The organism is Streptomyces sp. NPDC097107, assembly GCF_044762405.1.
Classification (GTDB): Bacteria; Actinomycetota; Actinomycetes; order Streptomycetales; family Streptomycetaceae; genus Streptomyces; species Streptomyces thinghirensis.
Genome location: NZ_JBIWEF010000004.1, coordinates 1 through 110,433, shown reverse-complemented (window position 1 = coordinate 110,433; position 110,433 = coordinate 1). Strand labels below are relative to the sequence as shown.

The 110,433-nt window shown below is 72.1% G+C and carries 108 protein-coding genes, 1 tRNA gene and 1 pseudogene (1 of these 110 only partly in view); 50 read left to right on the top strand and 60 right to left on the bottom strand.

Annotated elements, in window-relative coordinates:
* The 9 genes from ACIQ1J_RS10710 to ACIQ1J_RS10670 all read left to right on the top strand — a co-directional run.
* On the top strand, positions 1-3,857 hold the 3' portion of the coding sequence (locus ACIQ1J_RS10710; RefSeq protein WP_403555991.1) for a hypothetical protein. 172 nt of this gene lie to the left of the window's left edge; the window shows 3,857 of its 4,029 coding nt (coding positions 173-4,029); the start codon falls outside the window, past its left edge; the stop codon is at positions 3,855-3,857.
* Between the two features lie 95 nt (positions 3,858-3,952).
* On the top strand, positions 3,953-4,375 hold the full coding sequence (locus ACIQ1J_RS10705) for a phage tail protein (RefSeq protein ID WP_121747713.1): 423 nt from the start codon (positions 3,953-3,955) through the stop codon (positions 4,373-4,375).
* A 28-nt stretch (positions 4,376-4,403) separates the two neighbouring features.
* Positions 4,404-5,126, top strand: a complete 723-nt coding sequence (locus tag ACIQ1J_RS10700) for a LysM peptidoglycan-binding domain-containing protein (RefSeq protein WP_210964661.1) — start codon at positions 4,404-4,406, stop codon at positions 5,124-5,126.
* Positions 5,126-7,039, top strand: coding sequence for a VgrG-related protein (locus ACIQ1J_RS10695; protein WP_403555989.1), 1,914 nt, complete (start codon positions 5,126-5,128; stop codon positions 7,037-7,039). Before ACIQ1J_RS10700 ends, ACIQ1J_RS10695 begins: the two co-directional genes overlap by 1 nt.
* A gap of 67 nt (positions 7,040-7,106) precedes the next feature.
* The gene (locus ACIQ1J_RS10690; RefSeq protein WP_210964663.1) at positions 7,107-7,568 is read left to right on the top strand and encodes a GPW/gp25 family protein; all 462 of its coding nucleotides are present in this window, start codon (positions 7,107-7,109) and stop codon (positions 7,566-7,568) included.
* Complete coding sequence (locus ACIQ1J_RS10685; protein WP_210964664.1) at positions 7,568-9,526, top strand: putative baseplate assembly protein; 1,959 nt, start codon at positions 7,568-7,570, stop codon at positions 9,524-9,526. The genes ACIQ1J_RS10690 and ACIQ1J_RS10685 overlap by 1 nt, the downstream gene beginning before the upstream one ends.
* 59 nt (positions 9,527-9,585) lie before the next feature.
* Complete coding sequence (locus ACIQ1J_RS10680; protein WP_403556630.1) at positions 9,586-10,095, top strand: phage tail protein; 510 nt, start codon at positions 9,586-9,588, stop codon at positions 10,093-10,095.
* Positions 10,092-11,891 carry an NADase-type glycan-binding domain-containing protein gene (locus tag ACIQ1J_RS10675; protein WP_403555986.1) on the top strand — a complete coding sequence of 600 codons (1,800 nt, stop codon included), beginning with the start codon at positions 10,092-10,094 and terminating at the stop codon, positions 11,889-11,891. Before ACIQ1J_RS10680 ends, ACIQ1J_RS10675 begins: the two co-directional genes overlap by 4 nt.
* A 112-nt stretch (positions 11,892-12,003) precedes the next feature.
* Positions 12,004-13,656 (top strand): alpha/beta hydrolase, encoded by a 1,653-nt coding sequence (locus ACIQ1J_RS10670; RefSeq protein WP_403555984.1) that lies wholly within the window; start codon positions 12,004-12,006, stop codon positions 13,654-13,656.
* 62 nt (positions 13,657-13,718) lie between these two features.
* Here ACIQ1J_RS10670 and ACIQ1J_RS10665 read toward each other — a convergent pair.
* Positions 13,719-13,792: transfer RNA gene (locus ACIQ1J_RS10665), tRNA-Thr, on the bottom strand.
* Between the two features lie 220 nt (positions 13,793-14,012).
* Here ACIQ1J_RS10665 and msiK point away from each other — a divergent pair.
* From msiK to ACIQ1J_RS10650, 3 genes are all read left to right on the top strand, one after another.
* A complete protein-coding gene (msiK, locus tag ACIQ1J_RS10660) occupies positions 14,013-15,149 on the top strand; it encodes a diacetylchitobiose ABC transporter ATP-binding protein MsiK (RefSeq protein WP_403555982.1) in 1,137 nt (378 codons plus the stop codon).
* A gap of 267 nt (positions 15,150-15,416) precedes the next feature.
* Complete coding sequence (locus ACIQ1J_RS10655) at positions 15,417-15,872, top strand: hypothetical protein (RefSeq protein WP_210964672.1); 456 nt, start codon at positions 15,417-15,419, stop codon at positions 15,870-15,872.
* A 43-nt stretch (positions 15,873-15,915) separates the two neighbouring features.
* On the top strand, positions 15,916-16,653 hold the full coding sequence (locus ACIQ1J_RS10650; RefSeq protein WP_403555980.1) for an NDP-sugar synthase: 738 nt from the start codon (positions 15,916-15,918) through the stop codon (positions 16,651-16,653).
* A 95-nt stretch (positions 16,654-16,748) separates the two neighbouring features.
* Here the strand turns inward: ACIQ1J_RS10650 and ACIQ1J_RS10645 are convergent, their stop codons facing one another.
* From ACIQ1J_RS10645 to ACIQ1J_RS10620, 6 genes are all read right to left on the bottom strand, one after another.
* Positions 16,749-18,476, bottom strand: a complete 1,728-nt coding sequence (locus ACIQ1J_RS10645) for a DoxX family membrane protein (protein ID WP_403555978.1) — start codon at positions 18,474-18,476, stop codon at positions 16,749-16,751.
* A gap of 274 nt (positions 18,477-18,750) precedes the next feature.
* Entirely contained in the window at positions 18,751-19,692 is a 942-nt protein-coding gene (gene rlmB / locus ACIQ1J_RS10640; RefSeq protein ID WP_210963576.1) for a 23S rRNA (guanosine(2251)-2'-O)-methyltransferase RlmB, read from the bottom strand.
* Between the two features lie 142 nt (positions 19,693-19,834).
* Positions 19,835-21,232, bottom strand: a complete 1,398-nt coding sequence (cysS, locus tag ACIQ1J_RS10635) for a cysteine--tRNA ligase (RefSeq protein ID WP_403555976.1) — start codon at positions 21,230-21,232, stop codon at positions 19,835-19,837.
* Positions 21,233-21,586: 354 nt separating this feature from the next.
* Positions 21,587-22,063 (bottom strand): 2-C-methyl-D-erythritol 2,4-cyclodiphosphate synthase, encoded by a 477-nt coding sequence (gene ispF / locus ACIQ1J_RS10630; protein ID WP_403555974.1) that lies wholly within the window; start codon positions 22,061-22,063, stop codon positions 21,587-21,589.
* 124 nt (positions 22,064-22,187) lie between these two features.
* On the bottom strand, positions 22,188-22,964 hold the full coding sequence (gene ispD, locus ACIQ1J_RS10625; RefSeq protein WP_210963579.1) for a 2-C-methyl-D-erythritol 4-phosphate cytidylyltransferase: 777 nt from the start codon (positions 22,962-22,964) through the stop codon (positions 22,188-22,190).
* A gap of 299 nt (positions 22,965-23,263) precedes the next feature.
* The gene (locus ACIQ1J_RS10620; RefSeq protein ID WP_003953493.1) at positions 23,264-23,746 is read right to left on the bottom strand and encodes a CarD family transcriptional regulator; all 483 of its coding nucleotides are present in this window, start codon (positions 23,744-23,746) and stop codon (positions 23,264-23,266) included.
* A 669-nt stretch (positions 23,747-24,415) separates the two neighbouring features.
* Here ACIQ1J_RS10620 and ACIQ1J_RS10615 point away from each other — a divergent pair.
* Positions 24,416-25,153, top strand: a complete 738-nt coding sequence (locus tag ACIQ1J_RS10615) for a DUF461 domain-containing protein (RefSeq protein ID WP_403555972.1) — start codon at positions 24,416-24,418, stop codon at positions 25,151-25,153.
* Positions 25,154-25,253: 100 nt separating this feature from the next.
* Here the strand turns inward: ACIQ1J_RS10615 and ACIQ1J_RS10610 are convergent, their stop codons facing one another.
* Both ACIQ1J_RS10610 and ACIQ1J_RS10605 read right to left on the bottom strand, forming a co-directional pair.
* Complete coding sequence (locus tag ACIQ1J_RS10610) at positions 25,254-25,934, bottom strand: response regulator transcription factor (RefSeq protein WP_043381903.1); 681 nt, start codon at positions 25,932-25,934, stop codon at positions 25,254-25,256.
* Positions 25,931-27,202 carry a sensor histidine kinase gene (locus ACIQ1J_RS10605; RefSeq protein WP_403555970.1) on the bottom strand — a complete coding sequence of 424 codons (1,272 nt, stop codon included), beginning with the start codon at positions 27,200-27,202 and terminating at the stop codon, positions 25,931-25,933. Before ACIQ1J_RS10605 ends, ACIQ1J_RS10610 begins: the two co-directional genes overlap by 4 nt.
* A 243-nt stretch (positions 27,203-27,445) precedes the next feature.
* Here ACIQ1J_RS10605 and phoU point away from each other — a divergent pair, with 243 nt between their 5' ends.
* The 4 genes from phoU (at position 27,446) to ACIQ1J_RS10585 (ending at position 30,059) form a co-directional block, all read left to right on the top strand.
* Positions 27,446-28,135: a phosphate signaling complex protein PhoU gene (gene phoU, locus ACIQ1J_RS10600; protein ID WP_210963582.1), complete on the top strand. Its 690-nt coding sequence runs from the start codon at positions 27,446-27,448 to the stop codon at positions 28,133-28,135.
* Positions 28,136-28,768: 633 nt separating this feature from the next.
* Positions 28,769-29,017 carry an SCO4226 family nickel-binding protein gene (locus ACIQ1J_RS10595; protein WP_403555968.1) on the top strand — a complete coding sequence of 83 codons (249 nt, stop codon included), beginning with the start codon at positions 28,769-28,771 and terminating at the stop codon, positions 29,015-29,017.
* Positions 29,018-29,135: 118 nt separating this feature from the next.
* Positions 29,136-29,504 carry an SCO4225 family membrane protein gene (locus ACIQ1J_RS10590; protein ID WP_403555966.1) on the top strand — a complete coding sequence of 123 codons (369 nt, stop codon included), beginning with the start codon at positions 29,136-29,138 and terminating at the stop codon, positions 29,502-29,504.
* Between the two features lie 165 nt (positions 29,505-29,669).
* Positions 29,670-30,059 (top strand): RidA family protein, encoded by a 390-nt coding sequence (locus tag ACIQ1J_RS10585; protein WP_403555964.1) that lies wholly within the window; start codon positions 29,670-29,672, stop codon positions 30,057-30,059.
* Positions 30,060-30,066: 7 nt separating this feature from the next.
* Here the strand turns inward: ACIQ1J_RS10585 and ACIQ1J_RS10580 are convergent, their stop codons facing one another.
* The 4 genes and pseudogenes from ACIQ1J_RS10580 to ACIQ1J_RS10565 form a co-directional block, all read right to left on the bottom strand.
* On the bottom strand, positions 30,067-30,489 hold the full coding sequence (locus ACIQ1J_RS10580; protein WP_403555962.1) for a PIN domain nuclease: 423 nt from the start codon (positions 30,487-30,489) through the stop codon (positions 30,067-30,069).
* Positions 30,486-30,701, bottom strand: coding sequence for a type II toxin-antitoxin system VapB family antitoxin (locus ACIQ1J_RS10575; protein ID WP_403555960.1), 216 nt, complete (start codon positions 30,699-30,701; stop codon positions 30,486-30,488). The genes ACIQ1J_RS10580 and ACIQ1J_RS10575 overlap by 4 nt, the downstream gene beginning before the upstream one ends.
* 664 nt (positions 30,702-31,365) lie before the next feature.
* A pseudogene (locus tag ACIQ1J_RS10570) lies at positions 31,366-32,049 on the bottom strand (GntR family transcriptional regulator); the annotation flags it as partial.
* Between the two features lie 110 nt (positions 32,050-32,159).
* Positions 32,160-32,921 (bottom strand): phosphoglyceromutase, encoded by a 762-nt coding sequence (locus ACIQ1J_RS10565; protein WP_403555958.1) that lies wholly within the window; start codon positions 32,919-32,921, stop codon positions 32,160-32,162.
* 166 nt (positions 32,922-33,087) lie between these two features.
* Here ACIQ1J_RS10565 and ACIQ1J_RS10560 point away from each other — a divergent pair, with 166 nt between their 5' ends.
* Complete coding sequence (locus tag ACIQ1J_RS10560; RefSeq protein ID WP_403555956.1) at positions 33,088-34,458, top strand: MDR family MFS transporter; 1,371 nt, start codon at positions 33,088-33,090, stop codon at positions 34,456-34,458.
* Positions 34,459-34,483: 25 nt separating this feature from the next.
* On the opposite strand, the gene ACIQ1J_RS10555 is transcribed toward ACIQ1J_RS10560, so the two are convergent.
* Positions 34,484-34,936, bottom strand: a complete 453-nt coding sequence (locus ACIQ1J_RS10555) for a DUF2000 family protein (protein WP_403555954.1) — start codon at positions 34,934-34,936, stop codon at positions 34,484-34,486.
* 49 nt (positions 34,937-34,985) lie between these two features.
* On the opposite strand from ACIQ1J_RS10555, the gene ACIQ1J_RS10550 reads away from it, so the two are divergent.
* Positions 34,986-35,792, top strand: coding sequence for an AraC family transcriptional regulator (locus ACIQ1J_RS10550; protein ID WP_210963588.1), 807 nt, complete (start codon positions 34,986-34,988; stop codon positions 35,790-35,792).
* 10 nt (positions 35,793-35,802) lie between these two features.
* Here ACIQ1J_RS10550 and ACIQ1J_RS10545 read toward each other — a convergent pair whose 3' ends face one another.
* Both ACIQ1J_RS10545 and mshA read right to left on the bottom strand, forming a co-directional pair.
* Positions 35,803-36,324, bottom strand: a complete 522-nt coding sequence (locus tag ACIQ1J_RS10545; RefSeq protein WP_403555952.1) for a YbjN domain-containing protein — start codon at positions 36,322-36,324, stop codon at positions 35,803-35,805.
* Positions 36,317-37,690, bottom strand: coding sequence for a D-inositol-3-phosphate glycosyltransferase (mshA, locus tag ACIQ1J_RS10540; RefSeq protein ID WP_403555950.1), 1,374 nt, complete (start codon positions 37,688-37,690; stop codon positions 36,317-36,319). The genes ACIQ1J_RS10545 and mshA overlap by 8 nt, the downstream gene beginning before the upstream one ends.
* Before the next feature lie 189 nt (positions 37,691-37,879).
* On the opposite strand from mshA, the gene ACIQ1J_RS10535 reads away from it, so the two are divergent.
* The 3 genes from ACIQ1J_RS10535 (at position 37,880) to ACIQ1J_RS10525 (ending at position 41,873) form a co-directional block, all read left to right on the top strand.
* Positions 37,880-38,692, top strand: a complete 813-nt coding sequence (locus ACIQ1J_RS10535; protein WP_403555948.1) for a class I SAM-dependent methyltransferase — start codon at positions 37,880-37,882, stop codon at positions 38,690-38,692.
* Between the two features lie 334 nt (positions 38,693-39,026).
* On the top strand, positions 39,027-40,151 hold the full coding sequence (locus ACIQ1J_RS10530) for an NlpC/P60 family protein (protein WP_403555946.1): 1,125 nt from the start codon (positions 39,027-39,029) through the stop codon (positions 40,149-40,151).
* Between the two features lie 306 nt (positions 40,152-40,457).
* Entirely contained in the window at positions 40,458-41,873 is a 1,416-nt protein-coding gene (locus ACIQ1J_RS10525) for a PP2C family protein-serine/threonine phosphatase (protein WP_403555944.1), read from the top strand.
* 218 nt (positions 41,874-42,091) lie between these two features.
* Here ACIQ1J_RS10525 and ACIQ1J_RS10520 read toward each other — a convergent pair whose 3' ends face one another.
* The 4 genes from ACIQ1J_RS10520 to ACIQ1J_RS10505 all read right to left on the bottom strand — a co-directional run bounded on the left by ACIQ1J_RS10520 (position 42,092) and on the right by ACIQ1J_RS10505 (position 44,314).
* Positions 42,092-42,427 (bottom strand): DUF2516 family protein, encoded by a 336-nt coding sequence (locus ACIQ1J_RS10520; RefSeq protein WP_193776347.1) that lies wholly within the window; start codon positions 42,425-42,427, stop codon positions 42,092-42,094.
* A 117-nt stretch (positions 42,428-42,544) separates the two neighbouring features.
* Positions 42,545-43,156 (bottom strand): hypothetical protein, encoded by a 612-nt coding sequence (locus tag ACIQ1J_RS10515; protein WP_403555942.1) that lies wholly within the window; start codon positions 43,154-43,156, stop codon positions 42,545-42,547.
* Positions 43,157-43,232: 76 nt separating this feature from the next.
* Positions 43,233-43,718, bottom strand: coding sequence for a helix-turn-helix domain-containing protein (locus tag ACIQ1J_RS10510; protein ID WP_403555940.1), 486 nt, complete (start codon positions 43,716-43,718; stop codon positions 43,233-43,235).
* Between the two features lie 236 nt (positions 43,719-43,954).
* Entirely contained in the window at positions 43,955-44,314 is a 360-nt protein-coding gene (locus ACIQ1J_RS10505; RefSeq protein WP_403555938.1) for a winged helix-turn-helix transcriptional regulator, read from the bottom strand.
* Between the two features lie 50 nt (positions 44,315-44,364).
* On the opposite strand from ACIQ1J_RS10505, the gene ACIQ1J_RS10500 reads away from it, so the two are divergent.
* The gene (locus tag ACIQ1J_RS10500) at positions 44,365-45,258 is read left to right on the top strand and encodes an NAD(P)-dependent oxidoreductase (protein ID WP_403555936.1); all 894 of its coding nucleotides are present in this window, start codon (positions 44,365-44,367) and stop codon (positions 45,256-45,258) included.
* Between the two features lie 11 nt (positions 45,259-45,269).
* Here ACIQ1J_RS10500 and ACIQ1J_RS10495 read toward each other — a convergent pair whose 3' ends face one another.
* The 5 genes from ACIQ1J_RS10495 to ACIQ1J_RS10475 all read right to left on the bottom strand — a co-directional run bounded on the left by ACIQ1J_RS10495 (position 45,270) and on the right by ACIQ1J_RS10475 (position 52,142).
* Entirely contained in the window at positions 45,270-47,336 is a 2,067-nt protein-coding gene (locus tag ACIQ1J_RS10495; protein WP_403555934.1) for a HelD family protein, read from the bottom strand.
* A 45-nt stretch (positions 47,337-47,381) separates the two neighbouring features.
* Positions 47,382-48,014 carry a TetR/AcrR family transcriptional regulator gene (locus tag ACIQ1J_RS10490; protein ID WP_403555932.1) on the bottom strand — a complete coding sequence of 211 codons (633 nt, stop codon included), beginning with the start codon at positions 48,012-48,014 and terminating at the stop codon, positions 47,382-47,384.
* Positions 48,015-48,054: 40 nt separating this feature from the next.
* Entirely contained in the window at positions 48,055-50,154 is a 2,100-nt protein-coding gene (locus ACIQ1J_RS10485) for a phosphotransferase (protein ID WP_403556628.1), read from the bottom strand.
* Between the two features lie 357 nt (positions 50,155-50,511).
* Positions 50,512-51,267, bottom strand: a complete 756-nt coding sequence (locus ACIQ1J_RS10480; RefSeq protein WP_403555930.1) for an HAD family hydrolase — start codon at positions 51,265-51,267, stop codon at positions 50,512-50,514.
* The gene (locus tag ACIQ1J_RS10475; RefSeq protein ID WP_247697207.1) at positions 51,267-52,142 is read right to left on the bottom strand and encodes a winged helix-turn-helix domain-containing protein; all 876 of its coding nucleotides are present in this window, start codon (positions 52,140-52,142) and stop codon (positions 51,267-51,269) included. The genes ACIQ1J_RS10480 and ACIQ1J_RS10475 overlap by 1 nt, the downstream gene beginning before the upstream one ends.
* A 148-nt stretch (positions 52,143-52,290) precedes the next feature.
* Here ACIQ1J_RS10475 and ACIQ1J_RS10470 point away from each other — a divergent pair, with 148 nt between their 5' ends.
* Positions 52,291-52,479, top strand: a complete 189-nt coding sequence (locus ACIQ1J_RS10470) for a hypothetical protein (protein WP_210963602.1) — start codon at positions 52,291-52,293, stop codon at positions 52,477-52,479.
* Positions 52,480-52,490: 11 nt separating this feature from the next.
* On the opposite strand, the gene ACIQ1J_RS10465 is transcribed toward ACIQ1J_RS10470, so the two are convergent.
* A complete protein-coding gene (locus ACIQ1J_RS10465) occupies positions 52,491-53,402 on the bottom strand; it encodes a FadR/GntR family transcriptional regulator (RefSeq protein ID WP_403555927.1) in 912 nt (303 codons plus the stop codon).
* Between the two features lie 153 nt (positions 53,403-53,555).
* On the opposite strand from ACIQ1J_RS10465, the gene ACIQ1J_RS10460 reads away from it, so the two are divergent.
* A complete protein-coding gene (locus tag ACIQ1J_RS10460) occupies positions 53,556-53,741 on the top strand; it encodes a hypothetical protein (protein WP_403555925.1) in 186 nt (61 codons plus the stop codon).
* Between the two features lie 167 nt (positions 53,742-53,908).
* Here ACIQ1J_RS10460 and ACIQ1J_RS10455 read toward each other — a convergent pair whose 3' ends face one another.
* The 3 genes from ACIQ1J_RS10455 to ACIQ1J_RS10445 form a co-directional block, all read right to left on the bottom strand.
* Positions 53,909-55,165 (bottom strand): GNAT family N-acetyltransferase, encoded by a 1,257-nt coding sequence (locus ACIQ1J_RS10455; protein WP_403555923.1) that lies wholly within the window; start codon positions 55,163-55,165, stop codon positions 53,909-53,911.
* 624 nt (positions 55,166-55,789) lie between these two features.
* A complete protein-coding gene (locus ACIQ1J_RS10450) occupies positions 55,790-56,806 on the bottom strand; it encodes an asparaginase (RefSeq protein ID WP_403555921.1) in 1,017 nt (338 codons plus the stop codon).
* A 91-nt stretch (positions 56,807-56,897) separates the two neighbouring features.
* A complete protein-coding gene (locus ACIQ1J_RS10445; RefSeq protein WP_403555919.1) occupies positions 56,898-57,518 on the bottom strand; it encodes an aerial mycelium formation protein in 621 nt (206 codons plus the stop codon).
* A 184-nt stretch (positions 57,519-57,702) separates the two neighbouring features.
* Between ACIQ1J_RS10445 and dtd the strand changes: the two genes are divergently transcribed.
* A complete protein-coding gene (gene dtd / locus ACIQ1J_RS10440; protein ID WP_403555917.1) occupies positions 57,703-58,128 on the top strand; it encodes a D-aminoacyl-tRNA deacylase in 426 nt (141 codons plus the stop codon).
* Positions 58,129-58,159: 31 nt separating this feature from the next.
* On the opposite strand, the gene ACIQ1J_RS10435 is transcribed toward dtd, so the two are convergent.
* From ACIQ1J_RS10435 to ACIQ1J_RS10425, 3 genes are read right to left on the bottom strand one after another with little or no spacing between them, the layout of a single operon-like run.
* Positions 58,160-59,125, bottom strand: a complete 966-nt coding sequence (locus tag ACIQ1J_RS10435; protein WP_403555915.1) for a YgfZ/GcvT domain-containing protein — start codon at positions 59,123-59,125, stop codon at positions 58,160-58,162.
* Positions 59,126-59,135: 10 nt separating this feature from the next.
* Entirely contained in the window at positions 59,136-59,573 is a 438-nt protein-coding gene (locus ACIQ1J_RS10430; RefSeq protein ID WP_210963610.1) for a Fur family transcriptional regulator, read from the bottom strand.
* Between the two features lie 32 nt (positions 59,574-59,605).
* Complete coding sequence (locus ACIQ1J_RS10425) at positions 59,606-60,181, bottom strand: FABP family protein (RefSeq protein WP_403555913.1); 576 nt, start codon at positions 60,179-60,181, stop codon at positions 59,606-59,608.
* Positions 60,182-60,441: 260 nt separating this feature from the next.
* On the opposite strand from ACIQ1J_RS10425, the gene ACIQ1J_RS10420 reads away from it, so the two are divergent.
* The gene (locus tag ACIQ1J_RS10420) at positions 60,442-60,804 is read left to right on the top strand and encodes a DsrE family protein (protein WP_403555911.1); all 363 of its coding nucleotides are present in this window, start codon (positions 60,442-60,444) and stop codon (positions 60,802-60,804) included.
* Between the two features lie 161 nt (positions 60,805-60,965).
* On the opposite strand, the gene ACIQ1J_RS10415 is transcribed toward ACIQ1J_RS10420, so the two are convergent.
* From ACIQ1J_RS10415 to ACIQ1J_RS10365, 11 genes are all read right to left on the bottom strand, one after another.
* Positions 60,966-61,793 carry a hypothetical protein gene (locus tag ACIQ1J_RS10415; RefSeq protein ID WP_403556626.1) on the bottom strand — a complete coding sequence of 276 codons (828 nt, stop codon included), beginning with the start codon at positions 61,791-61,793 and terminating at the stop codon, positions 60,966-60,968.
* Positions 61,794-62,176: 383 nt separating this feature from the next.
* Positions 62,177-62,938 carry a hypothetical protein gene (locus ACIQ1J_RS10410; RefSeq protein ID WP_403555909.1) on the bottom strand — a complete coding sequence of 254 codons (762 nt, stop codon included), beginning with the start codon at positions 62,936-62,938 and terminating at the stop codon, positions 62,177-62,179.
* The gene (locus tag ACIQ1J_RS10405; RefSeq protein WP_403555907.1) at positions 62,935-63,762 is read right to left on the bottom strand and encodes a hypothetical protein; all 828 of its coding nucleotides are present in this window, start codon (positions 63,760-63,762) and stop codon (positions 62,935-62,937) included. Before ACIQ1J_RS10405 ends, ACIQ1J_RS10410 begins: the two co-directional genes overlap by 4 nt.
* A 150-nt stretch (positions 63,763-63,912) precedes the next feature.
* Positions 63,913-64,179: a DUF3099 domain-containing protein gene (locus ACIQ1J_RS10400; protein WP_345635902.1), complete on the bottom strand. Its 267-nt coding sequence runs from the start codon at positions 64,177-64,179 to the stop codon at positions 63,913-63,915.
* Positions 64,180-64,287: 108 nt separating this feature from the next.
* On the bottom strand, positions 64,288-64,575 hold the full coding sequence (locus ACIQ1J_RS10395; protein WP_100569102.1) for a DUF1416 domain-containing protein: 288 nt from the start codon (positions 64,573-64,575) through the stop codon (positions 64,288-64,290).
* A 41-nt stretch (positions 64,576-64,616) separates the two neighbouring features.
* Entirely contained in the window at positions 64,617-65,462 is an 846-nt protein-coding gene (locus ACIQ1J_RS10390) for a sulfurtransferase (protein WP_403555904.1), read from the bottom strand.
* 130 nt (positions 65,463-65,592) lie between these two features.
* Complete coding sequence (locus ACIQ1J_RS10385) at positions 65,593-65,673, bottom strand: putative leader peptide (RefSeq protein ID WP_350310325.1); 81 nt, start codon at positions 65,671-65,673, stop codon at positions 65,593-65,595.
* A gap of 177 nt (positions 65,674-65,850) precedes the next feature.
* Positions 65,851-66,588, bottom strand: coding sequence for a DUF2993 domain-containing protein (locus tag ACIQ1J_RS10380; protein WP_403555902.1), 738 nt, complete (start codon positions 66,586-66,588; stop codon positions 65,851-65,853).
* A 200-nt stretch (positions 66,589-66,788) separates the two neighbouring features.
* A complete protein-coding gene (locus ACIQ1J_RS10375) occupies positions 66,789-68,165 on the bottom strand; it encodes a hypothetical protein (protein ID WP_403555900.1) in 1,377 nt (458 codons plus the stop codon).
* A 3-nt stretch (positions 68,166-68,168) separates the two neighbouring features.
* Entirely contained in the window at positions 68,169-68,423 is a 255-nt protein-coding gene (locus ACIQ1J_RS10370) for a MoaD/ThiS family protein (RefSeq protein ID WP_210963619.1), read from the bottom strand.
* A 62-nt stretch (positions 68,424-68,485) separates the two neighbouring features.
* Positions 68,486-69,457 (bottom strand): alpha/beta hydrolase, encoded by a 972-nt coding sequence (locus tag ACIQ1J_RS10365; protein WP_403555898.1) that lies wholly within the window; start codon positions 69,455-69,457, stop codon positions 68,486-68,488.
* Positions 69,458-69,692: 235 nt separating this feature from the next.
* Here ACIQ1J_RS10365 and ACIQ1J_RS10360 point away from each other — a divergent pair, with 235 nt between their 5' ends.
* The 5 genes from ACIQ1J_RS10360 to ACIQ1J_RS10340 all read left to right on the top strand — a co-directional run bounded on the left by ACIQ1J_RS10360 (position 69,693) and on the right by ACIQ1J_RS10340 (position 74,977).
* Entirely contained in the window at positions 69,693-70,466 is a 774-nt protein-coding gene (locus tag ACIQ1J_RS10360; RefSeq protein ID WP_210963621.1) for a response regulator transcription factor, read from the top strand.
* A 42-nt stretch (positions 70,467-70,508) separates the two neighbouring features.
* Positions 70,509-71,531, top strand: coding sequence for a LacI family DNA-binding transcriptional regulator (locus tag ACIQ1J_RS10355; RefSeq protein ID WP_403555896.1), 1,023 nt, complete (start codon positions 70,509-70,511; stop codon positions 71,529-71,531).
* Between the two features lie 94 nt (positions 71,532-71,625).
* Positions 71,626-72,687: a S1C family serine protease gene (locus ACIQ1J_RS10350; protein WP_403555894.1), complete on the top strand. Its 1,062-nt coding sequence runs from the start codon at positions 71,626-71,628 to the stop codon at positions 72,685-72,687.
* A 95-nt stretch (positions 72,688-72,782) separates the two neighbouring features.
* Positions 72,783-73,523, top strand: a complete 741-nt coding sequence (locus ACIQ1J_RS10345) for a response regulator transcription factor (RefSeq protein WP_403555892.1) — start codon at positions 72,783-72,785, stop codon at positions 73,521-73,523.
* Positions 73,520-74,977 (top strand): sensor histidine kinase, encoded by a 1,458-nt coding sequence (locus ACIQ1J_RS10340; protein ID WP_403555890.1) that lies wholly within the window; start codon positions 73,520-73,522, stop codon positions 74,975-74,977. The genes ACIQ1J_RS10345 and ACIQ1J_RS10340 overlap by 4 nt, the downstream gene beginning before the upstream one ends.
* On the opposite strand, the gene ACIQ1J_RS10335 is transcribed toward ACIQ1J_RS10340, so the two are convergent.
* From ACIQ1J_RS10335 to ACIQ1J_RS10320, 4 genes are all read right to left on the bottom strand, one after another.
* Complete coding sequence (locus ACIQ1J_RS10335) at positions 74,968-75,366, bottom strand: hypothetical protein (RefSeq protein ID WP_403555888.1); 399 nt, start codon at positions 75,364-75,366, stop codon at positions 74,968-74,970. The genes ACIQ1J_RS10340 and ACIQ1J_RS10335 overlap by 10 nt on opposite strands.
* Positions 75,363-75,650, bottom strand: a complete 288-nt coding sequence (locus ACIQ1J_RS10330; RefSeq protein ID WP_403555886.1) for a hypothetical protein — start codon at positions 75,648-75,650, stop codon at positions 75,363-75,365. The genes ACIQ1J_RS10335 and ACIQ1J_RS10330 overlap by 4 nt, the downstream gene beginning before the upstream one ends.
* 111 nt (positions 75,651-75,761) lie before the next feature.
* Positions 75,762-75,959, bottom strand: a complete 198-nt coding sequence (locus ACIQ1J_RS10325; protein WP_403555884.1) for a DUF397 domain-containing protein — start codon at positions 75,957-75,959, stop codon at positions 75,762-75,764.
* Positions 75,956-76,717 (bottom strand): helix-turn-helix domain-containing protein, encoded by a 762-nt coding sequence (locus ACIQ1J_RS10320; RefSeq protein WP_403556624.1) that lies wholly within the window; start codon positions 76,715-76,717, stop codon positions 75,956-75,958. The genes ACIQ1J_RS10325 and ACIQ1J_RS10320 overlap by 4 nt, the downstream gene beginning before the upstream one ends.
* A gap of 187 nt (positions 76,718-76,904) precedes the next feature.
* Here ACIQ1J_RS10320 and ACIQ1J_RS10315 point away from each other — a divergent pair, with 187 nt between their 5' ends.
* Positions 76,905-77,204, top strand: coding sequence for a hypothetical protein (locus tag ACIQ1J_RS10315; RefSeq protein ID WP_403555882.1), 300 nt, complete (start codon positions 76,905-76,907; stop codon positions 77,202-77,204).
* A gap of 87 nt (positions 77,205-77,291) precedes the next feature.
* Here ACIQ1J_RS10315 and ACIQ1J_RS10310 read toward each other — a convergent pair whose 3' ends face one another.
* Positions 77,292-79,130, bottom strand: a complete 1,839-nt coding sequence (locus ACIQ1J_RS10310; RefSeq protein WP_403555880.1) for a bifunctional metallophosphatase/5'-nucleotidase — start codon at positions 79,128-79,130, stop codon at positions 77,292-77,294.
* Positions 79,131-79,313: 183 nt separating this feature from the next.
* Between ACIQ1J_RS10310 and mshD the strand changes: the two genes are divergently transcribed.
* Positions 79,314-80,243, top strand: a complete 930-nt coding sequence (gene mshD / locus ACIQ1J_RS10305; protein ID WP_403555878.1) for a mycothiol synthase — start codon at positions 79,314-79,316, stop codon at positions 80,241-80,243.
* A 582-nt stretch (positions 80,244-80,825) separates the two neighbouring features.
* Here the strand turns inward: mshD and ACIQ1J_RS10300 are convergent.
* Genes ACIQ1J_RS10300 through ACIQ1J_RS10280 form a run of 5 tightly spaced genes read right to left on the bottom strand, consistent with a single transcriptional unit; the run spans position 80,826 to position 85,296 of the window.
* A complete protein-coding gene (locus ACIQ1J_RS10300; protein WP_403555876.1) occupies positions 80,826-81,485 on the bottom strand; it encodes an ABC transporter in 660 nt (219 codons plus the stop codon).
* A complete protein-coding gene (locus ACIQ1J_RS10295) occupies positions 81,473-82,990 on the bottom strand; it encodes an ABC transporter permease (RefSeq protein WP_403555874.1) in 1,518 nt (505 codons plus the stop codon). The genes ACIQ1J_RS10300 and ACIQ1J_RS10295 overlap by 13 nt, the downstream gene beginning before the upstream one ends.
* Complete coding sequence (locus ACIQ1J_RS10290) at positions 82,987-83,850, bottom strand: ABC transporter ATP-binding protein (protein ID WP_403555872.1); 864 nt, start codon at positions 83,848-83,850, stop codon at positions 82,987-82,989. Before ACIQ1J_RS10290 ends, ACIQ1J_RS10295 begins: the two co-directional genes overlap by 4 nt.
* A gap of 43 nt (positions 83,851-83,893) precedes the next feature.
* Complete coding sequence (locus ACIQ1J_RS10285; RefSeq protein ID WP_403555870.1) at positions 83,894-84,757, bottom strand: zf-HC2 domain-containing protein; 864 nt, start codon at positions 84,755-84,757, stop codon at positions 83,894-83,896.
* On the bottom strand, positions 84,754-85,296 hold the full coding sequence (locus tag ACIQ1J_RS10280) for an RNA polymerase sigma factor (protein ID WP_403555868.1): 543 nt from the start codon (positions 85,294-85,296) through the stop codon (positions 84,754-84,756). The genes ACIQ1J_RS10285 and ACIQ1J_RS10280 overlap by 4 nt, the downstream gene beginning before the upstream one ends.
* 526 nt (positions 85,297-85,822) lie before the next feature.
* On the opposite strand from ACIQ1J_RS10280, the gene ACIQ1J_RS10275 reads away from it, so the two are divergent.
* The 7 genes from ACIQ1J_RS10275 (at position 85,823) to pstB (ending at position 94,169) form a co-directional block, all read left to right on the top strand.
* Complete coding sequence (locus ACIQ1J_RS10275; RefSeq protein WP_403555866.1) at positions 85,823-88,063, top strand: RNA degradosome polyphosphate kinase; 2,241 nt, start codon at positions 85,823-85,825, stop codon at positions 88,061-88,063.
* Positions 88,044-89,237: a CHAD domain-containing protein gene (locus tag ACIQ1J_RS10270; protein ID WP_403555864.1), complete on the top strand. Its 1,194-nt coding sequence runs from the start codon at positions 88,044-88,046 to the stop codon at positions 89,235-89,237. Before ACIQ1J_RS10275 ends, ACIQ1J_RS10270 begins: the two co-directional genes overlap by 20 nt.
* 96 nt (positions 89,238-89,333) lie before the next feature.
* On the top strand, positions 89,334-89,786 hold the full coding sequence (locus tag ACIQ1J_RS10265; RefSeq protein ID WP_403555862.1) for an NUDIX hydrolase: 453 nt from the start codon (positions 89,334-89,336) through the stop codon (positions 89,784-89,786).
* A gap of 219 nt (positions 89,787-90,005) precedes the next feature.
* Positions 90,006-91,130 (top strand): phosphate ABC transporter substrate-binding protein PstS, encoded by a 1,125-nt coding sequence (gene pstS / locus ACIQ1J_RS10260; protein ID WP_403555860.1) that lies wholly within the window; start codon positions 90,006-90,008, stop codon positions 91,128-91,130.
* 130 nt (positions 91,131-91,260) lie between these two features.
* On the top strand, positions 91,261-92,274 hold the full coding sequence (gene pstC, locus ACIQ1J_RS10255; protein WP_403555858.1) for a phosphate ABC transporter permease subunit PstC: 1,014 nt from the start codon (positions 91,261-91,263) through the stop codon (positions 92,272-92,274).
* Entirely contained in the window at positions 92,271-93,335 is a 1,065-nt protein-coding gene (gene pstA, locus ACIQ1J_RS10250; protein WP_403555856.1) for a phosphate ABC transporter permease PstA, read from the top strand. Before pstC ends, pstA begins: the two co-directional genes overlap by 4 nt.
* Positions 93,336-93,392: 57 nt before the next feature.
* On the top strand, positions 93,393-94,169 hold the full coding sequence (gene pstB / locus ACIQ1J_RS10245; RefSeq protein WP_210963639.1) for a phosphate ABC transporter ATP-binding protein PstB: 777 nt from the start codon (positions 93,393-93,395) through the stop codon (positions 94,167-94,169).
* A 117-nt stretch (positions 94,170-94,286) separates the two neighbouring features.
* Here pstB and pitH read toward each other — a convergent pair whose 3' ends face one another.
* Both pitH and ACIQ1J_RS10235 read right to left on the bottom strand, forming a co-directional pair.
* Complete coding sequence (pitH, locus tag ACIQ1J_RS10240; protein ID WP_210963640.1) at positions 94,287-95,285, bottom strand: low-affinity phosphate transporter PitH; 999 nt, start codon at positions 95,283-95,285, stop codon at positions 94,287-94,289.
* A 7-nt stretch (positions 95,286-95,292) separates the two neighbouring features.
* On the bottom strand, positions 95,293-95,913 hold the full coding sequence (locus ACIQ1J_RS10235; RefSeq protein WP_210963641.1) for a DUF47 domain-containing protein: 621 nt from the start codon (positions 95,911-95,913) through the stop codon (positions 95,293-95,295).
* Positions 95,914-96,152: 239 nt separating this feature from the next.
* Between ACIQ1J_RS10235 and ACIQ1J_RS10230 the strand changes: the two genes are divergently transcribed.
* On the top strand, positions 96,153-96,539 hold the full coding sequence (locus ACIQ1J_RS10230) for a metal-sensitive transcriptional regulator (RefSeq protein ID WP_210963642.1): 387 nt from the start codon (positions 96,153-96,155) through the stop codon (positions 96,537-96,539).
* A 47-nt stretch (positions 96,540-96,586) separates the two neighbouring features.
* On the opposite strand, the gene ACIQ1J_RS10225 is transcribed toward ACIQ1J_RS10230, so the two are convergent.
* The 4 genes from ACIQ1J_RS10225 to ACIQ1J_RS10210 form a co-directional block, all read right to left on the bottom strand.
* Positions 96,587-96,766, bottom strand: coding sequence for a hypothetical protein (locus ACIQ1J_RS10225; RefSeq protein WP_210963643.1), 180 nt, complete (start codon positions 96,764-96,766; stop codon positions 96,587-96,589).
* A gap of 68 nt (positions 96,767-96,834) precedes the next feature.
* Complete coding sequence (locus ACIQ1J_RS10220; RefSeq protein ID WP_403556622.1) at positions 96,835-97,767, bottom strand: hypothetical protein; 933 nt, start codon at positions 97,765-97,767, stop codon at positions 96,835-96,837.
* Positions 97,768-98,028: 261 nt separating this feature from the next.
* Positions 98,029-98,739, bottom strand: coding sequence for a phosphatase PAP2 family protein (locus tag ACIQ1J_RS10215; RefSeq protein WP_403555853.1), 711 nt, complete (start codon positions 98,737-98,739; stop codon positions 98,029-98,031).
* A 237-nt stretch (positions 98,740-98,976) separates the two neighbouring features.
* Complete coding sequence (locus tag ACIQ1J_RS10210; protein ID WP_403555851.1) at positions 98,977-99,996, bottom strand: NlpC/P60 family protein; 1,020 nt, start codon at positions 99,994-99,996, stop codon at positions 98,977-98,979.
* Between the two features lie 489 nt (positions 99,997-100,485).
* Between ACIQ1J_RS10210 and ACIQ1J_RS10205 the strand changes: the two genes are divergently transcribed.
* The 6 genes from ACIQ1J_RS10205 to ACIQ1J_RS10180 all read left to right on the top strand — a co-directional run bounded on the left by ACIQ1J_RS10205 (position 100,486) and on the right by ACIQ1J_RS10180 (position 107,719).
* Positions 100,486-100,794, top strand: a complete 309-nt coding sequence (locus tag ACIQ1J_RS10205; protein ID WP_121747793.1) for a hypothetical protein — start codon at positions 100,486-100,488, stop codon at positions 100,792-100,794.
* A gap of 165 nt (positions 100,795-100,959) precedes the next feature.
* Complete coding sequence (locus ACIQ1J_RS10200; protein ID WP_403555849.1) at positions 100,960-101,775, top strand: hypothetical protein; 816 nt, start codon at positions 100,960-100,962, stop codon at positions 101,773-101,775.
* Positions 101,765-103,141, top strand: a complete 1,377-nt coding sequence (locus ACIQ1J_RS10195) for a hypothetical protein (protein ID WP_403555847.1) — start codon at positions 101,765-101,767, stop codon at positions 103,139-103,141. The genes ACIQ1J_RS10200 and ACIQ1J_RS10195 overlap by 11 nt, the downstream gene beginning before the upstream one ends.
* Entirely contained in the window at positions 103,138-104,697 is a 1,560-nt protein-coding gene (locus ACIQ1J_RS10190) for an SCO6880 family protein (RefSeq protein WP_403555845.1), read from the top strand. Before ACIQ1J_RS10195 ends, ACIQ1J_RS10190 begins: the two co-directional genes overlap by 4 nt.
* 12 nt (positions 104,698-104,709) lie before the next feature.
* Complete coding sequence (locus ACIQ1J_RS10185) at positions 104,710-106,122, top strand: ATP-binding protein (RefSeq protein ID WP_210963649.1); 1,413 nt, start codon at positions 104,710-104,712, stop codon at positions 106,120-106,122.
* 22 nt (positions 106,123-106,144) lie between these two features.
* Positions 106,145-107,719 carry a type VI secretion protein gene (locus tag ACIQ1J_RS10180; protein WP_403555842.1) on the top strand — a complete coding sequence of 525 codons (1,575 nt, stop codon included), beginning with the start codon at positions 106,145-106,147 and terminating at the stop codon, positions 107,717-107,719.
* Between the two features lie 18 nt (positions 107,720-107,737).
* Here ACIQ1J_RS10180 and ACIQ1J_RS10175 read toward each other — a convergent pair whose 3' ends face one another.
* Positions 107,738-108,298 (bottom strand): GNAT family N-acetyltransferase, encoded by a 561-nt coding sequence (locus ACIQ1J_RS10175; protein WP_403555840.1) that lies wholly within the window; start codon positions 108,296-108,298, stop codon positions 107,738-107,740.
* A 95-nt stretch (positions 108,299-108,393) separates the two neighbouring features.
* On the opposite strand from ACIQ1J_RS10175, the gene ACIQ1J_RS10170 reads away from it, so the two are divergent.
* Both ACIQ1J_RS10170 and ACIQ1J_RS10165 read left to right on the top strand, forming a co-directional pair.
* Complete coding sequence (locus tag ACIQ1J_RS10170) at positions 108,394-109,656, top strand: sensor histidine kinase (protein ID WP_403555838.1); 1,263 nt, start codon at positions 108,394-108,396, stop codon at positions 109,654-109,656.
* Positions 109,653-110,312, top strand: coding sequence for a response regulator (locus tag ACIQ1J_RS10165; RefSeq protein WP_403555836.1), 660 nt, complete (start codon positions 109,653-109,655; stop codon positions 110,310-110,312). Before ACIQ1J_RS10170 ends, ACIQ1J_RS10165 begins: the two co-directional genes overlap by 4 nt.
* The last annotated feature ends 121 nt before the right edge of the window (positions 110,313-110,433 follow it).

Below are 110,433 nucleotides of genomic sequence, written 5' to 3'. Positions count from 1 at the left end.
CCGCCCCTGTGGCCGTCGCCGCGTGGACGGGCCTGCCGCCGATCCAGCGGGCGACGGGGGACGCGCGTACGGGAGTCGCGGACGCCGGGTTCGGCGGTCGGCTGCCGACGTGGCAGAACCCGTCGTTCACGGGGGCGCCGTCCCCCGCGGTCCTGAACCCGGCGGCCGGGAGCGGGATGCTCTCGGGCGCGTTCGGCGAGTCGGCGCAGCCGGTCGCGGGGCCCGGGCGCCCCGTGCGGGCGCTGCCGTCGGCGCCGCCGGCCGGCGCGGCTGCGGTGCGGCGGATGCCGGTCGCACCGCTGCGGGCGATACCGGCGGCGACGGCGCCGTCCGCGCCCGGGCCGACCGCTTCGCCCCCGACGGTTCCCGGAGCCGCGTCCGCGTCACCGGCCGCGCCGGTCCAACGGGCGCGCGCCACCGGACCGGCGTCGTCCGCGGCGCCGGCGAGCACACCGGCCCAGGCCGCCCGCGGGGTCCGCGTGTCACCGGTGCCGTCCGCCGCGCCCCGCCCCCGGCAGTCCCTGACCAAGGCCCCGTCCGGGTCGGCGGCCGTGCAGCGCCGGGCCCTGCCCGCGAGCCGCCGGACCACGAACGTCCTGCCGGACTCCTCGGGAGCGGCACCGTCGTCGCCGGACGGTGACCGAGGGGAACCCGGCGCGGGCCCGGCAGGCCCGTCCGGCGCCGGGCCGGCCACACCCCCGGCGCCGGCCGGCACCCCGGCCACCGCTGCTCCGGTCCAACGGGCGACCCGCCCGCGCCAGCACCCCCCGACCGGCACCGACACCCCGACGACGACGGGGCCCGTGGGCGACACCATGGGCGGCCTCCCGGTGCAGCGCGCGGCACTCCGCCCCGGCCCCGCCCCGGCGCCCACCCCCACTGCCTCCGGCAACGGCCCGGCAGCCGACGCGCCGGTGCAGCGCACCGCACCGCGCTCCGGCTCCGCCCCGGCCTCCGCCTCCCCTGCCGCCGGCGACGGCCCGCCAGCCGCCACCCCGGTACAGCGCACAGCGCAACGCCCCGGCCCCACCCCGGCCTCCAATGCCCGGCACACCACCCCGACCTCCCCTGCCGCCGACGACGGCACGGCAGCCGGCCCCCCGGTGCAGCGGCCCGGCACCACCGCCCCGAACTCCGGCGCCCGGCACACCACCCCGGCCTCCACTGCTTCCGGCGACCATCCGCCAGCCGCCACCCCGGTGCAGCGCACAGCGCAACGCCCCGGCCCCGCCCCGACCGCCGGTGCCCGGCACACCACGCCGACCGCCAGCTCCACTGCTTCCGGCGACGCCCCGACACCCACCCCCGCCGCTCCCGGCGATGGCGCGGCAGCCGGCACCGCCCCGGCTTCCGGCGCCCGGCAGGCCGACTCGGCCTCCACCCCCACTGCTTCCGGCGACGGCACCGCAGCCCGCACCCCGGTGCAGCGCGCGGTGCGGCAGCCCGGACCCGCACCGGCCCCCCGCACCGGCCCCGCCCGCGGGGTCCAGCCCGGCAGTGGCCGCCGGACCTCCTCGCCGGACGACGCCCCGGTACAGCGCGCCGTACCGCAGGCCGGCCCCGCTGAGGCCACCCGTGCCACCTCCAGGCCCGCCCCCGCCCCGCCCGGCGCCCCGACAACGCCCGCACCCGGCACCGACCCGGCGACCGGCACACCGGTGCGGCGGGCCGTACCGCGCTCCGGCCCCACACCGAGCGGCGCGAGCGGCGAGCTTCCGGTGCAGCGGGCGGTGCCCCAGTCCTCCACCGGCACGCCTCGCAGCACCCCCGCGCCCGACGCCGCCCCCGCCACGGGCCGGTCGGCCACCGCTGCCGACGGGGCCACCAGCGACCTCCCGGTACAGCGAGCGGCGGCTCAACCCGCCACGCCCGCGCCCGGCACCTCGCGCACCGGCCGAACACCGGCGGCGGCGGCGACGGCGACGGGAGCCATCCCGCCCGCCGACCGCCCGGCGCCCCCGGTCGGAGGCAGTGCGACGACCGGCGCCCCGGTCCAACGGGTCATGCCTCCGCTCAACCGCCCCTCTGCCACCGCCGGCCGGGCACCGGCCGCGCCCAACCGCGCCGCGGCCTCCGGCACCCCGGTCCAGCGAGCGCTCCCTCCACCCGGCCGCTCCCCCGGGGGCCCCGCACGCCCCGCGAGCCCCGCAGAGCACGACGCCGGTCGCGGCGACGCGGCACCCGGCGCCCCGGCCCGGCCGGCGTCCACGCCCCCGCCGGTCCAGCGAGCGGCGGCCCGGACCAACCCGGCGCCGGCCCCGGGCAACGGCACGGGCACACCCACCGCGTCCCGGCCGGGCGGCACCGACCTGCCGTCAGGCCACCCTGCGGTCAGGGGAAACGGCCCGGACGCCCCCGGAACCACCACCTCCCCCGGCACCGGCGGCGCGGCCGGCACGCAGCGGCCCTCATCACCTCCCGCCACTCCCGGTCGCCCCGCCGACCCCACCGGCGCGCAGCCCCCTGTCCAACGGCAGACGGCAACCCCCGGCCGGCCAAGGACACCGAGCCCCACCCAGCCGCCCACGCGGTCTTCGCAGCCCTCACCGGCCCGCCGCGCCCACAACACCCCCGCCCCGGGCACCGCCCCGCACCCGTCCACCGCCCCGCCCCCCGCGACCCCGCGCACGGCGCCGCCCCCCGTGCAACGCTCCACGAACCGGCCGGCCGAGTCACCGGACGCGACCGCCACCGACCCGACGTCCGCGGCCCACCGCGACGCCCCCGTCGGCTCCACGCCACCCCCCATGCAGCGACCACTCCCGGGGAACGCGGGACCGGCCGCCGTACCCCTCTCCCGGCCGGGCATCGAGAAGCCGGCCGCTCCCCGCTCCGCACGCCCGGTGCAGCGCAGTGCCACGACGCCCCGCCCGGGGCTCGGCGCCCCCACCTCGTCCAGGCCGGTCACCGCCGTACGACCGCCCGCGGAACCCACTGCCGCCCCGCACACCCGCCCGGCGCCGTCCGCACCCACGCCGTCGGCGTCGGCCCCGCGCCGTTCTCCACTCGGCGCCCCACTCCACACACCGCCGACCGGCACCGCGCCACTCACCGCGACGTCACCCGCACTGGCACCGGCCTCCAACGCCCCCCGCACCGAGAGCCGTACGCTGCCGCCGGTCCAGCGGGCCACAGCCCCGGCCACCGCCGTCACGCCGGCGGCCCCGCCCTTCGCCCCCACGCCCCACGCAACGGCCGCCGCCCCCGTACCGGCGGCCCCGGGCGGCCCCTCCCCCGCGCCCACCGTGCCCGGGACCGCGCCCCCCGTCCAGCGCTCCACCCCGCCCACGACCACCAGGGCCGTACCCCTGCGCCGGCCCACGCCCGCGGGTGCCACCGCCGCCGCGAACCCGCTCCCCGTGGCCCCGCTCACGCCTCCCGCACCGTCACCGCCCGGCCCGCCGCACCCCGTCAGCGCACCCGCGGCACCGGCGGCGGACGCCGACGCCTCCTCCGCGCCCACCGTCCAGCGCTTCCTCGGGCGCCGCACCGCCACCGGTGCCCTCGCCGCGCACGCGGCGGCCACCGTGTCCTCGGCCCTGAACCACCTGCTGCCCCCGACGCCCCAGCACGCTCCGGCCGACCCGCCGCCCCCCTACAGTCCGCCGGAGTCCCAGAGCGCGTCACCGCCCGGCAACCCGCCCCCGTACACGCCGAGTCAGGCCTCCCCGGCGCAGGGCGACCCGCCCTCGGCGTACACGGCGGTCCCGGCCGGCGGGTTCGACCCGCGCGAGCTCACCGAGTTCCAGCTGGACGCACTGGTGCACCGGATCGTCGGCCGCGTCACCCGCCACGTCCGCACCGAACTGCGCATGGACCGCGAACGGATCGGCAGACTCCGCGACCCCCGCCACTGACCGGCCCGCCGATCCCCCACGCGGCCCCCGCGCGCAACCGACGCGCGCGACACACCTGACGCACCTGCCCCACCCGACAGAAAGGCCCACCCCCGATGCCCCGCCAGGACCCGGGCTCCACCATCTGGTTCACCCTCACCATCGACGGCGAGAGCCTCGGGTACTGGAACGGGTGCGAAGGCCTGTCGTCCCAGGTGGAGATCGAGCAGCGCCAGGAGGGCGGCAACAACGGGTTCGTTTGGCAACTGCCCACCCGCGTCTCCTTCTCCAACATCCGGCTGACCCGCCCCCTCACCCCGGACACGACCAAGGTCGCCAAATGGATCTCCTCCGTCCAGACGGGGATCAAGCGGCCGACCGCGCAGATCTCCGCCCTGCGCGCGGACGGGTCACTGGTCGCCCGCTGGGGGCTGATCGACGTACTGCCCGTCAGCTGGCAGGGCCCCAGCCTCGATCCCGGCAACCCGGCCGTGGCCAACGAGGTCCTGGAAATCACCCACCACGGCTTCACCGACTGACGGCGCCGCGGAGCAGAGAGGAAGACCCATGGCAAAGAGCGGCAAGGGCGCCGGCAAGAGCCTCGTACGCGCCAACCTCGCCATCCACGAGCCGCCCACCGGCACGACCACCACACCCGGTGCGCTGATGCGTACGTTCGGCTTCGAGTTCAACCCGGCGCAGTTGTCCCTCACCCAGCGGACCCAGTGGACGGCGACGCCGACGGCGGCCGTGCGGAAGGCCGCCAAGCCGCAGTTCATGGGTGCCGAGCCGCGGGAGATGACCCTGGAGATCTTCCTGGACTCCTCCACCAGGCCGGGCGGCAACACGGTGCTGAAGAAGGTCGAGTCGCTGCTGCGCTGCTGCGAGGTGACCGCCAAGAGCCTCGCCTCGGACCAGCCGTCGCCGCCCTGGGTGGTCTTCGAGTGGGGGTCGTTCTCCACGGCCCGGTTCACCGCGTACGTCGCGTCGATCGAGGCGTCGTACACCCTCTTCGGCACCACCGGCATCCCCATCCGGGCCACCTGCCAGGTGCACCTGGTCGAGATCCCCGGCCCGACCCGGGGGCAGAACCCGACCTCCGGCGCGCTCACCGCCCAGCGCGTGCACCGGGTCGTCGCGGGCGACTCGCTGCAGTCGCTGGCCTGGCGGGAGTACGGCAGCGCCAACGCGTGGCGCGCGATCGCCGAGGCCAACGGCATCGACGACCCGTCCCGCCTGCCGTCCGGCACCGAACTCATGCTGCCCGCCGCCGAGGAGGTGCCGCACTGATGGTGCGTCCCGCGTTCTCCAGCATCGTCCAGGTCCGGATCGGCGCCGCGAAGCTGCCCGACGACATCGCCCTGATGCTCGTCGACGGCTGGGTCGACCAGGGCCTCGGCGTGCCCGCGGCCTTCCGCCTCACCTTCCGCGACCCCGACCACCTGGTCCTCGGCAAGCTGAACGTGCAGTTCGGCACCCGGGTGGTCATCACCCCGGTCGCCGACGGCCAGGGCGTCGGCAAACCCCTGCTGACCGGCGAGGTCACCGCCATGGAGGCCGACTACGACGGCACCGGCAGCTACACCGTGATCCGCGGCTACGACTTCGGGCACCGCATGATGCGCCAGCGCCGGGTGGCCGCGTACCGCAACCAGAAGGCCTCCGACATCGCCCGCAAACTCGCCGCCATGGACGGCCTGTCCATCGGCCGGATCCAGCCGACGAAGGGCGCGTACGGGTTCATCAGCCAGTCCAACGTCACCGACTGGGACTTCCTGGCCCGGCTCGCCGACGAGAACAACATGGTGATGTCCGTGGACGCCAAGGGGAAGTTCCGGTTCGTCAAGCCGAACCCGTCGGCCGGCGCGCCCTCCCCGCAGACGGACGGCGACAAGAGCGCCTTCGTCCTCCAGGCCCGCCACGACATCATGCGGCTGCGGGCCGCGGTGACCGCCGCCGACCAGGTCGGCAAGGTCGAGTCGCGCGGCTGGAACGTCACCACCAAGAAGAAGATCACCGAGCTCGCGCCCGCGCGGACCGACCCGGGCGTCACCATCGGCTCCACACCGGGCGAGGCCGCCGGCAAGTTCAAGGCCGCCAAGCTCGTCGAGACCGCCAACCCCTACGACAAGCAGGACGAGGTCCGGCACGCGGCGCAGTCCCTCGCCGCCGACGTCACGTCCTCCTTCGCCGAACTGGAGGTCGCGGTGAAGGGCAGCCCCGACCTGCGGCCCGGCGTTCCCGTGGCGCTCAGCGACGTCGGCAAGCCCTTCGAGGGCAAGTACACCGTCACCTCCGTACGCCACCACTTCGGCGACAGCGAGGGCTACCAGTCCTGGATCACGGTCAGCGGACGCCAGTGGCGTTCCCTGTACGGGCTGGCCTCGGGCGGCGGCGGTGGCTCGGACCCCGCGAGCGCGGCCCGGCTGCCCAGCGTCGCCAACGCCATCGTCACCGACGTACAGGACCCGCTCAAGCAGGGCAGGGTCAAGCTCCAGTTCCCGTGGCTGGACGACACCTACGTCAGCGACTGGGCGCGCAGCGTGCAGCTGGGCGGCGTGGGCGGCGGCGGCGTCTTCCCCATGGACGTCGGCGACGAGGTGCTGGTGGCCTTCGACCGGGGGGCGCTGGACCACCCGTTCGTGATCGGCGGGCTCTACAACGGCCGGGACCTGCCGACCAAGGCCGACGTCCCGCTGCACGACGGCCTGAAGAAGAAGGCCGTCCGGCACACCCTGTCCGACCGCCAGGGCAACCGCGTCGACCTGCTCAGCCAGCGGACCGGCGGACGCAAACAGGGCGTCCGGATCGCCAGCGGGAACGACAGGCTGACCATCAACCTCGACCGCACCAAGACCGAGATCACCGTCGACAGCGCGGGCTCGGTCAGCATCACCGGCAGCCGCTCGGTGTCGGTGGAGGCGGGCATGAACCTCACGCTGGAGGGCCGCCGTTCGGTGACGATCAGGAGTGGCGGACCGCTCACCCTGGAGGGCAAGGGCATCGTCAACCTCAAGTCGCTCGGCGGCGTGGTCGCGGTGAACGCGCTGGGCGGCGCCCTGAACCTGACGTCGACCGGTGCCGCGACCCTCACCGCCACGGGCCTGGCGACGATCACCGCGGCCAACACCAAGATCACCGGCGCCAAGCTCGACCTGTACGGCGGCTTCTTCGTCAACGAGATCAAGTACCCCTTCGGATGACCGGACGACCACGCCGGCGCCCCGGGGTCGTCGGCACAAGGAAACGGGAAAGGCAGGAGGCCCCCTGATGGCCGAACAGTTCGTCGGCTCCGGCTGGTCGTTCCCCCTGCGCATCGGGCCCACCGGCGGCATCGCCCTGGTCAGCGGCGAACGGGAGATCGAGGAGGCCATGCAGCTGGTCCTCGCCACCGCGCCGGGCGAGCGGCCGATGCGCCCCGAGTTCGGCTGCGCCGTCCACGACCTCGTCTTCGCCCCGGTCAACGAGCAGACCGCCGGGCGGATCCAGCACGAGGTGTACACCAGCCTGGACCGCTGGGAGCCGCGCATCGAGGTCCACGAGGTGGAGGTCACCGCCGGTGACGACCGGAGCGTCCTCTACATCGACGTCCGCTACTCGATCCGCGGCACCAACAACCCGCGCAGCCTGGTCTTCCCGTTCTACGTCATCCCCTCCCACGACGAGCCGGACCTCCCCGACGGCCCGGCCGGCCCCGCGGGCCCGGCGGGCTCTCCCGAAAGCGATCGCTGATGTCCCTGCCCTCCCCCAACCTCGACGACCGCCGCTTCCAGCAGTTCGTCGACGACGCCAAGCGCTACATCCAGCAGCGCGCCCCGGAGTGGACCGACCACAACGTCTCCGACCCCGGCGTCACCCTCGTCGAGACGGTCGCCCACATGGCCGACCAGATCGTCTACCGGCTCAACCGGGTCCCGGAGAAGAACCACCTCGCCTTCCTCGACCTGGTCGGCATCACCCTCTTCCCGCCGTCCGCCGCCCGCACGGACGTCACCTTCTGGCTGTCCGCGCCGCAGGAGGACGCGATCCTGGTCCCGGTCGGCACCGAGGTCGCCACCCTGCGCACCGAACGGGACGAGGCCGTCGTGTTCGCCACCGAGCGCGACCTGACCGTCGTACCGTGCGAACTCGGCCGCCTGGTGGTGCAGCACAGCGGCGAGGCCGTCACCGACCGGACCACGGACCTGGCCGAGGGCAAGGACCTGCTGTGCTTCTCGGAGGCCCCGGCCCCCGGCGACTGCATGCTCATCGGCCTCACCAACGCCACCCCGCACTGCGCGCTCGCCCTGGAACTCGACAGCCGCGTCGACGGTGTCGGCGTCGACCCCCGGCAGCCGCCCCTGGCCTGGGAGGCCTGGACCGAGGACGGCTGGCAGCCCTGCGAGGTCGACCGGGACGGCACCGGCGGCCTCAACCGCCCCGGCGACATCGTGCTCCACATACCCGGCGGCCACGTCCTGTCGCGCAACGGCGGCCACGAGGCCGGCTGGATCCGCTGCCGGGTCACCGAGCCGCTGCCCGGCCAGCCGTTCTACACGACCTCGCCGACCATCCACTCCGCCGAGGCGTACACCATCGGCGGCACCACCGGCACCGTCCACGCCGAGACCGTCCACGACGAGGCCCTCGGCGAGTCCACCGGCCTGCCCGGCCAGCGGCTGCGGCTCGAACACGCCCCCGTCGTCGCCGACGACCCGCCCGTCCTCCTCCAGACCGCCGCCGGCGACGGCTGGCAGGACTGGCGGGTCGTCCCGCACTTCGCGGGCTCCGGCCCCGACGACCACCACATCACCCTCGACGCCGCCACCGGCCAGATCGCCTTCGGACCCGCCGTCCGCGAACCCGACGGCACCCTGCGCCAGTACGGCACCGTCGCCCCCAAGGGCGCCGTCATCCGGGCCCGCCGCTACCGCACCGGCGGAGGCCGGGCCGGCAACGTGGCCCGCGGCGCCGTACAAGTACTGCGCACGTCCATCCCGTACGTCTCCGAGGTCGTCAACCGCGAGGCCGCCCGCGGCGGCGTCGACGGTGAGACCGTCGAGGAGGCGAAGCTCCGGGCGCCGATCACCCTCCGCGCCCAGGAACGCGCCGTCACCCTGCGCGACTACGAGGAACTCGCCCGCCGCGCCGCCCCCGAGACCGCCCGCATCACCTGCCTGGAGGGCAAGGAGGGTGAGCACGGCGCCTACGCCGTCCGCGTCCTGGTCGTCCCCCAGGCCGTCCCCGACCCCGGCGGCCGGCTCCGCTTCGAGCAACTCGTCCCCGGCGACGCCCTCCTGGGGCGCATCACCCGCCACCTCGACGAACGCCGCCTCATCGGCACCCGCCTCGCCGTCGGTCCGCCCTACTACCAGGGCGTCACCGTCGTCGCCACGGTCCACGCCTTCCGCGGCGTCGACACCGACCGCGTACGCCGCCAGGCCCACGACGCGCTCTACCGCCACCTCGACCCGCTCACCGGCGGCGCGGACGGCAAGGGCTGGCCCTTCGGCCGCCCCGTGCAGACCGGCGAGGTCTTCGCCGTGCTGCAGCGCGTCCCCGGCGTGGAACTCGTCGACGACGTCGTCCTGCACCCCGCCGACCCCCTCACCGGCAAGCGCGGGGACCCCACCGACCGGATCGACCTCGAACCCCCGTCCCTGGTCTTCTCCTTCGACCACCGGGTCCGAGTGATCGGGGACGGCGCGTGACGGCCGCGTCCCACCGGGGTTCCGTCGACGGTCTCGGCTCCTCGCTGCCCATCGCCTCGATGCTGCCGGCCGTCTTCGCCGACGACGACCTCGCCCAGCGTTTCGTCGGCGGCCTCGACGACGTCATCGCGCCGATCCTGAACGTCCTGGACTGCCTGGACACCTACTTCGACCCGGCCCTCACCCCGGCCGACTTCGCCCAGTGGCTCGGCTCCTGGGTCGGCGCCGAGACCGACGGCACCGAACCGGAGGACCGGTTGCGCGCCGCCGTCGCCGCCGCCACCCGCCTGCACCGTGTACGCGGCACCCGGCGCGGGCTGTCCGAGGCGGTACGGCTGGCGTTCGGCGTCGAGCCCCACATCACCGAGAGCGGCGGCGCCGACTGGAACGCCCGCCCGATCGGCCCGTTCCCCGGCACCCCGCGCCCCCACCTCCACGTCGCCCTCCGGCTGCCCGACCCGTCGCCGGCCGACACCCACCGGCTGGACACCCTCGTGGCCGCCGCCCGCCCCGCCCACATGCCCTACACGGTCGAAGTGACCGCCTCCGAAAGGACCCCGGAGAGATGACCACGCAGAACTGCGCCGAGTGCGGAACCCGCGCGGAACCGGGCCAGTCCTTCTGCGACGCGTGCGGTGCCGTACTCCGCTGGGACCAGGCCGGCACCCGCACCGCGCAGCCCGCGGCCTCCTCGCCCGACCAGAGCCCCGGCTGGGACGCCTTCTCCCGCCCCGGCCCCGGCGGCGCGGGCGTGCCCCCCGCCCGCCCCGGCCGCACGACGCCCACCACCGGCGCCCCGGACGACGACGACACCGAGGCGACCCCGGTGGTGCCCCACCCACGCCACCCGACGGACGCGCCCGGGAGCGGGAGCATGCCGGGGGCGGCAGGTGGGGCGGGCACGGCAGGTACCACAGGTGCCGCGGGCACGGCAGGTACCACAGGTGCCGCGGGCGCGGCAGGTGCCGCGGGCCTCGCGGGCGCGGCAGGTGCAGCGGGCGTCACCGGCACCGCGGGGGCGGGAACGGGGGGCGCCACAGGCACCGCCCGGTCCGCAGGCTCCGCCACGTCCTTCGGTACCGCCGGTTCTCCCAACGGCACTGGAACAACCGGGCCGACGGGCACCACCGGAACCGCGGACACCACCGGAAGCCCAGGCACCTCCGGAAGCACCGGGCCCGACGGAAGCACGAACACCGCCCGAAGCACCCGGGCCGACGGAAACACGAACACCGCCCGAAGCACCCGGGCTTCCACAGGCACGGGCTCTGGAAGCACGGACCCCACCGGAAACGCAGGCACCGGAAACCCCAACACCACCGGCAACGCCCGCACCGCCGGAGACGCCCACACCCCCGAATCCCCCCGCACCGCCGGGGGCCCCCGCACCGCCGACACGGACGAGACCGCCCCCACCACCCCGATGGCGTCCGCCCCGCCCCCGAACGCCCTCACCGACACGATGTCCGACCGCGCCCGTTCCCTCCTCGTCCCCGTCGCGGACCCGGAGGCCCACGGCCCGACCCCGCCCCCCGCCGTCGCCCCCGTCCTGCCCGGCCGCCCCGACGCGGACCGGCCGCAGGTACGCGCCCCCGCCCACCAGCCGGACGTCGCCAACGGCCCGCCGTGTCCGTGGTGTTCCACCCCCAACCGCCCCGACCGCCACTACTGCGCGCGCTGTGCGATGCCCCTGGACCGCACCGGCGATGACACCACCGCGCCCGCGCCCTGGTGGCGCCGCCTCTTCGGCGGCCGGCGCGGCGAGACCCCCTGGGCCGGCGACCGCCCCCGCCTCCGCCGCGTCTTCGACCGCATCGGCACCTGGATCACCGTCCTGGTCGTCATCACCCTGGTGGTCCTCGGTTTCGTCTACATCCCCGACGGCGTCCAGGCCACCCGCGACCACTTCGCCAAGCGCGCCCCGGTCTCTCCGGACCGGATCACGGCCTCGCGCTCCTTCACCGGCCACAAGCCGGAGTTCCTCATCGACAAGCTCAGCAACACCTGGTGGGGCCCGGGCATCTCGCAGTCCGGCCAGGGCGAGTGGATCGAGGTCAGTTTCACCGAGCCGACCCGTCTGCTGGACCTGATCATCACCCCGGGCACCTCCACCAAGCCCGACCAGCTCAACAAGTCGGCGCTGCCGCACCGGGTGAAGGCGACGATCACGACGAAGGACGGCAGCACCACGACCCGCGACCTCACCCTGGACCAGGGCGCCGGTGGCCAGCGGCGCCCCTTCCGCGTCGGCGAGGTCACCAAGGTCCGCTTCACCATCGAGTCGGCCCACGCGGCCTCCGCGGACAAGCAGGTGGCCATCGCGGAGATCGAGTTCTTCGGCCCGTCGAGCGCCAACCGCACCTGACCCACGCCCCGGAACCCATGGGCATCGGCCTCCGCCGGCACCGGCGGAGGCCGTTTCCACCGAATGGACGCCACGCCGCGCGCCCCCGGACGGCCCGCCGGAGTCTGAGGCCATGCCCTCAGCACGAGCGATATCCACCGCTGTCCTGCTGTCCACCGCCACCCTGCTCTCCTGCTCCCTGACCGCCTGCGCGCCGGCGGAGCGGGGCGGCGGCCGGGCCGGGGACGGCGGCGGCACGGCGACCGGCGCACAGGACGAGAACCGCTTTCAGAAGCAGACCCTGAACTGGAAGGACTGCCCCGCGCCCGCTCCCGTCCAGGGCGGCGGCGAGGCCCCCGCACCCCTCCCCGACGGCACCCGGTGGCAGTGCACCACCATGCAGGCGCCACTGGACTGGAAGAACCCCTCCGGGGAGTCGATCGGCATAGAACTGATCCGGGCCCGCGCCGGCGGCGACACCGACGACCGGATCGGCTCACTGCTCTTCAACTTCGGCGGCCCGGGCGCCTCCGGAGTCACCACCCTGCCCGGTCTCGCCCCCGACTACGAGAAGCTCCGCTCCCGGTACGACCTGGTGAGCTTCGACCCGCGCGGCGTCGGCAACAGCCGGGGCGTGCGCTGCCTGGACCCCGACGCCGCCGAAGAGGCCGAGGACGAGACCGACGAGACCCCGGACGACGGCGGCGCCGAGATCGAGGCGCTGGTCGAACTCACCCGACAGCTGGCCGCCACGTGCGAGAAGAACTCCGGCGACGTCCTCCCGTACGTCGGCACCACCGAGGCCGCCCACGACCTGGACCTGATGCGGCACCTCCTCGGCGACGAGAAGCTCCACTACTTCGGGATCTCGTACGGCACCCAACTCGGCGGCGCGTACGCCCACCTGTTCCCGAAGAACGTCGGCCGTGCCGTCCTGGACGGCGTCGTCGACCCCACCCGCGACAGGATGGAGGGGGCCCTCGGACAGGCCGGAGGGTTCCAGCTCGCCTTCGAGCACTTCGCCGAATGGTGCGTCGAGCAGCGCTGCACGCTCGGCGAGGACACCGAGGCGATCGTGGAGGCCGCCGTGGAGCTCCAGGCGGACCTGGACGAGGCTCCGCTGCCCACCTCGGACGGCAGCGAGCTGGACGGCGACGAGGTGCTCTCCGCGATCACCGGTTCGCTCTACAGCCAGACCTTCTGGCCCGCGCTCCTGGTCGGCCTGGAGGCGGTGACCGGCGGCGACGGCGACGTCCTGGCGGACCTGGCGGAGGCACTCGGACAGCACGGCGCCGGCGGCGACACCACGGACGAGAGCACGGACGACCCCACGGACGAAAGCAACGAGAACGACGCCTTCAGGGCGATCACCTGCGACGACTCCAGCGACCGCTACACCGTGGCGGACGTGGAGGCTCGGCTGCCGGAGTTCGCCGAGGCGTCCCCCCTGTTCGGCCCGGGCCTGGCGTGGAGCGCGCTCTCCTGCGCCGGCTGGCCGGTGCCGGGAGAGGCCGAGCACCCCGAGGTGAGCGCGCCGGGCGCGCCCCCGATCCTCCTGGTCGGCAACACCGGCGACCCCGCCACCCCCTACGCGGGCGCCGCCCGCATGGCCGAGCGGCTCGGCAAGGGCGTGGGCGTCGAGCTGACCTACGACGGTGAGGGCCACGGCGCCTTCGACAGCGGGAACCCCTGCGTGCGCGGCGCCGTCCACGCGTACCTGCTCGACGGCAGGCTCCCGGAGAGCGGCGCGGTGTGCGAGCCGGAGCCGCTGCCGGAAGGCAAGTAGCACCCGCGCAACCGCGTGAAGCCCTGCCGTCCGGTGGACGGCAGGGCTTCGTCCCGCTTCCGAGCCCCCTGTCGGATTCGAACCGACGACCTTCGCTTTACAAGAGCGGCGCTCTGACCAGCTGAGCTAAGGAGGCAACGCGCGGCGGCTCGCGCGGAGGCTGCTCCACTGTACACAGAGCCGGTGAACGATGGGGTTCGAAAATTTCGGCGAAGTTCACAGGTCCACAGGTACTGACAGACCAGGTGAACGCCAGGTACCGTCCAGTGCCAGTTCACCCGTGTGGACTACACCACACCACCTTCCTACAACGGATCGTCCGGCACGTTCCTGCCGGTAGAAGGGGGCCCATCACCATGGCCACTGTTACGTTCGACAAGGCGACCCGCGTTTACCCGGGTTCCACGAAGCCCGCCGTCGACGGTCTCGACATCGACATCGAGGACGGCGAGTTCCTCGTCCTGGTCGGCCCCTCCGGCTGTGGCAAGTCCACCTCGCTCCGCATGCTCGCGGGGCTCGAGGACGTGAACGGCGGCGCCATCCGCATCGGCGACCGCGACGTCACGCACCTGCCGCCGAAGGACCGGGACATCGCCATGGTGTTCCAGAACTACGCGCTGTACCCGCACATGACGGTCGCCGACAACATGGGCTTCGCGCTCAAGATCGCCGGCGTCAACAAGGCGGAGATCCGGCAGAAGGTCGAGGAGGCCGCGAAGATCCTCGACCTCGTCGAGTACCTGGACCGCAAGCCGAAGGCGCTCTCCGGTGGTCAGCGCCAGCGTGTGGCGATGGGCCGCGCGATCGTGCGTGAGCCGCAGGTCTTCCTCATGGACGAGCCGCTGTCCAACCTGGACGCCAAGCTGCGTGTCTCCACCCGTACGCAGATCGCCTCGCTCCAGCGCCGCCTCGGCATCACCACCGTCTACGTCACCCACGACCAGGTCGAGGCCATGACGATGGGCGACCGCGTGGCGGTCCTCAAGGACGGTCTGCTCCAGCAGGTCGACAGCCCGCGCAACATGTACGACAAGCCCGCCAACCTCTTCGTCGCCGGCTTCATCGGCTCCCCGGCCATGAACCTGGTCGAGGTCCCGATCACCGACGGCGGCGTGAAGTTCGGCAACAGCGTGGTGCCGATCAGCCGCGAGGCCCTGGCGGCCGCCTCCGACCGGGGCGACCGCACGGTCACCGTCGGCGTCCGCCCGGAGCACTTCGACGTGGTGGAGCTGAACGGCGGCGTCTCCAAGACCCTGTCGAAGGACGCCGAGGACGCCCCGGCGGGCATGGCGGTCTCCGTGAACGTCGTGGAGGAGACCGGCGCCGACGGCTACATCTACGGCACGGTCGAGGTCGGCGGCGAGAGCAAGGACCTCGTGGTCCGCGTCAGCAGCCGCGCGGTGCCGGAGAAGGGCGCGACCGTGCACGTCGTGCCGCGCCCGGGCGAGGCCCACGTCTTCTCGTCCTCCACGGGCGAGCGCCTCACCGACTGAGGACCCGCACACCGGGAGACCGGGCGCCGGGAAACCACACGCTGAGAAACCACGCCTCCGGGTGAATTCACCCGCGTTGACGCAAAGAGCCCCGCGGCCTGCTGCGGGGCTCTTTGCGTTGTCGACAAATACCCCGGCACAACGGACGTTTCGAGCAGTAGGCGTCAACGCTCTACCCATTTCCCGCCCCCTCCTCATCCCCCATCCGGGTGACTAAATGTCGCCAAATCATTACCGGGCGCTACCCTCACTCGCGTGAAGCACTCCGTGAAGCACTCCACCACCCGACAGACGCGACGCGGCCGGGGCCCCGCCCGCCGGATCGGCCGCTCTCTCGCCTTCGTCCTGCCCGTCGTCCTGGTGCTCTCCGGGACCCTCGCCGTCACCCGGGTCAACTGGTCGGGCGACCCGGCCGACTCGGTGCTCGCCGCGTCGGAGGCGTCGTCCTCCAAGGCCTCCTCCAAGGCCGCCGCCCGCGCGCCGCACGAGGTGCTGCGCGACCGGCTGCTGACCGAGCTGCAGGAGGAGGATCCGGGCGTCGCCCTCACCCACCTCCAGCAGGCCGTGAACGAGCGCCCGTCGCTGGCCGGCCACTGCGCGTCCATCGCCCGCGCCCTCGGCCGCGCCGCGGTCAAGGTGTACGGCCCGACGCGCGCCCAGTCGTACGCGCGCCCCGTCTGCGACACCGCATTCGCCTCGGGCGTGCTGGCCGCGCACGGCTGAGCACCCTTTCGGGGGCCGGTGGGCCGCCGCGTAGAGTTCGGGCATGACCGATCCGAGCGCCGCGTCCCGCCGCCCCGTTCAAGCCGTCGTCCTGGCCGGCGGACAGGGTTCCCGGCTGCGTCCCTACACCGACGACCGGCCCAAGCCGATGGTCGAGATCCCGGGCACCGGGACTCCGATCATCGGCCATCAGCTCGCCTGGCTCGCCGAGGAGGGCGTCACCGACGTCGTGGTCTCCTGCGGTCATCTGGCCGAGGTGCTGCAGAAGTGGCTGGAGAGTGCCGACCTGCCGCTCTCCGTCACCACCGTCGTCGAGGCGGAGCCGCTGGGCCGCGGCGGCGGCCTCAAGTACGCCGCCGCGCGCCTGCCCCACCCGGACCGGCCCTGGTACGCCACCAACGGCGACATCTGGACCCGTTTCTCGCTGCGCGACATGGCCGACTTCCACGCCGAGCGGGACGCCGTCGCGACCCTCGCCCTGGCCCGCCCGCGGCTGCCGTGGGGCGCCGTGCAGACGGACGGCTTCGGTCAGATCACCGACTTCATCGAGGCACCGCCGTCGACCTTCGAGGTCAACGCCGGTGTGTACGTCTTCTCGTCCGGCTTCGCCTCGATGCTGCCGGAGCGCGGCGACCACGAGCGGACGACGTTCCCGAGGCTGGCCCGTGAGCGCCGGCTGGCCGGCTTCCCGATCCCGCAGGGCTCCTACTGGCGCGCCATCGACACCGCCAAGGACCTGACGGAGGCGGCACGGGAGCTGGCGGCCCTGGCCGGCCGCTGAGCGCCCCGGCACACCGATACGCCGAAGGGGCCCCACACGTCGTCCGTGCGGGGCCCCTTCGGCGTACGGAGGGCTGCGTGAGCCCTGTGGGCCGGCTAGCCCAGGAGACCGCCCACGAGGCGGCTGCCCGGCTCTCCGGTGGAGGAGGAGCCGCCGCCGTCGCCGCTGCCGGTGCCGGTGCCGGTGCCGGTGCCGCCGTCGCTGCCGCCGCCGGTCGTGGCGCCGCCGGAGGTGGGTCCCGCCGTGCTGCTCGGCGCCTGGCCGGCCGGGGAGGACTGCTGCGGCGGGGCCTGGCCCGTGGTGCCCTGGGTCTGACTGGGCGTTCCGCCGGTGGCGGTGCCGCTGTCGCGGGTCGCTCCCGGGGCGGTCGCGGCGTCCTTGGAGGGGGTGGCCGCGCCGCTGGTGGCGCCCTGGGTGGGGGAGGCGGATGCCTCCGGGGACGTCTTCGGCTTCCGGGTGCCGGGCTCCTGCGGGAGCGGGCTGCCGGGCAGTTCGTTGCGCGGGGCCTCGCCGGGGCCGGGGACGACCACGCGGTCGGCGTCCCGGACCGCGGCGCCGAGCAGCGAGCCGACGAGGAGGGTGACGCCGGCGACCAGGAAGGTGACGAGGGCGCCGCGGCGCAGGACGTAGCGGCGCAGGTCCCAGATGTCGGCGCGGGGGCCCAGCCGGCGCCAGGCACTGCCGGCGAGCCGGCCGTCCACGGAGTAGACGGGGGCGCCCGCGATGATCAGCGGGGACCAGGCGGCGAGGTAGATGATGTCGGGCGCGTCGTAGACGGGGACGCTCTTCCAGCTGACGGTGACGAGCAGCGCGGCGGACAGGCCCGCGCCGATGACGGCGCCGACGCGCTGCCAGCAGCCCAGGACGGTCAGCACGCCCACGATCACCTGGAGGAAGGCGATGACGAGCCCGGCGCCCACCGGGTGCGCGAGGGCGAACTGACGCAGCGGCTCGGCGACGTCCCACGGGTGCAGGGTGTTGAGCCACTTGACCATGGAGCCGCGCTCGCCGCCGTCGAAGTAGACGGGGTCGCAGAGCTTGCCCATGCCGGCGTAGATGGAGATGAAGCCGAGGAAGACGCGCAGCGGCAGCAGCACGACGCCGAGGTTCATGCGGCGGCCGGGGAAGTAGGCGTGCCGCGCCGGGTCGTCGGCGCGGCGCCTGGTGCGCGGCCCGGCCGGCTCCGTGCCGTCCTCGTCGTAGCCCTCGGGACCGGCGGCGGAGTGGAAGTCCTCGCCGGTGTAGACGGGTTCGTCGTAGGCGCTGCCGACGGTGCGCATGGCGGGCAGCAGCCGGGTGCCGTCGGGGACGGGGCCGCGCTGGGCGCCGACGAGCGGGGTCTCGAGGGTCTGGGTGGCGGGCCCGTCGCCGTAGCCGTCATAGCCGTCGTAGCCCGGGGCGCCCCCGTCCATGTCGACGCGGGGGATGACCTGCGTGGCTCCGGCGTCGGCGACCGGGTCCTCGGCGTGGTGACCGGCACCGGCCCGCACCGCCTGGAGCAACCGGTGTGCGCCGGTGTCGTCCGGGTCGGACCGCCCGCTCCACACGAGGGCGCGGCGGCGGGCGGCGGCCGGGGCGGCGGGGCCCGCGGCACCTGCGACGGGCATGCGGGCGGTGTCCTGGGTGGCGCTCAAGTGCCGTGCGATCCGCGGGGATTGGGTCTGCCGCGCGGAGGCACCGAACTGCACGCGGAAGCTCGCGTGATTGACGATGACCTGGGCCGGATCGCTCGGCACCTTCACCATGCTCAGCGCGGGAGCGTCGTCGATTCCCGACGAGCGGTCCCCCGTGGGTGTGCGGGGTGTTCTGGTGTCCACACTCATCTAACCGAGTGATGTGTCGTTAGGACACTGCCTTGACCGCCCCGAACTGTCCGGACCGCGTCAAACCTGCCCGGGCCGCCCGGAACCCCCCGTGCGGGGGACCGAGTCGAACACTCGCTCCCCCTCCGGCCTCACCTCCGCCGGCGCGCCGCTCGTACAGCACGATTCCCGCGGCGACACCGGCGGCCCCTTCTCTCTGCCGCCCTCGCACGCTGCGCGGCTTCGCACGGCCGCGCCGGCCTCCGACCGGCGGTCACCGCACCCCGTACCCGTGTCAGCCCCGCCGGCGCGCCGCCTCGTACAGCACGATCCCCGCGGCGACACCGGCGTTCAGGGACTCGGCGCCCCCGGGCATCGGGATCCGCACCCGGAAGTCGCACGTCTCCCCGACGAGCCGCGAGAGCCCCTTGCCCTCACTGCCGACCACGATGACCACCGGGCCGTCGAGGGCCGCCAGCTCGCCCAGGTCGGCCTCGCCGTCGGCGGCGAGGCCGACGACCGTGATCCCGGCCTTCTGGTACGACTCCAGCGCGCGCGTGAGGTTGGTGGCGCGGGCGACCGGCGTACGGGCGGCCGTACCGGCGGACGTCTTCCAGGCGCCCGCCGTCATACCGGCCGCGCGCCGCTCGGGCACGACGACGCCGTGGCCGCCGAAGGCGGAGACGGAGCGGACGATGGCACCGAGGTTGCGCGGGTCGGTCACGCCGTCGAGGGCGACGATCAGCGGGTCCGCGCCCTCGTCGTGGGCGGCGGCGACCAGGTCCTCGGGGTGCGCGTACTCGTACGGCGGCACCTGGAGCACGAGCCCCTGGTGGTTCAGCCCGTTGGTCATCCGGTCCAGCTCGGGGCGCGGCGCCTCCATCAGGTTGATGCCGCCGCGCTCGGCCGCGAGCTGGAGCGCCTCGCGCACCCGCTCGTCGTTGTCGATGAACTGCTGGACGTAGAGCGTCGAGGCGGGCACACCGTCGCGCAGCGCCTCGTAGACGGGGTTGCGGCCGACGACCAGCTCGGACGTCGACCGTCCGCCCCCGCGCCGCTGCGGGGCGCGTCCCGTGGCGCGGCGCGCCTTGGCGTTGGCGACACGCTGCTTGACGTGCCCCTTGCGCATCTCGGCGGGAGGCGTCGGCCCCTTGCCTTCCAGGCCCCGGCGTCGCTTGCCGCCGCTGCCGACCTGCGCGCCCTTCTTGCCGGACATGCGGCGGTTGTTCGCGGCCATGAGTTACCTGTCTCCGCTCTCTACGGGAGTGTGCGTAATGCTTGCGTCTTATGCAGTGTGCCGCCCGGGAGGCCGGGCGGCACAATCGATCTACGGAACCCGCGCGACCGACGGGCCCGGCCTCCGGTGAACCGGGCGGGGGTCAGCGGGAGCCGAGGCTCCAGCGGGGCCCCTGCGGGCCGTCCTCGATGACCAGGCCGGACTGGCCGAGCTGGTCGCGGATGGCATCCGCGGTGGGCCAGTCCTTGCGCGCCCGCGCGGCCTCGCGCTGGTCCAGAACGAGACGTACGAGGCTGTCGACGACGTGCCGCAGATCCTCGCCCTGCTCCTGCTCCCCGGCCCAGTGCGGGGCCAGCGGGTCGAGGCCGAGCACCCCGAGCATCGCACGGACCTCGGCGAGGCGGGCGGCCGCGGCGTCCTTGTCGTCGGCGGCCAGCGCGCTGTTGCCCTGCCGGACGGTGGTGTGCACGATGGCCAGCGCCTGCGGCACGCCCAGGTCGTCGTCCATCGCCTCGGCGAAGGCGGGCGGCACCTCGGCGGCGGGCTCGGCGGCCTGGCCGGCCAGCTCGGTGACCCGCTGCACGAAGCCCTCGATGCGCGCGTACGCCGACTCGGCCTCGCGCAGGGACTCCTCGCTGTACTCGATGGTGGAGCGGTAGTGCGGGGTGCCCAGGTAGTACCGCAGCACGACCGGCCGCCACGCCTTCACCATCTCGCTGACGAGCACGCTGTTGCCGAGCGACTTCGACATCTTCTCGCCGCTCATGGTGACCCAGGCGTTGTGCACCCAGTACCGCGCGAAGGCGTCGCCGAACCCCTTGGCCTGGGCGATCTCGTTCTCGTGGTGCGGGAAGATCAGGTCGATCCCGCCCCCGTGGATGTCGAACTCCTCGCCCAGGTACTTGTGCGCCATGGCGGAGCACTCCAAGTGCCACCCCGGGCGCCCCCGCCCCCACGGCGCCTCCCAGCTCGGCTCCCCGGGCTTGGCCGACTTCCACATGGCGAAGTCCCGCGGGTCCCGCTTGCCGGAGGCGCCCTCGTCGGGCTGCCGCAGGTCGTCGAGGTCCTGGTTGGACAGCGACAGGTACCCGGGCAGGGAACGTACGTCGAAGTAGACGTTGCCGTCCGCCTCGTAGGCGTGGCCGCGCTCGATGAGGCCGCGCATCATCTCGACCATCTCGGTGATGTGGCCGGTGGCACGGGGCTCGTAGGTGGGCGGCAGGCAGCCGAGGGCGGCGTAGGCGTCGTTGAACGCGCGCTCGTTGTCGTACCCGATGGACCACCAGGGGCGGTGCTGCTCGGCCGCCTTCCGGATGATCTTGTCGTCGATGTCGGTGACGTTGCGGATGAACGTGACGTCGTAGCCGCGGTACGCGAACCAGCGGCGCATGATGTCGAAGTTCAGCCCGGACCGGATGTGCCCGATGTGCGGGGCGGCCTGCACGGTGGCGCCGCACAGGTAGATCGAGACGCAGCCCGGCGTGAGGGGGGCGAAGTCACGAATCTGCCGGGCGCTGGTGTCGTACAGGCGAATAGTCACGACTCCAGGGTAGTAGGCGACGGACAGTGCCACGGGCGCACGTGCCCGCTTGTTACCACGTCTTGCCCGACCCGAGCCGACGGGACAAGACCTCCCGCCCGACCCGAGCCGACGGGACGGAGACCTCCCGCCCGACCGAGCCGACGGGACAAGCCCGGCCTCGCGCCCGACCGAGTCCGTGAGGCAAGCCCGGCCTCTTGTCCGACCGAGTCGGGTGGTGGGTGGGCATAGGCGGGGTCCAGGGGCGGAGCCCCTGGCGGGGCGCGGGGCGGAGCCCCGAGCGACACGCCCGACGCCGGCGCGACACGCCCCCGCCCGGCCCAGGACACACCCCACCCGCTCAGCCCACCCCGCTCAGCCCACCCGCGCGACCAACGCCGTCGCCACCGCCATCAGCCCTTCCCCCCGCCCGGGAAACCCCAGCCCGTCCGTCGTCGCCCCGGACACCGACACCGGCGCCCCCACCGCCTCCGACAACACCTTCTGCGCCTCGTCCCGCCGCTTACCGATCTTCGGCCGCGGCCCGACCACCTGCACCGCGACGTTGCCGATCCGGAATCCCGCCGCCCGCACGATCCGCGCCGCCTCCGTCAGCAGCGTCACCCCGGACGCCCCGGACCACTCCGGCCGTCCGGTACCGAAGTGCTGCCCCAGGTCACCGAGCCCCGCCGCGGAGAACAGCGCGTTGCACGCCGCGTGCGCGACGACGTCCGCGTCGGAGTGCCCGGCCAGCCCGGCACCCTCGCCCTCCCACTTCAGCCCGGCACACCACAGTTCGCGCCCGTCCTCGAAGGCGTGGATGTCCGTACCGATGCCGACCTGGGGCAGCAAGGGGAGCCCGTCCGTGTCAGAACTGCCAAACCTGTCAGAACTGCCAGTCCTGTCAGACCTGTCAGACCTGTCAGACCTGTCAGACCTGTCAGACCTGTCAGACCTGTCAGACCTGTCAGACCTGTCAGAACCCATCGTTCAGCCTCCTGCGCGCCAGCACGGCCTCCGCCAGCACCAGATCGAGCGGCCGCGTCACCTTGAACGCCTCCTCGTGCCCCGGCACCACCATCACCGTGAGCCCGAGCTGCTCGACCATGCTCGCGTCGTCGGTGACGTTGTCGGTCACCGTCTCGTGGGCACGCACCAGCGTCTCCCGGTCGAACCCCTGCGGCGTCTGCACCGCGCGCAGCCGCGCCCGTTCCGGTGTCGCCACCACCGGTTCCGGCTCACCCGGCACCGCGGCGGGCTCGACCTGCTTGACGGTGTCGGCGAGCGGCAGCGCGGGCACCACGGCGGGCGCGCCGTCCCGTACGGCCTCGATCACCGCGTCCACCGTGTCGACCGGCACCAGTGGCCGGGCCGCGTCGTGCACGAGGACGGTGGCGTAGTCGGCCGGCAGCGCGTCCAGGCCGAGCCGTACGGACTCCTGCCGCGACTCGCCGCCCGGCACGACGAGGAAGTCCGTCCGCTCCGGCAGCGCGTGCGCGTCGAGCAGGCTCTTGACCTCGGCGGCTCCGTCGGGAGGCGCGACGACCACGACGAGTGAGACGCCGCGCGAGGCGGCCATCGCCCGGACCGCGTGGATGAGCATGGGCGTGCCGCCCAGCGCGCGGAGGGCTTTCGGAGCGCCCGGACCGAGCCGGACGCCCCGGCCGGCGGCCGGAATCACGGCCGCGGTTCGGGTGTTCGCACGGGTGTCGGGGGGCATCTCGGCGGGCGAGGGACGCGATTCGTCAGACATCGGTTCCTGTCAGGTTTGTGTGCTCGACCTAGTTGGGTATGGCCTCACCGTGCCGGGCGCGAAGCCTTGACCGGACCCTTCCGTGACCCCGGTCGAGCCGGCGACCCGGGCCCGGCACGCCGGCACCACGCCACGCCCGGGGAAGTCCCCCGGGGTGATCGTACGAGGACTGGATCCGGGTACGAACATGCCGCAGCGCCCGGCGACAGCATGGATGTCATCGGGCACCGCGGCATTTCAGTGCGCTGAACCGAGTGCGCAGCGGCCTGCGCCTCGGCTCAGAGGCTCAGGTCAGAGGCTCAGGAGGCGAGCACCTCGTCGAGCAGGGCCTCCGCCTTGTCCTCGTTGGTGTTCTCCGCAAGAGCCAGCTCGCTCACCAGGATCTGGCGGGCCTTGGCGAGCATGCGCTTCTCACCGGCGGAGAGTCCGCGCTCGCGCTCACGACGCCACAGATCGCGTACGACTTCCGCGACCTTGATGACGTCGCCGGAGGCGAGCTTCTCCAGATTTGCCTTGTAACGACGCGACCAGTTCGTGGGCTCCTCGGCGTACGGCGCGCGCAGCACCTCGAAGACCCGGTCCAGCCCGTCCTGACCAACCACATCACGCACGCCGACGAACTCCGCATTGTCCGCTGGCACACGTACCGTCAGGTCACCCTGGGCGACCTTCAGCACCAAGTAGGTCTTGTCCACGCCTTTGATCTGGCGAGTTTCGATAGCCTCGATCAGCGCGGCCCCGTGATGGGGATAGACCACGGTGTCGCCAACCTTGAACGTCATGTGACAGGTACCCCTTCCGTGGCTATCCAGGGTAACACGGATACGGCGTCTTCTGAATGGCGTTTTCGCAGGTCAGGGCATATCTCGGGGCTTGACAACAGCAACAAGAACGTGCTGCGACGGGTGGGCGGAAGAAAGTATTCGCAGGTCGGAGCAGCTCTCCAGGCCGCACGAAACGCGCACGTCACACACGCCCGGAGGCCCTTCAGCCTGCCCGAAAGATACCCAAATGACCGTTTCCGGGCGTGCGACTTCCGCTACTCCGTTCGGTGACCGGGGCGCACTTCCGGACCAATCCGGAATTGATCACAAGGTGCCCCGGCCGGCCCTCCGATGATCAATTTCCTGGCCGTCCGCGCATTCCTCCACAGAAAATTCGTGCACCGATCGACGACCGGTATGACAGTCGGCTTCTTATCTGAATGACGGACGAGTACGAGCCACAAAGCGACGCGGGAACCGGTCTCGGAACGAGCGCACCGCGCACCCCGTCCGCGCACCCCGTCCGCGCACCGGTCCTACCGCCTGCCGGGCGAAGCCGGGCGTCTTGGGGGAGGGTCGGGTGCGGCGGCCCGGGAACGGCTCGGTAGCCTGAAGCCGCTGACAGACACTTAGGGCGGCTTTATCCGTTGCCGCCACCTCGCTCGAGTCCAAGGAGTTGCCGCCGCCGTGAGCAGCAGCCTTCGACGCGGTGCCCTCGCCGCCGCCGCCATCGCGTTCTCGATCGCCTCGCTCGCCGCGTGCGGTGCCGGTCACAACGCCCAGTCGCTGGAGATCAAGCCGGACAACGCTGCGACGACCGTGGGTGACATCCAGATCCAGAACGCGATCGTCATCACGCAGCCCGACCTGGAGTCGACCGGCCCGGCCGTGGTCTCCGCCGCCCTGTTCAACAACGGCAGGTCCGACCAGAAGCTCGAGTCCATCACCGTGGCCGGCACCGGCAAGTCCGCCGAGCTGAAGCCCGCCGAGGGCGAGAAGGGCGGCAACGGCGGCCTGACCGTCCCGGCCGGCGGTTCCCTGGTCCTGGGCGGCGAGGGCAACGCCTCCGCCGTCCTGCCCAGCAGCCGCGAGGCCATCCAGGACGGCAACGCGCAGCAGATCACCTTCACCTTCAGCAAGACCGGCGAGGTGAGCCTGCGCGCCTTCGTCGTCCCCGCCGAGAGGTACTTCTCCGAGTGGGGCCCGAGCGACGTTCCGGCGGCCCCCGGCGCGTCGGCGAAGCCGTCGCAGGAGGCGTCCGGCGAGCCGTCCGACGGCCAGACCTCCGGCACCCCGACCGACGGCACGACGGACCCCGCGACCGGCGAGTCCGCCGACGCCGGGGACGGCACCGACGCCGGGGACGGCGCCGGCACGGCGACGGACGGCACCTCGCAGGGGACCGGCAGCGACACCGGTCACTGAGCACCGTGACGGACGACGAAGGGCGGGGCCTCTCCGGGAGGTCCCGCCCTTCGTCGTACCGCATACCGTCGAGGGCGCCGGCGACGCGCGCCCGGGCGCTCTACGGCTCGAACTTGTAGCCGAGCCCCCGCACCGTCACCAGGTACCGCGGCGCGCCCGGGTCGGGCTCGATCTTGGCGCGCAGCCGCTTGACGTGGACGTCGAGGGTCTTGGTGTCACCGACGTAGTCGGCGCCCCAGACCCGGTCGATCAGCTGCATGCGGGTCAGCACACGGCCGGCGTTGCGCAGCAGCATCTCCAGCAGGTCGAACTCCTTCAGCGGCAGGTCGACCTTGGTGCCGCCGACGGTCACGACGTGCCGGTCGACGTCCATGCGGACGGGGCCGGCCTCCAGCGCGGCGGGAGCGACCTCCTCCGGCTCACCGCGGCGCCGCAGCACGGCGCGGATGCGGGCGACCAGCTCGCGGGAGGAGAAGGGCTTGGTGACGTAGTCGTCGGCCCCTATCTCCAGCCCGACGACCTTGTCGATCTCGCTGTCCTTGGCGGTCACCATGATCACGGGGACGTTGGAGCGGCCGCGCAGCTGGCGGCAGACCTCGGTGCCCGGCAGGCCGGGCAGCATCAGGTCGAGTAGCACGAGGTCGGCGCCGTTGCGCTCGAACTCGTCGAGTCCGTCGGGGCCGGTGGTCGCCACGGCGACCTCGAAACCCTCCTTGCGGAGCATGTACGACAGGACGTCGGAGAAGGACTCCTCGTCCTCGACGACGAGCACACGGGTCACGGAAGGACCTCCGGGGCGGGAAGCGTTTCGTACGGGGAAGTATGGGGGGATGAGGGTGACCGCTCGGTCTCGGCGCTGAGTCCGGCGCGGTCGGGGCGCCGCTGTGCGCGGTCGCGGGCGGGGCCCGACTCCGGCAGTCGCAGCGTAAAGGTGGAGCCCTGGCCTTCGGCACTCCACACCGTGACCTCCCCGCCGTGCGAGGCGGCCACGTGCTTGACGATCGCGAGACCCAGGCCGGTGCCTCCGGTGGCCCGTGAGCGGGCCGGGTCGACGCGGTAGAAGCGCTCGAACACGCGCTCCTTGTCCTTCTCCGAGATGCCGATGCCCTGGTCGGTCACGGCGATCTCGATCTGATCGCCGCCGGGGACGTTGACGCGACGGGCGGCTATGCCGACGCGGGTGCGGGCGGGCGAGTAGTTGACGGCGTTCTCGACGAGGTTGCCGAGGGCTGCGGCGAGCTGGCCGCGGTTGCCGCGTACGCGCAGATCCGCCGTTCCTCCGGCGGCCATGGTGATCTGCTTGGTGCCGGCCGCGTGCCGGCAGCGGTCGATGGCCTCGGCGACCAGCTCGTCCACCCGGACGGGCTCGGCGTCGTCGAGGGGGTCGTCGTTCTGGACCCGGGACAGGTCGATGAGTTCCTGCACCAGGTTGGTCAGGCGGGTCGCCTCGATCTGCATGCGCCCGGCGAACCGCTCCACGGCCTCCGGATCGTCCGAGGCGTCCATGACGGCCTCGGACAGCAGCGAGAGCGCACCCACCGGCGTCTTCAGCTCATGGCTCACATTGGCGACGAAGTCGCGGCGCACGGCCTCGATGCGGCGGGCCTCGGTGAGGTCCTCGACCAGCAGCAGCACCAGCCGCGACCCGAGGGGCGCCACGCGTGCGGACACGGCGAGTGCCTCCCCCCGCCCGCTCCCCCGCCTCGGCAGATCCAGCTCGACCTGCCGTATCTCCCCGTCCCGCCGGGTGTCCCGCGCCATCTGCAGCATGGGCTCGACGGCGAGCTTGCCGCCCCGGACCAGGCCGAGGGCGTACGCCGCCGAGCTGGCCTTGACCACCGCGTCGGCCTCGTCGAGGACGACCGCGGAGGAGCGCAGTACCGACAGGACGGTGTCCACGCCGGGCGGCAGCACTGGGTCCGTGTGGAGCGAGCTGCGCGTGGGGCGCTTCTGCTCTCGCTCGCTCCAGCGGAACGCCAGCATGGCGATGACGCCGGTGAGTACTCCGGCGATCGCTGCCGCTGCGGCGACCGCCGCGTTCACGTCCATGCGTCCAGGTTAGGCATGCCGAACGGCCCTGCCCCAGCCGTCGGACTGCGACCTCGAACACTCGTCGCCCAGAGTTCACCTTGGAGCCAGGGATGGTTCATTTGTGGTGCCGGAAACGGACGCGTACAGGCCGGAACGTGTAAGCGTGGGGGCACGGCAAGGGGTGCGAGCCGGCAACGAGCCAGTGCAAACAGGTGCAAGCCGGTGCGAGCCCCGTAAAACGGACGTACGAGAGGGAACCTGATGCGGGACGCGTACCACGAGGAACTTGATTCGATCGGCGACAGCCTGGTGGAGATGGCCCGGCTGGTCGGGTCGGCGATCGGGCGCGCCACGACCGCGATCCTCGACTCCGACCTGAAGCTGGCCGAGAACGTGATCGAGGGCGACCAGAAGGTCGACGAGCTCCACCACGAGCTGGAGGCCCGCGCGATAGCCCTGCTGGCCCGGCAGCAGCCGGTGGCGACGGACCTGCGCATCGTCGTCACCTCGCTGCGGATGTCGGCCGACCTGGAGCGCTCGGGCGACCTGGCCCAGCACGTGGCCAAGCTGGCCCGGCTGCGCTACCCGGAGCGCGCGGTCCCGAGCGACCTGCACGCGACCATCCTGGAGATGGGCCAGCTCGCGCAGCGCCTGATGGCGAAGGCGGCCGAGGTGATCATCACCAAGGACGTCGACCTCGCCCTCCAGCTGGAGCAGGACGACGACGCGATGGACCTCCTGCACCGCGCCCTCTTCCAGCACCTGATGGACGACCGCTGGAAGCACGGCATCGAGACGGCCGTCGACGTCACCCTCCTCGGCCGCTACTACGAGCGCTACGCCGACCACGCCGTCTCGGTCGCCAAGCGCGTGGTCTACCTGGTCACCGGCGAGCACGTGGGCGAACTCCAGGCGGACATCCAGCCGACGACGCAGGTCGACGAGGCCTGACGGGCCTGACGGGCCTGACGGGCCTTGCGGGCCTTGCGGGCCTGACGGGCCTTGCGGGCCTGACGGGCCTTGCGGGCCTGACGGGCCTTGCGGGCCTGACGGGCCTTGCGGGCCTGACGGGCCTTGCGGGCCTTGCGGGGCCTTGCGGGGCCCCGACAGGATCCGACGCGGACCTGGTCGGGGCCCGACGCGGACCTGGTCGGGGCCCGACGCGGACCTGGTCGGCGCCCGACGCGGACCTGGTCGGGGGCCGGACGGGCCCGACCCGGACCTGGGCGGGAGCGCCCGGCGTAGGGCAGGGGCGCGCACGATCGCCCCAGTGCGCCGTTGATGCGACGGTCACTGGGGGCGTGCAATGGGCCCAGGCACCAGCCTCTAGGAGGAACCCATGGCCGATTCCCCCAGCACCAAGCCCGCCCCCACCCAGGAACGCCGGACCGAGCAGCCCCCCGAGCCCCGCAGCCTGCCCCTGATCGCAGCGTGCGGCTGCGGATCGGGCTGCGGCTGCGGCTGCCAGTCGGGAAATCCGTGCCAGTGCGGCTGACGCACCGGCAGTGCTACGGCGGCCGGGTTCGCCCCGGCCGCCGTACGGGCGCACCCCGGAGGTAAGAACCTGAAGGGGGTGCGGAAGCCATGGCTCACTTCATGGACGTGCACCACGGTATGCACGGCATCACAGCGGACCAGCTCGACAGGGCCCACCAGGCGGACCTCGCCATCGAGAAGGACGAGGACGTCCACTTCGAACACGCATGGGCGGACCCGGCCTCCGGCACGGTCCACTGCCTCTCCGAGGCCTCGTCGGCCGACGCCGTCCAGCACGTCCACGAACGCGCGGGCCACAAGGCCGACGAAATCCACGCGGTCTCACTGACCGTATAACTCCTCTCTCCTCCCCCGGGTACCGCATCGTCCGAATTGAGTACGGGTACTCAGGCCCGGGCCCGCCCCCCGTCCGACCCTGGAGCACAGGACGACGACCAAGGGGAGACGACACCCGATGAAGACCAGCCGGACCAGCCCGATACGCACCCTCGCCCGCCGTACCTTCGCCAACCGCGCCTCGGCGGTCTACCTCGCCCTGGTCGGCGGCGCGATGGCCGTCGCCGCGCTGGAACCCCTCTTCGCGAACAACCCGGACGCGTCCCTCATCTGGGTCTGGCCGGCCCTGTTCACCTTCCCGGTCTTCGGCTTCGTCGCCTGGCTCGGCGAGGCCGGCTGGGGCGGCGACGCACCCACCTGGTTCCTCATCGGCGGCATCGTGCTCGCGGCCCTGCTCCAGTCACTGGCCCTGGGCACGACCTGGGACGCCCTGCGGGAGCACCGGGGGCGCCGGGGGCGCCGGGGGCGCCTGACGACGGCGAGCTGACGCGGGGTGTCGGCGGGAGCGGCCGACAGACCGGCTGTCAGTACCCCCGGCTGGAGTCGCGAACGCGCGGTCGGCTTCCCAAGGGTTCCAGCTCGGTAGGGAACGGTTGCATCCCCGTCAGGGGAAGACCTGCCGGCGCCGGCCGCGGACCTTAATGTGCCGTGCATGACAGAGCGACGTTCCATCCTCAGCGACTCGACGTTCGAAGAACAGATCGGCTACGCCCGCGCCGTGGTCGACGGCGACTGGGTGCACGTGTCGGGCACCACCGGCTTCGACTACGCCACGATGACGATCTCCGAGGACGTGGTGGAGCAGGCCGAACAGTGCCTTCGCAACATCGAGGCCGCGCTGACCGAGGCGAAGTGCGCCTTCGCCGACGTGGTCCGGGTCCGCTACCTGCTCCCCGACCGAACCGACTTCGAGCCCTGCTGGCCGACCCTGCGCCGGGCCTTCGGCGAGGTCCGCCCGGCCGCCACCATGCTGATGTGCGGCCTCGCCGACCCCCGCATGAAGATCGAGATCGAGGTGTACGCACGGCGGCGCACCGCGTAGCGCGCCCTCACTTGCCGGTTTCGGGCCCGTACCACTGGAGCGCTTGGCCGGTGACGGCGGCGACGCACTCGAAGTCACGGTCGCGGTGGAGGAGGGTCAGCCCCTGCAACTCGGCGGTGGCGGCCACCACGAGGTCGACGGGACCGGCACTGCGGTGCTGCCCGCGTCGGGTGAGGATCTCCTGGACCTGCCAGGCCCGGTCGTAGGCACGGTCGTCCACCGGCACCCATCCGAAGAGCACGCGCAGATCCTCGACGCCCTGCGTACGGTCCGCGGCGGAGCGCGCGCTGTAGAAGAACTCCAGCTCGGTGATGGGGCAGGTGGCAATGAGCCCGGCGGCGGCGGCCTGGTCCCATCCGTACTGCTCGGCGTCGCCCCGCAGCAGGCGGGCGAGTGCGCTGGTGTCGATGAGGAACTGCGCGGCGTTCACCGACGGTAGTTCCCCTTCTCATCGAAGAGATCCAGGTCGAAGGCACCCGTCGCCGCGGCGGAGCGCAACCGAGTGAGCGCCAGCGCACGACGCCTGTTCTCCAGCACTTCACGCAGTGCGGTGTTGACCGTCTCCTTCTTGGTGCTGGTGCCCAGCGCTTTGGCCACGTCTGCGACCAGTTGATCATCCAGGTCGATCACGGTGCGGCTCACCGGCGACACCTCCACGTATATCAAAGATGCACTCCAGTATATACGCATGGAGGGCGGCCGAGCCCGCCGCCCGACCGTGGACGCCGGAAGGACGCGAAGGCTGCTCGGCAAAGCCGGAAGGCAGCGCTCAGGGCGCGGCACAGCAATTCGCACAGGCTCTGACACGAGGAGACGGGGCATTGGCCTGCGGGCTGGCTGATGCTCGACTGCGTTCCTTCGCGTCCAGCACGGGAGCATCGTGCGCCGAGGCACTCACCGAGCTCGCGGCGGACGACCGATATGTCTTCACCCAGACCACCTGGGTGAACTCACCGAGCAGCTACAAGGTCGAGGGAGACCCTCAGGACACCTCGGATTCCGTCCGTGTCGACATCGACTGCACAGAGGGATACACCTGGCTCCGCGTCGACCGGATCGGTTCCGTCTGGCGGGTCACAGAGTTGAACGCTCCGTAGGAGTCACCACGCTGACCTGCCCTGCCAAGGGCTGCCGGTCTGCGCGACTCCCGAGTCGGGCAGCCTGTGGACCTGCCCGTTGAAAGCACGACGGTGGGGCCATGATCTTGGAAGTGCGCCCCCGCGGTACACCGCCTAAGGCCGTAGAGCCGAGTGCGGCAAAGACGCCAGCGCGGGCGCCACCGCCCCCCGGTCGGGACTGGCCGGGCTCACGCGTCGAAGTCGTACTCCAGGATGTACGAGGCGGCGTCCAGCGTCATTTCGTTGATCTCGACGGGGCGGCCTTCGTCCGTGAACGCAGTGCGGCAGATAAGCATGACCGGGGTGCCCGCGGACATGCTCAGCTGTGCCGTCTCGTCCTTCGACGGCATACGTGAGCGGACTCCTTCGCGAAAGTGCACCGGCTCGTAGCCGAGTTCGGCGAGCCTGGCGTACGTCCCGCCCTGTCCGGTGTCCTCCTGGGTGATCGCGGATCCGGCAACCAGAGAGGCGGGCAGGTAACTCGTCGCGAGCAGGACGGGCTTGCCGTCCAGGACGAAGCGCCGACGCCTCACGCACACCGGCTCCTCGCCGGCCAAGTCGAGGACCGTGCTGACGCGGTCGGGCGCGGCCTCCTCGGACACGGTGACCTGGTCCACCTCAAGCTTGCGGTTCCCGATGTCCGCCGACCAGATGGAACGACCGTTGCCCCATTGCTGTTGGGCCAGTCGCTGGATGCCTCGGCGCCGAAGCGGGCGGAAGGCCCGGACGAACACGCCTGCACCCTTGCGGGCTTCGGCGACGCCTTCGTCGCGGAGGACGCTCAGGGCCTGGCGGGCCGTCATGCGGGCCACACCGTGCGTGGCCATGAGGTCGTTCTCTCCCGGAAGCCGATCACCAGGACCGTACTCGCCTGGTCAATGGTCGATGCCTGGCCGTCCTGAGCGCGCCGACGGATCTTCCAGTCATCAGTGAGCCCCCGCGCTGCGAAGTAGCCGCAGTGCGGGGGCTCACTGATGTGGGCCTACTTCTTCTTGCCCTGGTTCTTCACGGCCTCGATCGCGGCCTTCGCCGCGTCCGGGTCCAGGTACGTGCCGCCCGGGTTCAGCGGCTTGAACTCGGCGTCCAGTTCGTAGGAGAGCGGGATGCCGGTCGGGATGTTCAGGCCCGCGATGTCGGCGTCCGAGACGCCGTCGAGGTGCTTGACCAGGGCGCGGAGCGAGTTGCCGTGGGCCGCGACCAGGACCGTGCGGCCGGTGAGGAGGTCGGGGACGATCGCGTCAAACCAGTACGGGAGCATGCGGACGACGACGTCCTTGAGGCACTCCGTCCGGGGGCGCAGCTCCGGCGGCAGGGTCGCGTAGCGGGCGTCGTCGAACTGGGAGTACTCGGCGTCCCGGTCCAGCGCGGGCGGCGGGGTGTCGTAGGAGCGGCGCCATAGCATGAACTGCTCCTCGCCGAACTCGGCGAGGGTCTGGGCCTTGTCCTTGCCCTGGAGGGCGCCGTAGTGGCGCTCGTTGAGGCGCCAGTGGCGGTGGACGGGGATCCAGTGGCGGTCGGCGGCCTCCAGCGCGAGCTGGGCCGTGCGGATCGCGCGCTTCTGGAGGGACGTGTGGACCACGTCGGGCAGCAGGCCGGCGTCCTTGAGCAGCTCGCCGCCGCGCGTCGCCTCCTTCTCGCCCTTCGGAGTGAGGTTGACGTCCACCCAGCCGGTGAACAGGTTCTTCTCGTTCCACTCGCTCTCGCCGTGGCGGAGGAGGATCAGCTTGTACGGTGCGTCGGCCATGGCTCCGAGCGTAATCGAACCCCTTGATGCCCCGCGCGGTGCGCCCGGTGGGCGGACGGTTGACGAGAAGTGTTAATCGGCTGGCCTCCCGCGGCACCGCGCTCGTAAGTTGTGCTCGCCGTCAGAGGCACTTACAGCCAGCCGCTTGTCGTTCACGGGGGTCTCCATGTCAGTCGTCGGAGTGAGACGTGCCGTGCGCGAGTCCGTCTCCGGGCTCCCCCGCGAGTTCTGGTGGCTGTGGACCAGCACCCTGGTCAACCGGCTCGGTGCCTTCGTCGCCACCTTCATGGCGCTGTACCTGACCATCGACCGCGGGTACTCCGCCTCGTACGCCGGGCTGGTGGCCGCTCTGCACGGGCTCGGCGGGGTCGTGTCCTCGCTCGGGGCCGGGGTGATGACCGACCGGCTCGGGCGGCGGCCCACGCTGCTGGTCGCGCAGGTCTCCACCGCGCTGTCCGTCGCGCTGCTCGGCTTCGTACGGGACCCGGTCGCCATCGCGGCCGTCGCCTTCCTGGTCGGCATGGCGAGCAACGCCTCCCGGCCGGCCGTGCAGGCGATGATGGCGGACATCGTGCGGCCCGAGGACCGTATCCGGGCCTTCTCGCTCAACTACTGGGCCATCAACCTCGGCTTCGCGATCTCCTCCATGGCGGCCGGGTTCATCGCCGAGGTCAGCTACCTCGCCGGGTTCCTGATCGAGGCGGGCATGACCATGGCGTGCGCCGTCCTCATCTTCGTCAAGCTGCCCGAGTCCCGGCCGGAGCGGACGCCCGGGAAGGGCGGGGCCGCCGGCGTCTCCGCGGCGAGCGAGCCCGCCGTCTCCCTCGGGACCGTCCTGCGCGACGGGCGCTACATGAGCGTCGTCGGGCTGTCCTTCCTCATCGCCCTGATCTTCCAGCAGGCCTACGTGGGGCTGCCGGTGGCCATGGGCGAGGCAGGGTTCACGCCGGCCGACTTCGGCATGGCGATCGCCGTCAACGGCGTCCTGATCGTCGTACTGCAGATTCCCGTCACCCGGTTCATCGAGCACCGGGATCCGCGGCTGCTGCTCGTCCTCTCGTCCCTGCTGGCCGGGTACGGCTTCGGGCTCACCGCCTTCGCCGGGTCGGTCGGGGTCTTCGCCCTCACCGTGTGCGTGTGGACACTGGCCGAGATCGTCAACGCGCCGACCCAGACCGGGCTCGTCGTCCGCCTCTCCCCCGTGCACGGGCGCGGGCTCTACCAGGGCATGTACACCATGTCCTGGGCGGTCGCCGCCCTCGTCGCCCCGCTGATGTCCGGCTTCGTCATCGACCACTGGGGCGCCGAGTGGCTGTGGGGCGTCTGCGCGGTCGTCGGCACGGTGGCGGCCGTGGGGTACTGGGCACTCATGCGCGGGCTGCCCGAGGGGGAGGCGTTCACCTCCGTCGCCCGGGAGGACGCCGGAACCCCGCAGGGCGCCGGAACCCCGCAGGACGCCGGAGCCTCGAGGACCACCGGGCCGCCCGAGGCCTCCCAGGCTCCGGCGCCCGCCGAGCCCGAGGTCAGCGCGGCCTGACGGCCGCCTCCGGGCGCCCGCGTACTCACGGGTGCATCCGCGTCCCCTTCAGCACCTTGTCCACCGCGTTCTTCGGGCCGTACACCGCGAGGCCGACCAGGTCCAGTCCGGCCGTGGGCACGGCCCGGACCGCCGCCCGGTTGTCACGGTCGTTGCCCGTGGTGAAGAGGTCGGACGTGAAGAGTGCCCGGGGCAGGGAACGGGAGAGCACGCGCGCGTGGGCGTTCGTCAGCGTCTCCTTGGTGCCCTCGAAGACCAGTACCGGCTGGCGGAACATCGGCAGGTAACCGACCGCGTCGGCGTCCTCGTACGGCTCCCCGATCACCTCGGGGAACTGCGCGCCCAGGCCGCTGACCAGGAAGGCGGTGACGTTCAGGCGCTGCCAGGTCTCCAGGTCCTCGCGGAGCAGGACGGCGATCTTGGTGTCGAAGCGGACGGGGGCGTCGGAGGCCGCGGGGGCCGCGTCGTGCGTGCTCATACGGTGAGACTGCCGGTCGGCGTGCGGCCGGGTCTTGTACGTTTTTTGCATGGCCGACCAGGACCGGCGGACCGTCTCCGCCTGGCGACCCCTCGTCCCGGGCGTCGTCGAGGTCTTCCACGCCCACTTCACCGGGTACGCCTACCCGATGCACGTCCACGACGCGTGGACGCTGCTCATCGTCGACGACGGGGCCGTACGGTACGACCTGGACCGGCACGAGCACGGCACCCCGCACGACACGGTGTCACTGCTGCCGCCGCACGTGCCGCACAACGGCTCCCCCGCCACCCCGGACGGCTTCCGCAAGCGCGTCCTGTACCTGGACGCCTCCCGGCTGGGGGACGAGCTGATCGGACCGGCCGTCGACGGCCCCGACCTGCGGGATCCCGTGCTGCGGCGGCGGGTCGGGCAGCTGCACTCCGCGCTCGCCCTGCCCGGTGACGAGCTGGAGGCGGAGAGCCGGCTGACGCTGATCGGCGAGCGGCTGCACGAGCATCTGCTGCCCCGGGGAGAGGGGAGCCCGGTACGCCGACGGGACCCCGTCCTCGCCCGCCGGCTGCGTGAGCTGCTCGACGAGCGGGTCGTCCGGGGGATCGGCCTGGAGGAGGCGGCCGCGCGGGTGGCCGCCCATCCGGCCCACCTGGTACGGGCGTTCAGCGGCGCCTACGGCATCGCGCCGCACCAGTACCTGATGTCCCGGCGGGTCGACCGGGCCCGGCGGCTGCTGCTCGCGGGGAGCGGCCCGGCCGACGTGGCCGCCGCGACCGGCTTCTACGACCAGGCCCATCTGACCCGGCACTTCAAGCGGCTGGTGGGGACCACTCCGGGGCGCTACCGCACCAGCGGGCACTGAGCGCGAGGGCTCAGTCCTCGGTGCGCCCGGTGCGCCCGGTGCGCTCGATCAGGTGCCGGAACGCCTCCAGGTTCCGTGTCGACTCCCCGCGCGAGGTCCGCCACTCGTGCTCCTTGCGGATGGCGGACGCGAAGCCCAGCTCCAGCAGGGTGTTGAAGGCGCCGTCGGCGGCTTCCAGAACCTGGCCGAGGAGGCGGTCGATCTCGTCGGGGGTGACGGTGGCGAGGGGGAGTTTCGCGGTGACGTAGACATCGCCGAGACGGTCGACGGCGTAACCGACGCCGTAGAGCTTGAGGTTGCGTTCCAGGAGCCAGCGGTGGACGGCGGGTTCGTTCTCGTCGGGGTGGCGGATGACGAACGCGTTGAGGGAGAGGGAGTGCCGGCCGAGGAGGAGGGAGACGGTCGTCGACAGCTTGCGGGTCCCCGGGAGCTTCACGACGTAGTTGCCGGGCTCGGGGCTCTCCCACTCCACCTCGGCGTCCTTCAGGGCGTCCTCGACGACCTGTGCTGCCTTCTGTCCTGCCTCAGCCATGGTGGGAGCGTACGCGACGGCGGTGGGAGTGGATCGCGGCCGTGTAGGCGTCGGCCGTGGCGGCGGCGGCGCTGTCCCAGCCGAAGGACTGGGCGTGCCGGGCGGCGGCCTCGCCCATCCGGGGCGTCAGCTCCGGGTCGTCGGCGAAATCGCGCAGCACGCGCGCGTACGCGGCGGGATCGTGGCCCTGGACGAGGCGGCCGGTGTGCCCGTCGCGCACGGCGACCGGGAGGCCGCCGACCGCGGCGGCGAGCACCGGCGTACCGGCCGCCTGGGCCTCTATGGCGACCAGGCCGAAGGACTCGCTGTAGGACGGCATGACCAGCACGGACGCGGCCCGGAACCAGTCGGCGAGCTGGTCCTGCCCGACGGGCGGGCGGAACCGTACGACGTCGGCGATGCCGAGCCGCGCGGCGAGTTTCTGCAGGCCCTCCGGCTTGGCGAGGCCGCTGCCGCTGGGGCCGCCGACGACGGGGACGACGATGCGGGAGCGCAGGTCCGGGCGTTCGTCGAGGAGTACGGCCACGGCGCGCAGCAGGACGTCGGGCGCCTTCAGCGGCTGTATGCGGCCGGCGAAGAGCGGGATCAGCGCGTCCTGCGGGAGGCCGAGGCGGGCGCGGGCGGCGGCGCGGGCGGACGTGACGTCCCCGGGGCCCGGGTCGGAGCCCTTGGGGAAGGGGCGGAAGCGTTCGAGGTTCACGCCGGGGTGCACGACGGCGACCTTGGCCGGGTCGGCGGCGTAGTGCCGGACCAGCTCGTCGGCCTCCTCGGCGGTGTTGGCGATCAGGCGGTCGGAGGCGGCGACGATCTGCGTCTCGCCGATGACGCGGGCGGCCGGTTCGGGGGTGTCGCCGTCGGCCAGGCTGGCGTTCTTGACCTTGGCCATGGTGTGCATGGCGTGCACCAGGGGGGCGCCCCAGCGCTGGGCGGCGAGCCAGCCGACGTGGCCGGAGAGCCAGTAGTGGGAGTGGACCAGGTCGTAGTAGCCGGGGCGGTGGCCGGCCCACGCCTGCATGACGCCGTGCGTGAAGGCGCACAGCTGGGCCGGCAGCTCTTCCTTGGCCAGCCCTTCGTACGGTCCGGCGTCGACGTGGCGGACGAGGACACCCGGGGCCAGTTCGACGGTGGGCGGGAGCGCGGCGGTGGTCGCGCGCGTGAAGATCTCGACCTCGATGTTGATCGCGGCGAGACGCTGCGCGAGCTCGACGATGTAGACGTTCATGCCGCCGGCGTCGCCGGTGCCGGGCTGGTGGAGCGGCGAGGTGTGCACGGAGAGCATGGCGACGCGGCGGGGCCTGCGCACCAGCCGGAGCCGCGGGGAGGCCGCCGGTGAACGCCGCCCGAGCCTGCTCACGTACTGGCTCACGAGCCGTCCTCCTCGCTGCGGGCCTGCCGGTCGGAGGACACACGCCGCCCTCCACGAGGTGGAAACACCGGATGACGGTGCTCCATTTCCGGTTTCCCGACCTTTGCCGAATCATTACCGCTGATCGCTCAACCGTTCGAGCGTTGGTTGCGTCAAAGAGAGCGGGCCGAGCCGCATACCCTCGTACACATGCCCTCCCGTGCCCTCCCCCGCCCTGTGGGCACTGTCACGCGCGGGACGACGAATCCGAACCGGCTGCGCCGCATGGACCGCTGGATCGCGGCCGTCCACGGCGCCGAGCTGCGCCGCGCCGCCGATCCCGTCGCCGTCGACCTCGGCTACGGCGCGGCCCCCTGGACGGCCGTCGAGCTGCTGCACCGCCTGCGCACGGTCGCCCCGCACGCGCGCGTGGTGGGCGTCGAGATCGACCCGGCGCGGGTGGCGGCGGCCGAGCCGTACGCGCGTGCGGGGCTCGCCTTCCGGCACGGCGGCTTCGAGGTCCCCGTCCGCCGGCCCCCGCTGCTGATCCGCGCGGCGAACGTGCTGCGCCAGTACGACGAGGACGAGGTGGCCGCCGCCTGGCAGCGACTGTGCGCGCGGCTCGCGCCGGCGTCGGGGCGGTCCCGCGGCGGGCTCCTGGTCGAGGGGACCTGCGACGAGATCGGGCGCCGGCACGTGTGGGTGGCACTCGGCCCCGAGGGGCCGCGCACGGTCACCTTCGCGACCCGGCTGGGCTCGCTGGACCGCCCCTCCGACCTGGCGGAACGGCTGCCGAAGGCGCTGATCCACCGCAACGTCCCCGGCGAGCCCGTGCACGCCTTCCTGCGCGACTTCGACCGCGCGTGGGCCGCCGCCGCGCCCTACGCCTCCTACGGCGCCCGCCAGCGCTGGATGCGGACCGTGCGGGACCTGGCGGCCGACTGGCCGGTGACGGACGGGCCGGCGCGGTGGCGGCAGGGCGAAGTGACGGTGGGGTGGGAGGCGTTGGCGCCGCGCGCGTGAAACGGCGCACGAGCCAGAGGCGTGGAGCAGCGCACGAGCCGCAGGCGTGAAACGGCGCACGAGCCACGCAGGGCGAGCGGCGCACGAGCCACGCAGGGCGAGCGGCGCACCGGCCCGGCGGGCGGGAACGATCTCCGCACGGCGTTCGTCACACAGCCGGGGGAAGCCGCACGCGAAGACGGAAGTGGGGCAGGAAGCGAGGCAGAAGGGGCAAGGAAGGGGCAAGGGAGGGGAAGCGCAAGGAAAGCACAACCTCTGTCGCTTTCCACGCCGGCATGGCACGATCCCCCAGGCGACCTATGTTACTGACGGTTAACCAGTTTGGGGGCGAGGTATGCGTACGGGGAAGCATGGCTTGATGACCGCTGCCGTGACCGTGGTCTGCGCGGTCACCGTGCTCGCGGCACCGGGCACGGCGTTCGCGGACCCCGGGCCCACCCCCTCACCCGGCACCCCGAGCGCCGCACCGTCCCCGGCCGCCACAGCCGGCAAGGACCTGGAAGCCGTACGCAAGAAGCTCGACAAGCTCTACCGCGCGGCGGCCTCCGCCACGGACGAGTACAACGCCGCCGAGGAGAAGGCGGACAAGCAGTCCGCCGAGATCGTCGAACTGGCCAAGAAGATCGTCAAGGGCCAGGAGAGGCTCGACGGGCTGAAGGACCGGGCGGGTGCCGCGGCCCGTTCCCAGTACCGCACCGGCGGCCTGCCCGACGAGGCCAAGCTGCTCCTGAGCGACGACCCCGAGGACTTCCTCGACGGCACCGGCCGGGTCACCCAGGGCCAGCGCGCGACCAAGGGCCTGCTCGGCGAGATGACGCGCGCCCAGGAGGACCTGAAGACCTACGCGGCGGACGCCTCCGCCCAGTTCAAGAAGCTGGAGGCGAACCGCAAGGCCAAGGCCACCGCCCAGAAGAAGACCGAGAAGCAGATCGCGGCGGCCGAGAAGCTGGAGTCCGAGCTGGAGAAGGACGAGAAGGAGCGCCTCGCCCGGCTGGAGCGGGAGGCCCAGGCCAAGGCCCAGACCGCCTGGCTCGACTCCGGAATCCTCAAGGACCTCGACACCGAGGCGACCGAGCGGGGCAGGAAGGCCGTCGAGTACGCCACCGCACAGATCGGAAAGCCGTACCAGTGGGGCGCCGAGGGCCCGAAGGCCTACGACTGCTCCGGCCTGACCTCGCAGGCCTGGGTGTCGGTGGGGCAGTCGATACCGCGCACCTCGCAGCAGCAGTGGAAGCAGCTCAAGCGCGTCGGCGTCAAGGACATGCGCCCCGGTGACCTGATCATCTACTTCGACGACGCCAGCCACGTCGGCATGTACGTCGGCGACGGCTCCGTCGTGCACGCCCCGCGCCCAGGGCGCTCGATCACGCTCGCCGGGGCGGGCACGATGCCGATCCTCGGCGTCGTACGTCCGGACACGGGCGCGGGCACGGGCGCGGGAGCGACGCCCCGGGAGTGACGCGGGCCGCGCCGGACCGTGAAACGGGCCACGTGACCCAGTCCACGCCCCTCGCGCCGGACCGTGAAACGGGCCACGTGACCCAGTCCACGCCCGGCTCCCCGCCCCGCGTGACGTTCGTCATCCCAGGTCCCCGGTCGACGTGTCCAACTGCGGTACGGAACGCGGCATATGACAGTGTCCGATGGCCGACCGACGTGTTCTGGACCATTCCGCAGCGGCACCGTCACCCGCTATGGTCCCCGTCGGTGGGTCGAGGTCCCTCGCCCCGCCATGCCCTCGGGGGGAGGGAAGGAAACCAAGACGATGCCCGTACCCGTACCGCGGCAGAGGGCGATCCCGGCCGCGGAGTGCGGTCAGGCGCCCGCCGTGTCTCCGGACAGCGGCCCTTCCAAGGAACAGGCCACGCCCGGGACGAACCCGGCCGAGAACCCCACCGCTCGGCGAGAGAACCCCACGGAGAAGCGCGAGAAGACCACGAACGAGACCACGGACCAGCACGGGAGCACCGCCCCCACCAACCTGACGCTGCTGCTGATCGAGGACGATCCTGGCGGCTCGCCGATCGTGCCCGACCTGCTCGACCAGTCCGGCAAGCCGATCCGCGTGCGCACGGCCCGCAACCTCACCGAGGCCGAGCGGCTGCTGACCGACGACGTCCAGTGCATCCTGCTGGACCTCGCACTGTCGGCGCCCGCCCCGGCCCGCGCGAGCGCCGACGGCAACGGGGACGGTGACGGGAGCGGGGACGACGAGCTGGCCGTGCTCAGGCACGTGCTGGAGCTCGCGCCCCGGCACGCCGTGCTCGCGCTGACCTCCTCCAGCGACGCCGAGCGCGGCGCGGAGGCCGTGGCGGTCGGCGCCCAGGACTATCTGTTCCGCGACGAGCTCGACGGCCGGCTGCTGAGCCGGGCGATCCGCTACGCCGTCGAGCGCAAGCGGTCCGACTCCGCGGAGCGGCGCCTGGCCGAGGGCCGACTGCGCGCCCAGGAGAACCGTCGTCTGGAACGCGGCCTGCTGCCGACCCCGCTGCTGGCCGGCTCCTCGCTGCGCTTCGCCGCCCGCTACCGCCCGGGCCGCTCGCGTGCCCTGCTCGGCGGCGACTTCTACGACGTCGTCCGCACCCCGGACGGCACCGTGCACGCCATGATCGGCGACGTCTGCGGGCACGGCCCGGACGAGGCCGCGCTCGGCGTGGAGCTGCGGATCGCCTGGCGCGCGCTGACCCTGGCCGGTCTCTGCGGCGACGAGTTGCTCGGCACGCTCCAGCAGGTGCTGGAGCACGAGCGCTCGGACGACGAGATCTTCGCGACCCTGTGCGCCGTGGACATAGCCCCGGACGGCCGCCGCGCCGGCCTGTGCCTGGCCGGGCACCCGTCACCCCTGGTCGCCGGTCCGGGCACGCCCGCACGGCTGCTGCCCTACGACAACAACGGCCCGGCGCTGGGGCTGCTGCCGGGCGCCCGCTGGCCGCGGACGCAGGTGGAACTGGGCGCCGAGTGGAGCCTGATGCTCTACACCGACGGCCTGATCGAGGGCCACGTCGGCGAGGGCCGGGAGCGGCTCGGCCAGGACGGCATGGTGGAGATGGTCCGCCGTCAGTTCGCCGAGGGGCTGCAGGGTGAGCAGTTGCTGCGGGCGACCGTCAACGAGGTCCGCGAGCTGAACGGCGGCGAACTGGCGGACGACGTGGCAGTGGTTCTGCTGGACCGGACGCCCTGAGCGGGGCGGACGCGACGCCCGCGGTACGGATCGACTGCGGTGCGTGTGACCGCGGTACGAGTGACCGCCGCACGGGTCGATCGCCGCACGGGTCGATCGCCGCACGGGCCGATCGCCGCACGGGTCGATCGCCGTACGGGTGACCGTGACGCCCCGCCTGCCGGTCCGTTGTGGCTGGTCGCGCGGTTCCCCGCGCCCCTGCGGGGCGCGGTGGCGCTTCAGCGTCCGCCGTTGTACGGGCCGTAGGGGCCGTCGCTGCTGGAGCCGCGGCGGCTGCTGCGGCCGCCGCCCGGCAGGCCGCGCAGCGCGGGCCGTACGTCGACCATGTACACGATCGTCGCGATGAGCCCGATGATCGGCAGGAACGACAGGATGTTGAAGATCAGGTTCACCACGAAGGCGATCCCGAGGATGATCAGCCAGAACGGCTTGGTCTTCTTGTCCGCCGCGCGGTAGGCGTCCTCACGGCGCACGGCGGCGTCGACCAACGCGAAGCCGCTGAAAAGGATCAGGGCGATGCTCAGCAGCCACATGAAGCCTGCGAACCCCTGCATCAGCACAACGTCCACCACCAGACTCGGATCGTCTCTACGCGGTCACCGTACCCGGAGAACGGGCCGGACACCCCAAGGGTGCCCGGCCCGTACCGTACCCGCGGTACCCGTCGCCGGTTACTTGGCGGGCGGCGTCGTCTTCTTGGCGGTGCCGTTGGTGCTCTTCCTGGCCGGGGCCTTGCGCGGAGCGGGGGCCTTCTTCGCCGCGGCGGTCCTGTCCCCCGTGACCTCGACCGGCTCGGACTTGGCGGGCTTGGCCGGCTCGACGGCCACGGCGAGCTCCTCCACCTCCTCGGCGATGTCCTCGATGCCGTCGGCGGCCTGGCCGCGCCAGGTGCGGACCGCGTGCTCGCCGCGCTCGGCGACCTTCTCGTAGGTCTCCCGGGCCTTGACGGCGTACTCGGCGGCGACGCCGACCGAGCGCAGCGCGAGGTCCTGGGCGCTCTCGCCGAGCTTCTTGAGGTCGGTGTCGAGGGAGCCGAAGAGCTCGTTGGCCTTGGCCTGGAGGGTCCCCTGGGTCTCCTTGACGCGGGCCGTCGCCTTCTCCTGGACGGCCTTCGGGTCGGTGTTGCGCACGGCCTCGATGCGGGACGGCGCCTCGGCGCGCAGCTGCTCCACCAGCACCGGCACCTTCTTGGCCTGCTGGAAGGCCAGGTCGGCGGTGCCGGCGGCGAAGTAGAGCGGGGTGGGGTCGCTGAAGGTCTTGCGCAGGTCGTCGGTGATGGCCATGGTGATGGTCCTCCGGTATTGCGTTCGGCTGAGGGTTTCGTGGTGGTCCCGCGCCCGGCCGGCTACTCGTTCCCGCTCATCCGGCCGTCTGCTGCGGGCCGGCGTCACTGCCGCCGGTCGTACGTGGGCCGAGGCCCGGTATGGAGGCCCCGCCTTCGGCGGCGTCGCCCGCCGTCGCGTCCTGAGCCGGCACCTCGTCGTCGGCGCCGGCGCCGAATCCGTTCTCCTTGCGGAAGGACTCGTAGACCTGGAGCAGCACCTGCTTCTGCCGCTCGTTCAGCGAGGGATCGGCGAGGATGACCGCACGCGTCTCCACGTCGTCCCGGTCGCGCTCCGCGTCGAGGATCCCCGCGCGCACGTACAGCGTCTCGGCGGAGATCCGCAGCGCTTTGGCGACCTGCTGGAGCACCTCCGCGCTCGGCTTGCGCAGCCCGCGCTCGATCTGGCTCAGGTAGGGATTGGACACGCCCGTGGCGTCGGCGAGCTGCCGCAGCGACAGCTGCGCGTTGCGCCGCTGCTCGCGCAGGTACTCACCGAGATTGCCGACGTTGAGCGATGCCATGCCTCCACGATGCACCACGCCGCTAACTATTGCAAGCAGGCGCTTGCAATAGTGTGCCTCCGCGTGTCGGAACGTGCGCCTCCGGGCGCGAGGTCACACCGGCTCGCAGCGACTGCGGAGCAACTCCGCGCCGTCGCCGTCCCCCGGCCCGTCCGGGGCAGGACGGGCCTACCCACCTTTTTGTGCGTACTTGGCAGCGCGCACCCCTCGGCCGAAGCTGATGGGGCGGGTGATCGTCAGGAGGCCGCGCGGGTGGCGGTCTCCGGCCCGGCCAGCCTGTCCAGGCGCCGGTGGCCCCAGTCGGAGAGAGGAGAGAGGGCCTCGGCGAGGTCGCGGCCGAACGCGGTCAGGGAGTACTCCGTCTTCAGCGGAAGCACGTCGTACACCCGCCGGTCCACCAGTCCGTCCGCCTCCATCTCGCGCAGCGCCTGGGTCAGCACCTTCTCGGTGAGGCCGGGCACCCGCCGGCGCAGTTCGGCCGGCCGCTGCGGGCCGGACTCCAGCAGCCACAGCAGCGTCGTCTTCCACTTGCCCTCGATCACGGCGATCGCGGCGGTTACTCCGCAGACGTTCGGATCCTGACGGCGATGCGCCATGCCGTGCCCCTTTCCTCAGCAATTGCTCACCACGTTACGGGAGTTGGAACATGTCCGTGTACACCGACCAGTCTGCCGCCGCCGTCACCGTTCTCGGCCTCGGCCCGATGGGCCGGGCGCTCGCCGAGGCGTTCGTGGCCGCCGGGCTGCGCACCACCGTCTGGAACCGGACGCCCGGCCGGGACGCCGGCCTGGCCGCCCGGGGCGCGGTCCCGGCCCGCTCCGCGCAGGAGGCGGTCGCCGCCTCCCCGCTGACCGTCGTCTGCGTGGTGAACTACGACGCATCGGACGCCGTACTGCGCCAGGACGCCGTCGCCGCCGCCCTCAAGGGCCGGACGGTCGTGAACCTGAGCGCCGACACCCCCGAGCGGGCCCGGGACACGGCCGAGTGGGCCGGCCGGCACGGCGTCCGCTACCTGGACGGCGCGATCATGACGCCGGCCCCGGCCATCGGCACGGACGACGCGGTGTTCCTGCACAGCGGCCCCGAGGAGCTGTACCGGGAGCACCGGCCCGTGCTGGCGGCGCTCGGCGGCACCCACACCCACCTCGGCGGGGACCCCGGGCGGGCCGCGGCCTACGACATCGCGCTGCTCGACATCTTCTGGACGGCGATGGGTGGCTACGCGCACGCCCTCGCCGTGGCCCGCGCGGAGGGCGTCACCGGCGCGGAACTCGCCCCCTTCGCCCAGGGCATCGCCGCGATCCTGCCGCCGCTGTTCACCGAGTTCGCCGCCGACACCGACGCCGGTACGTACTCGGGCGAGCTGAATCCGATCACCTCGGCCGCCTCGACCATGGCGCACGTCGTCCACGCCTCCGAGGCGCACGGCATCGACGCGAGCGTGATGCGCGTGATCGAGGGGCAGGCCCGGCGGGTCATCGCGCTCGGGCACGGCACGGACGGGTTCACCCGGGTCGCCGAGGTGATCGGCCGGAGCTGACCCGCGGGACGTCAGAAGGGCAGGGGCCGCCCGTGCACCACGTCCAGCCGGGACACCGCGCGGGTGAGCACCACGTACAGCCGGTGCAGGCCCCGCCCGCCGGTGCCCTCCGCCTCCGCGATCGCCGCCGGTTCGACGGCGACGACGTGGTCGTACTCCAGTCCCTTGACGACACTCGCGGGCACCACGGCCACCCGGGCGCCCAGCGCCTCCGGCCCCGCCGCCGCGATCCCGGCGGCGGCGAGGGCGTCCCGCGTCCGGGGCACGTCCGCGTCGGCGGCGACGACACCGACGGAACCCTCCCGGGCGAGAGCGGCCCGTACGGCGCCGACGACCGCGCTCCCGACCTCCCCGGGCGCGGCGGGGCGCATCGTCAGTTCGCCGTCCCCGCGCGAGGAGCGAGCCGCCGGTACGTCCACGTCCAGCCGCGCCAGCAGCCGGTTGGCGAGGCCGACAACCGCCTGCGGCACCCGGAAGCCGGTGGTCAGCGGCGTCACGGCCGCCTCCGGCCGGCCCAGGTGCGCGAGGGCCGTCCGCCACGACCGCGCCGCCCACGGCGTGGTCCCCTGGGCCAGGTCGCCGAGGACGGTGAGCGATCCGAAGGCGGCCCGGCGGGCGATGGCCCGGCACTCCATCGGGGAGAGGTCCTGGGCCTCGTCGACGACGATGTGCCCGTAGCCCTCGGGGTGTTCGAGGAGCCCGGCGGCCTCGTCGAGAAGGACCAGGTCGGCGGCGGACCAGCGGGCCGACCGCCACGACCGCGGCGCACCGGCCGCCGGCCACCGGACCGCCTTCTGCTCGTCGTCGTCCAGCAGCCCGTCGGCGGCCCGCGCCAGCTCACCGGGGTCGCCGAGCAGCTGCGCCACGACCTCCTCGGGACGCGTCCGGGGCCAGACGGAGTCGAGGTACGCGCCGAGCGGCCGGGACCGTTCGATCCGGCGCACCCAGGCGTCCGTCCGCGGCCCGGCGCGCCGCTCGGCCAGATCCTGGACGTACCGCACGATCCGGGCCCGCACCCGCTCCCGCCCGACGGTGTAGAGCAGTTCCTCGTCCCGTACGTCCGCCACGATCCGGGCCGACTCGTCCGCCGGGACCCGCCAGCGGTAGGAGCCGTCCGGTACGGCGAGGGAGTCGGCGGCGCCGGCGGCCACGCGCGCGTACAGGGCGCGGCGCAGCACCTCGGCCATCCGGGCGTCGTGCTTGACGGCGGCGGCCCGCTCGTCGTCGGTGCCGGTGACCGGGTGCCGGGCGATCTCCTCGGGGAGCGTGGACTGCCGGACGCCGGTCTCACCGAGGGCGGGCAGTACCTCGGCGATGTAGGAGAGGAAGGTGGGGTTGGGGCCGAGGATCAGCATTCCGCCCCGCCGGATGCGCTGCGGGTGGGTGTAGAGCAGGTACGCGGCCCGGTGCAGTCCGACGGCGGTCTTTCCGGTGCCCGGGGCGCCCTGGACGCAGACCGTGGCGGTGAGGTCCGCGCGGACGAGGTCGTCCTGCTCGGGCTGGATGGTGGCGGCGATGTCCCGCATGGGTCCGACGCGGGGCCGTTCGATCTCGCGGGCGACGATGTCGCTCGCCCGGGACTCGCCGCGGCCGAGCCGCTCGTCCTCCAGCCCGGTGAGGTCGGCCGAGTCCCCGCGGCTGCCGGGCGCCCACCCGAAACGGCGGCGGACGGCGACACCGCGCGGGTCGCCGGCGGTGGCCTGGTAGAAGGCCCGGGAGACGGGGGCGCGCCAGTCGACGACGAGGGGCGGGGCGGCGGGGTGCTCGGTGATCCGCAACCGGCCGACGTGCAGCCCGGCGGGGTCGCCCCCGGTGTCCGTGTCCTGGGCCGCGGCGAAGTCCAGCCGTCCGAAGAACAGCGGTCCCTCGGGCAGTTCGCGCAGCGTCCTGGCCCGGCTGCGCAGCCGGTGGCCGAGCACCTCGGCGTCGGCACCGGAGGCGGAGACGTCCTCGCCGGTGACCACGTGTTCCCGGGCGCCGTCGACCATGGCGGCGAGAGCGGTACGGCAGTGGTCGTGGTGGGCGCGTTCCTGGGCGAGGGTCTGCTGGAGGGCGGAGTCGGAGTCGGGTGACGTCATTCCATCGAGCGTACCTGAATAACGTTACCGAGTTACATTGTTTACTCAGACGCGAGACGCGTCGGGTTCCGGCCGGTCGAGCCCCGGCAGCCCCGCCGCCAGCCTGCCGAACGCCCGCTCCGCCGCCGCCACGGCATCGCCCCGCACCTCCGCCACACCCTCTCCGCCCGCGATCCGGCGCCAGTTCTCCTGCGCGAGGATCCGCCGCACGGCGGTGATCTGCCCGGCGGCCAGCCTGGCCTCCAGGCCGCCGCCGAGGGCCTCGGCGAGCGCGTGCTCCGACCGCTCCAGGTGCGTGTGCAGCCGGGCGACGAGGGCGGGGGTGCCGTAGAGCAGCGCGTGGAAGGCGAGCACGTCGGGATCGTCGCTGAGCCCGGTCACCGGGTCGGACCGCTCCAGCCCCGCCAGGAAGTGCCGGCGCAGCGCGGCGAGCGGCGCCGGTCCCTCCCCCGCCACCCGTGCCGCCTCGCCCTCGTGGTCGGCGATGCGGTGCAGGACGAGGTCCTCCTTCACCGGGAAGTACCGGAAGAGCGTCGGCTTGGACACCTCGGCCGCGGCGGCCACCTCGGCGACGGACACCGCGTCGAACCCCTTCTCCACGAAGAGGCCGATGGCGATGTCCGACAGCGACTGGATCGTCCGCTGCCTCTTGCGCTCACGCAGGCCGGTCTCCACCATGCGACGACCCTACGCCGGGTCCGCCGGCCCCGATGACGGCTCAGGCGTCCGCCGGGACCAGGGCCGCCCGTGGCCTCCCGCGGGCTCCGTGCGGCAGCGCGCGGGCGAGGCAGGGAGTGGCCATGGACTTGCCCGGCAGGCCGAGGGCGGCCGTGGCCTCGGCCAGCGTCATCGCGTAGGCCTGGACGGCGCGCTTGACGTTGGGTGCCTCCAGGCCCGCTCCGGTCACCAGGCGGTGGAGGTCGACGTAGGCGGAGCGGACGGTCTCGATCCACCGGTACACACGCCAGTCGTCGTGCCAGTCGCGGGCGCAGTCGGGCGGCAGCCGGCGCTCCCACCGCCGGAACATGCGGTCGCGGATCTCCGGCCGCGTCGGCGTGAGGTGCATGTGGCGGACGAGGTCGTACAGGGGATCGCCCACCATGGCCATCTCCCAGTCGATGAGCGTCAGGCCCCCGTCCGGGCGGCGTACCAGGTTCCACGGGTTGAGGTCACCGTGCAGCAGTACGGGCCTGCGCCGGCTCAGGGTGTGCCGGGTGAGGATCTCGGCCAGCCGCACGTTGTCCGGCAGTCCCAGTTCGCGGGCCAGGTCCATCGTGGCCTTGGGCAGCTCGCTCACCATGCGCACCAGCTCGCCGCGCAGCCAGGGATAGAAGGCGGCCCCGTTCAACGGGTCCAGCTCTCCGCACTCGACCCCGGCCAGCTCGCCCAACTGGTCCACGAGGTCGTCCGCCTCGTGCGGGCGCAGCCCGTGCTCGGGGTGCTCCGGGGGCCGGAAGCCACCGGCCGGCCCTTCGTAGGAGTGGATGGTGAACTGCTCGTGCAGCCCGCTGGTGCCCAGGGCCAGCACCCGCGGAGCCCTTACGCGCGCCCCGGAGCGTTCGATCGCCGTCAGCACGGCGTGCTCGCTGAGGAACCGGCGCTCCAGGGATCCGGCGGTGCCCACCTTCCGGCGGACCATGACGGGGAAGCCGACGCCCTCGACATGCACGGCCGTGTTCAGATGTGCGGTCCCCCTGAAGACCCGGTCGGCGGCGGCCGCGCCCTCCTCCAGCAGCGCCCGGCTGACCGCCCGGGCGGGGAAGTCACCGCGGATGCGGACCCGCCGGTCGCGCTCCCACACGATCTGGCCGGGGGTCCGCTCCCGGCCGGGCCGGACGCCGTGCGACTCGTTCCACCGGAAGAGGACGCGTTCGATGGCCGGCTCGTCCGGCACGCTCCTCAGACGCAACGGTTCCTCCGCCGCAACCAGCGCCCGGTGCACCGCCCGGGTCGCGGCGTCCAGGTCCCGCTGGTCGAAGTGGTCACCGAGCGACTTCGCGGCCCGCATGACGTCCGGATAGACGGACTGGGCCCGCTCGAACGCCACGTAGTGCCTCAGATCCCGGTCCAGGCCGTTGACGGCCTTGCCGCGCCGCTCCCCCATCACCTTGCGCCACGCCTCGACGACCTCCGGCCACTGGTAGTCGGGGTAGCGCATGCGCACCAGGTGGGTGGCGAGGTCGTGGAGGGGATCGCCGTAGCTCGCCAGTTCCCAGTCGATGCAGATCAGCGGGTGGTTCCCGCCGTTGGAGACGATCACGTTGTCCCGGTGCAGGTCCGTGTGGAGCAGGCTGAACGGGCGGCTGACGAGGGCGGGCACCCGTTCGGCGAGCCGGACCATGGCGTCCTCCGGGATGCCCAGCATGGCGAACAGGCCGCCGAACTCCGCCCGGTTGCGCTGCCTGATCTGCTCCTCGGCCGCGAACGCCAGCGCTCTGAGGAACGCGCCGCCGTCCCGGCCGGACCGGGGCCAGGAGACCGGCAGCGGAGGCAGGTGCTGCCTGCGCACCTGCGTCATGTCGGCGAGCAGCCCCGCCAGCGCGACGATCAGGTCGTGGTCGACGGGCGTGTCGCCCGGGCAGACGCTCGACAGGGGCACGCCCTCGACGTAACTGAGGACGACGACGTCACGGTGCCTGGCCAGACAGCGCGGGACGTTGTGCAGCACACCCCGGATGCGGTTGAGCAGGTCGGCCTCGTCCTGCCAGGTCCGGATCACCACCGGCAGGGCGGACGGGACGCGTTTGCGGACGGTGACCGGCGCGCCGTTCTCGGCGGCGACCAGCCTCGAGTCCTCGGCGGTGAGGGGGCGCACCATGTAGTTGAGGTTGTGGTGCCCCCGCCCGAACCGCCCCAGTGCCGTCGCGTGGGCGAGGAACCGGTCGAACGCCTCGTCCGCCGCCCGCTCCAGTGCCGGCTTGCCAAGCGGGGACGGACGACTCACGGAGTGCTCCAGGAGGGACTTGCGACGCGCCAGATCTTCATGGTGCGAGAAGAAAGTGGGCACACAGTACAGCCGGGACACGTGGCCCGCTGGAAGTACTCCAGTATCCGGAACGCACTTGAGCAACTCGGGTGACCGGAACGGGCGAATCGACCCGCCACCCGGACCCCGGACACCCGTCGGACGGGTTCGGCCGGCGGCCTGGGCCGGAGAACGTCCCGGCGTCGTGACTCAGGCGGGACCGCGCACCCGGCCGTCCTCCCACAGCAGCCTCAGTACCGGCTCCAGTGAGCGCACGACCGTGTCCGCGCCGGCCTGTCTCAGGAGCTTCGCCTTCTCGTCGTTGCGTGCGTAGCCCAGGAACGGCACCCCGGCCCGTCGGGCGGCGGTCAGATCGGACGTGGTGTCGCCGACCATCAGGGCCTGCCCGGGGGCGGCGCCCATCGCTGCGAGGGCCCGGTTCAGGCAGTACGGGTCGGGCTTGAGCAGGTGCAGATCCCGGGTGCGGCCGTAGATGTGGGGGGCGAAGCAGTCCAGCAGGCCCCGCGTGGCGAGGTACTCGCCCACCACGCGCGGCGAGTTGTTGGTCGTGACCGCCAGTCCGACACCCAGCGCGGTCCAGGTCCGGATCAGGGGGTCCGCGTACGCCGTCGGCCGCGCGGTGGGCACGGCGCGCAGCTCCTCACGGGTCAGCCGCTCCTCGAAGTCGGCCGCGAGGTCACTGCGGTGCCGTCTGCGGTCGACCGCTCCCAGCAGGACGTGCGGGTCCGGGTGGACCTGCTCCTCCTCGCTCAGCAGCTCCTTGAGCCCCAAACGCGCCAGCCAGTCCACCAGTTCGCCCGCGACCCGGTCCGCGGAGTAGCCCGCGAACAGCCTGCAGACGGGGCCGTCGAAGTCCCAGAGGACGAACCGGGCGCCCAGGACCAGATCCCTCAGCCCATCGGCCTGCCCGGCCACCGGTTCCGTCTGATCCGTATCGGAAGTCACTAGGAGAGTGTCATGTCCGAGGTGATGGTTTCCCAGAGGGCGTCGAACCACTTCTGTGATTCCTCCACGAACACCGCGTCCCGGTGACCCGCCCGCTTAAGGAAGGAGAACAGCAGCGACTGGGAGCCGAGGGCGTCGTACATCTCCAGCGTTCTGCTCTCGTACTCCTCCTCGCGCCGGGTGAGCATGTAGTAGCCGAGGAGCGCCTCGTCGCCGTTGAGCAGGTAGAGCTTCATCGGCGGGGTGAAGGGCAGTGCGCGGAAGGCGATGTGCACGTCGACGCGATGGGTGGAGCGTACGGCGTGCAGGTTGTGCTGGAGCACCCGGGCCTGGGCGTTGCGCATCTGGAGCCAGCGCTGGTGGACCGGGTCGTCCTCCTCGTCCTCGACCAGGACGGGGAAGGCCAGCTCGATGTCCCGCGACGGCATCAGGACGCGGAAGTCTATGGACTCCGGGTGGATGCGGCCCTCGTGGATCAGGCGGAGCGGCTCGCTCAGGGCCAGCATCAGCGTCTCCGAGGTGTGGCAGACGACGTCGACCCGCACCCGCGGCGCCGAGAACGCCTCCGACAGCCGCGGCCCGAGCGCCACCATCGTCGGCTGCGGCTCGCCCCGGGGCGTGGCCGGCTCGGCGATGCGGGGCGGGCTGCCCTTGCTGACGTTGGTGAGCAGGCCGTCCTCCTGGAGCGCCCGCAGGGCCTGGCGGACGGTGCCGCGCTCCACCTCGAACTCGTCGGCCAGTTCGGCCTGGGTGGGCAGGCGGTCGCCCGCCTTGAGGTCTCCCCCGCGGATCCGCTCCCGCAGGATCTCGGCGATCTCCTGCGACGAGAGCCTTCTGCTGCCGTTCACGGACACGTTCTCCTGAGTCACGACCAAACGCTACAACTTCGGCCTACCTACAGGGAGTTGTTTGAAACTTGTTTATAGATAGTAGCCAAGTGGGGACAACATAGTCAGAGTTGGTTGCCAACTTGGTCTAGTTGGCGGAAGTTTTCCGTCCCAAACTTCCGAAGGGGGAAAGACCATGCCCGTTCTCGCCCTTGTCTCCGCCGTCCTCGTCGTCGCCTTCGAGCAGATCGTCCAGTGGAAGTACGGCGTCTCCGGCATCGTCGGCCTGCTCCTGCTCACCATCGGCATCAAGGCCAAGAGCCCGTCCGTCAGCTCCGTCGGAGCGGTGGTGCTGGCCCTGCTGGTCGCGGGTCCCGCGCTGTGACCGGGAGGTGATCAGGCGGTGAGCAGCAGTTCCGAACTGATCGTCTCCCACAGCGCGTCGAACCACAGCCGCGACTGCTTCACGAACACCCCGTCGCGCAGGCCACCGCCCTGCTCGAAGGCGAACAGCGTCGAGCGGATGCCCTCCGCGTCGTACATCTCCATCGGCTCGTGGTCGATCTCCTGCTCACGCCGGCTGAGGGTGTAGTACGCGAAGAGGGCCTCCGCGCCGTTGAGCACGTACAGCTTCACCGGCGGCGTGAAGGGCAGCGCGCGGAAGGTCACGCGCACGTCGATGCCGTGCGTGGCCCGCAGGCCCAGCAGGTTGTGCCGGAGCACCTGTCCCTGGGCGTTGCGCATGGCCAGCCACCGCTCGTGCACCGGGTCGCCGGCCCCGCGGCCCGCCACCGCCACCGGGAAGGCCAGGGCGATGCTCCGGCTCGGCAGCAGAACGCGTACGTCGATCTTGGCCGGTTTCAGTCGCCCCGCGTGGATCTGGCTCAGCGGTTCGCCGAGGGCGAGGGTGAGGGAGACCGAGGTCAGGCACAGGGCGTCGATCTCGACGTGCGGGGCGGCGAAGGCCTCGGCGATCCGGGGCGCGAGGGCGACCGTGGTGGGCATCGGCGTTGCCCCGGGCCCGGTCAGGGCGCTGTGGAGGTCGGGCGCGACGGTCGCGGGGCTCCCCTTGGACACGTTGGTGAGCAGACGCTCCGACTGCAGGATGCGCAGGGCCTGGCGGACGGTGCCCCGCTCCACGCCGAACTCGTCGGCCAACTGGGCCTGGGTGGGCATGCGCTGGCCCGGCTGCAGCCGACCGGACCTGATCCGGGCGCGCAGTTCGTCGGCCACCTCGCGGTGTGTTCTCTGTGGCCGCTGCGGTCTCTTCCGTCCGTTGACGGGGGCATGTTCCGGCTCCACGACCAAACACTACAACTTCTCGCCATCTTTGGGCAGTTCACGGAAAGGTGGTTATGAGACGTACCCAAGCGGAGATAAGTAAGGTGAAGTTGGCAGCCAACTTGAGCAACGTGGTCGAACCTTCAGAGGGTTGGCCACCACGGTGACAGGGGGTCCACCATGCCGCTCATCGCCATCGTCGTCGCCGCTCTGGCCATCGGGTTCGAGCAACTCGTGCAATGGAAGTACGGGCCCATGGGCATCATCGCGTTCGTCGCGCTGTCCATCGGCATCAGGGCGAGGAACACCATGATCGGCGGTGTGGGCGCGGTGATCCTCGTGATGCTGCTCGCCCAGTCCGGCTGAACCGGCGTACTGCTGTCCGGGCCCCCTTCCGGAGGGGAGCCGGGAGCCCGGGCAGTCAGCAGGCACGACGCACGACAACCACAACTGAACAACGGCACGACAGCCACAACCGAAGAGCAAGCGCTACGGATGCGCACACCCACCGTCACCGGCAGAAGGGAGCCACCTCAGAACATGTCCGGGCACCAAGGCCGCCTGGACGTACGCAGCAGGGCGTCGGCCACACGGGCGGCGCCCGCTCGTTCTTCCCGGACCCGGCCGAGCGCGGCCAGCCGTACCGCCGACTCGTCGCCCAGCCACAGCGCCGCCAGCTCGGCCACGTCGAGCACGAGGTGGGCGCTCTCGGTGGTCGGCGTGCAGGACGCCCCGTCCGCTCCCGCCTCCAGCCGCCACCGCCCGCCGGTCAGCCCTCCCCGGTCCACGACCTCCAGCACCAGCGAGCCCCGCCCCTCGTACGTCCGCGCCTCCAGCGCCCGTACGACGTCCAGGATCCGCACCCACAGCCAGTCCGCCTGCGTGGTGATCCTGGCCGCGCGCGGGTCCGGCAGGAGGTGCGGGAGCAGGTCGTCGGGGGCCCGCCAGCCGCTCTTCAAGGTCATGACCCAGTCGATCGAGCACAGGTAGCGCCACAGGGCGCGCTCGGCGTCCGGCGTCACGGCCAGCAGCCAGTCGACGGTCGCCGTGTTCAGCGGCTGCTTGGCGTCGCCCCATTTGGCGTCGGCCCGGTAGGAGGCCATGCCCTCGACCTCGCCGTCCGCCGAGCGGTACACGGCGTAGAAGGGCTCGGTCCAGGGTGAGCCGTCCGTGCTCACCAACCCGGTCCGGATCTGCCACCACAGCTCGGACCGGCTGACCGCGCCCGGCTGGGCCCGGCGCAGCCGCTCGTGCAGTTCGGGGCCGAGCTTGCGGACGTCCTCGCCGTCCACCAGGTCGATCCGGCCGCCGTCCTCCGGGGCCGCCCAGCGCGCGTCGAGACCGGCGCGCGGCACGTCGACATTCCACTCGGTCATGGTGGTGGCGGGGCCGAAGCCGTAGCGGCCGTAGATCGGGTACTCGGCCGCGATCAGCGTCGCGACGACGTCCCCGCGGCCCTTCGCCGCCGCCAGGTCCTGGGCCATCATGCGGGTGAGCAGGCCGCGGCGGCGGTGGGTCGCGGTGACGGTGACGTTGGAGACGGCGTCGGCCTGTACGGGCGTGCCGCCCACGGCGGTGACCTGCTGGTCGAAGGACCGGAAGGTCGCCACACAGCGGTCGCCGTCGAAGGCGCCGAGCAGCCGGCCGGGCACGAACTGGTTGCGCCGGGCCTCCAACTGCTCCGCGGCGACGGCGGGCGGCATCAGGAACCCGGTGTTCAGGGCGCGGTTCCAGTCGGGGAACTCGGCCTCGGTGATGGGACGTACGTCGATGTCGGTGCGGCGGGTCATGTGCCCACGGTAGGTCGGCGACCGAACCGGCGTCGCGCGGTTTTGCCCGCGCCGACGTCCCGTGAGCCGCCCGCTGCGGCACCTCGGCAGGGTGCCCGATCCCGGAGCCCGCCCATCCCCGGAGGGCCGGCCGATCTCGAAGACCCGCCGATCTCGGAAACCCGCCCGGCCTCGGAAACCGCCCGGTTTCGGCACCGCCGGACCTCGGAGACCCGCCCGGCCTCGGAAACCGGCCCGGCCTCGGAAACCCGCCGGATGTCGGAAACCCGCCCGATCCCGGAGACCCGCCGGACCTCGGAAACCGGCCCGACCCCGGAGACCCGCCGGACCTCGGAAGGCGCCGCCCGACCCCGGAAACCGCCCGACCCCGGAAGGCGCCGCCCGGCCCCGGAGACCCGCCGGACCTCGGAAACCTGCCCGATCCGGAGACCCGCCGGACCTCGGAAACCGCCCGACCCCGGAAGGCGCCGCCCGACCTCGGAAACCGGCCCGGCCTCGGAAACCGCCCGGTTTCGGAGACCCACCCGACCCCAAAAACCGCCCGACCCCGGAAACCGCCCGACCCCGGAAGGCGCCGCCCGGCCCAAGAAGCCGTCGCCCGGACCCAGAAGGCGCCGCCCGCTCTCAGAAGGCCGCCCGGACCTCCCCCACCTCGCGTCCGCCGCCCAGCAGGGGTGCACGGCCGATGCGGTCGACCACCGGCCCCTCCACACCCAGCAGCGTCAGCGCGCGGGCCAGTACCGGACCCAGGGCCCGCGTCGAGCCGTCCTCGACCTTGAAGGCCAGGGCGCGGCCGTCCGGCAGGGCCACTGCCTGGACGGCCTCCGCACCCATCTTGGAGAGCGTGCCGGGCACCTCGCGCATCAGCCAGGTGTCGGCGCGGCGGGTACCGGCGACGTACTCGGGGTGGGCGCGCATCGCGTCGGCGACCCGGCGCTCGGCCGATCCCGGCTCGGCACCGGCGAAGGAGCGGAAGGCGCGGGCCAGCCCGACCAGGCTGACCGCCATCAGCGGCGCCCCGCACCCGTCCGTGCCGACGGCGGCGACGGGTTCGCCCGCGGCGTCCTCCACAACCCTGTGGATGATCCGCTGGAGCGGGTGCCCGGGGTCGAGGTACGACTCCAGCGGCCAGCCCCGCTGCGCGCAGACGGCCAGCATCGCGGTGTGCTTGCCGGAGCAGTTCATGGTGACCCGGTCGGGCCCCGCGCCCGACGCCAAGTACGTCTCCCGCTCCTCCACGTCCAGGGGCAGGTCGGGCGGGCACTGGAGCAGGTCCGGGTCCAGGCCGTACTCGTCCAGCATCTTTCGGACCAGGCCGCGGTGGAAGGGCTCCCCGGAATGGCTCGCGGCCGCCAGCGCCAGCCGTTCCCCCGCCAGGTCCAGGCCGGCCCGCAGGACGCCCGCCGCCTGCATCGGCTTGTTCGAGGAGCGCGGGAAGACCAGCGCCGTCACCTCCCCCAGCGCCAGCTCCACGGCGCCGTCGGCGCCCAGTACGACCAGGCTGCCCCGGTGCCGCCCCTCGACGAAACCGGACCGGACGACCTCGGCGAGGACGGGCGGTACGACCGGCGCGAGGGCGGACGTGGGCGCGGGCTGGGACGGCTGGGCCGTCGGGGGAGGGAACGGGTGCGACGCGGGCATCGGTGGTGGCCTTCCGGACGGACGGCCCGCCCGCGGCGACGGCCCGGGATCGCCGGGCACCGGAGGGCGGCTCCGGAAGCCGCCCCTCGTGTCACACGAGCAGGTCGTCGACTTGTGCTTCCCCCTCACGGTACCGGCGTGCGATCTCCGCGCTGCAGTCGTCGGCCGTGCGCTGCAGCCGCTGCCGCCGACGGGAGATCTGCTGTTCGTAGCGCACGAGCCGGCCCATTCCGGCGGTCAGCTCGACGTCGGTGCGGGCCGTCAGATCGGACAGCTCGACCTCGCCGAGCATCTCCGCGGCCAGCCGCCGGCACTCCTCGCTCCGTGGCGTGCCGAGCGTCACATGCCGCGCGGAGGAACGCTGCCGGGCCGGCGCGTCGGTCAGGATCTCCGACAGCCGCTCGACCACGGGCCCCTTCGCCGCGGTGGTCACCACGGACGCCGGGCGGCGCCGCGCAAGCTCGGCACGCAGAATGTCGATACGGCCCTGCAGCAGCCGTCGTACGTAGCTCAGGTCGGCCTCGTCGCGCTGCGCGTCCCGGCGCAGCGTGCGCAGCTCCGGCAGGCTCAGCGCGATCAGGTCGTGCCCCGGACGATCCGCGGGCAGCTCCGGGCTGTCCGTGCGCTGCACGGGCGGCCGGGGCGCCTCCAGGCCACCCGGATATGTCAACGCGACAGTCCCAAGCGGCTGCCCCGTACTCGGTGTACTCATGTGCCTCTACCGTCCGTCCCCTCGACCGGCCTCTGGAGAGCATCGTGCCACCCCAAGTGGCCGCTATGTGACCGAGTGCCCACGATCGGCCCCGATCGGCCCCAGATGGGGGGGTAGGGAGCGAAAAAACCCCCGGTACGGGCCCATGTGCCCTCACCCTAGGGGCGCACGGCATCATGACGGGATGCGTGCAGTGGTACAGCGGGTGGACGGCGCGAACGTCGTCGTGAACGGCGAGACCGTGGGAGCGATCGACGGCGAGGGTCTGTGCGTCCTGGTCGGCGTCACCCACGACGACACCGAGGAGAAGGCGGCGCTACTGGCCCGCAAGCTCTGGTCGGTGCGGATCCTGCACGACGAGAAGTCGTGCAGCGACATCGACGCACCGCTGCTGGTGATCAGCCAGTTCACCCTTTACGGCGACGCCCGCAAGGGCCGCCGCCCCACCTGGAACGCCGCCGCACCCGGCGAGGTGGCCGAGCCGCTCGTCGACGAGGTCGTCGCACGACTGCGCGCCCTTGGCGCGACCGTGGCGACGGGCCGCTTCGGCGCACAGATGCGGGTGTCGCTGACGAACGACGGCCCGTTCACCGTGATCGTCGAGGTCTGAGGCCCCGGGCTCCTCCCGGGGCCAGGCGCTCTCAGGGCTCCACGACCGTCTCCTGGGCCGCCGCCGTCTCCTCCGCCATCAGGCGGGCGTCCACCGGCACGTTCCGCTTCACCAGGGCGAGGGCGACCGGACCCAGCTCGTGGTGGCGTACGGACGTGGTGACGAAACCGATCTTCCGGCCGTCGGGGCCGTCGTCGGCGAGGCGCACCTCGGCCCCGTTCGGCGGCAGGTGGACCTCGCTGCCGTCCAGGTGCAGGAAGACCAGGCGGCGCGGCGGCTTGCCGAGGTTGTGCACCCGGGCGACGGTCTCCTGCCCCCGGTAGCAGCCCTTCTGGAGATGGACCGCCGTCCCGACCCAGCCCAGCTCGTGCGGGATGGTCCGGTGGTCGGTCTCGAAGCCGAGGCGGGGGCGGTGCTGCTCGACGCGCAGCGCCTCGTGCGCGAGGATCCCGGCCGGCGGACCGGCCCGGTCGGCGAACGCCTCCAGTTCCTCGCGCGGCAGGAAGAGGTCACGGCCGTACGGCGTCTGCCGGACGGCGACGCCCTCGGGGACCTCGGTGATCGAGCCGGCCGGCAGGTGCACGACCGCGGTGTCGGCGGTGCGGTCGGCGACCTCGACCCGGTAGAAGAACTTCATCGACTCCAGGTAGGCGATGAGCGCCTCCTGGGTGCCGGGCTCCACGTGGGCCCAGACGGTCGTGCCGTCGTCGACGAGGTACAGGGCGTGTTCGATGTGGCCGTTCGCGGAGAGGATCAGCGCCTCGGTGGCCTCGCCGGCCGGCAGGTCGCTGACGTGCTGGGTGAGCAGCAGGTGCAGCCAGCTCAGCCGGTCGTCGCCGGTGACGGCGACGACACCGCGGTGGGAGAGGTCGACGAAGCCGGTGCCGTCGGCGAGGGCACGCTGCTCGCGGAACAGGTCGCCGTAGTGGGCGGCGACGCCTTCGTCCACGCCCTCGGCTGGGACGGCGCCGGGCAGGGACAGCAGGGGGCTCTTCATAGCCTCTAGCCTACGACTCGGTAGTTGAACCCTTCAGGGAACAGTCATTGCACCGGCCGAAGATCGCGAAGTGCTTCAGGTCGGTGTCGAAGCCGAACTGCTCCCGCAGCTTGGCGGTGAACTCGGCGGCCACCGACAGATCGGCCTCGATCACGTTGGTGCAGTCCCGGCAGACCAGGTGGATGTGGTGGTGCCGGTCGGCCAGGTGGTAGGTGGGCGCGCCGTGCCCGAGGTGGGCATGGCTGACCAGCCCCAGCTCCTCCAGGAGCTCCAGCGTGCGGTAGACGGTGGAAATGTTGACCCCCGACGCCGTCTTCCTCACTTCACCGAGGATGTCGTCGGGGGTCGCGTGCTCAAGGGTGTCCACGGCTTCGAGGACCAGCTGCCGCTGCGGGGTCAGCCGGTAGCCGCGCTGCCTGAGATCGCTCTTCCAGTCGGTGCTCACCACACCCACGAGTCTAGGACCTCTTGGGCGGGGGCCTACTTGAAGAAGGCGATCCCGTCGTCGGGCATGTCATCGGGCAGGGCCTTGGCCCAGCGCTCGACGTCCTCCGGGGTGACGACCTTCTTCAGGTGCGCCGACATGTAGGGGCGCAGCTCGACCTCGGGGGTCTGCTTCTCGCCCACCCACATCAGGTCGCTCTTGACGTAGCCGTACAGCCGCTTGCCGCCGGTGTAGGGCCGCGAGGCCGCGGTGCGGGCCACCGCGTCCGTGACCAGGTCGATCTGGGGCTTCTGGTCGGCCAGTTCGCCGTACCAGATCTCGATGACGCCGTCGTCGCGGGTCATCGTGACCTCGACCCTGCGGTTCGCGTCGATGCGCCAGAAGCCGTACTCGGACTCCAGCGGGCTGACCTTGTTCCCGTCCTGGTCGAGGACCCAGGTGTGGGACCGGTACTCCAGGAAGTCCCGGCCGTCGTGGCCGAAGGAGACCTCCTGGCCGAAGTTGCACTTCTCGGCGTCCGGGAAGTCGTGCACACCCGCGCCCGCCCAGTCGCCCAGCAGGAAGGCGAGGGGGACGAGGTCCTTGTGGAGGTCGGACGGGATCTCGATCATGAGCGGTACTTCCTGGCGTCGGTGATCAGCGCTGGCCCTGGTACAGCTTCTTCACGGTCAGACCGGCGAAGGCGAGGACGCCGACGCAGACCAGGACCAGCAGGGCTTCGAAGAAGATCTCCACGGGGTGCTCCTCGGTAAAGCGGAGTGCGGTGCGTGCGCCGGGTGCGCTGCGTGCACAGGGCCGTGGCCCAGCTTACGCGGCCCGGGGCGGCGCCACTTTGTGAGGTGCACCCTCCAGTGCGCCGTACCATGCGGCCATGGCGAAGAAGCTCGTGATCAAGGTGACGGCGGGCGCCGACGCGCCCGAGCGGTGCTCCCAGGCGTTCACGGTGGCGGCGGTGGCCGTGGCCAGCGGGGTCGACGTCTCGCTGTGGCTGACCGGCGAGTCCGCCTGGTTCGCGGTGCCGGGACGCGCGGCCGAGTTCGAGCTGCCGCACGCCGCGCCGCTGCCCGACCTGCTGGACTCGATCCTGGCGGGCGGCCGGCTGACCCTGTGCACCCAGTGCGCGGCCCGCCGCGACCTCGCCGAGAAGGACGTCATCGAGGGCGTACGCATCGCGGGCGCCCAGGTCTTCGTACAGGAGGCGCTGGCCGACGACACGCAGGCCCTCGTCTACTGACCCTGCTGAAAAGCGTGAACAGTTGACGGAGAAGTGTCCTCGGGGCGCTCGTCTGAGCGCCCCGAGGACAACTGAGGGCGAAATGCTCACGCTCTCAAGGTGGACCTGCCCGCTCGGCACGCGCCCGGTGACGTAGCGTCCGTCCGCCGCGTGCAGGGCCGTCAGCGGAGCAGCAGGCCCTGCAGAGCCACGGTCTGCTGGAAGGGCACCGCCTCCGCCTCGCCCTTGCGGCTCTGCAGGACGACGGCCAGCACGTCACCGGCGCCGAGGTATGCCTGGCGGACCTGTTCGGTGCCGTAGGGCTCGGGTTCGGTGTACAGGGCGTACGACAGGTCGTCGATCTGGGCCTCACTCGGGAAACCGTCGTCGGGGACGGTCTCTTCCGCACCGCGCACGGCGTAGCGAGGACCGCTGTACGACGCGAGATGACGGTTGCGCAACTCGTCCACAACCGCCGCGGTGTCGAACTGCAGCAGGTAGACACGGGTGTGGGTGCCGTCATCGGTGGTCCAACCGCGAGCGGCGATGTGGCGCAGCCCGTGGTCGACGAGTTTCTGCCGCAGTTCGTCGTGTTCCGCGGAGTCCCGGTACTCCTTCAGGAAGACGTCCGTCGCAAGCCAGCCGTCCGTGCCGTGCAACTCCTTGTCGGGCTTGGCTCCCTCGGGCGCCGGCAGCACGAGGGCGCGCAGGTCGGCGTAGTGGGTACCCGCCCTGTTGGCTTCGGCGAACGGTCCGGGACTGCCGGACGGCAGCGGCGGCCTGGTGAGTGCAGGGTAGGACCATCGCCCGTCCGACTGTGTCGCCAGCCCGGGTACGTCTGTCCGCTCCGTCCGTGTGATGCCGTACGCCGTCGCCGACCCGACGGCGGCGAACAGGGCGACGGCCGCGGTCCAGCGCAGCACGGCACGCGGCGCACGGCGGTCCTCCGTCACCACCGGGGGCGTCCTCGCCGGGTCGGCGTCCGGGAACACGGGCGGAGTCTCGGGCATGGGCGGCAGGACGGGTGGGACCGGACGAGCCGCCTGCTCGATCGACTCGGCACGCTCGGTCGACTCCGTCTGCTCGATCGACTCGGCACGCTCGGTCGACTCCGTCTGCTCGATCGACTCAGCCTGCTCGATCGACTCAGCCTGCTCGATCGACTCGGCCTGCTCGGTCGACTCCGTCTGCTCGGCCGACTCGGCCTGCTCGGTCGACTCCGTCTGCTCGATCGACTCGGCCTGCTCGATCGACTCCGTCTGCTCGATCGACTCCGCCGCTTCCATCTGCTCACCCCGCTCCGTCTGCTCCGTCTGCTCCGTCTGCTCACCCCGCTCCGTCTGCTCACCCCGCTCCGTCTGCTCCGTCTGCTCACCCCGCTCCGTCTGCTCGGTCACACCGCCTCCCCGGGCTCGGCGATACGGTCGAGCTGCTCGGTCAGCAGCGCGGCGACGCTCTTGGCGCCGAAGGGCCGCACCCCCTCGCCCACGGCGGAGACCAGCACGTCGCCTCGATAGGCGGCGCAGAACATCATGTCGAGTCCTTCGTCCGAGTCAGCGGGCAGGCGGTAGCACCGGGCGTCCTTGTGGCCCTCGATGCGCGGTCCCGCCCGGAAGACGTCCAGGGCTTCGAAGAACGCGTTCTGGTTGGCCGCCCCGGAACGCACTGCCGCCCGGTCCTCCATTCGGGTCAGCACCACGGTCAGGGAGAGGGCGCCCGTCAGTTCGCCGTCGTGGAAGCCCCCGGTGTCGGCGTAGCTGCGCATGGCCACGCCCGTGATGTGCCGGCGTTCGATCTCCTTCTCCACTTCCCTGCGCTGCGAGCGGGGCAGGGAGCTCAGCGACTCCTTGCTCAAAGCGGTCGCCTGAGCACCGCTCAACGCGACGTCCGCCCCGAACTCCCCGAGGTCGGGCCCACGCGTCCAGCCGTCGGGGCGGTACGGCACGAGGGCCCGGGCCAGTCCGGTGGCTCCGGCCGCCGGCTGCTCGCTGTCCGCCGCGGCCTCGGGGGACGCCCAAACGGGCGCGCCCGCGTCCCGGGCGGCGTCCTTTACCGTGTCGACCGTGTACCCGACGGCACCGACGACCGTGGCGACCAGCAGCCCGCCCGCGACGACACCGGCCCACCGCCCGCGCCCCGCCCGCTTCTCGCTCACAACCGCTCCATCTGCCGCTCGGCCAGATCCATGATCAGCTTTTTGTTGATCCGTTTCGTGCCGGTCACCCAGACCTCCATCTGGATGTCGCCACGCCACGCGTGCGCCTCGGCCTTGTACACCGGCGCAGAGCCCGGCCCGGCCTCGGAGCGGTTGTGCACGAACGCCTCGCCGTCACCGGTGCCGGGAATCGCCCATCTGTCGGTGTCCTCCTCCCGAGCCCACCCGGCCCAGTGCCGGCCGTTGTCGCCGGCCTCACGGGCCGCCATGACCTCTTCCTGACGGAACTGGATCAGGCGGATCTCGACGCTGTAGTGGTCCCCGACGTCCCAGCCGGTGACGGCCGCCCGGCGGAACTCGTCCTGGATGTACTGCGAGAACTGCTCGTCCGGCCTTCCGAAGGTTTCGGCGTAGGTCGCGAGGTCCATCCAGCCGTCGGCGCTCTCCAGCCACTCGGCCTCCCGCGCCCCCTGCGGCTTCTTCAGCAACAGCTCACGCAGGTCACCGTCGGTCCGTACCCTGCGGTCCTGGTCGGCGGGCAGCGGTTCCGGTGCCTTCCCGGCGCTGCGCGCGAGCGTGGCCTGCGACAGCGGCGGCAGCTTCGTCGGCTCCCGGCCCGCCTGCACGAGCACTCCCGCGCAGGTACCGCCGACCAGGCCCAGCACGGCGGCGGCGGTGATGAGCAGGGCCGCGCGCCCGCGCCGCCGACGTCGTCCCGCCCCCTCGACGGGCCCGGACGAACCCGCGCCGCCGATCGGCGGCGTGCGGACCTCCGGTGGCGTCGGCGCGGCCGGTGCCGCGGGTATCGCTGGTTCCTCTTCCATGACGTCCCCCACAGAACGTGAAGTGCGCGTTCCGTATGCGCGCACCCAGGAGACCCACAGCCGACGACCGGGGTTGCGGCCACGTTGATCACGATTCGGCCCCGACGCTGTGCACCCGGTGCGCGCCCCGGGCGCGGCACGCAGGCGCCGCTACCGGGAGTGCGGGCGTTTCTTTCCGTCCAGCTCGTCCCACCACTCGTCGGACTTCGGGTCGCCGGAGGGGTCGTCCCACCAGCGGTCGTCCGGGCCGCGGCGGTTGGCGACCATCGCGGCGAGCGGCGGGATGACCATGGCGACCACGCACATGCCGACGGCCGCGGGGACCGACCAGAGGCGGACGACGCCCCAGGCCAGGACGAACAGGGCGATGCAGACGCCCATCATCACGAAGTAGCGATGCCGCCGCCGCGCGTACATACGTCCCAGGGTAGGTCCGGACACGCCGAAGGGCCGCACCCCGGGCGTCCAACCCGTGGGGTGCGGCCCTTCGGCCGTCGCTTGCCGCGTGCCGCGTGCCGCGTGCCGTCAGACGGCGATCGCGACCTCCGCCAGTCCGCCCTGCTGGGCGACGACCGTGCGGTCGGCGCTGGCGCCCGGGACGAGCGCCCGTACGGTCCAGGTGCCCTCGGCCGCGTAGAAGCGGAACTGGCCCGTCGCGGAGGTCGGGACCTCCGCCGTGAACTCTCCGGTGGAGTCCAGCAGACGGACGTAGCCCGTCACCGGCTCGCCGTCGCGGGTCACCTGACCCTGGATCGTGGTCTCACCGGGCTTGATCGTCGAGGCGTCGGGGCCGCCGGCCTTCGCACCGCACATGTCGTACTCCTGAAGGGGTCGGAAGAGGTCGGTCGGGTTGCTTACTTCGCGGCGCCGAGCTCGATCGGCACGCCGACGAGGGAGCCGTACTCGGTCCAGGAGCCGTCGTAGTTCTTGACGTTCTCCACGCCCAGCAGCTCGTGCAGGACGAACCAGGTCAGCGCCGAGCGCTCACCGATGCGGCAGTAGGCGATGGTGTCCTTGGCCAGGTCGACCTGCTCGTCGGTGTAGAGCTGCTTCAGCTCGTCGTCCGACTTGAAGGTGCCGTCGTCGTTGGCGTTCTTCGACCACGGGATGTTGCGGGCGGACGGGACGTGGCCCGGGCGCTGCGACTGCTCCTGCGGGAGGTGGGCCGGGGCGAGCAGCTTGCCGGAGAACTCGTCGGGCGAGCGGACGTCGACCAGGTTCTGCGCGCCGATCGCCTTGACGACGTCGTCGCGGAAGGCGCGGATCGCGGTGTTCTGCGGCTTCGCCTTGTAGTCGGTGGCCGGGCGCTCGGGCACCTCGTTGCCGTCGACCAGCTCGCGGGCGTCCAGCTCCCACTTCTTGCGGCCACCGTCGAGGAGCTTGACGTTCTCGTGGCCGTACAGCTTGAAGTACCAGTAGGCGTAGGACGCGAACCAGTTGTTGTTGCCGCCGTAGAGGACCACGGTGTGGTCGTTGGAGATGCCCTTCCCCGACAGGAGCTTCTCGAAGCCCTCCTGGTCGACGAAGTCGCGGCGGACCGGGTCCTGGAGGTCCTGGGTCCAGTCGATCCGGATCGCGTTCCTGATGTGGTTCTTCTCGTAGGCGGACGTGTCCTCGTCCACCTCGACGATCGCGATGCTCGGGTCGTCCAGGTGGTCCTGGACCCAGTCGGCGTCGACCAGGACGTCGCTGCGGCTCATGATTTCTCCTCCGGGGCAGTTGCGGCGGGGCGTGCGGTGAGAGAGGTGCGGCGCGCTCGGGCCGTTCGGCGGCGCGCGGATGCCCTGGGCAGGGCGGGTGAGGGGGACGGACGGCGGCGTCGCCGTACGCTCAGAAGGTGCGACAGAGCATGGCGGCAACGCGGCACAGGTCCACTGCCCGCCGCTTCGTGAGATCCGCCTGTCGCTTCATGGGTACCGATCGTAGGGACGGATACCGGGCCATGTCACCGGCGTGTCGCATCATGAGACGGGATCGTCCGCAATGTGGGATGGATCAGGGGGCGGGACTTCGCCGCACGCCCCCCGGGCCGGGTGTGCTCGCCGTCGTATCTACGGTACGGACGACGTCGTCTCGTCTGTCGGACGCTTACCCGGCCAGCTCGACGTTCGAACCCTTCACCGTGATCTCGACGCCGTCCTGCGCCGCCTCGACCTTGTCCAGCTCGATGCCGCCCGGCAGTTCGTCGATGGTCTGCTGGAAGTCCGTGATGGCCCGGATCCGGGACTCGGCGAACTGCTTGCCGCCGATCTCCGGCAGGCCGTCGGCGACGACCTCCACGTCGTTGTCCTTGACCGTGACCGAGCTGAGCACCTCGACCGGCTCGGGCACCTCGACACCGAGCACCGTGGCCCGGAGCGACACCTTGATCTTGCCGTCGCCGCCGTCGGAGAGGCCGACGACCTTGGCGGTGATGCCGGGCGCGATGTCCGTGGGTTCGGACTTGGTGGCCTTCATCAGCTCGTCGTAGCCGACGGTCGCGGTGCCGGTGGCGGTGGCCGCGGTGGCGGAGCTGTAGTCGCCGGAGAACTCGACGCCCTTCATGTTCGCGCGCAGGTGGCCGATACGGATCTTCTCGCCGCCGTCGCCGGTGGACGCCTCGTAGTCGTCGATGCCGATCTCGACGTCGTCCAGCTCGCCGCCGGCGACCTGGGTGAGGAAGGGGAAGCCGTTGATGGAGACGTCGGGCGTCGAGGGCAGGTTCTCGGTGCTCCGCAGCTTGTCCGCCGCCTCGTCCTCGGCGAAGTTGACCACCACACGGTCCGCGATCACGAAGAGCCCGCCCAGGATCACGACGACGATCAGCAGTATTCGCAGTGCACGCATGCGGTGTTCCCCAACCCTGGGCGGTCAACGACCGCGGTCCCCGACGACCGGCGGCCGTCCAGCGCGAGGGTAACGCGGCCGGACGGGGCCGCCGAAATTTTGTCGATCAGCTGTGACAGGGGTGCGGGGGCCGGTGCGGTGGAAGACGCCCGGCCCCGGAGGACGCCGCCGAGCAAGCGGCGTCCGGTCCGGAAGGCGGATCAGGCGAGGGCCCTGCCGAGCACGTACACCGCCGGCGCCGCCGCCGCGAGCGGCAGGGCCACACCCGCTGTGAAGTGGACGAACCGGGAGGGGTAGTCGTAGGCCGCCACCCGGTGGCCGATCAGCGCGCACACCGCCGCGCCCGCCCCGAGCAGCGCCCCCGACGTCCCGAAGTGCGTCATCGAACCGACCGCGATCCCCGCACCGGCCGCCGCGAGCAGCGCGACGACCACGGAGACCGCCGTCGGCAGCGGCAGGGCACGGGCCACGACGGCCACGGCCACCGCGATCGCGCCGACCGTCACCGCGTCCGCGTCGGCGGCGAGGAACCCGCCCGCGACGATCGCCAGGGCCGCCGCGGCGACGGTCGCGATCAGGCCGTACATCCGCTCGTCGGGGTCGGCGTGCGAACGCAGTTGCAGTACGAGGGACAGCAGCACCCACACCCCGAGCGTGCCGAGGATCGCCGCGGGGGAGCGGTCCGACACCAGCATCGCCGCGTCGGCGGCGAGCGCGCCCGCGAAGCCCAGCGCGATGCCCTGCCGGGCGGGCCACATGCCGTTCAGGCGGAACCAGCCCGCCGCGGTGACGGCCTGGAGGGCGACGAGCGGGACGAGCAGGGCGTACGTGCCGAGCGCCGCTCCGCCCGCCAGCAGCAGCCCGAGCAGCGCCGTGAGCCCGGCCGGCTGCATCCCCGGGTCGATGATCGGCGAACGCCCCTCGGCGCGGGCGCGCTGCGCGTCGGTGACCCGCGTGTTCCCGGCGAGGGTCGAGGGGCCGTATCCGGGCGCGTCGGAGGAGGAGGGCTCAGCGACGGCGACAGGGGAAGCGGGGGCCGCCGGGGCGGCGGCGGGTTCGTAGGGCTGGGGGTGGGAGTGGGACTGGGGGTGGGAGTGGGGCTGAGGGTGGGAGTGGGGCTGGGGCTGGGCGGCGTACGCCTGCGGCTGTGACGGGTACGGCTGCGGCTGTGACGGGTACGGCTGCGGCTGTTGCTGTTGCTGCGGCTGCGGCTGCGGCTGCGGCTGCGGCGCGTAGGGACCGGTCGTTCCGTACGGCGTGCCCGTCGGCTCCTGGTATCCGTACGGGGACTGCGGGGGCAGGTACGCCGTCTCCTCCGCCGAGACCGGCGGCTGCACCTGGGTCTCCCAGGTCTGCCCCTGCCACTGCTGCGTGTACTGGCCGGCGTTCGGGTCCTCGTAACCCTGCCCGCCCTGATACGCCTGCTGTCCCTGGGGCTGCTGGTGCGCGGGCCACGCCTGGGCGTCGTACTGGGACTGCCCCTGCTGCCCCTGCTGCCCCTGCTGCCCCTGCTGCCATCCGTCGTGTCCCTCGTACGGCTGGTTCTGCCCGTACGGCTGATGCGGCTGGTTAGTCATCGCTCACCCTCCCGCGAACGGCGGGAGGACCTCGACCGTGCCGCCGTCGGCCAGCCGTACCGTGTCGTGCCCGCGCCTGCCCACGGGGTCGCCGTCGACGAGGAACGAGCAGCGCAGCAGTACACGCGTGAGTTCGCCGGGGTGCCGCTCGCGCACCGCGCCGAGCGCGTCGGCGAGTGTGGCCGCCTCGTACGGCTCCTCGGCCACTCCTGCCGCGGCCTTCGCGGCGGCCCAGTAGCGCACCGTGACCTTTGCCATCTGGATCCTTCGTCGCCGGTGCCGATCGGCGTCCGTGTCGATCGGCGGTGAACACCGTCAGGCTAGCCCGCCCGGGACACGGCCCAGTCGCCGATCCGGCACAACAGGGCCTCGTCCGACGCGTGCTCGGCGTGGCCCATGCCGGGCTCCAGCCAGAGTTCGCCGTGGTCACCGGCCGCCTCGGCCAGCATCCGGGGGTGGTCGACGGGAAAATAGCCGTCCCGGTCGCCGTGCACGACGAGAAGGGGCGTCGGCGCGATCCGCGGCACCGCCTCCACCGGCGACAGCGGCACCGGGTCCCAGTCCCGGTGATGGATACGGGTGCGCATGCCGTAGCGGCCCACCAGACGCCCGGCGGGCCGCATCACCAGCCAGTGCAGTCGGCGCATGGGCGCCGTGCCCCGGTAGTACCAGCGGGCGGGGGCGCTCACCGAGACGACGGCGTCCGTGCGGGCGTCACCGTCATCGCCGTGGCCGCCGTCACCACCGTCACCGCCATCGCCCGCACCACCGTCACCGCCATCGCCCGCACCGCCGTCACCGCCATCGCCCGCACCGCCGTCACCGCCGTCACCGCCGTCGCCCGCACCGCCGTACAGCGCGGCGTGCCGCAGTACCACCGAGCCGCCCATCGAGAAGCCGACGGTCACCACGCGGGCGTGGCCGAAGCCGCGCGCCCAGGTGACCGCCGCCGCCAGGTCGAGCACCTCGCGGTCACCGACGGTGGAACGTCCGCCGGAGGCACCGTGGCCCCGGAAGGAGAAGGTGACCACCGCGCCGTAGCGCCCGAACGCCTCCGCGATCCGCCGTACGTGGGGCCGGTCGGCGTCGCCGGTGAAGCCGTGCGCGACGACGAACACCAGGTCGGAGGGGTCGTGACCGCTCACGCCCGGCTCGTACACGGCGTCGATCCGGACCCCGTCGGACGCGTGCAGGAAGGTGCGTGCGGGCGTGCGGCGCGGCGCCCCCCGGGACGTCTCGGAATGCGGACGGACGGTGGAACTCGCCACATCACCTGCCGGTCGGTTGCTCATGTCGGCTATTCTGCTGGGCAGAGGACTCGGGCAACGTAGCCCCCGGGTCCTTTTGTGCTTCCGGGAGCGTTGTCGAGCGTTCACCTCCCGGACTCGCAGCGGGCCCCACGGGCACGGGGTCCGCACCTGTACGAAGCAGTGCCGTAAACGTCCTCGCAGGGACCGAGGAGGAACCAGACGTTATGGGCGAGCGAAACGTGCACGACCGTAAGACGACCCAGGCAGGTGGGGCGCGATGAGTTCTCTGCTGCTCCTGACCAACGCCCTCCAGCCGTCGACGGAGGTGCTTCCCGCCCTCGGCCTGCTGCTGCACAACGTCCGTGTCGCGCCGGCGGAGGGCCCCGCCCTCGTCGACACCCCCGGCGCCGACGTCATCCTCGTCGACGGACGCCGTGATCTCCCGCAGGTTCGCAGCCTGTGCCAGCTGCTGCGCTCCACCGGGCTCAGCTGTCCACTCGTCCTCGTCGTCACCGAGGGCGGCCTCGCCGCCGTCACCGCCGACTGGGGCATCGACGACGTGCTGCTGGACACCGCCGGCCCGGCGGAGGTCGAGGCCCGGCTGCGATTGGCCATGGGCCGCCAGCAGATCGTCGGCGACGACTCCCCCATGGAGATCCGCAACGGCGACCTGTCCGTGGACGAGGCGACGTACTCCGCCAAGCTCAAGGGCCGGATCCTGGACCTCACCTTCAAGGAGTTCGAGCTGCTCAAGTACCTCGCCCAGCACCCGGGCCGGGTCTTCACCCGCGCCCAGCTGCTCCAGGAGGTCTGGGGCTACGACTACTTCGGCGGCACCCGCACGGTCGACGTGCACGTACGGCGGCTGCGCGCCAAACTCGGCCCCGAGCACGAGTCACTGATCGGCACCGTCCGCAACGTCGGCTACCGCTTCGTCACCCCGGAGAAGCCCGAGAAGGGGGAACGCGCGGAGGACGCCAGGGCGAAGCCCGGGACCCGGTCGGAGGCGCCGGCGGACACCGCGGTGGAAGCGACGTCAACCAAGGTGTGATACGCCCTGCCCAGGGCGGATCCATCCGCGTAGACTCCGCGCGTGGCCAAGGTGACTCGGGATGACGTGGCGCGACTGGCGGGGACTTCCACCGCCGTCGTCAGCTATGTCATCAACAACGGACCCCGGCCGGTCGCCCCGGCCACGCGCGAGCGTGTCCTCGCCGCGATCAAGGAACTGGGGTACCGGCCGGACCGGGTCGCCCAGGCGATGGCGTCGCGGCGCACGGACCTCATAGGCCTGATCGTGCCGGACGCGCGCCAGCCCTTCTTCGCGGAGATGGCGCACGCGGTCGAGTGGGCCGCCGCCGAGCGCGGGAAGATGGTGCTCGTCGGCAACTCCGACTACGTCGGCGAGCGCGAGGTCCACTACCTGCGGGCCTTCCTCGGCATGCGCGTCTCCGGCCTGATCCTGGTCAGTCACGCCCTGAACGACATGGCCGCCGCCGAGATCGACGCCTGGGACGCCCGGGTCGTCCTGCTGCACGAGCGCCCCGAGGCCATCGACGACGTCGCCGTCGTCACCGACGACCTGGGCGGCGCCCAGCTCGCCGTACGCCACCTGCTGGAACACGGGTACGAGTACGTCGCCTGTATGGGTGGCACCGCCGAGACCCCGTCCGTCGGCGACCCGGTCTCCGACCACGTCGAGGGCTGGAAGCGCGCGATGAAGGAGGCCGGGCTCTCCACCGAGGGCCGGCTCTTCGAGGCGCCGTACAACCGCTACGACGCGTACCGCGTGGGGCTGGAGCTCCTCTCCGGACCGCAGCGCCCGCCCGCGATCTTCTGCTCCACCGACGACCAGGCGATCGGTCTGCTGCGCGCGGCCCGTGAGCTGCGCATCGACGTGCCCGGCGAGCTGGCGGTGGCCGGCTTCGACGACATCAAGGAGGCGGGCCTCGCGGACCCGCCGCTGACGACGGTCGCCTCGGACCGGTCGGCGATGGCGCGGGAGGCCGTGGACCTGGTCCTGGACGACGGCCTGCGGGTGGCGGGCTCACGGCGCGAGCGGCTGAAGGTCTTCCCGTCGCGCCTGGTGGTCCGGCAGTCCTGCGGCTGCGAGTAGCACCCTCGCCGCACGTCTTTATATCGGGCATACGAGGTTCTGCCGGGCTTCTCAGGCAGCACTCAGGCCGCTCTCATACGAGGGCGGGAAGCTCATGGACATGACCGAGAGCCTCCGCCGCAACGGCGAGTACGAGCACGCGCAAGAGAACCCGTACGGGAATCCGTACCAAGGTGCCCAGCAGCACGCCTCCTCTCCCGTCAACCCCGAGTGGCCGCCCCCGCCGGCCCAGCCGCCCGCCGCCTCCTTCCAGGACGGGCAGCCCGAGCAGCCGCACAAGAAGCGCGCGTCCCGTCGACGCGGCCCCGTCGCCCTGCTCGCGGCCGTGGCGATCGTCGCGGCGGCCGTCGGCGGCGGCACCGCGTACGGCATCCAGGAGCTGACCGGCAGCGGCACCGTCGCCTCCAGTGCCACCAGCACCGACGTGGTGCCCACCGGCCAGAAGGGCACGGTCGCCGGGGTCGCCGAGGCGGTCAGCGCGAGCATCGTGGAGATCAGCGCCACCTCGAACGCCGGTTCCTCCACCGGCTCCGGCGTGATCATCACCGGCGACGGCGAGATCATCACCAACAACCACGTCGTCTCCGGCGCCTCCTCCGTCAAGGTCACGACCAGCGACGGCAAGCAGTACACCGCCCAGGTCGTCGGCACCGACAGCAGCAAGGACCTGGCGCTGATAAAGCTGGAGAACGCCTCGGGCCTGAAGGCCGCGACCCTCGGTGACTCCGCCGGCGTCGGGGTCGGCGACCAGGTCGTCGCGATCGGCTCCCCGGAAGGCCTGACCGGCACCGTGACCAGCGGCATCGTCTCCGCCCTGGACCGTGACGTGACCGTCTCGACCGACGAGGGCCGGCAGCAACAGCAGCAGGGGCAGGGCGGCGGCTGGCCGTTCGAGTTCGGTGGTCAGGAGTTCAACGGCGACACCGGCTCGTCCACGACGACGTACAAGGCGATCCAGACCGACGCGTCCCTCAACCCGGGCAACTCCGGCGGTGCGCTGATCGACATGAACGGCAACATCATCGGCATCAACTCCGCGATGTACTCGTCGGCCGAGTCCTCCGCCGGTGCGGGCAGCGTCGGCCTCGGCTTCGCCATCCCGATCAACACGGTGCAGGCCGACCTGCCCAAGCTGCGAGCGGGCGCCGACGGCTGAGCGGTCGGCCCCAGGCCGGTGCGAACATGCGACGCTGAAGGCGTTGGCAGCCGTCACCCGACACCGCATCCGAGAATTCCGAGGGATCCGAGCCCATGAGCCCCGCAGAAGGCGACCGCGACCGTGACACCCAGCGCATCCTGATCGTCGACGACGAGCCCGCGGTCCGCGAAGCCCTCCAGCGCAGCCTCGCCTTCGAGGGGTACGACACCGAGGTCGCCGTCGACGGCGCCGACGCCCTGGAGAAGGCGGCGGCGTACCGGCCCGACCTGCTCGTCCTCGACATCCAGATGCCCCGCATGGACGGCCTGACCGCCGCCCGGCGCATCCGCGGCGCGGGCGATGTCACCCCCATCCTGATGCTGACGGCCCGCGACACGGTCGGTGACCGGGTGACCGGCCTGGACGCCGGTGCCGACGACTACCTGGTCAAGCCCTTCGAACTGGACGAACTCCTCGCCCGCATCCGCGCGCTGCTGCGCCGCAGCTCCTACGCGGCGGCCGTGGAGGCCGGCGCCGACAACGACGACACCCTCACCTTCGCCGACCTGACCATGGACCTGGCGACGCGGGAGGTCGTGCGGGCCGGACGCCCGGTGGAACTGACCCGCACCGAGTTCACCCTCCTCGAGATGTTCATGGCACACCCGCGCCAGGTCCTCACCCGGGAGCAGATCCTCAAGGCGGTCTGGGGCTTCGACTTCGAGCCGTCGTCCAACTCCCTCGACGTGTACGTCATGTACCTGCGCCGCAAGACCGAGGCGGCCGGCGAACCACGCCTCGTCCACACGGTCCGCGGCGTGGGCTACGTCCTTCGGCAGGGCGGCGCGGAGTGAGAGGACTGGTCCGCCGCGTCCGTGCCCTGCCCATCCGGGCCCGGCTGTCGTTGCTGGTGGCGGCGGCCGTGGCGTTCGCGGTGGCGGCGGTTTCGGTGACGTGCTGGTTCGTGGTCCGCAACCAGCTGTACAACCAACTGGACGATCAGCTGCGCGGCGAACAGGTCTCCAGCCAACTGCTGCAGAGCATGCTGGCCAACTGCCGGTCGGCCGATCCGCAGGAGCTGCCCCGAGCGCCGAACGCCCCCATCGTCACGATCCTCTACTCGGACGGCTCCACCTGCGTCGATCCCGGCAGTGCGGAGATGCGCGTGCAGGACGCGGACGTAGCCGTCGCCGACGGCCTGGCGGAAAGCGCGCTGCACACCTCGAAGACCGTCGACGGCACCGCGGTCCGCGTCTACACCCGTCCGGTCTTCGACCGCGTCACCAAGCAGGTGCAGCCGGGCATCGCCGTCTCCGTCGCCAAGCCGGTGAGCGATGTCACCGAACCGCTGTCCTCGCTGGTCTGGGTTCTCCTCCTCGTTTCCGGCGTCGGCGTCGTGGGCGCCGGTGCCGCCGGCCTCTGGGTGGCCCGGACGGGCCTGCGCCCCGTCGACGAACTGACCCGGGCCGTGGAACACGTGGCCCGCACCGAGGACCTCACCGTCCGCATCCCCGTCGAGGACGACAGCGAGGACGAGATCGCCCGCCTCTCGCGCTCCTTCAACAGCATGACGTCCTCCCTGGCCAGCTCCCGCGACCTGCAACAGCAGCTCATCGCCGACGCCGGCCACGAACTCCGCACCCCCCTCACCTCCCTGCGCACCAACATCGAACTCCTCACCCGCAGCGAGGAGACCGGCCGCCCCATCCCCGAGGCGGACCGCAAGGCGCTCCTCGCCTCGGTCAAGGCCCAGATGACAGAACTGGCCGCCCTGATCGGCGACCTCCAGGAACTCTCCCGCCCCGACACCGGCCAGCACGAGGGCCGTACCCGCATCCTCGCCTGGCACGACGTCGTCGAGTCGGCCCTGCGCCGCGCCCGCCTGCGCGGCCCCGAGCTGACCGTCACGGCGGACGTACAGCCCTGGTACGTACGGGCGGAGCCGGCCGCGCTGGAACGCGCGGTCGTCAACATCCTGGACAACGCGGTGAAGTTCAGCCCGGACTCCGGCACCGTCGACGTACGCCTCGCCGACGGCGTCCTCACCGTCCGCGACCACGGCCCCGGCATCCCCGCCGAGGAACTCCCCCACGTCTTCGACCGCTTCTGGCGCTCCCCGAGCGCACGCGCCCTGCCCGGCTCGGGCCTCGGCCTGTCGATCGTGGCCCGCACGGTGCAGCAGGCGGGCGGCACCGTCAGCCTGACTCCGGCCGAGACCGGTGGCGGCGGGACGGTGGCGACCGTACGGCTGCCGGGGGCGCCGGTACCGCCGCCGGAGACGGGGGCGGCCGACGGGGGTCAGTGGTAGCCGAGCATGCCGGGGGCGTCGATGTCGACGGTCACGACGCCGGGCGGGTACGCGTCCTCGCGGTCCGTGAGGAGGATGGACATACCCGTGAACTCGGGGCGCGGCAGCGCGCAGTACAGGGCGTGACAGGTGTCCGCGCCTCCGTACCCGTCGCGGATCATGGTGCCGACGGTGACCGACCCGGCCGTGTCCAGGTCGTCGACGACCACCGACGAGAAGGCCAGTACCCGTCCGCCCGCCCCCGCTTCCTCCGACTCCGCCTGCACGAGGCAGAGGGCGGGAATGCGGAGCAGATCGCCGGGCGTACGAGCCATGTTTCCGGCGAGCAGGTTCAGCGTCTTGTGGCCGTCCGCGAGGGCACGGGTCGCGCCGGTGTCCAGAATGATCACGCGGCGTCGCCTCGGGCCATCCGGACCTTCTCGGCGGCGATGCGATAGATGTTCCCGAGCACGTCGGGCGCCCGGTCGAATTCCTCGTCGCTGATCGCTACGCCGACGACGTCACGGACGACCTGCCGATCGGCCGCCACCCGCTCCGCGATCTGCTCCGCCGTCGGCTGCTCCGAGGCCAGCTGCTCGACGAGCTGGCCGAGGGTCATGCCTCGCTCCTTGGCGACCTGCGCGAGGTGGTCGCGGGCCTGGCGTGACACCTGGATGGTCGTGTTCTCTGCCATGACCCCACCATAGTCGCGCCACGGTCAGGAGGCCGCCGGCCGTCGCTTCCTTCACCCGAAGGTGCCTACGACCCTCGCCCCGCTTGACTCCGCCCAGCTCGGCCCGAGGGGTTATGCCGTCAGCCCGGCCACGAACGCCCCCCACGCCATCGCCCCGAAGACCAGCACCCGGCCGTCCGGCACCTTGCTGTCGCGCACGGGGACGAGGCCGGGGTGACCGTCGGCGACCTCGACGCAGTTCGTGCCGCCCCCGTCGCTGTAGGAGGACTTGCGCCAGGTCGCGGCGGTGAGGTCAGGGAGTCGGTTCATGATCTGCGCTCCTCCAGAAGGCCCTTGATGAACGCCACCGACTCCAGCGGAGTCAGAGCCGCGTCCCTGACCAGATCGTAGGACAAGCGAAAGGACAGAACCTTGTCCGGATCGTCGATCAACTCGCCGAAGCCGTTGCCTTCCACGTAGGCAACGGGGTCGCCGACCCGTTGCCACAGGAGCCAGAGGTGGCTGTCCATGAGGTCGTGCACACCAGCCGTGTAGGGCAATACCTGAAGCGCGACCGTGGGCAGTTCCGCGGCGTCCACCAGATGCGAGAGCTGGTCCTCCCACACCTTCCTGTCCGGAACGGATCGCCGCAGCGCCCCTTCGTCCAGTATCACGCGGACACTCGGCGCCGGTTGTCGATGCAGCAGCTCCTGCCGTCCCAGGCGCAAGGCGACCTGTTCCTCGACTGCCTCGCTGTTGCCCGCCGTTGCCTGCGCTCCCGACAACACTGCCCGCGCGTAGTCCTCGGTCTGCAACAGGCCCGGGACCCGGAGCTGGAACAGCCACATCACCCGAGCCGCCGCTTCGAGTTCCATGAACGCCTTGTACTTGTCCTTGATGACCTCCTGGCGCGCATCGCGCCACAAGCGAACCAGCAGATCGCCCGTACCGTGATACCTGTCGAGGTCCTCCATGACCGCCCGCTTGGAGAGCCGTTCGCCCTTCTCCAAGCGGTACAGGTAGCTCTTGTCGTACGAGGTCTCCTCAGCCAGCTGCCCGAGTGACTTGCCCGCCTTGTCACGCAGCATCCGGAGCGTGTCACCCAGCTCCGCGCGTCTCGATTGCCCGTCCCCGAGCGGGTGTTCGGCCACCTCGCTCCTCCCGTTGTCTGCTGACCAGGCAACAGCCGGCCCCTTCCGCAGCGTACGCGCGGTCAGTGACGATCGAGGCACGAAACGTAATCGCCGCTGGTCGTTGGTATCGAGGGGACAAGCCATGCCCACTCCCCCGCTCCGCCTCCTCCCCTGGACCACCCCCGAAGGCAAGCCCTGCTACCTGAGTGCCGACAGCGGGCAGAGTCGGCTCTCGCGGCTCGCCGATGAGATCGAGGCGGCCCAGGTGGACTCCGGTGAGGAGGTGCTCGCGGGAGCCAGGGCCGTGCTTGCCGTCCGGAAGGCCGGGGAGCGGGCGGTGCGGTTCGCGTTGGTCCGGGCGACCGAGGCCCTCGCGGATCTGCTCCGGATCGCGGTCAGCCGGGGCGAACGGGTCGCCGATGGTGGCGGTCGATCGCGGTGACACTTCCAGGCCAACTGTCCGCGCCGCGCCCATATGAGCGCGGCGCGAACATCACATGCCGATCTGTACTCGCTTCTGCGGGGTCGGCTACCGCACGACCGTGATGCGGTCGGCCGCCGGCGGGGTGATCGGGGCGGCCGCCGACGAGTTGGCCGTCAGGTACTCCTCCAGCGCCGTCAGGTCGTCCGTGCCGACGAGTTCGTTCGCGCCCTCGCCCAGCGTGGGGAAGCCGTCGCCGCCGCCCGCGAGGAAGCTGTTGGACGCGACGCGGTAGGTGGCGTTCTCGTCGACCGGCGAGCCGTTGAGGCGGATGGAGTCCGTGACGACCCGGTCCGCGCCGGTCCTGGTCAGGTCCAGGGTGTAGGTGAGTCCGGAGGAGATCTGGAGGATCTTCGGGGCCGCCTCGTTCGGGCCGCTCACCTGCTCCTTGAGGACCTGGATGAGCTGGGCGCCCGTGTAGTCCTTGAGGTTCACGGTGTTGGCGAAGGGCTGGACGGTGAAGCCCTCGGCGTACGTGACGACGCCGTCGCCCTCGGCGCCCGTGGCGGTGTAGGTGAGGGGTGCGCGGATGCCGCCGGGGTTCATCAGAGCCAGGTCGGTCTCCGGGTCCTGGGTCCTGCCGTAGGCCAGTTGCGCGTCGGCGATCAGGTCGCCGAGCGGGGACTCGGTGCCGTCCCGGTTGATGTCGCCGGAGATGTAGCCGATGGGGCGGTTGCCGATCGGGGCGGCGAGGGTGCTCCACTTGTCGATCAGGCGGGTCATGTCCGGTGCCTTCGGTACGTCCCGTGTCACCACGTGGTTCGCGGACTTCACGGCCGTACGGGCGATGTCACCCGTCGCGCGGTCGTAGGTCAGCGTCGTGTCCGTGTACAGGCGGCCGAAGGACGCGGCCGACGTGACCATGCGGGGCTTGCCCGCCGGGTCGGGGATCGTGCAGACGTACGCCGCGTGGGTGTGGCCGGTGACCAGCGCGTCCACCTCGGGCGTGACGTTCTTCGCGATGTCGGCGATCGGGCCGGATATGCCGTCGCCGGCGCCCGGGGAGTCGCAGTCGTAGTTGTAGGAGGACGAGGCCGGGAAGCCGCCCTCGTGGACCAGGGCGACGATCGACTTCACGCCCTGGCGCTGGAGCACCTTGGCGTATGTGTTGATCGTCTCGACCTCGTCCTTGAAGGAGAGGCCCTTGACGCCCTCCGCCGAGACGATGTCCGGGGTGCCCTCCAGGGTCACGCCGATGAAGCCGACCTTGACGCCCTTCTGCTTCCACACCCAGTAGGGCTTCAGGATGGGCTTCTTCGTCTTCTCGTCCAGGACGTTGGCCGCCAGGTACGGGAAGTCGGCGCCCTTGAACTCCTTGTCCGTGTAGCAGCCCTCGGTGGGGTGGCAGCCGCCGTTCTGGAGGCGGGCCAGCTCCTTGGCGCCCTCGTCGAACTCGTGGTTGCCGACGCTCGTCACGTCCAGGTCGAGCTTGTTCAGTGCCTCGATGGTCGGCTCGTCGTGGAAGAGGCCGGAGAGGAGGGGGGACGCGCCGACCATGTCGCCGCCTGCGGCGGTGATGGAGTAGCGGTTGCCCTCGCGGGCCTCGCGGAGGTGCGTGGCGAGGTATTCGACGCCGCCCGCGTCCACCGTCTTCGTCGTGCCGTCCGGCTGGTGCTCCGTGACCCGGCCGGAGGAGCCGGCCGGGGGCTCCAGATTGCCGTGCAGGTCGTTGAAGGAGAGGAGCTGGACGTCCTGGTAGCGGCCGTGACCATGGCCATGTCCGTGGCCGTGACCGCCGTTGCCGCGCTGGGTCTCGCCCGCGTTCGCCGACGCCGGAAGCGCCGCGGCGGCGAGCGCGCCGGCGGTGACGACCGTGGCGGCCGCGGCGAGGAGACGCTTCGTACGGCGGCTGCGGCGCGGTTGGTGCGGCTGTGCTGTGACTGGCATGCGCCCCCCTGTGGGTGTGCGTGAGCGCGAGCCGCTGAGGAGACGGCTCGTCGGCGCAGCAGCCTAGAGTCAACGCGCGTAGCGCGACAGGGGGTGACGGGTTACATCCTGGTGTACCTCCACCTCCGGCCAGCTGCCCCGGCTGCCGCCGCTTTGCCGCACCCGCCCCTTACCCTCGTACGCATGACCAGCGACGACACCGTGCAGCCCGGCCGCCCCCGCTCGATCGAGACCCTCGCCGAACTCGCCCCGGAGCAGACCGAAGCCGTCCTCGCCCTGCTCACCGAGGCCGCCCGCACCGACGGGCAGCAGGCCGTGTCCGAACAGGGCCGGCTGCAGCTGCGCGGCCCCGCGCGGGAGGGCATCGCGCACCTGCTGCTCAGCGTGAACGGCGGCGAACTCGTCGGCTACGCCCAGCTGGAGGGCACCGACCCGATCGAGCCCCCGGCCGCCGAACTGGTCGTCCACCCCTCGCACCGGGGGCAGGGACACGGGCGGGCGCTGGGTTCCGCTCTGCTCGCCGCCTCCGGCAAGCGGCTGCGGATCTGGGCGCACGGCGGCCACTCCGCCGCCCGGCATCTCGCGCAGGTGCTCGGGCTGACCCTGTTTCGCGAACTGCGGCAGATGCGGCGCCCGTTGGCCGACCTGGAGCTGCCGGACCCGCGTCTCCCCGAGGGCGTGACCGTGCGGACCTTCGTGCCGGGGCAGGACGACACCGCCTGGCTCGCGGTCAACGCCGCCGCCTTCGCCCACCACCCCGAGCAGGGCTCGCTCACGCAGCGGGACCTCGACGACCGCAAGGCCGAGGCCTGGTTCGACCCGGCGGGGTTCTTCCTGGCCGAGCGGGGCGGCGAGCTGATCGGCTTCCACTGGACCAAGGTGCACGCCGAGGAGCGGCTCGGTGAGGTGTACGTCCTCGGCATCCGTCCCGACATCCAGGGCGGCGGCCTCGGCAAGGCCCTCACCACGATCGGCCTGCGGCACCTGGCGGAGCAGGGACTGCCCACGGCGATGCTGTACGTCGACGCGGACAACAAGGCGGCGGTGTCCGTCTACGAACGCCTGGGCTTCGTCACCCACGAGACGGACCTGATGTACCGCACGGAGACGTGAGACGGCCCGGCCCTGGGCCGGTCCGCGCAACCGGCCGGTCCCGAGCCGGCCCACCGAACCCACCCGGCCCCGAACCGGGGCCGGTCCGCGCAACCGGCCGGTCCCGAGCCGGCCCACCGAACCCACCCGGCCCCGAACCAGCCGGTCCGAACCAGCCCACCGAACCGGCCGGCCCCGAACCAACCCACCCGACCCCGACCCGGCCCGCACAACCGACCGGCCCCGAACCAGCCCACCAAACCCACCCGGCCCCGAACCAGCCGGTCCGAACCAGCCCACCGAACCGGCCGGCCCCGAACCAACCCACCCGACCCCGCCCCGGCCCGCACAACCGACCGGCCCCGAACCAGCCCACCAAACCCACCCGGCCCCGAACCCACCCACCAAACCGACCGGTCCTGAGCCGCCCCGCCGACCCGGCCCAGACCTGAGCCGGCCCGCCAAACCGGCCGGTCCTGAGCCGACCGACCCGTCCGACCCGACCGGCCCCGCGCCGTCCCCGCGCCGTCCCTGCGCCGTCCCTGCGCCGTCCCTGCGCCGTCCCTGCGCCGGCCCGCCGAACCGGCCCGCGAAGCAGATCCGTCAAGCCGGTCCGCCAACCCCGCGCGACCGCCTCCCCCACCGCCCCAGCGGCTCCGGCCCGCACACCCCCCACACCACGGCCGCCGCCGCCAGCAGCACCGCCCACCGGTCGTGCGCCGCCGGCCACCGCGGGTCTTCGGGCGGCACGAACAACGCCCAGCCCTCCGGCGCCAGCAGCGGCACGAGGACCGCCGCGAGCAGCAGGGCCGCCGCGACGGACGGCCCCGGACGCGCCTCGTCCGTCAGCCGTACCGCCGTCGCGGCACCGGCGAGCGCCACTACGCCCAGTACCGCCGCCTCCACGGTGACGTCACCGGCCGGGGGCCGGGACGCCGAGGGGGCGAGCAGCAGTACGGCCGTCCACCACAGCGCGGCGAGCGGTGCGACCATGGCCACCCGCAGCGCCTGCCGCGGCGGGCGCCGGGTCGGGACCGGTGTGGTGAGGTCCCGGGCCGGGTCGTCCAGCAGGAAGGCCAGGCCGAGGGCGCCGATCAGGGCGACGCCCCGCAGGAGGGTGAGCGTCTCCCAGGAAGTGGGTTCCACGCCGGCGGCGTCCGGCGTCGCGGCGAGCAGCAGCCCGAGAGTGCCGGCCGCCGCCAGACCACGCCACGGCAACGTGCGCCACACCGGGCCGACGAGGGCCGGTGTCACTCCTCGCACGAGTCCGCCTTCTCCGGTCCGGCCACACCCAGCAGTTCGGCGGCCCGGGCCGTCGTGACGCCCGGCGAGGCCAGCTCGTCCCAGTGCGCCTTCACCTGCTCGCCGACACCGGCGGGCGGACTCTCCAGCAGGCGCCGTACGACGTCCGTCTGTCCCTCCGTCATGGACAGCGGGTCGGTGGGCGACAGGACGACCGCGGAACCCTGCGCACTGTCGTCGACGCGGACCCGGCGCAGGGCGTTCACCGGGTCGTCCTGCCAGCTCAGGGACAGCCACATGAGGGTGACCATCCGCCCGTCGCAGATCTCGCTGCCCGCCTCCTCGGTGCCCGCGACGAGGACGGCGGCGACGGCGCTGGAGAACTCGGGGACCCGGTTGCCGCCCCAGGAGGTGCCCACGGTCACCTGGTGGGCGTCGGTCAGCGCGGGGATCGCGGCGTCGCCCTCCATCCCGTACCGGGCGTCGATCCGCTGCCGTACGACGAGCCGCCGGTCGCGCGCGGAGCCGCCCGTGAGGGACTGGACCCGGTCCACGACCCCGGCCCAGGTGCCGGTGCGGGGCACCCACTCGGGGAAGGCGCAGTACGTCGACCGGCCGTGCTCGACGCAGGTCAGGTCGGGGCGTACCGAGGCGCGTTCGCGGGCCGCGGTCAGTTCCGGCGACGGCGCCGCACCTCCGGCCTGCATGACGCCGCCCGTCACCGCCAGTGCGAGGGTCAGGACGACACCCGCCCGGACGGCCAGGTTCCGCGCGCCGGCGACGAGCACCGCGAGGGAGGCCGCGCACAGGGCCGCGCCCGCCAGGTAGAGGGCGTGCCAGGCGGCCGGCCGTCCCAGCAGGTCGGAGGGCAGGGTGTTGGGGCTGACGTCGGCGACGACCGGCGCCAGCCAGGACAGCCCGCTCGCGCCGCCCGGCGCCGTACCGAGAACGAGCGTGAACAGCAGCAGGACCAGCACCAGCGGCGCGGCGGGCGCGGACCGGATCACCCGGGCCAGCAGCACCCCGAAGGTCCCGAACAGCAGCACCGTCAGCGGCCCGACGAGCAGCTCGGCCGGCGAACCGTGCCCGACCGCGCCCGGCTTGAACGCCTCCCAGGCGAACTGGCCGGCCACGCACACCGCGGTGAGCAGGGCGGCCGGCACGACGGACAGCGCGTGGGCCACCGTACGGCCCCAGGACGTCATCACCAGCACCGCGAAGTGGTTCTCGGTGCCGTGCCGTCCGGAGCGCAGGGCGGCGAGGTTGGCGGACAGCAGCACGGCGAGGCCGACGAGCATCGGCATGCTCTGGGTGGCGCGGTCGACGTCCTGCAACGCCGGATAGCCGTCCCAGGAGCTCCGCGTACGCCAGACGATCCACGCGACATACGCCACGAAGGCGATGACAACGGGGACGCTCAGCAGCAACCGGCGTGCCTCGAACCGGGCCAGGGCGAGCACGGCCCGCGCGCCGCCGCGCGGCCCGGTCTCCACGGCGGGCGGGGTCACGGTGAGTACGGCGCTCATGCGGACACACCCGCGTCGGCGCCGTCGAGGGCGAGCAGGTAGCCGTCCTCCAGGGTGGGGTCGACCAACTCCGCTCCGGCGGGCGGATCACCCACGTTCCGGAATGATCCGGTCCCGGTACGCCACCCGGCCTTCGCGCCCGCGTCCCGCTCCGTGCTGCTCCACACCCGCCCCGCGGCCCGCGCGGTCAGCTCGGCCGGGGTCCCGTCGAACCTCACGGCGCCGGCGGCCATGACGACCACCCGGTGGCAGAGCATCGCCACGTCCTCGGTCTGGTGGGTGGACAGCAGCACGGTCCGCCCCTCCCCCGCCCCGGCGATCAGCTCCCGGAACCGCATCCGCTGTTCCGGGTCCAGCCCGACGGTCGGCTCGTCGAGCACCAGGAACCCGGGGCCGCCCACCAGCGCGGCGGCGAGCGCCACCCGCTGCCGCATTCCCCCGGACAGCTTCTTGATCCTCCGCCCGCGCACGTCCGCCAGGTCGACCTCCTCCAGCACCCGCCGCACCTCACGGTGCCGGGCGCCACGGTCCGCCAGTTCCTTCAGGATCGCGACGTAGTCGACGAACTCGAAGGCGGTGAAGTCCGGATGGAAGCCGGGCGTCTGCGGCAGATAGCCGAGCCGCCGCCGCACCTCCTGCCGCCCGCTCGCGGTCCCGGGGTCGTGCCCGAGCACGGTGAAGGCCCCCCGGTCGGCGGGTACGGCGGTGGCGAGCACGCGCAGCAGCGTGGTCTTCCCGGCGCCGTTGGGCCCGAGCAGCCCGGTGACGCCCGGGGTCAGCCGCAGCGACACGTCGTCGAGGGCGCGGGTGCGGCCGTAGTGCAGGCTGAGCCCGGAGGCGGAAACGGTGGGGTGGTTCATACGGCACTCCCGTACACGGAAAGGACAAGGAAGAAGGCAGGACTCACGCGGCACCCCGCGCAAAGACGTCGAACCGGTCGCGGAACAGGAACAGCAGCCCGGCACCCAGCACGGCCACCACCCCGGACACGCCCTGCCCGGCCACCGTGAACGGCGCCAGCGGACTGTCCTCGGCCGCGCGCGCCGCGTCCGCGGTGAGCAGCACCGCCACCCACGTCCCCGCGACCACGGACGGCGCGAGAACCGGGCCCAGCCGGGGCGTCAGCGCGAGCCCGGTCGCGGTGAGGGCGAGCCCGGGCAGCAGCCAGGCCAGGGCGCGCAGCCCGTACCCCGGCAGGGCGAACGTCGCCAGCCCGTTCACCCCGAGCGCGACGGCCAGCACGGCGACCGTACGGATCATCAGCAGCCGGAAGCCGTGCATCGGTGAGACGACCGTCATCTCGTGCGTCGGATCCAGCGCGGGCCCGTAGGCGAGCGCCACGCCGGCCAGCGGCAGCAGCGGAGCGACGGCGAGGAAGAGTGCGGGCTTGCCGGCGGCGCCGGCCATGAGAGCGACGGCGAAGGTGATCAGCAGCACGGCGACGACCGCGCCGAGCCAGGACCGGCGCAGTACGGGGGTGGCCGCGAGCAGCCGCGCGGTGCCGTCACCGACGCCGCACCGCACCAGCAGCCCTTCGAACCAGCCCGGCCGGGGCGCGTCCAGCTCGGCGTCGAGCCGCTCCCACCCCGCCTCCAGAGCGGCGGCGTCACTCACCTCGGCGAGAACGCCGCGGCAGTACGCGCAGGCGGTCAGGTGGGCGTCGGCGGACCACAGCGCGGGCGCCGCCAGTCCGCCCCGGGCGTAGGCCCGCAGGTCGTCCTCGTCCACGTGCCAGGTCCTCCGGCGACGGCTGTCCTCGTCACTCATGCCAGCGCCTCCCGCAGCTGCCGGCGGGCGCGCATCGCCCGCGTCTTGACCGTGCCCGGCGGGATGCCGAGCAGGACGGCCGCCTCACGGGTGGTCAGCCCGTCGATGACGGTGGCCTGGAGCACCGCGCGCAGCTCCGGCGAGAGCCGTACGAGGGCGCCGGCGAGGTCGCCGTGCTCGACGCCGGCGAGCACCCGCTCCTCGGCGGAGGCCTCGTCGCGGTGCCGCAACCGGGCCAGGGCCTGCCGCAGCCGCCCCCGCGCCCCGTCGCCGCGCAGCACGTCGACCAGCCGCCGCGCCCCGATCCGCCACAGCCACCCCGCCACGTCGCCCTCCTGCCGGTAGCGCGCACTGCCGCGCCACACCGCCAGGAAGGTTTCCTGTACGACGTCGTCGACGACACCGGCGTCGGCGCAGCGGCCGCGCAGGCGTGCGGCCAGCCAGGGGGCGTACCTGCGGTACAGCTCCTCGAAGGCACGCCGGTCGGCATCGGCCGCGACGGCCCGCAGCAGCTCCCCGTCGCTTCTCGTTTCGCTCACGCCTCCTCATCGGACGGGCCCTGCCGATCGGTTCACACGATCGCAGGCGGAAATCCCGGACGGCGAACGTGGGCACGCCGTCCTGTGGCCCGACGCCCGGCCCGGGCGCTCGGCCGGGGCGCGGGGCCCGGGGCCCGGGGCCCGAGGCGCGGGGCGCGGGGCGCGGGGCGCGGGGCCCGAGGCGCGGGGCCCGAAGCCCGAAGCCCGAAGCCCGAAGCCCGAAGCCCGAAGCCCGAGGCCCGAGGCCCGAGGCCCGGGGCGCGGGGCGCGGGGCGCGGGCGCTGGCCGCCGCGAGCCGTCCCGTCACCCGACGCGGGCACGACCGCAGGCCGAATCCGCCCGAGCCGCCGCAGGCACCCGCACCATCGCCGGAGGCCCGCCGCTATCCCACGCGTCATGTCCTCGTAACCATTGATTCAGACAGCCTTGCGACGCTCACCGAATGAAGCCGACCGTGCCACCGGGAGCAGAGCATTCCGCGCCTTCCGACGCGCCTGTCCTGCGTGCGGCGCGGAAGAATGGGTTCATGAGGCAGCCGAACAGCCAGGCAGAGGTCCAGCACACGCAGCCCTCCGTGGGCTCCATCGCCGCGCACCGCCCGCACACCGTGGCCGCCACGGTCTCCGACCTGGAACCCGACATCGACGCGGACCTCGACGGGTACGAGGAGTCGGAGGAGTCCCAGGCCGGCGGCGCCCAGCTCCCGCAGGGCCGCTTCCTGGACCGCGAACGCAGCTGGCTCGCGTTCAACGAACGCGTGCTCGAACTGGCCGAGGACCCGGGCACTCCCCTCCTGGAGCGCGCCAACTTCCTCGCGATCTTCGCCAGCAACCTGGACGAGTTCTTCATGGTCCGCGTCGCCGGCCTCAAGCGCCGCATCGCGACCGGCGTCGCCACCCGCTCCGCCTCCGGCCTCCAGCCCCGCGAGGTCCTGGAGATGATCTGGGCCCGCTCCCGCGAACTCATGGCCCGGCACGCCGCCTGCTTCCACGAGGACGTCGCCCCGGCACTCGCCGAGCAGGGCATCCACCTGGTCCGCTGGAACGAACTCGCGGAGAAGGAGCAGGCCCGCCTCTTCACCCTCTTCCGGCACCAGATCTTCCCGGTCCTCACCCCCCTCGCGGTCGACCCGGCCCACCCCTTCCCGTACATCTCGGGCCTCTCCCTCAACCTCGCGGTCGTCGTCCGCAACCCGGTGACCGGCCACCGCCACTTCGCGCGGGTCAAGGTCCCCCCGCTGCTCTCCCGCTTCCTGGAGGCGTCCCCGGGCCGCTACGTCCCCATCGAGGACGTCATCGCCGCCCACCTCGAAGAACTGTTCCCCGGCATGGAGGTCCTGGAGCACCACGCCTTCCGCCTCACCCGCAACGAGGACCTGGAGGTGGAGGAGGACGACGCGGAGAACCTCCTCCAGGCCCTCGAGAAGGAACTCATGCGGCGGCGTTTCGGCCCGCCCGTACGCCTGGAGGTCGAGGAGTCCGTCGACCGCGAGGTCCTGGACCTCCTCGTCCGCGAGCTGAAGATCGGCGAGGCGGAGGTCTACCCGCTCCCCGGCCCCCTCGACCTCACGGGCCTCTTCCGCATCGCCGGCATCGACCGTCCGGAGCTGAAGTATCCGAAGTTCGTCGCCGGTACCCACCGCGACCTGGCCGAGGTCGAGTCCGCGTCCGCGCCGGACATCTTCGCCGCCCTCCGCGGCCGCGACGTGCTGCTCCACCACCCGTACGACTCCTTCTCCACCTCGGTACAGGCCTTCCTGGAACAGGCGGCGGCCGACCCGGACGTCCTCGCGATCAAGCAGACGCTGTACCGGACGTCCGGCGACTCCCCGATAGTCGACGCGCTCATCGACGCGGCCGAGTCCGGCAAGCAGGTCCTCGTCCTGGTTGAGATCAAGGCCCGCTTCGACGAGCACGCGAACATCAAGTGGGCCCGCAAGCTGGAGGAGTCCGGCTGCCACGTCGTCTACGGACTGGTCGGCCTGAAGACCCACTGCAAGCTGTCGCTCGTCGTCCGCCAGGAGGGCGAGACGCTACGCCGCTACAGCCACGTCGGCACCGGCAACTACCACCCGAAGACGGCCCGCCTCTACGAGGACCTCGGCCTGCTCACCGCCGACCCGCAGGTCGGCGCGGACCTCTCCGACCTGTTCAACCGCCTCTCCGGCTACTCCCGGCGCGAGACGTACCGCCGCCTCCTCGTCGCGCCCAAGTCGCTGCGCGACGGCCTGGTCTCCCGCATGCACAAGGAGATACAGCACCACCGCGCAGGCCGTCCCGCCTACATCCGCATCAAGGTCAACTCGATGGTCGACGAGGCCGTGATCGACGCGTGCTACCGCGCGTCCCAGGCGGGCGTTCCCGTCGACGTGTGGGTGCGCGGCATCTGCGCGCTGCGCCCGGACGTGACGGGCCTGTCGGAGAACATCCGGGTCCGTTCGGTTCTCGGCCGCTTCCTCGAACACTCGCGCGTCTTCGCGTTCGGCAACGGCGGTGAGCCCGAGGTCTGGTTCGGCAGCGCCGACATGATGCACCGCAACCTCGACCGCCGCATAGAGGCCCTGGTCCGGGTCACCGACCCGGCCCACCGGGCGGCCCTCAACCGGATGCTGGAGACCGGCATGTCCGACGGCACCGCCTCCTGGCACCTCGGCTCGGACGGTGAGTGGACCCGGCACGCGACCGACGCGGACGGCTCGCCCCTGCGCAACGTCCAGGAGATGCTCATAGACGCCCGGAGGCGCCGGCGTGGCACAGCGACACCTTGACCCGACGGACCCCACCGCCACGGCCACGGCCGCTGCCGGCCCGCCGGTGCCCGCGGACCCGGACGCCCTCGCGGGCTACCTGCGTGCCCAGGCCACGGAGTTCCTCCGCGCCCTGCGCCAGCACCGGGAATCGGGCACGGGCACACACGGCGGGAACGGCGCGCACGGCGCGCGCCGCTCGGACCGGGCGGCCCCGGACGCGGCTCCCGTTGACGCGGCCCGCGCCCTGCGCCGCGCCGCCCGCCGTCTCAGCGGCACCCTGCACACCTTCCAGCCCCTGCTGGACGCCGACTGGGCGGAGGGCATGCGCCCCGAGCTGGCGTGGCTGTCCGGCACGCTGGCGATGGAGCACGCGTACGCGTCCCGCCTGGAACGCCTGCTCCAGGCCCTGCACCGGCTGTCCGGTTCGTCGGCGTTCCCGGCCCAGCAGACGGCAGGCCGGGCCACCGACGCCGTGTCCGCCGCCGTGCCCGCCGCCCACCCGGCGCCCCCGGAGCGCGGCAGCCTCACCGTGGGCGCGGCCAAGGCGGGCGCGCTGCTCGACCGCCAGCTGACCCTGGCCCGCACCCGCGCGCACTCCACCGCCCTCCAGGCCCTGGGCAGCAGCCGCTTCCACGCCGTCGCCGACAAGGTCGCCCTGCTGGCGAGCGAGGTCCCGCTGAGGACCACCGGACCCGCCACGTCCGGGACCCGGACCGCCGCCGCGAACAACGCCGCCTCCCCCGCCGGCCTCCGCCCCCTGGCCGCCGCCGCGGAGAACCGCCTCACCGACGCCGTGGCCGCACTGCCCCTCGTCACCGCGGGGAGCCCGTACAACGCGGAGGCGCTGGTCCACGGCCTCTCCCCGGACCCCGTCGCCCACCCCCAGGACGCTCCGTGGCACCAGGTCCGGCTGCTGCTGCGCCTGCACCGGTACGCACTCGAAGTACTCGCCGGCGAGGAGACCGAGGACTCCGGTGACGTACGCCTCCTGGCCGCCGGCGAGGCCCTGAACCGCCACCGCGACGCCGCGGAGGCCGCGGCGGCCGCGGCCCAGGCCGCCCGTACGCCGCGCATCGCGCCCGCGACGGCGTACGCGCTCGGTGTGCTCCACGCCGATCAGCGGCATGAGGTGGAGGCGGCGAGGTACGCGTTCCAGCACAGCTGGCGCAAGGAACCCATCAGGCTGCCGTAGGGGCATCGGGCCGCCGCACGACCACCCGGCCACCGCACGACCCACCAGGCCACCGCACGACCACCCGGCCACCGCAGGACGGAGGCATGAGCGCTCGTGAGTCCCGCAGACGACACCACCGTCCGCGCGGCCGGCTGCGTCCTGTGGCGCCCCGCCCCCGGTACGTCCTCCCCCGGCTCCCCCGGCCTGGAGCTCTGCCTCGTCCACCGCCCGAAGTACGACGACTGGTCGCACCCGAAGGGCAAGCTCAAGCCCGGCGAGGACCCGCTCGCGGGCGCCCTGCGCGAGGTGGCGGAGGAGACGGGGTACGCCGCCGCACCGGGCCCCGAGCTGCCCACCGTGCGCTACCTCGCGGACGGCCGCCCCAAGGAAGTCCGGTACTGGACGGCCGCGGCCACCACCGGAGCCTTCGCCCCGTCCGACGAGGTCGACCGCATCCTGTGGCTGGAGCCCGCGGCAGCCCGCGCCCGCCTCACCCGGCCGCACGACCGGACCCTCGTCGACGCCCTGCTCGCCACGCATCCGACCGGGACCACTCCGTGTCCTTGACGTAAGCGTTCCGTTACCTCACCGCACCGTCCACAGGGGTTCACCCCCCGTTCATTTATGCCCTTCGGCGGCTTCACCTCTTCTGCCTAATTTCGGCCTTACCCGATACGGGGCGCTTCCCGAAAACGCGTCCGTATCGCCCCAGTCCTGATCGTCTTCAACGCCACTCCTCGCACGCCGCCGGATTCAGGACGGCGGCTCCTGGAAGGAACTCCCTCAGTGAAGCTTCAGCGCATGAACCGGCGGGCCCTCGCTCTCGGTGCTCTCGCCGTCTCCGGCGCCCTGGCCCTCACGGCGTGCGGCTCCGACGACACCGGCGGCGGCAGCGGCGGGGACGCCAGCGCCGCCGCCGACAGCAACATCAAGTGCGACGACGCCAAGGGCCAGCTGCAGGCCTCCGGCTCCTCCGCCCAGAAGAACGCGATCGACGCCTGGGTCAAGCAGTACGTCTCCGCCTGCCGGGATGTACAGATCAACTACAACCCGACCGGCTCCGGCGCGGGCATCACCGCGTTCCTCCAGGGCCAGACCGCCTTCGCCGGCTCGGACTCCGCGCTGAAGCCCGAGGAGATCGAGCAGTCCAAGAAGGTCTGCAAGGACGGCCAGGCCATCGACCTGCCGATGGTCGGCGGCCCGATCGCCGTGGGCTTCAACGTCCCCGGCGTCGACTCGCTCGTCCTGGACGCCCCGACGCTCGCCAAGATCTTCGACAGCAAGATCAGCAACTGGAACGACCCGGCGCTCGCCAAGCTCAACCCCGAGGCCAAGCTGCCCGACCTCAAGATCCAGGCCTTCCACCGCTCGGACGAGTCCGGCACCACGGACAACTTCACCAAGTACCTGAAGGACGCCGCGCCGGACGACTGGAAGTACGAGGGCGGCAAGTCCTGGGAGGCCAAGGGCGGCCAGTCCGCCAGCGGCTCCTCCGGCCTCGCCCAGCAGGTGAAGCAGGTCTCGGGCTCCATCTCGTACTTCGAGCTGTCGTACGCCAAGGACGGCATGAAGACCGTCGACGTCAAGACCGAGGCCGCCGAACCGGTCAAGGCCACCGTCGAGAACGCCACCGCGGCCATCGGCGCCGCCAAGGTCGTCGGCACCGGCAAGGACCTCGCGCTGGAGCTGGACTACACGCCCACCGCCGACGGCGCCTACCCGCTCGTCCTGGTGACGTACGAGGTCGTCTGCGACAAGGGCAACAAGGCCGAGAGCCTGCCCGCCACCAAGTCCTTCCTGAACTACATGGCCTCGGAGGACGGCCAGGGCCTGCTGAAGGAGGCCGGCTACGCCCCGATGCCCACCGAGATCATCACCAAGGTCCGCGAGACCGTCTCGGGCCTGAGCTGACCCGAGTGCGGTCCGGCCTCCTCGCGGGGGCCGGACCGCACCGTCCGGTGCACCGCCGCCAGGAGCCCCCGAGTCGGACGGCTCCGCCCGAGCCGCCGCGTACGGCGGCTCCGCAGACCGGAGAAACCCGATGGACATAACCACTGACCCCCAGAAGCCCGCACCAGCCCCCGTACCGCACCAGCCCCCCGGGAAGGACGCCCAGCGCGCCGCACGCGGCGCCACCCGCCCCGGCGACCGGATCTTCCTCGGGCTCTCCCGCGGTTCCGGCATCTTCGTGCTGGTCATCATGGCCGCCATCGCGGCCTTCCTGACCTACCGCGCCTCGATCGCGCTCAGCAAGAACGAGGCCAACTTCTTCACCACCCTCGACTGGAACCCCACCGGCACGCCGCCGGAGTTCGGCATCGCGGTCCTGGCCTTCGGCACCGTCGTGTCGTCGGTCATCGCCATGGCCGTCGCGGTCCCGATCGCGGTCGGCATCGCCCTGTTCATCACGCACTACGCGCCGCGCAAGCTGGGCGGCCTGATCGGGTACGTGATCGACCTGCTCGCCGCCGTGCCCTCGATCGTCTACGGCCTGTGGGGCGCGCTCGTCCTCGTGCCGCACATGGAGGGGCTCTTCGGCTGGCTGGACGAGTACCTCGGCTGGACCGGCGTCTTCGAGTGGAACCAGGGCGCGCCGCGCTCGCTGTTCACCGTGGGCATCCTGCTCGCGATCATGATCCTGCCGATCATCACCAACGTCAGCCGTGAGGTCTTCCGGCAGGTCCCGCGCATGCACGAGGAAGCCGCACTGGCCCTCGGCGCCACGCGCTGGGAGGTCATCCGCATGTCGGTGCTGCCCTTCGGCCGCTCCGGCGTCATCTCCGCCTCGATGCTCGGGCTCGGCCGCGCGCTCGGCGAGACGATGGCCGTGGCGATGGTGCTCTCCTCGAGCTTCGACATCAACCTCAGCCTGCTCGACACGGGCGGCGGCACCTTCGCCCAGAACATCGCCAGCAAGTTCAACGAGGCGACCGTGATGGGCCGTGACGCGCTGATCGCCTCCGGTCTCGTCCTCTTCGTCATCACCCTGCTGGTCAACGGTGCGGCCCGGATGATCATCGGACGCCGCAAGGAGTACTCGGGGGCCAACGCATGAGCAACGCAACTCTTACCCCCAAGAGCCGCAGCTCCCTGCGCGGCGCCACGCTGCCCAAGTGGTTCCTCTGGGCGGTCGCCGCCGGCTCGATCGCGGCCGGCCTGGGCATCAGCGCCGCGGCCGGGCTGAACAGCAGCATCCAGTGGGCCCTGATCGCCGCGGTCCTCTTCGTCCTGGGCACCTACGCCATCTCGGCGCGCGTCGAGGGCGGGCGCCAGGCCAAGGACCGGGTGGCGACCAGCATGGTGTGGGTCGCGTTCATCGTGGCCGTGATCCCGCTGGCCTCCCTGGTCTGGGCGACCGTCAAGCGCGGTGTGCAGGTCCTCGACGGCTACTTCCTCACCCACTCGATGGGCGTCGTCGCCGACGCCGAGGTGGGCGGCGGCATCTACCACGCCATCCTCGGCACCCTGGAGCAGGTCGGCATCGCCACCCTGATCTCCGTGCCGGTCGGTGTGCTGACCGCGATCTACCTGGTCGAGTACGGCGGCGGCAAGCTCGCCAAGGCCGTCACCTTCTTCGTCGACGTCATGACGGGCATCCCGTCCATCGTCGCCGGCCTGTTCATCCTCAGTACGTGGATCCTGATGCTGGACATGGGACCGTCCGGCTTCGCCGGCTCGCTCGCCCTGTCGATCCTGATGATCCCGGTGGTCGTCCGCTCCACCGAGGAGATGCTCAAGCTCGTCCCGAACGAGCTGCGCGAGGCGTCCCTGGCGCTCGGCGTGCCGAAGTGGCGCACGATCCTGAAGGTGGTCCTGCCGACGTCGGTCGGCGGCATCACCACCGGCGTCATGCTGGCGGTCGCCCGCATCACCGGTGAGACGGCCCCCGTGCTGCTGCTGGTCTGGGGAACGGACTTCATCAACGCGAACCCGTTCCAGGACCCGCAGGAATCACTGCCGATGTACATCTATCTGCAGTTCTCCAACAGCGGCGGCTACGGCGCGGCCTACGACCGTGCCTGGGCGGCGGCCCTGACGCTCATCGCCTTCATCATGATCCTCAACCTCGCGGCCCGCGGCATCGCCCGCTGGAAGGCCCCGAAGACGGGTCGCTGACGCGGCCAGAGCAACAACAGTCAGCGCCCCGGACACGCGAAAGAAGAAGTGATACCCATGGCCAAGCGCATAGATGTCAGCGGCCTCAACGCCTACTACAGCTCCTTCCTGGCCATCGAGGACATCTCGATGACCGTCGAGCCCCGCTCGGTGACGGCCTTCATCGGCCCGTCCGGCTGCGGCAAGTCCACGTTCCTGCGCACGCTCAACCGCATGCACGAGGTCACGCCGGGCGGCCGGGTCGAGGGCAAGGTCATGCTCGACGACGAGAACCTCTACGGCACGGGCATCGACCCGGTGGCCGTACGCCGCGAGGTCGGCATGGTCTTCCAGCGGCCGAACCCGTTCCCGACCATGTCGGTGTACGACAACGTCGCGGCGGGCCTGCGCCTGAACGGCAAGTACAAGAAGTCGGAACTGGACGACGTCGTCGAGAAGTCCCTGCGCGGCGCGAACCTCTGGAACGAGGTCAAGGACCGCCTGAACAAGCCGGGCTCCGGCCTCTCGGGCGGTCAGCAGCAGCGCCTGTGCATCGCCCGCGCCATCGCGGTCGAGCCGAACGTGCTGCTCATGGACGAGCCCTGCTCCGCCCTGGACCCGATCTCCACCCTCGCCATCGAGGACCTGATCGGCGAGCTGAAGGAGCGCTTCACGATCGTCATCGTGACGCACAACATGCAGCAGGCGGCGCGTGTCTCGGACCGTACGGCGTTCTTCAACCTGGCGGCGGTCGGGCAGCCCGGCAAGCTGATCGAGATCGACGAGACGGAGCGCATCTTCTCCAACCCGTCGGTCCAGGCCACGGAGGACTACATCTCGGGCCGCTTCGGCTAGACCCGAACCCGATCCCCTCGCGGTGCTGCATGGCGGTGCCACCGCGAGGAGCACAAGGGCCCGCCCCCCGGTTCGGGGGGCGGGCCCATCGCCTTGCCTGCGCCTGCGCCGGGGGCGCTACAGGAACGCCAGATTCACGACCCAGAACGAACACGCGGCAACCACCGCGGCCGCCGGCATCGTGATGAACCACCCCATGATGATGTTCCGCGCGACACCCCACCGCACGGCGTTCACCCGCTTCGTCGCCCCCACACCCATGATCGACGACGTGATGACATGCGTCGTCGAGATCGGCGCGTGGAACAGGAACGCCGACCCGAACATGATCGAGGCGCCCGTGGTCTCCGCGGCGAACCCCTGCGGCGGATCCAGCTCGATGATCTTGCGCCCCAGCGTCCGCATGATGCGCCAGCCACCCGCGTACGTCCCCGCGGACAGCATCAGCGCGCAGGCGACCTTCACCCACACCGGGATGGGATCGCCGTAGTCCTCGACGTCGGCGATGACCAGCGCCATCACCACGATGCCCATCGTCTTCTGCGCGTCCTGGAGGCCGTGTCCCAGCGCCATGCCCGCCGCCGACACCGTCTGCGCGATACGGAAGCCGCGCTTGGCCTTGTGCGGATTGGACCGGCGGAAGATCCACATGATCGCGGTCATCACGAGGTAACCGGCGAGCAGACCGATCACCGGCGAGACGAACATGGGGATGACGATCTTGTCGACGACCCCCTGCCAGTAGACGGTCGTACTCCCGGCCAGCGCCGCCCCGACCATGCCGCCGAACAGCGCGTGCGAGGAGGACGAGGGCAGACCGAAGTACCAGGTGATGAGGTTCCAGACGATGGCGCCCACGAGCGCCGCGAAGAGGATTCCCATCCCCTTCGAGCCCTCCGGGGTCTCGATCACCCCCTCACTGACCGTCTTGGCGACCCCGGATCCCATGAACGCACCGGCGAGGTTCATGACGGCGGCCATCGCGAGCGCCGCCCGGGGCGTCAGCGCGCGCGTCGACACGGACGTCGCGATCGCGTTCGCCGAGTCGTGGAAGCCGTTGGTGTACGTGAAGAAGAGCGCGACCCCGATGGTCACGACCAGAGCGAAGGTGTCCATGAAGAGGTCAGGACTCCTTGACCGCGATGGTCTCCACCGTGTTCGCCACGTGCTCGAAGGCGTCGGCCGCCTCTTCCAGGACGTCCACGATCTGCTTCAGCTTCAGCACCTCGATGGCTTCGTACGTGCCGTTGAAGAGGTGGGCGAGCAGCTTGCGGTGCACCTGGTCGGCCTGGTTCTCCAGCCGGTTGACCTCGATCCAGTACTCGGTGAGGTTGTCCATGGTGCGCAGGTTCGGCATCGCCTCGGCCGTCAGCTCGGCGGCCCGCGCCAGCACCTCGATCTGCTGGTCGACGCCCTTGGGCAGTTCCTCGACGTTGTAGAGGACGACCAGGTCGACGGCCTCCTCCATGAAGTCCATGATGTCGTCGAGGGACGACGCGAGGTTGTAGATGTCCTCGCGGTCGAAGGGCGTGATGAACGAGGAGTTCAGCTGGTGGAAGATCGCGTGGGTCGCGTCGTCACCTGCGTGTTCGGCGGCCCGCATACGCTCTGCGATCTCGGCCCGGGCGGATGCGTCCGCCCCGAGCAGTTCCATCAGGAGCTTGGAGCCCGTGACGATGTTGTCCGCGGAGGCGGCGAACATGTCGTAGAAGCTCGTCTCCCTGGGGGTCAGACGAAAGCGCACGTGGGGTCCTCGGGGTGCATCGGTTTCGGTCAGGCTGATGCTAGGCGCATCATCCGGCCACGGCTAACGGGCCGTCCCCCAGTGTCGCCCATCAGGCAGAGTGATGAGCAGGGGGGCGACGCCAGGGGCTCCGTCGAGGGCCCCCTGCCCCGCGAAATTCGTTACCATATACCCGCCAGGGGTATATGTCCGCCATCTGCCCGGACTCTGCCCACTCTGTCCCACAACAGGAGGACGCGATGACGACCACCGAGGCCGGCGCAGGTGCGCCCTCCCCCGCCGTGGACGCGGTGGAGGCGGACGGGACGGATGGGGCGGACATCGTGACCGACCACGACCGCGGTGTGCACGGCTACCACAAGCAGAAGGACGAGCACCTCAAGCGCCTGCGCCGTATCGAGGGCCAGATCCGCGGCCTGCAGCGGATGGTCGACGAGGACGTCTACTGCATCGACATACTCACCCAGGTCTCCGCCTCCACGAAGGCCCTGCAGTCCTTCGCGCTGCAACTCCTGGAGGAGCACCTGCGCCACTGCGTCGCCGACGCGGCCGTCAAGGGCGGCGCCGAGATCGACGCGAAGGTGGAGGAGGCGACGAAGGCGATCGGCCGCCTCCTGCGCACCTGACCCCGATCCGGTAGCACGGCCGGCCGCCCGCGAGCGCGGCCGGCCTCCTACTGGCCGGCCCCGGCCCCTCGCTCCTCGGCCACCCGCAGCACCTCGTCGATGCTCTCCAGGCTGAGCCGCTCCCGGGCGGCCGACGCCGCGATGATCAGTTCGCCGCACAGCTCGATCTCGGCGAGGGCCACGTGGTCCTGAACCGTCGTACCGCCGACCGGAGCCACGCGCGTCACCTCGTCTCTGCCGTCACCGGCTTCCTAGAGTAGGGAGCGGCCTACACACCGCGCATGGCACGGAAGGGCTAGTTCTTGCCGCCCGACGCCTCGCCCGGCGCCTCCGCCGGCGCCTCCCCCGGCCCCTCGCCCGGCTCCGCCGGCTCCGCCGGCTCCGCGGCGATCTTGCCGGCGTAGATGTCCCGGTCCTCCGGCAGCCGTACGCGAACGGCGGCGCCGAAATCGTAGAGCAGCGTCGTCGAGGCGACGGCCACGGTGCCCTCGTCCCGTCCGTTGGCGAAACTGAAGCGGTGCCGGACCTTGCGGATACGGCCCTCGTCGTCGAGGTAGGCGTCGAACGGCACCTCCGCGGTGGCGAAGCCCTTCGCCGCCGCCGCCAGCGCCTGCCTGTTCCCGTCCGACGCGCCACGCGCCGCCCGAGCGAGGTCGGCGGTCCCCCGGTAGTGCCGCACCGCGGTCCCCGCGACCTCCGTCCGCCCCACGTACGTCGCCGTCCGGGTCCCGCGCAGCACCTCGGCGGCGGCGAAGGGGTCCGTCGCGCCGCCGGTCACCAGGTTTCCGTCGGACAGCGACGCGGTCTCCACCCGCACCCACTTGTCGTCGGGCACGCCGGCCCCGCGGTTCTTCATGAACAGGGCACCCGGTGCCAGCAGTTCGGTGATCGGCCGATGCTCACTCGACCCCGCCGGGTCCTGCGGCAGCCGGACCTTCAGCCGCCCGAGCCGCCCCTCGAAGTCGTACACGCCCTCGCCCCGGATGGTCACCCGCGTCCCGCCGCTGGCCATCTCCATCGCGGTACGTGCCTTGGCGCTCCCGGCGGCCACCAGCCGGTCGGCGGCCCGGTGCAGCACGGCGACCGGATCGCCGCCGCCGGCCCCCTGAGCGGCGGCCCCCTGCCCGGAGCACCCGCTCCCGGCCAGACACACGCAGACCACGCCCCCGGCGAGGACGAGCCCCCCGCCCACCTTCCTACTCCGCCGCTCCCTCTCCCACCCGACCATCGCCACCTACCCAGCCGTCACACGCGTTCCGGACCCCCTGCCGTCCCGGTTAACGAGGGGCAGGCGACCCCGGTAACGTTGTGGGCGTGGCGCAGCAGGAAGGTCTCGAAGCTCCCCAGGAAGTCCCGGAACACCTCACGAGGACGGTCGAACAGGGCCCGTTCTGCCTGGCCCGCTGCACCTGCGGCTGGCGAGGCCCGGCCCGCAGAGCGAGGAGCCAGGCCCGTACGGACGCGAAGACCCACGCACCGTCCTGACGCCTCAGGCGGCGAGGTCCCGGTCCCCCGCCTCCGCGCTCTCCTTGCGCGCCCCCGGAATCACGGAATCGCGACCGGCGGCGTCCCCTCGCCCCCGCGCGCTGACCAGCCACCCCACCCGAGGTGACCGCTCGACGGCTCGGGTCAACGGCGTCAGCAGGGCCATGGCGACCGGCGACAGCAGCAGCGCGACCGCCGTACCGAGGGCGAAGCCGCCCACGACGTCCGTCGGGTAGTGCACGCCCATGTAGACCCGGATGAACCCGCCGAACACCGCGAGCACGATGGCGAGGAGCCCGAACTTCCGGTTGGCGACGAACAGGGCGACGGCCAGGGCCATGCACAGCGTGGCGTGATCGCTCACGAAGGAGAAGTCGTCCTTACCCGCGACGAGCACCTCCAGCCCGTCATGGGACTTGAACGGCCGCGGCCGTTCGACGAAACCCCTTATCGGCACGTTGACCAGTACCGCGACACCGGCCGCGAGCGGCGCCCACACCAGTGCCGCCACGTTCGAGGCCGCGTCCTCGCCGCCCCGCCGCCGCACGGACCACCAGCACCACAGCACCAGCAGCACGATCGCGAACAGCAGTCCGTACTCACCCACGAACTCCATGACCCGGTCGAACCAGTGCGGTGCGTCCTTGGCCAGGCCGTTGATGTCGTAGAGCAGCTCGACGTCGGGGTTCGACCCGGATTCGGCGAGTCCAGCCATGGTGCTGCGGCCCCTTCGTCATGTCCTCCGGCGCACCGAGCGCACGCCTCTTCTGCCACCCCCGTGGTCGTAGACCCGCCGGCTCGTTCTCGGCCCGCACACCTACACGTCAACAGGAACGCACGGTCCCCGTTGATACGTTCCACGCTCCACCGAATGATCACGCAGACGTTATCGAAGAGAAACACGTCGCCGCAGCTCAGGGCATGGATTCACGCTGCGTCCAAACCATGGCATTCACACCGTGGTGGGCAGCGCTTTCGCGCCATCCTCGGTCACCCGGGTGGCCCCGAAGTAATCGGGGGTGTCGATCGGGTCGAACCGGATCACAGCGCCCGTCCGCGGCGCGTCGATCATGTAACCGCCGCCGACATAAATCCCCACATGCCGGATGGCCCGGGAGTTGGTGAGATCGTCCGAGAAGAACACCAGGTCGCCGGGCATCAACTCGTCCCGCGAGGGGTGCGGCCCCGCGTTGTACTGGTCGTTCGCGACCCGCGGCAGCTTGACCCCCACATTCTCGTACGCCGCCTTGGTCAGCCCCGAACAGTCGAACCGCCCACCCTGCTCGGGAGTCCCGTTCCCACCCCACAGATACAGCGTCCCGAGCTTCTTCTGCGCGTAGGCGATGGCCCCGGCGGCCTGCTCGGACGGATCGACCCGCGTCTCGGGAGCCGCGAAGCTCTTCTCCAGGGTCGTGATCATCTTGACGTAGTTCTGGGTCTCCTTGTACGGCGGGACACCCTGGTACTTGATGACCGCGTAAGCCCCCGCGTTGTAGGAGGCCAGCATGTTCTCGGTCGGATTCCCGGGCACGTCCTTCACGTACGACGCGAGGGAGCAGTCGTACGACGCCGCCGACGGGATGGCGTCGTTCGGGTCCCACACGTCCCGGTCCCCGTCCCCGTCCCCGTCGATCCCGTGGGTGGCCCACGTCCCGGGGATGAACTGCGCTATACCCTGGGCCGCCGCGTGGCTCCGCGCCCTCGGGTTGAAGCCGCTCTCCTGGTAGAGCTGGGCGGCGAGCAGCGCGGGGTTGATGGCGGGGCAGAGATTGCCCCACTTCTGCACGAGCGGCTGGTACGCCGCGGGCACCGACCCCTTGGCGAGCTTCTTGGCTCCGCCGCCGGCGCCGCCCGCCAGGTTGCCGGAGACAAGGTAGACGCCCACGACGAGCAGCATCACGAAGCCCATCCCGCCCGCTACCGCGACACCGGCGCCGACCCACATCTTGCGCATGGCCCAACTCTCCCCCATGTCGAAGCCGTTCAATAACACTTTCCGGCCATGTCGACGGACAAGCGCCCCGGCCGGCGCAGACCCGGGCCACCTTCACCCACGGGGACGAACCCGACCCCGCCGTCCGCGTTCACGGCACCGGTACCCCCGGACCGTCGTCACGACGGATCGTCAGAAGTGGGAAGCCTTCCCGCTCGACGTGCGGGCGGGCGAATCCGGTCACTTCGCAGAAGGGCCCAACGACGCAACCACACGACAGGTTGCGCTCCAGCCTCATTGCCCGGAGTAACGGAACGTGATACACAGAGTGACCATACGACTCTTCGCACACCGGTCCGCGCAACCCCGTTAGGGCCCGGCACGGACCGGTGGCAAGCTATTCGCACGAAACCCGCCAATCAATGACGCCAAGTCGACATACGACGGCGCCATTGTCGGCAACAATGAGGCCTGACCTCTGCACGTCCGCAGAGGGTGCGGAACTACCCAACAGGGGCGGTGACTTACATGCTCTTTGCGGCCGACGAGGGAGACATCAACACCATCATCGGGGGGATCGCTCCGGACTGGGGCCCCTTCGGCAGCCTGGGCAACGAGGCCAAGATCATGATCGAGGTGGTGATGGCCGTCGCGATTCTGCTCTGCCTCGGCATCGCCATCTGGGGCGCCGCCAAGCAGCGCATCGGTGCCACCGCGCTCCGCGACACCTTCAGCGCGGAGCAGGGCAAGGGCCTCATCGTCGCGGGCCTGACGGGCGTGTTCATCATCGGCTCGCTCGGCACGCTCTTCACGATCGTGTACGGAATGGCCGTGTAGCCCGGCGCGCATCCGTTCCTCCCCTCCACCCCACCCGCCCGTCGTGCCAACCGGCTGAGGTTGCGTTTCCCTGATGTCGAGTCACCACACCGCGCCCGAGCGGGAACCAGCACGGCTACCGTCGTACTTCTACGGCAGGCACGACGTCGAGGGGGCGTACGCGGCATGAGTCTCGAAGACGACCACCAGTCCTCCGGCGGTTACGGCGGCACGGGCCAGACACGGACACGGCTGCCCGACGGGGACGGCGACGGCTACGGCGGCCCCCGTCGCGGCGGCCGCTCGTCGTCCCGGAGCCTGGTCACCGTGGTCGGCGTCGTCGTCCTCCTCATCGCCGCGATCGCCTTCGCGAACCGTGGAGGAGACGGTTCCGCACCCCCGGACGACACGGCCGCGGACAAGCCGAAGGCCTCGTCGACAGCGCCGTCCGGGACTCAGCCGGTGCAGTCGGGCTTCGCCCGGGACGAGCAGGGGGCACAGAGCGCGGCGGCGAACTATGCGGTGGCGCTGGGTTCTGACGGCATGTTCGACAAGGCCAGACGGCAGGACATCGTCGACAGCGTTTATGCGCCCGAGATCACCGCGTCCCGGCAAGCAGAGTTGGACGGCGCCTACTCGAGCCCGAAGTTCCTGGCGAACATCGGCCTCGACAAGAACGGCAAGGCGCCGGCCGGCCAGACCTTCGTCTCGCGGATCATCCCGGTAGGCACCAAGGTGACGGCGTCCAGCACCGACAAGGCCACCGTCGAGGTTTGGTACACATCCCTCTTCGGGCTGTCCGGTGGCAACTCGACCAACCCGGTGACCGAGAGTTGGTACACCACCACGTACCAGCTGACGTGGACCAACAGCGACTGGAAAGTCATCGACTTCCAGCAGAAGGACGGACCAGTGCCCGTCGGTCGCGATCAGAGGGCCTCCACCGCCGACGACATGACGAAGGCCGTCGAGGAGTACGGAGGGTTCACGTATGCGCGCTAACCACCGCGTCCTCAAGGTCACAGCCGCCGTTGCAGCGGCACAGGCCGCCACGGTGCTGCTGGCTACCCACGCCTTCGCCGCCCCCACGCCCACGCCCACGCCCACGCCGACGCCGACGCCGACGCCGACGGACACCAACGATCCGTGTGACCTCATCCGCGGCCCCGCCAAGGACTACTGCGAACGAGGCGAAGGCAGCGGCTCCACCGGCGGAGGCGGCGCCGGAACTTTCGACTCCCCCACCTCCGCCCTGGACCCCCTCTCCTCCCTCGCCAAGGGCTGTGCCGACGCCGCCTCCTGGACCATCGACAAGCTCAGCGCCGCCGTCCAGGACACGGCGAACGTCGACTTCACGAACCCGACGTTCCTCCAGCAGTACGCCGTCGTCTTCGCGGCGTCGACGATCCTCACGCTGCTCCTGTGGCTCCTCGCGGTAGCGAAGCGTGCCGTGCGCGGCGCCCCCCTGAGCACCGCGCTCTCCGAGGCCATCGGGTTCCTCTGGCTCACCGTCCTGGCGTCCGCCTTCACGCCGCTGATCCTCTACACCGTCGTATCGGCGACCGACGGCGTCACCGACGTACTCGCCAAGGCCACCGGCGAGCAGACGGACACCTTCTTCGGCACGTTCTCCGCCGCCCTGGAGAAGGGCGAGGACATCGGCGGCGGACCGATCATGCTGATCGTCGTCTCCCTGGTGTCGATCCTCGCCGCCGGCGTGCTCTGGCTGGAACTCGTCATCCGCGCCGCCCTGCTCTACGTCGGCGCCCTGCTCGGCACCGTCGTCTACGCCGGCCTGGTCGACAAGAACCTGTGGGGTCACGTCCGCCGCTGGGCCGGGATCATGATCGCGGTCATTCTCGTGAAGCCCGTCATCGTGATCGTGCTCGGGCTCGCCGGGGCGCTCTCCGCCGACGACGGGCCGGACGCCTTCTCGGCCGTGGTCTCCGGCCTCGCCATCATCCTGCTCGCCATCTTCGCGTCCGCGATGATCTACCGCTTCGTCCCCGGCTTCGGCGACGAGATCGCGAACGGCCGCAACAACCGCATCATGCAGGGCGCCGAAGGCAAGGCCGCAGCCGTGATCAGCTCCCCGGCGAACCTGGTCGCCCAGGGCATCAGGACCCACAGCACCCGCCACAACGGCGACAGTGGCGGCGGTGGCGGCCAGTCCAGCTCCTCCTCCGCGTCCCGTCCCTCGAACCCCGCCTCCGGCGGAGTCGCCGCGCACAGCTCGCGCCCCTCGAACGGCGGCGGCGGAAATGTCCCCTCCGCCGCACCCGCACCACGCTCCGGCAGCCCGGTGAACACGCCTCACGCAAGCAACACCCGTAACAGCAAAAACAGCACAGGAGGTGACGGGCGTTGACGACCGAGTCCCACGTGTCCCATCCGGTCACGCCCCGCCGCACGTATCTGATCGGCCGCGCCAGGCCGAACGCGATCGTCGGCCGCAACCGCGAGACCGGTGAGATCGCGCTGATCGTCGTGGGCGCGTTCCTCGGCATGATGTGCGGGCTCCTCGTCCCCGTCCTGACCCTGCGCATCGTGCTGCTCGTCGGCTTCCCCACGCTCGCGCTGGCGGCCGTCTACGTGCCGTACAAGCACCGCACGTTCTACAAGTGGTTCGAGATCAACCGCAGCTACAAGCGGACGCTCCGCAGGGGCACCACCTACCGCTCCGGCGTCATCGAGGCCGGCACCCGGCTCGACGGACGGGAGATCGAGATCGGCCCGCCGCCCGGCATCGGCCGCATCACCTGGCTGGCGGCGCCCTTCGGGCCGGACGAGATCGCCGTACTGCTGCACGCCGACCGCAAGATGGTGACGGCCGCGATCGAGATCGAGGGCCCCGGCGTCGGCCTGCGCGACTCCGAGGACCAGGAGGCCCTCGTCGACCGCTTCGGCACCCTGCTCAAGCACGTGGCCAACGGCGACGGCTTCGTCACCCGCATCCAGATGCTCGCCCGCACCCTCCCGGCCGACCCCGACGCGCACGCCAAGGACGTCGCCCAGCGCGGCGACGACAAGGCGCCGCCCTGGCTGCAGCAGTCGTACGACCAGCTCCAGTCCATGGTGTCCACCAGCAGCGAGCAGCACCGCGCCTACCTCATCGGCTGCATGCACTACAACCGCGAACTGGCCGCCGAGGCCCACGCGATGGCTCGCGCCGCCCGCCCGCAGAACGGGCGCAAGCTGGACCGGGACGCGGGACTGGCGGTCGTCATGGCTCGCGAGCTGACCGACATCTGCTCCCGCCTCCAGGAAGCCGACATCCGCGTACGCCAGCCGCTGGGGCAGGGCCGGCTCGCCTCCCTCATCCACGCCATGTACGACCCGGACCACCCCATCGACCACATCCAGGCGATGACCAAGCGCAACGCCTGGCCGGCCGAGCTGGACGCCATGGAGCCCACCTACCTCCAGGCCAAGACCCGCGAGTCCTCCACCCGCGCCCCCTGGTGCCACGCCACCGCCTGGGTCAAGGAGTGGCCGATGACCCCGGTCGGCGTGAACTTCCTCGCGCCGCTCCTCGTCCACACCCCGGACGTCATCCGCACCGTCGCCGTGACGATGGACCTCGAGCCCACCGAGGTCGCCATCGAGCGCATGCTGACGGAGAAGACGAACGACGAGGCCGAGGCCTCCCGCGCCGCCAAGATGAACCGCACCGTCGACCCGCGCGACATCGCCGCCCACGGCCGCCTGGACCAGCGGGGCGAGGACCTCGCCAGCGGCGCGGCCGGCGTCAACCTGGTCGGCTACATCACGGTCTCCTCCCGTTCCCCCGAGGCGCTGGCCCGCGACAAGCGGACGATAAGGGCCTCGGCCGGAAAGTCGTACCTGAAACTGGAGTGGTGCGACCGTGAGCACCATCGCGCCTTCGTGAACACACTTCCGTTCGCCACCGGCATCCGAAGGTAGGGGCTGAGCCTGATGCGGGACCCGCTGTCCGTCCTCACCGAAGCCTTCACGTCCTTCCTCTTCGGGAAGGTGGAGACGACCCGCCTCCCCGTCCGCACCTCCACGGGCCAGGCGCAGGCCGTCTACCTGCCGACCGCCGCGCCCGGCCTCGGCGACTCCGGCGTGATCATCGGCCGCGAGGTCTACTCCGGCAAGGGCTACATCTACGACCCCTTCCAGCTGTACGGGCAGCAGCTCCCCGCCCCGCACTGGCTGGTGCTCGGGGAGTCGGGAAACGGCAAGTCGGCGCTCGAGAAGACGTACGTCCTGCGCCAGCTCCGCTTCCGCGACCGCCAGGTCGTCGTCCTGGACGCCCAGGGCGAGGACGGGGCCGGTGAATGGAACCTCATCGCGCAGCAGCTGGGTATAACTCCGATCCGGCTGGACCCGATGGCGGCACTCGACCAGGGCATCCGGCTCAACCCCCTCGACCCGGCGATCACCACGACCGGGCAGCTGGCCCTGCTCCGCACGATCATCGAGGTCGCGATGGGGCACGGCCTGGACGAGCGCTCCGGCTTCGCGCTCAAGGTCGCGCACGCCTACGTCAACGAGACCATCGTCCAGCGCCAGCCGGTCCTCACCGACATCGTCGAGCAGCTCCGCCACCCCGAGCCGGAGTCCGCCGAGGCGATGAACGTCGCCATAGACGACGTACGGGCCTGGGGCCTGGACGTGGCACTCGTCCTCGACCGCCTCGTCGACGGTGACCTGCGCGGCATGTTCGACGGCCCGACGACGGTCGGCATCGACCTCGACGCCCCCCTCATCGTCTTCGACCTCTCCCACATCGACCGCAACTCCATCGCCATGCCGATCCTCATGGCCATCGTGGGGGTCTGGCTGGAGCACACCTGGATCCGTCCCGACCGGAAGAAGCGCATCTTCCTGGTCGAGGAGGCCTGGCACATCATCAACAGCCCCTTCGTGGCACAGCTGTTCCAGCGGTTGCTCAAGTTCGGGCGACGGCTGGGTCTGTCGTTCGTGGCGGTGGTGCACCACCTGTCGGACGTCGTCGACGGGGCGGCGGCCAGAGAGGCTGCGGCCATCCTGAAGATGGCCTCCACCCGGACCATCTACGCCCAGAAGGCCGACGAGGCGCGGGCCACGGGGCGCGTACTGGGCCTGCCACGCTGGGCCGTGGAGATCATCCCCTCCCTCACCCCCGGCATCGCGGTGTGGGACGTCAACGGCAACGTCCAGGTGGTCAAGCACCTGATCACCGAGACCGAACGCCCCCTGGTCTTCACCGACCGCGCGATGACCCAGTCGTCCGCCGACTTCAACGACGACGCCCTGCGCGCCGCCGAACTGGAGGCGGAGGAAAGGGCGGCGGCCTTCATGGAACAGCACATCGGCGACTCGTCCGAATCGACGGTGGCGTAGGAAGACGGGAGGGACCGGACGCATGAGACCGGACGGACGGGACGACCACCGCGGCCGGCGGCCGGCCCAGCAGGGCGGCATCCCCGACGGCCTGCTGCTCGGCATACTCGCCTTCCTCCTCGGCATGACCCTGCTGGTGTGGACGGCGACCGGCCTGTCCGCGCTCTTCGCCCACGGCTCCTGGCCCTCCGGCGTCACCTTCACCGGCACCCCTCTGGCCATGCGCCACCTGATCTCCGAGCCCCACGACATCCCAGGCGCCTGGCCGGACACCCCCGGCACGGCGCTCTCCGGGTACGGGCTGTTCTGGGGGCTGTTCATCGGCCAGATGATGGTGCTGGTCGTCCTGACGGTGTTCGTGATGGGAACGGTCGCCCGCTGGCGCGCGGTACGGCGGCAGGGGCGGCGTGTGAAGGCGACGGCGGCGCACGTGCGGGAGCCGGAGCCGACGCGGGAGCAAGTGCCGGAGCCGGAGCCGACTCGGGGGCAACTGCCCGAGCAGGAGCCGACGCGGGAACAACTGCCCGAGCAGGAGCCGACGCGGGAGCAACTGCCCGAGCAGGTGCACGAGGTGCCGGTCCCCAGGGCACCGGAGCGGACGGTCGCGGAGGCCGAGCCCCTCACTGCTGTGGCCGACGGCAAACGCGTGGGCGGGTGGGAAGCGAACCGCGTCGAGGGCGCGGTGCACTACGGCCCGCCGGACACCCGCCGCTCGACCGCCACCGAGACCCTGCGGGACGCGGAGGGCCCCGCCCTCGTCATCACCTCGAACCCGGCCCTCTGGGCGGACACCAAGGACGCCCGCGCGAAACTCGGGCCGGCCCACCTCTACGACCCGAACCACCTCTGCGACACCCCGGACCGACTCCACTGGTCCCCCACCGCCGGCTGCGAGGACAGACCGACGGCCACCACCAGAGCGGCCGCCCTCCTCACCCCGGTCCGCCCCACCGCCCGGCTCGACCAGGCGGTCGGTGACACCGCGGAACTCCTGCTGCGCAGCTACCTGCACGCCGCCGCCGTCGACGGCCGCACCGTCCGCCACGTCCACCGCTGGTCCCAGGGCCTCCAGGTCCAGGACGCCGTACGCATTCTCCGTACCAACCCCAAGGCCGCGCCCGGCTCCGCGGGCGAACTCGAAGGTGCCCTCACCGGATACCCCGAACGCCGGGACATGGCACAGCAACTGACGACCCGTGCGCTGGCCGCCCTCTCGACGGTCAACATCCGCGAGGCGTGCACTCCCAACCGAAATGATGCCCTCGCCCTGGATTCCTTCATCCACGAACAGGGAACCCTTTACGTGGTGGGTGAATCCATCGAAGACCCCCGGACGAGCCCGGGCGCGATGCCGCTGCTGACGGCGCTCGTCTCAAGCGTGGTCGAGCGCGGCCGGCGCGTGGCCGAACGGTCATCCTCCGGTCGCCTCGACCCACCACTGACGCTCGTCCTGGACGACGTCGCGGCCGTGGCTCCGCTTCCCCAGCTCCCCGAGCTGCTGGCCTCCGGCGCGGACCGGGGCATGCCGACCCTGGCCCTGCTCCGGTCCCGCGAACAGGGCCGGGCCCGCTGGCCCCACGACGAGCTCCCGGTGTAGCGGCGGCCCGGCATCGCCTCAGCGCTCGAGCACGAACTCCAGCTCGTGGTCACCGGGCCCGCCCACCAGCAAAACCGTCCGCCCGCTCGGCGCGAACCCCGCCTTCCGGTAGGCGCCCTGCGCCCGCTCGTTGTCCGGATGCACGATGAGCCGCACCCGCTCCAGGCCGCTCGCCCACGCCCACTCCAGCCCGGCGTCGAACAACGCCTTGGTCAGCCCACTGCCCCGCCACTCGGGCCGCACGAACACACCGACCACGTGTCCCTGCCGCCGATCCACGGAGAACCCGGCCAAGTCCGTCGTCCCGGCCTCCTCCACGAGCACGGTCAGCGTGCCGAGCCACTTCCCCCCGGGCACCTCCGCGACGATCTGCCGCGCCCCGGACGCGCCCTCCGCGGCTCCGGCCGCCCGGTCCTGCCAGTAGGAGTCCGGCCGGGCAGCGGCGACGTCGTACGTCTCCAGATAGGCGAGGTGCGCGAGCGGATCCCGCAGCGCGCGCAGCCGCAGCTCCTTCAAGGCGGGCCATTCGTCGGCGCGTATGGAGCGGATCACGTAGTCACCGGGGGCCGTGGAACTCATGCGGGCCACCGTAATACCCGGGTACTACGCACCTCACCTGATATACCGCCTCCGGGCGGACGCCCCCTCGCACGCGGGGCCGCGATCATGGCCGGATGGACCCCGTGAAGCCCGTGCCGGAAGGCCGAGCGGCCGAACCCCTCACTGAGTACGTCCAGCGCGTCAGCCGGCGGGTCCGCGCCTTCGACCGTCGCCGTCCCCTCGTGTGGGACCTGCACCTCACCGGTTTCTGGGTGCTGGCCGCCCTGATCGACGCCTCCGGCGGCTGGCGCAACGTCGCCCACGATCCCGGCGTTCCCATCGGCCTCGTCCTCGCGCTCAGCCTCGCCCTCTCCGTCCCCCTCCTCTGGCGCCGCAGCCACCCCCAGGCCGGCCTGCTCCTCATGCTGCCCGCGGCCCTGGTGAACGCCTGGTCGGGCGCCGCCCTCCAAGCGGCCCTGCTCCAGTTGCTCCTCGTCCACCACATCGCCCTGCGCCTGCCGCTGCGCGACCTCTGGTGGGCGGTGCTCCTGGTGACCGCCCCGACCTGTGTCGCGGTCGCCCGGTACGGGGACAGCGCCGGCTCCTGGAACCAGCAGGTCGGCTCGCAGATCCTCTCCGTCGGCGTGGCCGCCCTCATCGGCATCACCGTCCGCACCCGGCGGGACTACACCGAGGCCCTGGAGGACCGCGCCCGCCGCCTGGAGACGGAACGCGACCAGCAGGGCCGCCTCGCCGCCGCCGCCGAACGCGCCCGCATAGCCCGGGAGATGCACGACATCATCGGCCACAACCTCTCCGTCATCACCGGCCTCGCCGACGGCGGTCGCTACGCCGCCGCCAGATCGCCCGAACGCGCCGCCCAGGCCCTCGACGCCATCGCCACCACCAGCCGCCAGGCCCTGGGCGAACTACGCCGCCTCCTCGACGTCCTGCGCGAGGAGGAGCCGCACGGCGACCAGGCGGCCGAGCTGGCCCCGCAGCCCTCCCTCACCGACCTCGACCAGCTCCTCGACGGCGTCCGCAGCGCGGGTCTCCCCGTCCGCACGACCGTCCAGGGCCGGGCCACTCTTCCTCAGGGCCGCCAGCTCACGGTCTACCGAGTCATCCAGGAAGCCCTCACCAACACCCTGAAGCACGCCGGCCCCGACGCCACCGCGCACATCGCCCTCTCCTACGAGACCGGCGGCGCAGTCGCCCTCACCGTCATCGACACCGGCCGCGGCGGACCGGCTCCCGCCCCCTCCGACGGCCGCGGTCTGCCCGGCATGCGGGAGCGAACGTCCCTGTACGGCGGCACACTTGAGGCCGGCCCACGACCGAGCCCCGAGCGGGGATGGCGCGTCCACCTGTACCTACCGGAGGAATCCCCGCAGTGACCACCGTCCTCATCGCCGACGACCAGCCGCTCCAGCGCTTCGGCTTCCGGATGCTCCTGGAGAGCCAGGACAACATGACGGTCGTGGGCGAGGCGGCCGACGGCGCCGAAGCCGCCCGCATGACGGCCGAACTCCACCCCGATGTGGTCCTCATGGACGTCCGCATGCCCGGCATGGACGGTATCGAGGCGACCCGCCGCATCGTCGCGGGCGGCGGCCACACCCGGGTCCTGATCCTCACGACCTTCGACCTCGACGAGTACGCCTACTCCGGGCTGCGCGCCGGTGCCTCCGGTTTCCTCGTCAAGGACGCCCAGCCGGAGGAGCTGCTCTCCGGCATCCGGGCCGTGGCCACCGGCGACGCGGTGGTGGCCCCGAGCCTGACCCGGCGTCTGCTCGACGCGTACGTCCACCATCTGCCGGCCGCCGGCGCCCCGGACGCCTCCCCCGATCCGCGCCTGACCGCTCTCACCGGGCGCGAGACCGAGATCCTGCGGGTGATAGGCCACGGCTGGACCAACACGGAGATAGCGGAGCGCCTCCACCTCGCCGAGTCCACGGTCAAGACCCATGTGGGCCGCATCCTGTCCAAGACCGGCTCGAGAGACCGTGTCCAGGCGGTCATCCTGGCGTACGACACGAAATTGGTGGGATGAACGGCGGTAAACGCCGGTGAATTCCTCCTGAAACGCAGAAAACCCCGCACCGTTCCCGGTGCGGGGTTTCCTCGCAATGATTGTTCGGCGGCGTCCTACTCTCCCACAGGGTCCCCCCTGC

What these genes read in the sequence shown, in the direction of transcription:
- ACIQ1J_RS10450 (WP_403555921.1), bottom strand. Translation starts at nt 56,806, where the DNA reads ATGCCCGCGTCGCACCCGTTCCCTCCCCCGACGGCCCAGCCGTCCCAG.
- ACIQ1J_RS10315 (WP_403555882.1), top strand. Translation starts at nt 76,905, where the DNA reads ATGCCCACTCCCCCGCTCCGCCTCCTCCCCTGGACCACCCCCGAAGGC.
- phoU (WP_210963582.1), top strand. Translation starts at nt 27,446, where the DNA reads ATGCGGGACGCGTACCACGAGGAACTTGATTCGATCGGCGACAGCCTG.
- ACIQ1J_RS10590 (WP_403555966.1), top strand. Translation starts at nt 29,136, where the DNA reads ATGAAGACCAGCCGGACCAGCCCGATACGCACCCTCGCCCGCCGTACC.
- ACIQ1J_RS10295 (WP_403555874.1), bottom strand. Translation starts at nt 82,990, where the DNA reads ATGAGCGCCGTACTCACCGTGACCCCGCCCGCCGTGGAGACCGGGCCG.
- ACIQ1J_RS10170 (WP_403555838.1), top strand. Translation starts at nt 108,394, where the DNA reads ATGGACCCCGTGAAGCCCGTGCCGGAAGGCCGAGCGGCCGAACCCCTC.
- pstB (WP_210963639.1), top strand. Translation starts at nt 93,393, where the DNA reads ATGGCCAAGCGCATAGATGTCAGCGGCCTCAACGCCTACTACAGCTCC.
- pstC (WP_403555858.1), top strand. Translation starts at nt 91,261, where the DNA reads ATGGACATAACCACTGACCCCCAGAAGCCCGCACCAGCCCCCGTACCG.
- ACIQ1J_RS10365 (WP_403555898.1), bottom strand. Translation starts at nt 69,457, where the DNA reads ATGAGCAACCGACCGGCAGGTGATGTGGCGAGTTCCACCGTCCGTCCG.
- ACIQ1J_RS10380 (WP_403555902.1), bottom strand. Translation starts at nt 66,588, where the DNA reads ATGCGTGCACTGCGAATACTGCTGATCGTCGTCGTGATCCTGGGCGGG.
- ispD (WP_210963579.1), bottom strand. Translation starts at nt 22,964, where the DNA reads ATGTCTGACGAATCGCGTCCCTCGCCCGCCGAGATGCCCCCCGACACC.
- mshD (WP_403555878.1), top strand. Translation starts at nt 79,314, where the DNA reads ATGACCAGCGACGACACCGTGCAGCCCGGCCGCCCCCGCTCGATCGAG.
- msiK (WP_403555982.1), top strand. Translation starts at nt 14,013, where the DNA reads ATGGCCACTGTTACGTTCGACAAGGCGACCCGCGTTTACCCGGGTTCC.
- ACIQ1J_RS10390 (WP_403555904.1), bottom strand. Translation starts at nt 65,462, where the DNA reads ATGAGCCGCAGCGACGTCCTGGTCGACGCCGACTGGGTCCAGGACCAC.
- ACIQ1J_RS10350 (WP_403555894.1), top strand. Translation starts at nt 71,626, where the DNA reads ATGGACATGACCGAGAGCCTCCGCCGCAACGGCGAGTACGAGCACGCG.
- ACIQ1J_RS10675 (WP_403555986.1), top strand. Translation starts at nt 10,092, where the DNA reads ATGACCACGCAGAACTGCGCCGAGTGCGGAACCCGCGCGGAACCGGGC.
- ACIQ1J_RS10175 (WP_403555840.1), bottom strand. Translation starts at nt 108,298, where the DNA reads ATGAGTTCCACGGCCCCCGGTGACTACGTGATCCGCTCCATACGCGCC.
- ACIQ1J_RS10415 (WP_403556626.1), bottom strand. Translation starts at nt 61,793, where the DNA reads ATGCCCGAGACTCCGCCCGTGTTCCCGGACGCCGACCCGGCGAGGACG.
- ACIQ1J_RS10555 (WP_403555954.1), bottom strand. Translation starts at nt 34,936, where the DNA reads ATGAGCACGCACGACGCGGCCCCCGCGGCCTCCGACGCCCCCGTCCGC.
- pstA (WP_403555856.1), top strand. Translation starts at nt 92,271, where the DNA reads ATGAGCAACGCAACTCTTACCCCCAAGAGCCGCAGCTCCCTGCGCGGC.
- ACIQ1J_RS10425 (WP_403555913.1), bottom strand. Translation starts at nt 60,181, where the DNA reads ATGATCGAGATCCCGTCCGACCTCCACAAGGACCTCGTCCCCCTCGCC.
- ACIQ1J_RS10595 (WP_403555968.1), top strand. Translation starts at nt 28,769, where the DNA reads ATGGCTCACTTCATGGACGTGCACCACGGTATGCACGGCATCACAGCG.
- dtd (WP_403555917.1), top strand. Translation starts at nt 57,703, where the DNA reads ATGCGTGCAGTGGTACAGCGGGTGGACGGCGCGAACGTCGTCGTGAAC.
- ACIQ1J_RS10345 (WP_403555892.1), top strand. Translation starts at nt 72,783, where the DNA reads ATGAGCCCCGCAGAAGGCGACCGCGACCGTGACACCCAGCGCATCCTG.
- ACIQ1J_RS10330 (WP_403555886.1), bottom strand. Translation starts at nt 75,650, where the DNA reads ATGGCAGAGAACACGACCATCCAGGTGTCACGCCAGGCCCGCGACCAC.
- ACIQ1J_RS10695 (WP_403555989.1), top strand. Translation starts at nt 5,126, where the DNA reads ATGGTGCGTCCCGCGTTCTCCAGCATCGTCCAGGTCCGGATCGGCGCC.
- ACIQ1J_RS10535 (WP_403555948.1), top strand. Translation starts at nt 37,880, where the DNA reads ATGCCCTCCCGTGCCCTCCCCCGCCCTGTGGGCACTGTCACGCGCGGG.
- ACIQ1J_RS10455 (WP_403555923.1), bottom strand. Translation starts at nt 55,165, where the DNA reads ATGACCCGCCGCACCGACATCGACGTACGTCCCATCACCGAGGCCGAG.
- ACIQ1J_RS10485 (WP_403556628.1), bottom strand. Translation starts at nt 50,154, where the DNA reads ATGGTGCGCCCCCTCACCGCCGAGGACTCGAGGCTGGTCGCCGCCGAG.
- ACIQ1J_RS10445 (WP_403555919.1), bottom strand. Translation starts at nt 57,518, where the DNA reads ATGAGTACACCGAGTACGGGGCAGCCGCTTGGGACTGTCGCGTTGACA.
- ACIQ1J_RS10210 (WP_403555851.1), bottom strand. Translation starts at nt 99,996, where the DNA reads ATGGGGGAGAGTTGGGCCATGCGCAAGATGTGGGTCGGCGCCGGTGTC.
- ACIQ1J_RS10395 (WP_100569102.1), bottom strand. Translation starts at nt 64,575, where the DNA reads ATGTGCGGTGCGAAGGCCGGCGGCCCCGACGCCTCGACGATCAAGCCC.
- ACIQ1J_RS10490 (WP_403555932.1), bottom strand. Translation starts at nt 48,014, where the DNA reads ATGGTGGAGACCGGCCTGCGTGAGCGCAAGAGGCAGCGGACGATCCAG.
- ACIQ1J_RS10230 (WP_210963642.1), top strand. Translation starts at nt 96,153, where the DNA reads ATGACGACCACCGAGGCCGGCGCAGGTGCGCCCTCCCCCGCCGTGGAC.
- ACIQ1J_RS10205 (WP_121747793.1), top strand. Translation starts at nt 100,486, where the DNA reads ATGCTCTTTGCGGCCGACGAGGGAGACATCAACACCATCATCGGGGGG.
- ACIQ1J_RS10435 (WP_403555915.1), bottom strand. Translation starts at nt 59,125, where the DNA reads ATGAAGAGCCCCCTGCTGTCCCTGCCCGGCGCCGTCCCAGCCGAGGGC.
- ACIQ1J_RS10565 (WP_403555958.1), bottom strand. Translation starts at nt 32,921, where the DNA reads ATGGCCGACGCACCGTACAAGCTGATCCTCCTCCGCCACGGCGAGAGC.
- ACIQ1J_RS10420 (WP_403555911.1), top strand. Translation starts at nt 60,442, where the DNA reads ATGGCGAAGAAGCTCGTGATCAAGGTGACGGCGGGCGCCGACGCGCCC.
- ACIQ1J_RS10515 (WP_403555942.1), bottom strand. Translation starts at nt 43,156, where the DNA reads ATGGCCATCACCGACGACCTGCGCAAGACCTTCAGCGACCCCACCCCG.
- ACIQ1J_RS10185 (WP_210963649.1), top strand. Translation starts at nt 104,710, where the DNA reads ATGCGGGACCCGCTGTCCGTCCTCACCGAAGCCTTCACGTCCTTCCTC.
- ACIQ1J_RS10195 (WP_403555847.1), top strand. Translation starts at nt 101,765, where the DNA reads ATGCGCGCTAACCACCGCGTCCTCAAGGTCACAGCCGCCGTTGCAGCG.
- ACIQ1J_RS10370 (WP_210963619.1), bottom strand. Translation starts at nt 68,423, where the DNA reads ATGGCAAAGGTCACGGTGCGCTACTGGGCCGCCGCGAAGGCCGCGGCA.
- ACIQ1J_RS10545 (WP_403555952.1), bottom strand. Translation starts at nt 36,324, where the DNA reads ATGGCTGAGGCAGGACAGAAGGCAGCACAGGTCGTCGAGGACGCCCTG.
- ACIQ1J_RS10325 (WP_403555884.1), bottom strand. Translation starts at nt 75,959, where the DNA reads ATGAACCGACTCCCTGACCTCACCGCCGCGACCTGGCGCAAGTCCTCC.
- ACIQ1J_RS10605 (WP_403555970.1), bottom strand. Translation starts at nt 27,202, where the DNA reads ATGGACGTGAACGCGGCGGTCGCCGCAGCGGCAGCGATCGCCGGAGTA.
- ACIQ1J_RS10180 (WP_403555842.1), top strand. Translation starts at nt 106,145, where the DNA reads ATGAGACCGGACGGACGGGACGACCACCGCGGCCGGCGGCCGGCCCAG.
- ACIQ1J_RS10360 (WP_210963621.1), top strand. Translation starts at nt 69,693, where the DNA reads ATGAGTTCTCTGCTGCTCCTGACCAACGCCCTCCAGCCGTCGACGGAG.
- ACIQ1J_RS10310 (WP_403555880.1), bottom strand. Translation starts at nt 79,130, where the DNA reads ATGCCAGTCACAGCACAGCCGCACCAACCGCGCCGCAGCCGCCGTACG.
- ACIQ1J_RS10495 (WP_403555934.1), bottom strand. Translation starts at nt 47,336, where the DNA reads ATGACGTCACCCGACTCCGACTCCGCCCTCCAGCAGACCCTCGCCCAG.
- ACIQ1J_RS10320 (WP_403556624.1), bottom strand. Translation starts at nt 76,717, where the DNA reads ATGCTGCGTGACAAGGCGGGCAAGTCACTCGGGCAGCTGGCTGAGGAG.
- ACIQ1J_RS10620 (WP_003953493.1), bottom strand. Translation starts at nt 23,746, where the DNA reads ATGACGTTCAAGGTTGGCGACACCGTGGTCTATCCCCATCACGGGGCC.
- ACIQ1J_RS10585 (WP_403555964.1), top strand. Translation starts at nt 29,670, where the DNA reads ATGACAGAGCGACGTTCCATCCTCAGCGACTCGACGTTCGAAGAACAG.
- ACIQ1J_RS10200 (WP_403555849.1), top strand. Translation starts at nt 100,960, where the DNA reads ATGAGTCTCGAAGACGACCACCAGTCCTCCGGCGGTTACGGCGGCACG.
- ACIQ1J_RS10505 (WP_403555938.1), bottom strand. Translation starts at nt 44,314, where the DNA reads ATGGCGCATCGCCGTCAGGATCCGAACGTCTGCGGAGTAACCGCCGCG.
- ACIQ1J_RS10405 (WP_403555907.1), bottom strand. Translation starts at nt 63,762, where the DNA reads ATGGAAGAGGAACCAGCGATACCCGCGGCACCGGCCGCGCCGACGCCA.
- ACIQ1J_RS10275 (WP_403555866.1), top strand. Translation starts at nt 85,823, where the DNA reads ATGAGGCAGCCGAACAGCCAGGCAGAGGTCCAGCACACGCAGCCCTCC.
- ACIQ1J_RS10510 (WP_403555940.1), bottom strand. Translation starts at nt 43,718, where the DNA reads ATGGCATCGCTCAACGTCGGCAATCTCGGTGAGTACCTGCGCGAGCAG.
- ACIQ1J_RS10680 (WP_403556630.1), top strand. Translation starts at nt 9,586, where the DNA reads ATGCTGCCGGCCGTCTTCGCCGACGACGACCTCGCCCAGCGTTTCGTC.
- ACIQ1J_RS10700 (WP_210964661.1), top strand. Translation starts at nt 4,404, where the DNA reads ATGGCAAAGAGCGGCAAGGGCGCCGGCAAGAGCCTCGTACGCGCCAAC.
- ACIQ1J_RS10550 (WP_210963588.1), top strand. Translation starts at nt 34,986, where the DNA reads ATGGCCGACCAGGACCGGCGGACCGTCTCCGCCTGGCGACCCCTCGTC.
- ACIQ1J_RS10460 (WP_403555925.1), top strand. Translation starts at nt 53,556, where the DNA reads ATGCCGCTCATCGCCATCGTCGTCGCCGCTCTGGCCATCGGGTTCGAG.
- pitH (WP_210963640.1), bottom strand. Translation starts at nt 95,285, where the DNA reads ATGGACACCTTCGCTCTGGTCGTGACCATCGGGGTCGCGCTCTTCTTC.
- ACIQ1J_RS10470 (WP_210963602.1), top strand. Translation starts at nt 52,291, where the DNA reads ATGCCCGTTCTCGCCCTTGTCTCCGCCGTCCTCGTCGTCGCCTTCGAG.
- ACIQ1J_RS10705 (WP_121747713.1), top strand. Translation starts at nt 3,953, where the DNA reads ATGCCCCGCCAGGACCCGGGCTCCACCATCTGGTTCACCCTCACCATC.
- ACIQ1J_RS10520 (WP_193776347.1), bottom strand. Translation starts at nt 42,427, where the DNA reads ATGCAGGGGTTCGCAGGCTTCATGTGGCTGCTGAGCATCGCCCTGATC.
- ACIQ1J_RS10525 (WP_403555944.1), top strand. Translation starts at nt 40,458, where the DNA reads ATGCCCGTACCCGTACCGCGGCAGAGGGCGATCCCGGCCGCGGAGTGC.
- ACIQ1J_RS10285 (WP_403555870.1), bottom strand. Translation starts at nt 84,757, where the DNA reads ATGAGTGACGAGGACAGCCGTCGCCGGAGGACCTGGCACGTGGACGAG.
- ACIQ1J_RS10220 (WP_403556622.1), bottom strand. Translation starts at nt 97,767, where the DNA reads ATGGTCGGGTGGGAGAGGGAGCGGCGGAGTAGGAAGGTGGGCGGGGGG.
- ACIQ1J_RS10645 (WP_403555978.1), bottom strand. Translation starts at nt 18,476, where the DNA reads ATGAGTGTGGACACCAGAACACCCCGCACACCCACGGGGGACCGCTCG.
- ACIQ1J_RS10690 (WP_210964663.1), top strand. Translation starts at nt 7,107, where the DNA reads ATGGCCGAACAGTTCGTCGGCTCCGGCTGGTCGTTCCCCCTGCGCATC.
- ACIQ1J_RS10290 (WP_403555872.1), bottom strand. Translation starts at nt 83,850, where the DNA reads ATGAACCACCCCACCGTTTCCGCCTCCGGGCTCAGCCTGCACTACGGC.
- ACIQ1J_RS10560 (WP_403555956.1), top strand. Translation starts at nt 33,088, where the DNA reads ATGTCAGTCGTCGGAGTGAGACGTGCCGTGCGCGAGTCCGTCTCCGGG.
- ACIQ1J_RS10400 (WP_345635902.1), bottom strand. Translation starts at nt 64,179, where the DNA reads ATGTACGCGCGGCGGCGGCATCGCTACTTCGTGATGATGGGCGTCTGC.
- ACIQ1J_RS10385 (WP_350310325.1), bottom strand. Translation starts at nt 65,673, where the DNA reads ATGAAGCGACAGGCGGATCTCACGAAGCGGCGGGCAGTGGACCTGTGC.
- ACIQ1J_RS10530 (WP_403555946.1), top strand. Translation starts at nt 39,027, where the DNA reads ATGCGTACGGGGAAGCATGGCTTGATGACCGCTGCCGTGACCGTGGTC.
- ACIQ1J_RS10215 (WP_403555853.1), bottom strand. Translation starts at nt 98,739, where the DNA reads ATGGCTGGACTCGCCGAATCCGGGTCGAACCCCGACGTCGAGCTGCTC.
- ACIQ1J_RS10650 (WP_403555980.1), top strand. Translation starts at nt 15,916, where the DNA reads ATGACCGATCCGAGCGCCGCGTCCCGCCGCCCCGTTCAAGCCGTCGTC.
- ACIQ1J_RS10500 (WP_403555936.1), top strand. Translation starts at nt 44,365, where the DNA reads ATGTCCGTGTACACCGACCAGTCTGCCGCCGCCGTCACCGTTCTCGGC.
- ACIQ1J_RS10375 (WP_403555900.1), bottom strand. Translation starts at nt 68,165, where the DNA reads ATGACTAACCAGCCGCATCAGCCGTACGGGCAGAACCAGCCGTACGAG.
- ACIQ1J_RS10670 (WP_403555984.1), top strand. Translation starts at nt 12,004, where the DNA reads ATGCCCTCAGCACGAGCGATATCCACCGCTGTCCTGCTGTCCACCGCC.
- ACIQ1J_RS10685 (WP_210964664.1), top strand. Translation starts at nt 7,568, where the DNA reads ATGTCCCTGCCCTCCCCCAACCTCGACGACCGCCGCTTCCAGCAGTTC.
- rlmB (WP_210963576.1), bottom strand. Translation starts at nt 19,692, where the DNA reads ATGGCCGCGAACAACCGCCGCATGTCCGGCAAGAAGGGCGCGCAGGTC.